The organism is Bradyrhizobium sp. HKCCYLS20291 (assembly GCF_051167715.1).
Lineage (GTDB): Bacteria > Pseudomonadota > Alphaproteobacteria > Rhizobiales > Xanthobacteraceae > Bradyrhizobium.
In genome coordinates, this window is record NZ_JBNPTO010000001.1 from 394019 (window position 1) to 508279 (window position 114261).

At 65.3% G+C, this 114261-nt stretch carries 100 protein-coding genes and 3 pseudogenes (1 of these 103 running past the window's edge); 43 read left to right on the forward strand and 60 right to left on the reverse strand.

The window, feature by feature from the left end:
* Positions 1–729 precede the first annotated feature (729 nt).
* The 3 genes from ACQR07_RS01840 to ACQR07_RS01850 all read right to left on the reverse strand — a co-directional run bounded on the left by ACQR07_RS01840 (position 730) and on the right by ACQR07_RS01850 (position 1778).
* On the reverse strand, positions 730–909 hold the full coding sequence (locus ACQR07_RS01840; protein WP_434900667.1) for a hypothetical protein: 180 nt from the start codon (positions 907–909) through the stop codon (positions 730–732).
* 25 nt (positions 910–934) lie between these two features.
* On the reverse strand, positions 935–1105 hold the full coding sequence (locus tag ACQR07_RS01845) for a hypothetical protein (protein WP_434900668.1): 171 nt from the start codon (positions 1103–1105) through the stop codon (positions 935–937).
* Between the two features lie 223 nt (positions 1106–1328).
* Complete coding sequence (locus ACQR07_RS01850; RefSeq protein WP_434900669.1) at positions 1329–1778, reverse strand: hypothetical protein; 450 nt, start codon at positions 1776–1778, stop codon at positions 1329–1331.
* Between the two features lie 346 nt (positions 1779–2124).
* On the opposite strand from ACQR07_RS01850, the gene ACQR07_RS01855 reads away from it, so the two are divergent.
* Together ACQR07_RS01855 and ACQR07_RS01860 are read left to right on the forward strand one after the other, a co-directional pair.
* The gene (locus tag ACQR07_RS01855; protein WP_434900670.1) at positions 2125–2361 is read left to right on the forward strand and encodes a hypothetical protein; all 237 of its coding nucleotides are present in this window, start codon (positions 2125–2127) and stop codon (positions 2359–2361) included.
* Between the two features lie 144 nt (positions 2362–2505).
* On the forward strand, positions 2506–3096 hold the full coding sequence (locus ACQR07_RS01860; RefSeq protein ID WP_434900671.1) for an NADPH-dependent FMN reductase: 591 nt from the start codon (positions 2506–2508) through the stop codon (positions 3094–3096).
* 54 nt (positions 3097–3150) lie between these two features.
* Here the strand turns inward: ACQR07_RS01860 and ACQR07_RS01865 are convergent, their stop codons facing one another.
* Positions 3151–3405 carry a hypothetical protein gene (locus ACQR07_RS01865; RefSeq protein WP_434900672.1) on the reverse strand — a complete coding sequence of 85 codons (255 nt, stop codon included), beginning with the start codon at positions 3403–3405 and terminating at the stop codon, positions 3151–3153.
* Between the two features lie 190 nt (positions 3406–3595).
* Here ACQR07_RS01865 and ACQR07_RS01870 point away from each other — a divergent pair, with 190 nt between their 5' ends.
* Entirely contained in the window at positions 3596–4894 is a 1299-nt protein-coding gene (locus tag ACQR07_RS01870) for an ArgE/DapE family deacylase (RefSeq protein ID WP_434900673.1), read from the forward strand.
* A gap of 39 nt (positions 4895–4933) precedes the next feature.
* Here the strand turns inward: ACQR07_RS01870 and ACQR07_RS01875 are convergent, their stop codons facing one another.
* From ACQR07_RS01875 to ACQR07_RS01885, 3 genes are all read right to left on the reverse strand, one after another.
* A complete protein-coding gene (locus ACQR07_RS01875; RefSeq protein WP_434900674.1) occupies positions 4934–5323 on the reverse strand; it encodes a hypothetical protein in 390 nt (129 codons plus the stop codon).
* 118 nt (positions 5324–5441) lie between these two features.
* Positions 5442–5603 (reverse strand): hypothetical protein, encoded by a 162-nt coding sequence (locus ACQR07_RS01880; RefSeq protein ID WP_434867082.1) that lies wholly within the window; start codon positions 5601–5603, stop codon positions 5442–5444.
* 14 nt (positions 5604–5617) lie between these two features.
* Positions 5618–5851 carry a DUF6894 family protein gene (locus ACQR07_RS01885; protein ID WP_434867083.1) on the reverse strand — a complete coding sequence of 78 codons (234 nt, stop codon included), beginning with the start codon at positions 5849–5851 and terminating at the stop codon, positions 5618–5620.
* A gap of 219 nt (positions 5852–6070) precedes the next feature.
* Here ACQR07_RS01885 and ACQR07_RS01890 point away from each other — a divergent pair, with 219 nt between their 5' ends.
* The 4 genes from ACQR07_RS01890 (at position 6071) to ACQR07_RS01905 (ending at position 8692) form a co-directional block, all read left to right on the forward strand.
* Positions 6071–6256 carry a hypothetical protein gene (locus tag ACQR07_RS01890; RefSeq protein ID WP_434900675.1) on the forward strand — a complete coding sequence of 62 codons (186 nt, stop codon included), beginning with the start codon at positions 6071–6073 and terminating at the stop codon, positions 6254–6256.
* A gap of 210 nt (positions 6257–6466) precedes the next feature.
* Complete coding sequence (locus ACQR07_RS01895; RefSeq protein WP_434900676.1) at positions 6467–7351, forward strand: hypothetical protein; 885 nt, start codon at positions 6467–6469, stop codon at positions 7349–7351.
* Positions 7352–7361: 10 nt separating this feature from the next.
* A complete protein-coding gene (locus ACQR07_RS01900; RefSeq protein ID WP_434901040.1) occupies positions 7362–7697 on the forward strand; it encodes a cytochrome C in 336 nt (111 codons plus the stop codon).
* A gap of 158 nt (positions 7698–7855) precedes the next feature.
* Positions 7856–8692, forward strand: coding sequence for an HD domain-containing protein (locus ACQR07_RS01905; RefSeq protein WP_434900677.1), 837 nt, complete (start codon positions 7856–7858; stop codon positions 8690–8692).
* A gap of 4 nt (positions 8693–8696) precedes the next feature.
* Here ACQR07_RS01905 and ACQR07_RS01910 read toward each other — a convergent pair whose 3' ends face one another.
* The 11 genes and pseudogenes from ACQR07_RS01910 to ACQR07_RS01960 form a co-directional block, all read right to left on the reverse strand.
* Positions 8697–9371 carry an HAD family hydrolase gene (locus ACQR07_RS01910; RefSeq protein WP_434900678.1) on the reverse strand — a complete coding sequence of 225 codons (675 nt, stop codon included), beginning with the start codon at positions 9369–9371 and terminating at the stop codon, positions 8697–8699.
* A gap of 122 nt (positions 9372–9493) precedes the next feature.
* On the reverse strand, positions 9494–9886 hold the full coding sequence (locus tag ACQR07_RS01915; protein ID WP_434900679.1) for a hypothetical protein: 393 nt from the start codon (positions 9884–9886) through the stop codon (positions 9494–9496).
* A 115-nt stretch (positions 9887–10001) separates the two neighbouring features.
* The gene (locus ACQR07_RS01920; RefSeq protein ID WP_434867089.1) at positions 10002–10208 is read right to left on the reverse strand and encodes a hypothetical protein; all 207 of its coding nucleotides are present in this window, start codon (positions 10206–10208) and stop codon (positions 10002–10004) included.
* A 162-nt stretch (positions 10209–10370) separates the two neighbouring features.
* Entirely contained in the window at positions 10371–11264 is an 894-nt protein-coding gene (locus tag ACQR07_RS01925) for a hypothetical protein (protein ID WP_434900680.1), read from the reverse strand.
* A 445-nt stretch (positions 11265–11709) separates the two neighbouring features.
* Positions 11710–13776, reverse strand: coding sequence for a sensor histidine kinase (locus ACQR07_RS01930; RefSeq protein ID WP_434900681.1), 2067 nt, complete (start codon positions 13774–13776; stop codon positions 11710–11712).
* 72 nt (positions 13777–13848) lie between these two features.
* Positions 13849–14586 carry a Crp/Fnr family transcriptional regulator gene (locus tag ACQR07_RS01935; protein WP_434900682.1) on the reverse strand — a complete coding sequence of 246 codons (738 nt, stop codon included), beginning with the start codon at positions 14584–14586 and terminating at the stop codon, positions 13849–13851.
* Between the two features lie 174 nt (positions 14587–14760).
* The gene (locus ACQR07_RS01940; protein ID WP_434900683.1) at positions 14761–15561 is read right to left on the reverse strand and encodes a DUF72 domain-containing protein; all 801 of its coding nucleotides are present in this window, start codon (positions 15559–15561) and stop codon (positions 14761–14763) included.
* Between the two features lie 85 nt (positions 15562–15646).
* On the reverse strand, positions 15647–15859 hold the full coding sequence (locus ACQR07_RS01945) for a hypothetical protein (protein ID WP_434900684.1): 213 nt from the start codon (positions 15857–15859) through the stop codon (positions 15647–15649).
* A 119-nt stretch (positions 15860–15978) separates the two neighbouring features.
* Positions 15979–16176, reverse strand: coding sequence for a hypothetical protein (locus tag ACQR07_RS01950; RefSeq protein ID WP_434900685.1), 198 nt, complete (start codon positions 16174–16176; stop codon positions 15979–15981).
* 38 nt (positions 16177–16214) lie between these two features.
* Positions 16215–17553 (reverse strand): annotated as a pseudogene (locus ACQR07_RS01955) (PQQ-dependent sugar dehydrogenase).
* Positions 17550–18014, reverse strand: coding sequence for a DUF2231 domain-containing protein (locus tag ACQR07_RS01960; protein ID WP_434900686.1), 465 nt, complete (start codon positions 18012–18014; stop codon positions 17550–17552). Before ACQR07_RS01960 ends, ACQR07_RS01955 begins: the two are co-directional and overlap by 4 nt.
* A 383-nt stretch (positions 18015–18397) precedes the next feature.
* Between ACQR07_RS01960 and ACQR07_RS01965 the strand changes: the two are divergent.
* The 6 genes and pseudogenes from ACQR07_RS01965 to ACQR07_RS01990 all read left to right on the forward strand — a co-directional run.
* Positions 18398–19288, forward strand: a pseudogene (locus ACQR07_RS01965) (3-hydroxybutyryl-CoA dehydrogenase); the annotation flags it as partial.
* Between the two features lie 858 nt (positions 19289–20146).
* Positions 20147–20446: a copper-binding protein gene (locus ACQR07_RS01970; protein ID WP_434901041.1), complete on the forward strand. Its 300-nt coding sequence runs from the start codon at positions 20147–20149 to the stop codon at positions 20444–20446.
* Between the two features lie 25 nt (positions 20447–20471).
* The gene (locus tag ACQR07_RS01975) at positions 20472–21299 is read left to right on the forward strand and encodes a DUF2066 domain-containing protein (RefSeq protein ID WP_434900687.1); all 828 of its coding nucleotides are present in this window, start codon (positions 20472–20474) and stop codon (positions 21297–21299) included.
* A 256-nt stretch (positions 21300–21555) separates the two neighbouring features.
* Positions 21556–22299: an SH3 domain-containing protein gene (locus ACQR07_RS01980; RefSeq protein ID WP_434900688.1), complete on the forward strand. Its 744-nt coding sequence runs from the start codon at positions 21556–21558 to the stop codon at positions 22297–22299.
* Positions 22300–22431: 132 nt separating this feature from the next.
* Positions 22432–23154, forward strand: coding sequence for a DUF3750 domain-containing protein (locus ACQR07_RS01985; protein WP_434901042.1), 723 nt, complete (start codon positions 22432–22434; stop codon positions 23152–23154).
* Positions 23155–23247: 93 nt separating this feature from the next.
* Positions 23248–23679, forward strand: a complete 432-nt coding sequence (locus tag ACQR07_RS01990) for a Rieske (2Fe-2S) protein (protein ID WP_434900689.1) — start codon at positions 23248–23250, stop codon at positions 23677–23679.
* 22 nt (positions 23680–23701) lie between these two features.
* Here ACQR07_RS01990 and ACQR07_RS01995 read toward each other — a convergent pair whose 3' ends face one another.
* Positions 23702–23932, reverse strand: coding sequence for an FmdB family zinc ribbon protein (locus ACQR07_RS01995; RefSeq protein ID WP_434900690.1), 231 nt, complete (start codon positions 23930–23932; stop codon positions 23702–23704).
* 227 nt (positions 23933–24159) lie between these two features.
* Positions 24160–24375: a hypothetical protein gene (locus tag ACQR07_RS02000; protein WP_434867106.1), complete on the reverse strand. Its 216-nt coding sequence runs from the start codon at positions 24373–24375 to the stop codon at positions 24160–24162.
* 460 nt (positions 24376–24835) lie between these two features.
* On the opposite strand from ACQR07_RS02000, the gene ACQR07_RS02005 reads away from it, so the two are divergent.
* Positions 24836–25804: a VOC family protein gene (locus tag ACQR07_RS02005; protein WP_434900691.1), complete on the forward strand. Its 969-nt coding sequence runs from the start codon at positions 24836–24838 to the stop codon at positions 25802–25804.
* Positions 25805–25818: 14 nt separating this feature from the next.
* Here ACQR07_RS02005 and ACQR07_RS02010 read toward each other — a convergent pair whose 3' ends face one another.
* The 3 genes from ACQR07_RS02010 to ACQR07_RS02020 all read right to left on the reverse strand — a co-directional run bounded on the left by ACQR07_RS02010 (position 25819) and on the right by ACQR07_RS02020 (position 26863).
* A complete protein-coding gene (locus ACQR07_RS02010; protein ID WP_434900692.1) occupies positions 25819–26010 on the reverse strand; it encodes a hypothetical protein in 192 nt (63 codons plus the stop codon).
* Positions 26011–26085: 75 nt separating this feature from the next.
* Complete coding sequence (locus ACQR07_RS02015) at positions 26086–26430, reverse strand: zinc ribbon domain-containing protein YjdM (protein ID WP_434900693.1); 345 nt, start codon at positions 26428–26430, stop codon at positions 26086–26088.
* Positions 26431–26584: 154 nt separating this feature from the next.
* On the reverse strand, positions 26585–26863 hold the full coding sequence (locus tag ACQR07_RS02020) for a DUF2312 domain-containing protein (RefSeq protein WP_434900694.1): 279 nt from the start codon (positions 26861–26863) through the stop codon (positions 26585–26587).
* Positions 26864–27061: 198 nt separating this feature from the next.
* Between ACQR07_RS02020 and ACQR07_RS02025 the strand changes: the two genes are divergently transcribed.
* The 4 genes from ACQR07_RS02025 (at position 27062) to ACQR07_RS02040 (ending at position 32342) form a co-directional block, all read left to right on the forward strand.
* A complete protein-coding gene (locus ACQR07_RS02025; protein ID WP_434900695.1) occupies positions 27062–29131 on the forward strand; it encodes a methyl-accepting chemotaxis protein in 2070 nt (689 codons plus the stop codon).
* Positions 29132–29520: 389 nt separating this feature from the next.
* Positions 29521–30444, forward strand: a complete 924-nt coding sequence (locus ACQR07_RS02030) for a UPF0149 family protein (RefSeq protein ID WP_434900696.1) — start codon at positions 29521–29523, stop codon at positions 30442–30444.
* A 105-nt stretch (positions 30445–30549) separates the two neighbouring features.
* On the forward strand, positions 30550–31116 hold the full coding sequence (locus tag ACQR07_RS02035; protein ID WP_434900697.1) for an SRPBCC family protein: 567 nt from the start codon (positions 30550–30552) through the stop codon (positions 31114–31116).
* A gap of 290 nt (positions 31117–31406) precedes the next feature.
* On the forward strand, positions 31407–32342 hold the full coding sequence (locus ACQR07_RS02040) for a cytochrome D1 domain-containing protein (protein ID WP_434901043.1): 936 nt from the start codon (positions 31407–31409) through the stop codon (positions 32340–32342).
* Between the two features lie 34 nt (positions 32343–32376).
* Here ACQR07_RS02040 and ACQR07_RS02045 read toward each other — a convergent pair whose 3' ends face one another.
* Positions 32377–33021: an HAD hydrolase-like protein gene (locus ACQR07_RS02045; RefSeq protein WP_434900698.1), complete on the reverse strand. Its 645-nt coding sequence runs from the start codon at positions 33019–33021 to the stop codon at positions 32377–32379.
* Positions 33022–33303: 282 nt separating this feature from the next.
* Between ACQR07_RS02045 and ACQR07_RS02050 the strand changes: the two genes are divergently transcribed.
* Positions 33304–34296: a lipase family protein gene (locus tag ACQR07_RS02050; protein WP_434900699.1), complete on the forward strand. Its 993-nt coding sequence runs from the start codon at positions 33304–33306 to the stop codon at positions 34294–34296.
* A gap of 371 nt (positions 34297–34667) precedes the next feature.
* On the forward strand, positions 34668–34964 hold the full coding sequence (locus ACQR07_RS02055) for a hypothetical protein (RefSeq protein ID WP_434900700.1): 297 nt from the start codon (positions 34668–34670) through the stop codon (positions 34962–34964).
* 265 nt (positions 34965–35229) lie between these two features.
* Here ACQR07_RS02055 and uvrA read toward each other — a convergent pair whose 3' ends face one another.
* The 7 genes from uvrA to ACQR07_RS02090 form a co-directional block, all read right to left on the reverse strand.
* Complete coding sequence (gene uvrA, locus ACQR07_RS02060) at positions 35230–38289, reverse strand: excinuclease ABC subunit UvrA (RefSeq protein ID WP_434900701.1); 3060 nt, start codon at positions 38287–38289, stop codon at positions 35230–35232.
* 271 nt (positions 38290–38560) lie between these two features.
* A complete protein-coding gene (locus tag ACQR07_RS02065) occupies positions 38561–39250 on the reverse strand; it encodes an outer membrane protein (protein WP_434900702.1) in 690 nt (229 codons plus the stop codon).
* A gap of 395 nt (positions 39251–39645) precedes the next feature.
* The gene (locus ACQR07_RS02070; RefSeq protein WP_434900703.1) at positions 39646–40296 is read right to left on the reverse strand and encodes an outer membrane protein; all 651 of its coding nucleotides are present in this window, start codon (positions 40294–40296) and stop codon (positions 39646–39648) included.
* Between the two features lie 307 nt (positions 40297–40603).
* Positions 40604–41332: an outer membrane protein gene (locus tag ACQR07_RS02075; protein WP_434900704.1), complete on the reverse strand. Its 729-nt coding sequence runs from the start codon at positions 41330–41332 to the stop codon at positions 40604–40606.
* 217 nt (positions 41333–41549) lie between these two features.
* A complete protein-coding gene (locus tag ACQR07_RS02080) occupies positions 41550–42332 on the reverse strand; it encodes an outer membrane protein (RefSeq protein WP_434900705.1) in 783 nt (260 codons plus the stop codon).
* Positions 42333–42583: 251 nt separating this feature from the next.
* Positions 42584–43339, reverse strand: coding sequence for an outer membrane protein (locus tag ACQR07_RS02085; RefSeq protein WP_434900706.1), 756 nt, complete (start codon positions 43337–43339; stop codon positions 42584–42586).
* A gap of 193 nt (positions 43340–43532) precedes the next feature.
* Entirely contained in the window at positions 43533–44300 is a 768-nt protein-coding gene (locus ACQR07_RS02090) for an outer membrane protein (protein ID WP_434900707.1), read from the reverse strand.
* 450 nt (positions 44301–44750) lie between these two features.
* Between ACQR07_RS02090 and ACQR07_RS02095 the strand changes: the two genes are divergently transcribed.
* The 3 genes from ACQR07_RS02095 (at position 44751) to gyrA (ending at position 48777) form a co-directional block, all read left to right on the forward strand.
* On the forward strand, positions 44751–45257 hold the full coding sequence (locus tag ACQR07_RS02095) for a single-stranded DNA-binding protein (protein WP_434900708.1): 507 nt from the start codon (positions 44751–44753) through the stop codon (positions 45255–45257).
* A gap of 199 nt (positions 45258–45456) precedes the next feature.
* Positions 45457–45855: a DUF2306 domain-containing protein gene (locus ACQR07_RS02100; RefSeq protein ID WP_434900709.1), complete on the forward strand. Its 399-nt coding sequence runs from the start codon at positions 45457–45459 to the stop codon at positions 45853–45855.
* Between the two features lie 171 nt (positions 45856–46026).
* Positions 46027–48777 (forward strand): DNA gyrase subunit A, encoded by a 2751-nt coding sequence (gene gyrA, locus ACQR07_RS02105; protein ID WP_434900710.1) that lies wholly within the window; start codon positions 46027–46029, stop codon positions 48775–48777.
* A 99-nt stretch (positions 48778–48876) separates the two neighbouring features.
* On the opposite strand, the gene ACQR07_RS02110 is transcribed toward gyrA, so the two are convergent.
* Positions 48877–49134, reverse strand: coding sequence for a hypothetical protein (locus ACQR07_RS02110; RefSeq protein ID WP_434900711.1), 258 nt, complete (start codon positions 49132–49134; stop codon positions 48877–48879).
* A 286-nt stretch (positions 49135–49420) separates the two neighbouring features.
* On the opposite strand from ACQR07_RS02110, the gene coaD reads away from it, so the two are divergent.
* The 7 genes from coaD to ACQR07_RS02145 all read left to right on the forward strand — a co-directional run bounded on the left by coaD (position 49421) and on the right by ACQR07_RS02145 (position 57025).
* The gene (gene coaD / locus ACQR07_RS02115; protein WP_434900712.1) at positions 49421–49915 is read left to right on the forward strand and encodes a pantetheine-phosphate adenylyltransferase; all 495 of its coding nucleotides are present in this window, start codon (positions 49421–49423) and stop codon (positions 49913–49915) included.
* A 74-nt stretch (positions 49916–49989) separates the two neighbouring features.
* Positions 49990–50553 carry a peptidylprolyl isomerase gene (locus ACQR07_RS02120; protein WP_434900713.1) on the forward strand — a complete coding sequence of 188 codons (564 nt, stop codon included), beginning with the start codon at positions 49990–49992 and terminating at the stop codon, positions 50551–50553.
* A gap of 267 nt (positions 50554–50820) precedes the next feature.
* Positions 50821–51285 (forward strand): peptidylprolyl isomerase, encoded by a 465-nt coding sequence (locus ACQR07_RS02125; protein WP_434900714.1) that lies wholly within the window; start codon positions 50821–50823, stop codon positions 51283–51285.
* 144 nt (positions 51286–51429) lie between these two features.
* On the forward strand, positions 51430–52524 hold the full coding sequence (gene queA / locus ACQR07_RS02130; protein ID WP_434900715.1) for a tRNA preQ1(34) S-adenosylmethionine ribosyltransferase-isomerase QueA: 1095 nt from the start codon (positions 51430–51432) through the stop codon (positions 52522–52524).
* 218 nt (positions 52525–52742) lie between these two features.
* Positions 52743–54215 (forward strand): tyrosinase family protein, encoded by a 1473-nt coding sequence (locus tag ACQR07_RS02135; RefSeq protein WP_434900716.1) that lies wholly within the window; start codon positions 52743–52745, stop codon positions 54213–54215.
* 10 nt (positions 54216–54225) lie between these two features.
* Positions 54226–55011 carry a DUF2182 domain-containing protein gene (locus ACQR07_RS02140; RefSeq protein ID WP_434900717.1) on the forward strand — a complete coding sequence of 262 codons (786 nt, stop codon included), beginning with the start codon at positions 54226–54228 and terminating at the stop codon, positions 55009–55011.
* The gene (locus tag ACQR07_RS02145; RefSeq protein ID WP_434900718.1) at positions 55004–57025 is read left to right on the forward strand and encodes a hypothetical protein; all 2022 of its coding nucleotides are present in this window, start codon (positions 55004–55006) and stop codon (positions 57023–57025) included. Before ACQR07_RS02140 ends, ACQR07_RS02145 begins: the two co-directional genes overlap by 8 nt.
* A gap of 56 nt (positions 57026–57081) precedes the next feature.
* Here ACQR07_RS02145 and ACQR07_RS02150 read toward each other — a convergent pair whose 3' ends face one another.
* On the reverse strand, positions 57082–58161 hold the full coding sequence (locus tag ACQR07_RS02150; protein WP_434900719.1) for an aspartate-semialdehyde dehydrogenase: 1080 nt from the start codon (positions 58159–58161) through the stop codon (positions 57082–57084).
* Between the two features lie 220 nt (positions 58162–58381).
* On the opposite strand from ACQR07_RS02150, the gene tgt reads away from it, so the two are divergent.
* Positions 58382–59536 (forward strand): tRNA guanosine(34) transglycosylase Tgt, encoded by a 1155-nt coding sequence (tgt, locus tag ACQR07_RS02155; RefSeq protein ID WP_434900720.1) that lies wholly within the window; start codon positions 58382–58384, stop codon positions 59534–59536.
* 143 nt (positions 59537–59679) lie between these two features.
* On the opposite strand, the gene ACQR07_RS02160 is transcribed toward tgt, so the two are convergent.
* The gene (locus tag ACQR07_RS02160; protein ID WP_434900721.1) at positions 59680–59898 is read right to left on the reverse strand and encodes a hypothetical protein; all 219 of its coding nucleotides are present in this window, start codon (positions 59896–59898) and stop codon (positions 59680–59682) included.
* 563 nt (positions 59899–60461) lie between these two features.
* Here ACQR07_RS02160 and cysK point away from each other — a divergent pair.
* Together cysK and ACQR07_RS02170 are read left to right on the forward strand one after the other, a co-directional pair.
* Positions 60462–61427: a cysteine synthase A gene (cysK, locus tag ACQR07_RS02165; RefSeq protein ID WP_434900722.1), complete on the forward strand. Its 966-nt coding sequence runs from the start codon at positions 60462–60464 to the stop codon at positions 61425–61427.
* A gap of 2 nt (positions 61428–61429) precedes the next feature.
* Positions 61430–61669 (forward strand): BrnA antitoxin family protein, encoded by a 240-nt coding sequence (locus ACQR07_RS02170; RefSeq protein WP_434900723.1) that lies wholly within the window; start codon positions 61430–61432, stop codon positions 61667–61669.
* Between the two features lie 87 nt (positions 61670–61756).
* Here the strand turns inward: ACQR07_RS02170 and ACQR07_RS02175 are convergent, their stop codons facing one another.
* Positions 61757–63214, reverse strand: a complete 1458-nt coding sequence (locus tag ACQR07_RS02175; protein ID WP_434900724.1) for a caspase family protein — start codon at positions 63212–63214, stop codon at positions 61757–61759.
* A gap of 186 nt (positions 63215–63400) precedes the next feature.
* Positions 63401–64291 carry a DMT family transporter gene (locus ACQR07_RS02180; RefSeq protein WP_434900725.1) on the reverse strand — a complete coding sequence of 297 codons (891 nt, stop codon included), beginning with the start codon at positions 64289–64291 and terminating at the stop codon, positions 63401–63403.
* Positions 64292–64510: 219 nt separating this feature from the next.
* Here ACQR07_RS02180 and ACQR07_RS02185 point away from each other — a divergent pair, with 219 nt between their 5' ends.
* On the forward strand, positions 64511–64726 hold the full coding sequence (locus ACQR07_RS02185) for a hypothetical protein (RefSeq protein ID WP_434867139.1): 216 nt from the start codon (positions 64511–64513) through the stop codon (positions 64724–64726).
* 9 nt (positions 64727–64735) lie between these two features.
* Here the strand turns inward: ACQR07_RS02185 and ACQR07_RS02190 are convergent, their stop codons facing one another.
* The 10 genes from ACQR07_RS02190 to ACQR07_RS02235 form a co-directional block, all read right to left on the reverse strand.
* Entirely contained in the window at positions 64736–65170 is a 435-nt protein-coding gene (locus tag ACQR07_RS02190; protein ID WP_434901044.1) for a hypothetical protein, read from the reverse strand.
* A 55-nt stretch (positions 65171–65225) separates the two neighbouring features.
* Entirely contained in the window at positions 65226–65576 is a 351-nt protein-coding gene (locus tag ACQR07_RS02195; protein WP_434900726.1) for a hypothetical protein, read from the reverse strand.
* Between the two features lie 293 nt (positions 65577–65869).
* Entirely contained in the window at positions 65870–66463 is a 594-nt protein-coding gene (locus ACQR07_RS02200; RefSeq protein WP_434867142.1) for a formyltransferase family protein, read from the reverse strand.
* A gap of 572 nt (positions 66464–67035) precedes the next feature.
* Positions 67036–71256 carry a sulfotransferase gene (locus ACQR07_RS02205; protein ID WP_434900727.1) on the reverse strand — a complete coding sequence of 1407 codons (4221 nt, stop codon included), beginning with the start codon at positions 71254–71256 and terminating at the stop codon, positions 67036–67038.
* Between the two features lie 266 nt (positions 71257–71522).
* Positions 71523–73268: a hypothetical protein gene (locus ACQR07_RS02210; protein WP_434900728.1), complete on the reverse strand. Its 1746-nt coding sequence runs from the start codon at positions 73266–73268 to the stop codon at positions 71523–71525.
* 223 nt (positions 73269–73491) lie between these two features.
* A complete protein-coding gene (locus tag ACQR07_RS02215) occupies positions 73492–73680 on the reverse strand; it encodes a hypothetical protein (RefSeq protein ID WP_434900729.1) in 189 nt (62 codons plus the stop codon).
* Positions 73681–73842: 162 nt separating this feature from the next.
* On the reverse strand, positions 73843–77124 hold the full coding sequence (locus ACQR07_RS02220) for a beta strand repeat-containing protein (protein ID WP_434900730.1): 3282 nt from the start codon (positions 77122–77124) through the stop codon (positions 73843–73845).
* Between the two features lie 522 nt (positions 77125–77646).
* A complete protein-coding gene (locus tag ACQR07_RS02225) occupies positions 77647–79782 on the reverse strand; it encodes an autotransporter strand-loop-strand O-heptosyltransferase (protein ID WP_434900731.1) in 2136 nt (711 codons plus the stop codon).
* 59 nt (positions 79783–79841) lie between these two features.
* Positions 79842–81782: an HlyD family type I secretion periplasmic adaptor subunit gene (locus ACQR07_RS02230; RefSeq protein WP_434900732.1), complete on the reverse strand. Its 1941-nt coding sequence runs from the start codon at positions 81780–81782 to the stop codon at positions 79842–79844.
* A gap of 3 nt (positions 81783–81785) precedes the next feature.
* On the reverse strand, positions 81786–83570 hold the full coding sequence (locus tag ACQR07_RS02235; protein ID WP_434900733.1) for a type I secretion system permease/ATPase: 1785 nt from the start codon (positions 83568–83570) through the stop codon (positions 81786–81788).
* Positions 83571–84598: 1028 nt separating this feature from the next.
* On the opposite strand from ACQR07_RS02235, the gene ACQR07_RS02240 reads away from it, so the two are divergent.
* Both ACQR07_RS02240 and ACQR07_RS02245 read left to right on the forward strand, forming a co-directional pair.
* Positions 84599–86530 (forward strand): ethylbenzene dehydrogenase-related protein, encoded by a 1932-nt coding sequence (locus tag ACQR07_RS02240; RefSeq protein ID WP_434900734.1) that lies wholly within the window; start codon positions 84599–84601, stop codon positions 86528–86530.
* Complete coding sequence (locus tag ACQR07_RS02245) at positions 86530–87564, forward strand: 2Fe-2S iron-sulfur cluster-binding protein (protein ID WP_434867150.1); 1035 nt, start codon at positions 86530–86532, stop codon at positions 87562–87564. The genes ACQR07_RS02240 and ACQR07_RS02245 overlap by 1 nt, the downstream gene beginning before the upstream one ends.
* A gap of 43 nt (positions 87565–87607) precedes the next feature.
* Here ACQR07_RS02245 and ACQR07_RS02250 read toward each other — a convergent pair whose 3' ends face one another.
* Positions 87608–88465, reverse strand: a complete 858-nt coding sequence (locus ACQR07_RS02250; protein WP_434900735.1) for a VOC family protein — start codon at positions 88463–88465, stop codon at positions 87608–87610.
* A gap of 149 nt (positions 88466–88614) precedes the next feature.
* On the opposite strand from ACQR07_RS02250, the gene ACQR07_RS02255 reads away from it, so the two are divergent.
* Entirely contained in the window at positions 88615–89925 is a 1311-nt protein-coding gene (locus tag ACQR07_RS02255; RefSeq protein WP_434900736.1) for an NAD(P)/FAD-dependent oxidoreductase, read from the forward strand.
* Here ACQR07_RS02255 and ACQR07_RS02260 read toward each other — a convergent pair.
* The 7 genes from ACQR07_RS02260 to ACQR07_RS02290 form a co-directional block, all read right to left on the reverse strand.
* Entirely contained in the window at positions 89922–91550 is a 1629-nt protein-coding gene (locus ACQR07_RS02260) for an ABC transporter ATP-binding protein (RefSeq protein ID WP_434900737.1), read from the reverse strand. The two genes, ACQR07_RS02255 and ACQR07_RS02260, sit on opposite strands and share 4 nt — an antisense overlap.
* Positions 91547–92377, reverse strand: coding sequence for an ABC transporter permease (locus tag ACQR07_RS02265; protein WP_434900738.1), 831 nt, complete (start codon positions 92375–92377; stop codon positions 91547–91549). Before ACQR07_RS02265 ends, ACQR07_RS02260 begins: the two co-directional genes overlap by 4 nt.
* A gap of 3 nt (positions 92378–92380) precedes the next feature.
* Positions 92381–93358, reverse strand: a complete 978-nt coding sequence (locus tag ACQR07_RS02270) for an ABC transporter permease (protein WP_434900739.1) — start codon at positions 93356–93358, stop codon at positions 92381–92383.
* Between the two features lie 24 nt (positions 93359–93382).
* The gene (locus tag ACQR07_RS02275; RefSeq protein WP_434900740.1) at positions 93383–94999 is read right to left on the reverse strand and encodes an ABC transporter substrate-binding protein; all 1617 of its coding nucleotides are present in this window, start codon (positions 94997–94999) and stop codon (positions 93383–93385) included.
* A gap of 320 nt (positions 95000–95319) precedes the next feature.
* The gene (locus tag ACQR07_RS02280) at positions 95320–96939 is read right to left on the reverse strand and encodes an ATP-binding protein (protein ID WP_434900741.1); all 1620 of its coding nucleotides are present in this window, start codon (positions 96937–96939) and stop codon (positions 95320–95322) included.
* On the reverse strand, positions 96936–97631 hold the full coding sequence (locus tag ACQR07_RS02285) for a response regulator (RefSeq protein ID WP_434900742.1): 696 nt from the start codon (positions 97629–97631) through the stop codon (positions 96936–96938). Before ACQR07_RS02285 ends, ACQR07_RS02280 begins: the two co-directional genes overlap by 4 nt.
* A 23-nt stretch (positions 97632–97654) precedes the next feature.
* The gene (locus tag ACQR07_RS02290) at positions 97655–99139 is read right to left on the reverse strand and encodes a DUF4153 domain-containing protein (protein ID WP_434900743.1); all 1485 of its coding nucleotides are present in this window, start codon (positions 99137–99139) and stop codon (positions 97655–97657) included.
* A gap of 211 nt (positions 99140–99350) precedes the next feature.
* On the opposite strand from ACQR07_RS02290, the gene ACQR07_RS02295 reads away from it, so the two are divergent.
* The gene (locus ACQR07_RS02295; RefSeq protein WP_434900744.1) at positions 99351–100715 is read left to right on the forward strand and encodes a glycoside hydrolase family 3 N-terminal domain-containing protein; all 1365 of its coding nucleotides are present in this window, start codon (positions 99351–99353) and stop codon (positions 100713–100715) included.
* A 19-nt stretch (positions 100716–100734) separates the two neighbouring features.
* Here ACQR07_RS02295 and ACQR07_RS02300 read toward each other — a convergent pair whose 3' ends face one another.
* Together ACQR07_RS02300 and ACQR07_RS02305 are read right to left on the reverse strand one after the other, a co-directional pair.
* Complete coding sequence (locus tag ACQR07_RS02300) at positions 100735–101022, reverse strand: hypothetical protein (protein ID WP_434900745.1); 288 nt, start codon at positions 101020–101022, stop codon at positions 100735–100737.
* 104 nt (positions 101023–101126) lie between these two features.
* A complete protein-coding gene (locus tag ACQR07_RS02305) occupies positions 101127–101318 on the reverse strand; it encodes a DUF3072 domain-containing protein (protein WP_434900746.1) in 192 nt (63 codons plus the stop codon).
* A gap of 105 nt (positions 101319–101423) precedes the next feature.
* Between ACQR07_RS02305 and ACQR07_RS02310 the strand changes: the two genes are divergently transcribed.
* On the forward strand, positions 101424–101654 hold the full coding sequence (locus ACQR07_RS02310; RefSeq protein ID WP_434900747.1) for a hypothetical protein: 231 nt from the start codon (positions 101424–101426) through the stop codon (positions 101652–101654).
* A gap of 66 nt (positions 101655–101720) precedes the next feature.
* Here the strand turns inward: ACQR07_RS02310 and ACQR07_RS02315 are convergent, their stop codons facing one another.
* Positions 101721–101972: a hypothetical protein gene (locus tag ACQR07_RS02315; protein ID WP_434900748.1), complete on the reverse strand. Its 252-nt coding sequence runs from the start codon at positions 101970–101972 to the stop codon at positions 101721–101723.
* A 257-nt stretch (positions 101973–102229) separates the two neighbouring features.
* Here ACQR07_RS02315 and ACQR07_RS02320 point away from each other — a divergent pair, with 257 nt between their 5' ends.
* Both ACQR07_RS02320 and ACQR07_RS02325 read left to right on the forward strand, forming a co-directional pair.
* Positions 102230–102790, forward strand: coding sequence for a type 1 glutamine amidotransferase domain-containing protein (locus tag ACQR07_RS02320; RefSeq protein WP_434901045.1), 561 nt, complete (start codon positions 102230–102232; stop codon positions 102788–102790).
* A 277-nt stretch (positions 102791–103067) separates the two neighbouring features.
* The gene (locus tag ACQR07_RS02325) at positions 103068–105353 is read left to right on the forward strand and encodes an FdhF/YdeP family oxidoreductase (RefSeq protein ID WP_434900749.1); all 2286 of its coding nucleotides are present in this window, start codon (positions 103068–103070) and stop codon (positions 105351–105353) included.
* A gap of 9 nt (positions 105354–105362) precedes the next feature.
* On the opposite strand, the gene ACQR07_RS02330 is transcribed toward ACQR07_RS02325, so the two are convergent.
* Together ACQR07_RS02330 and ACQR07_RS02335 are read right to left on the reverse strand one after the other, a co-directional pair.
* Complete coding sequence (locus ACQR07_RS02330; protein WP_434900750.1) at positions 105363–106853, reverse strand: HWE histidine kinase domain-containing protein; 1491 nt, start codon at positions 106851–106853, stop codon at positions 105363–105365.
* Positions 106854–106866: 13 nt separating this feature from the next.
* Entirely contained in the window at positions 106867–113166 is a 6300-nt protein-coding gene (locus ACQR07_RS02335) for a HAMP domain-containing protein (protein ID WP_434900751.1), read from the reverse strand.
* Positions 113167–113729: 563 nt separating this feature from the next.
* Between ACQR07_RS02335 and ACQR07_RS02340 the strand changes: the two genes are divergently transcribed.
* A complete protein-coding gene (locus tag ACQR07_RS02340) occupies positions 113730–113924 on the forward strand; it encodes a hypothetical protein (protein WP_434900752.1) in 195 nt (64 codons plus the stop codon).
* Between the two features lie 23 nt (positions 113925–113947).
* The gene (locus ACQR07_RS02345) at positions 113948–114079 is read left to right on the forward strand and encodes a hypothetical protein (RefSeq protein WP_434867169.1); all 132 of its coding nucleotides are present in this window, start codon (positions 113948–113950) and stop codon (positions 114077–114079) included.
* Between the two features lie 16 nt (positions 114080–114095).
* On the opposite strand, the pseudogene ACQR07_RS02350 reads toward ACQR07_RS02345, so the two are convergent.
* Positions 114096–114261 (reverse strand): annotated as a pseudogene (locus ACQR07_RS02350) (SDR family oxidoreductase); it runs 847 nt beyond the window's last position.

Below are 114261 nucleotides of genomic sequence, written 5' to 3' on the forward strand. Positions count from 1 at the left end.
AGAAAATCGTTTCAGCGCGCATCGGCATTTCGGTTTCGTGGCGAGTGGTCTCTCCGCCCTATATTGACCGAGCGCTATTCGCGTTTGGCGGCGTGGGCCCAGGGCATCAGTTCGTCGAGGAAGCACGGCTTACCCAAAGAGAAGGGGCCTGTCCGTGAACTCTCCTCCTGTTCCAACTAGCGCTGACAACTATTCGCTCGTGCAAATGTCATTTCCGTCCGGCAACTATACTCAGGAGGCCATTCGTTACTAATTCGAACGCAATATTGAAGCGCAATGGAATCCGAGGAATACCGGCCGATGAGAAGATTCGGCTTGATTGAATTATCGGTCTGCAGCCCAGAAAAAAAGCTAATTTCTGATCCTTGCGTACAAGCGTATCCGATCATCAGATCTCGCTCCTTCGTCAGACCGGAAATTTGGACACAACCCGAGGGTCCAGGAAGTTGATCCGAGATTTGGACGATCGTGAAACACGCTCCGCGTTGCGTTTCGCGCCAATGCGAGTTCAAAGGCGGAAGATCGTCTGCCAATGATGGCGACGCTGCCGCGCAGAGAATGGCGATCTCGATAACAAAAGCCAGGAAAGCTTCCTTCATTGGATGCGTCTCCCCCGTTGTTGAGCGAAGTATAGCGAATTACTCAGGACCTCGCCACAAACAACCCATCAGGAACCCAATTCAACTACGTGACAAGCAGTCGAACGCCGTCACGGTACTGCACGCGTGACTACTGGTCGCCTCCGAGCAGCGCGGCGCATTGCGCTGCCGACAGCTCGATCATCCCGTCTGCGATCGGCGGCCGGCGGAACTGCGCATCCTCCAGCTGCTTCGTCCCCCCGGGCGCGACCTGCACAATGGCTGCGAGGCCGTCGGTCTGCTTGCGGAAGTCCACCGGGCGTGTCGCCACCAGGACGTGGAGTCCGGTTCAGCTGTCATCCTGAGGCCCTCCGTACCGCGCGCAGAACCGCGACGAGCGCCTCGGCCTCGGCTTGGCTGACGACTCGCACCACCGCGTCGCCGATCGCGATCTCGATCGTGCCGAACGCATTGGGGACAATTGCGATGTGCGCGACGGTGACGACGGGGGCGGACGCCACCACCACCGGGCAAACGGCGGAGCCTCGTCACAGATTCCCGCTGCGGGCAAGCAAGCGTCTGCGCGCGCTCACGGCGCGACGTGCTCGATGCGCATGCTGCACTTGCTGTGTTGTCGTCAACCCGAGCAGGCGAAAAGGACGCGACGGTCTCAGATCGCTCCGCCCGCTCTCAAGCGTACGATGAGTGTCGCAAGCTGATGCTGATCGATGCTGCGGTGCGGCCGCAGCGTTAGTCGGCCAATTCGTCGACGTCGAGCGCGGTCTCATCGCGCTTGGCGCTCTCGGCCGGGACGGCGTTGGCGGTCTCGGCGGTTTCGAAATCGTCCTCGGCGATCTGCTGGACCTCGGCAACCGGCGTGTCCGCCTGCTCGGCTGCGAGCTCGGCGGCCACGACGGCTTCCGGCGCCGCGTCATCTGTTGCCGAAGCTTCGAACAGGTTCGGTACGAGGATGGTGGTCGGCACCACGGGCCGCCGCTTCGCCCGGTACCAGGACGAGAACTTCTCCGACAGGCTGGCTTCGAACTCGACGAGCGGCAGGGTGTTGCCGTCCTCATCGGTGATCACGACTGTCCAGCCCTCGGCCTCCATGACCTGAGCGTTCGCGAGCACGATGAGCGCGCTTTCGCGCTGCTTGCGGATCTTATGATGATCCCGCTCCGCGATCATCGTGTACGCCATGACCAGCTCCCACCTCGGCTCGGGACGACAGCCCCCGATGCGCCGTCACTACGCCGCGAGAGTGTGAGCGCGGCTGGGCGGGATTGCGTTCGCCTAATGACAATTTGGCGGCGCCTCTCGGCTTCTGCGGCAGCGCACAGAGTCGAAGATGCAACAGCACGCAAAATAGTGGTGCAGGGAAGAGAGCGCTTGTTGAAGGCGCGCAGCGACGTGTCATCATTTGATTCTGCGGCGGCAACTGCTTCGCGACAGCAGCGCAAGCAGCGGGTGAACAAGACAAACAGCGGGCGAATTGGGGACGTCGATGCGAACTAAACTGTTCAGGATGCGGAACTTGAATGTGGCGATGGCGGGGCTGGCTCTGGCGATGGTCGCCGCCCCGCGCGCAGGCTACGCCTTTACCGAGGACGACCAGCGGCGGCTGTGCATGGGCGATGTGTTCCGGCTGTGCTCGTCGGAGATTCCCGATCGCGGCCGTATCACCGCCTGCATGATGAAGCAGCGCGCCAGCCTCAGCGACGGCTGCCGCAGCGTGTTCGGCCGGCCGTCCGAGCGCTCCGCATCGGCCACGGTGACGCGCTAGACGTTTTCCGTATCCAGCTCCCCCTGACAGCGACCCGCCGCTGATCGGCAACCAGACCGGTCCGCGGCGTCACTTCGACGCCCTCGACGACAATCCTGGCGTGGTAGAACTGGCGGGACGCACCCGGCCAGGAGTTGACCCGCCATGAGCTTTCGCATCCTCGTCCTCTACGGCTCCTATCGCGCCGACCGCATGGGCATCCGGCTTGCGCAATTCGTCGTCGACGGGTTTCGCGGCAAGGGCCACGACGTCGAGCTGATTGACGCCAAGGCGATCGGCCTGCCGATGCTCGACCGCATGTACAAGGAGTACAGGCCGGGCGAGGCGCCCGCCGCCATGTCCGAACTTGCGGCCAAGATCCGCGGCGCCGACGGCTTCGTGTTCGTGACCGGCGAATACAATTGGGGCATGCAGCCCGGCTTGAAGAACCTCACCGACCACTTCCTCGAGGAATGGTTCTGGCGCCCGGCAGCGATCGCGAGCTACTCGGCCGGCCGGCTGTCGGGGGCACGCGCCGCCACCGCCTGGCATGGCACGCTGTCGGAGATGGGCATGGTCGTGGTGTCGAGCACGCTCGCGGTCGGGCCGATCGGCCAGGCGCTGTCGGCCGAGGGCGAGCCGACCGGCGACGCCGGCAAGGCGCTCGCGCACGCGTTTCCGCGTTTTGCCGATGATCTGTTGTGGTGGGTCGAAGCGGGGCGCGAGCAGCGCGCGCGCAAGGCGCCGCCCTATTGAGATCGAGTAGAGCAGGGTACGGAGCGCGTCACGCCCTCCGTCCCGGCTGCGCCTCTACCGCGCCGTGCTGCCCGGCGTATTGGTCATCGATTGCTGGCGGCGCGGTGCGCTCGCGGCTTGGCCTTCAGCCTGGCACGGCAGTTCCTTCCAGGTCCCGTCAGCGGCTTGCTGATAGGCGCGGCATGGGCTGGACTCGGTGGTCTGATCGTCGGGTTTGGGGAGTTGGGAATTCTTCGCCAGTGCGGGCGCTGCCGTCGCCGCGACGAGGGCAGCCAGCGAACCGACGAAGATCACCGGGGTGATCCGCATGTTGGGGTTCTCCTGCTCGAAGCCCCGTCTTTTCAAATCCGAATTGTGGAAACATTTGGGCGGCCCGTCCCGGTTCCACCCGCTGGGCGCATGAGAATGGCCGCATTCTGCTATCGTGTGGCGCTGCCGCGAGCGCCATTCCAATTCCTAGTGCGCGGCACGAGGGTGCGAAGAAGGCTGGAGGGTTAGCGTGACCGAAACTGCGGCGGCGGTGCCGAACGACGTGATGGAGCGGCTCGCCGCGGCCATCGATGCCAATTTCGCCAAGCAGGTCGCCTTCCTGCGGCAGCTCGTGCAGTTCCGCAGCCTGCGCGGCGAGGAGGCGCCGGTGCAGGATTGGCTGGCCGGTGAGTTCGAAACGCGCGGCTACAAGGTCGACCGCTTCAGCCTGGCGGACGTCGACCTGATGCGGCACCCGAAGGCGGCGCCGATGGACGCGATCGCGCTCGACGGCTCCAGGCAGGTGGTGGCGACGCTCGATGGCGAGGGCAGGGGCCGCAGCCTGATCCTGCAGGGGCATATCGATGTCGTGCCGGAGGGACCGACCGATCTCTGGAACGATGCGCCCTATGAGGCCGTCGTGCGCGACGGCTGGATGATCGGCCGCGGCGCGCAGGACATGAAGGCCGGGGTCTCCGCGATGATCTTCGCGATCGATGCGATCAAGGCGGCCGGATTCGTGCCGGACGGGCGCATTCATCTGGAAACGGTGACGGAGGAGGAGAGCACTGGCAATGGCGCGCTCGCGACCCTGATGCGCGGCTACACGGCGGATGCCTGCCTGATCCCGGAGCCGACCGGGCACACGCTGACGCGTGCCCAGGTCGGCGCCATCTGGTTCCGCCTGCGCGTGCGCGGCACGCCGGTGCACGTCGCCTATGCCGAAACCGGCAGCAACGCGATTCTGTCGGCCATGCACCTGATCCGCGCGTTCCAGGACCATACGACCGAGATCAATGCGCGGGCCAAATCGAACGCGTGGTTCGCCGCGGTCAAGAATCCCATCAAGTTCAACGTCGGCATCATCAAGGGCGGCGACTGGGCGAGCTCGACGCCCGCCTGGTGCGATCTCGATTGCCGGCTCGGCGTGTTGCCCGGCGAAACGCCGGCCCAGGCCATGGCCGCAATCGAGCAGTGTCTTGCCAAGGCGCAGGCCGAAGACAGCTTCCTGTCGGAGAATCCGGTCGAGCTGGTGTGGAGCGGCTTCCAGGCTGATCCCGCCGTGTGCGAGCCGGGCAGCGCCGCGGAGGCCGCACTGGCGGACGTCCATGCCCGCGTGTTCGACAAGCCGCTCGAGGTTCGGCTGTCCACCGCCGTCAACGACACGCGCTACTACACGGTCGATTATGGCATTCCGGCGCTCTGCTACGGGCCGTATGGCATCGGTCCGCATGCCTTCGACGAGCGGGTCGATCTCGACAGCGTGCGCAAGACCACGCTCTCGATCGCGATGTTCGTCGCGCAATGGTGCGGGCTGCGGAGCGCGTGATGTCGATCGCGCTGCTGCGCCGCTGCGGCCGGCCCTCGGTTATTCGAGCGTCTGCACCGGCGGGGCGACCGGGCCGCGCGGCGCTGGCGGCGTCGCCGCGGCGGTCCGCGGCGGCGCGCTGCGCGGCATGGTCTGCGGCGGCGGGGCATCGGTCATCGCCGCCTGGCTGTCTCTGACCGGCCGCCGGACCTGCTGCGAACGCGCCGCGTGCGAGCGGCGGAAGCCCCAGGACCGCGCGATCGACGGACCGGCCGTATAGCCGACTACGGCACCCGCCACGGCTCCGACCGGCCCGAACACCACTGCGCCCGACAGCGCGCCCAGCGCCGCGTCGCCGCCGCGATGCTCATCGGCCCGCGCAGGCGATGCCGTCACGGCCGCCGCCATGATTGTGAGCGCAAGCGCCGTTGTGGTCAGCATTCTGGTCATGCGATGTCCCCTCCGTCTCACCACCGCCGAAATGCCGGACAAATGTGGCGAGAGAATGCGGCGGGACCGATCGATTGGGATGCGCTTCGAGCGCTTCGGCGGGGGCGCCCGCGGCCGGCTAGCTCTGCGTCACGCGCCGCGCTTCGTATTTGGCCCGCCATTTCGGTCCGGGGCCACGCATGTAGTAGCGCTCAGGGCGATACGGATCGCTGACGAGTGCGAAGAAGCTTCTCCAACGCTCGCGCAGCGCAATCAGACGGCGGGTACCAGAGACGAACATCCGATCCCTCGATCTCAATGCATGCGGCCGAGAATGGACGAGAACGGCATCGCGAAGAGTTCCTCGTCGAGATCATCGGCGACGTGAAGCACCCAGTCGCGCCAGTCCTCTTCGGTCTCGGCCGAGATCAACGCGTTGACCACGCGAGCCGCATGGGCGCGGGCCTCAGCAAGATCGACGACTGCGGTTCCACGCCGGTCGATCAGGATCTCATCGTCGTTGGAGCAATGAAAGAAGACCTGCGTCATGTCTCACTCCTCAGCCAACCCCTGTCGAATCTGGTCCACAAGTAACAGCGCGGCACGGGGCGCGAAATTACGATTGAGCACGTAGGGTAAATTACGGGCGCAGTGTTGCCTTTTGGAACCGCTCCTGCAGTGACCGGAGTCACACAACAGCTTCGTTATGGAACTCCTCGCGGGGCGCCGTGGTTAACGGCGAATTCCAGTGCGATAGGAGCACCGCGCATGATATCAGAGATCCAGGTTCATGCGATCGCCAGGCAGATGCTCGAGATGCACGGAGCCGCAGCGATCGCGCAGGCCGCGCAGAAGGCCGTGTCCTGCGAGCACAACGGCGACGCGGAGGAGGCGCGTGAATGGCGCCACATCGCCGAGGCCATGAAGATGATGCGCGGGCCGCATCAGAGCTGAAGCGGGCTCCCATCGGTCGAGCATGGAACAGCGGGCTTGGGACGCCCAGACGGCCTCCTGGAGCCACGGAGGCCTGCTGCTCGCAACTCATCCTGGTTTCCGACCCAATTTCCCCGCATGAATCCGACAACATGATTCGGCCCTTGATTCGCCGCGGCGGCCACGGCGTCGGCGCGCTGTTCGCCCAACGATTGTCCAAGGATTGTCGCCATGGTCTTTTTCAAGCGTGAGCTCAGCCCGGTCGAGATCTTCGAGCGTGCGCTGAAGGACAAGCAGTCCGCGCGGCAGAAGCTCTCGGAGCGGCTGCGTATCGCCGAGCAGGCGCTGGAGGAGAAACGGGCTGCCGCCGATCGGCTCGCCAAGGCGAGTGCGAGCAACGGCCAGCTCGATCGCGCCGAGGCCAAGATGCAGTCGGTCGAGCTCAAGGCCAAGGCGCTGCGCGCCGCGATGGCCGAATGCGACGAGCAGATCATCCTCGCCGAGCGCGCCTTGTCGGAATCCGTGGCCCAGCGCGACCGCGATCGCGCGGCCAACGAGATCGAGGCGGTCGCCGCAGCCATCGAGCAGGCGGTGCCGCGATTCGAGATCGGCGCGGCGGCCCTGGTCGACGCGGTGACGCGCGGCCGGGCCGTGCTGAGCGAAGCCAGCCGCTTTGCCGGCGATGTCGACGACATCAGGCGCGAGGTGCTGTCCGCTGCCGAGCTGATCTGCTGGGAATTGCGCGCTTCGGCCTCGCGCACCAGGGCGGGCAACATCAACATCGCGCTGCTGGCGCCGCCCGATGCCAAGCCGCTGCCCGCGCCGGAAACCGACCGGCAGATGATCTACACGCTCAATCCTCTGACTTGGCGCGAGGGCGAAGCCGTGAAGCGGGTCGCCGCCTACACCATGACGGCTCTGCCCAAGTCGCTGCTGCCGCCGGCGCTTGCGCATCAGCACGTCGATTATCTGAACGCGCGCCGCGTGCAGACGCTAATGCATGTTCATGGCAGCGGCCAGCAGCAGAGCGAGCCGATGCCGGATGATCCGGCGCTGGTCGATCTCGACGCGCTCGGCGTGCAGGCCGTGGAAAGCCCGCAGGCCGATGTGGCCTGAGCCGGTCGTCATGCGGCTGGCCGCTGCGGCGGCGCTCGTGCTGATGGCCATCAACGGCGCGAGCGCGGAAAATCTTGACGCGGGCAAGCCGGCCCCGCGCCTGTTCGCCGACAGCTGCGCGAGCTGCCATCGCTCCCCGCGCGGTCTCGCCAAGGGCCGCTTCCGGCTGACGCTCTATCTCTTCCTGCAGCAGCATTATACGAGCAGCTCGGACTCGGCCTCGGCGCTGAGCACCTACCTGCAGTCGGTCGATACGCCGGCCGGCGGCCGGCCCGCCAGGACCGCACGGTCTATCAGCCGCGCCGAACGGCCGCCGCGTCCACCGCTGCCGGTGCGCGGTCGTTAGCTGTGCAGCGCGCAACGGGCCGCAGTTTCCCGGAAGGCGAGATCCGGGTATGGCCCGCTTCTGCAACCTGGGCTATGCTGAACCGCCACAGCGGCTGAGTGAACCATACGGCGTGACCGAAAAAGTCGCCATGGGCCGGCTGAGGCGGGGCAGCGGCGATGATGACCTTACCGGAGCTCGCGGCAGCGGCGTTGGAGCAGTTTCTCAGCTCCTACATGCGCCGTCGTTTCGGATCATCCCAAGCCCAATTGTCGGAGATCCTCCCGGCGGCGGCGCGCGTTGCGCTCGAATGTATCGGCAACAGCGATGCGCTGTATCACAACGTCGAGCATACGCTGCTGGTGACGCTGGCGGGGCACGAAATCCTGCGCGGCCGCGCGCTCCACAGCCACATGACGGCGGACGACTACGTGCATGTCATCATGGCCTGCCTGCTGCACGACATCGGCTACGTGCGCGGCCTGTTTCGCGAGGACAACGCGGACGGCTTCGTCATCGATCGCGAAGGGCGGAAGATCACCCTGCCGCGCGGCTCCTCGGATGCGAGCCTGATGGCCTATCACGTCGACCGTTCGAAGCTGTACGTCATCGACCGCATCGAGGGCATGACGCCGCTCGACAAGAACCGCATCGCCCGCGCCATCGAGGGTACGCGGTTTCCACCGCTCGCCGGCCAGCAGTTCGATGAGGAGCAGTCGATCGTGCGCGCCGCGGATCTGATCGGACAGCTCGGCGATCCCAACTACATCCGCAAGGCGAATGCGCTGTACCACGAGTTCGAGGAGGTCGGCATGAATCGCCAGCTCGGCTACGAGTCGCCGGCCGACATCGTCCATCGCTATCCGCAGTTCTATTGGAACAGCGTCGCGCCGCACATCCAGACCGAGATCCGCTATCTCAACATGACCTCGACGGGGCGACAGTGGATCGCCAATCTCTACGCCAATGTCTTTCGCGCCGAGCGCGATATCTCGCTGTCAGGCCCGCAGACCTGATCAGCTAGCGCCGGCCGCCGACTTCATCGATGTGGCCGAGCAGATCGGCGGGATCCTCGTAGACGCGAATGGCGCCGGACTGGCGCAGCTCCTCCGAGCCATAGCCGCCGCTCAGCAGGCCGACGCCGAGCGCGCGACAGCGTGTGGCGGCCAGCATGTCCCAGATGCTGTCGCCGACCACGATGCAGCGCTCGATCGGCACGTCGAGGCGAGCGGCGGCAGCGAGGAACAGGTCGGGATCCGGCTTGGCATAGCGGACCTCGTCGCGGGTGACGACCGGGCTCTGCCTGGGATCGACGCCCAGCGCCTGCAGATTGACCGCCGCCGTCTCCATGCGTCCGCTGGTCGCGATCGCCCAGGGGATGCCGGCATCGGTCAGGAAGCCGAGCAGCTCGCGCGCGCCGGGCAGGGGGCGCACCTGTTGTCCGAGCCCCTGATACGCCGCCGCGTGCGCCCGCCTGAGCCGCTCGATCCGGTCCGGCTCGATCGCGACGCCGGTCTCACGCAGCAGCTGGTTGGTGAACAGGCCGCCGCTCATCCCGATCTTGCGGTGGATGCGCCAGACCGAGAGCTCGATGCCCTCGGCATCGAGGGCCGACTTCCACGCCAGCACATGCTGATAGACGCTGTCGACCAGCGTGCCGTCGAGGTCGAACAGGAAGGCGGTCTCGATATGCATGGCGGGCTCCGGCGATGGCCTTGCAGGCGCGATGGCTGCAGCCCAAGCGGCAGCGGCGGTTCGCGTTCCTTCCCGCCGGCGACCGCGCCTGCGCGGCCGCCGCTCCCATCAGCTCGAGGCCATCAGCCCTTGGGACGAATGAAGCCGGCCAGCGTCTTCTTGTGCTCCTCGCACCAGTTCGACATGCCCAGGCGGCGCTGATCCATGTCGATGGCCTGCGTCGCAATGGCGACCTCGGCCATCAGGGCATCGTCCTGCTTCTGACCCATCTTCCCGCCGGTGTGCATATAGGCGATGGCGTTGCGGACTTTTTCAGTGGTTCCGTCCGGCAAGTGCATGTCCTGGGCCTTCTGGACCAGATCCTGATAGGCGACGTCGATGCCCTGACATTCGACCTTGGTCGCGAACGCCTCGAGCACCATGGTCGTGTAGATGTGCCGCGGCTCGGCGCTGGCCGAAGCCGCACCCGCTAGCAATGCTGCAATGGTCAAAGTGTAACGCAGACCGTTTCGCATAACCCTGGCATCCTCCCGTTTCTTTGCAGGGAGGCTAGCTCCTGGGCGCGGCGCCCGCAACTCTGAGCGCAGCGCAAAAAGCGACCTGATGCGGGTCGAATGCCGATCCTCGTGGCTATTTGCCGAGGCGGCGCTCCTGCTCCTGGAGCAGCACCTCCAGCTCGTCGCTCTGCTGGGCCAGGCGATCGGCATTGCGCTCCTCGTCGGCGGCGCCGGACTGCGAGGCCGCCTGCTCGGTGATCTGGCGGATGTTGTCGCGCAGGATCGCGATGCGGTCGGCAAGCTGGGACGTCGACAGGCTGGTCGGATCGGTCAGGCTCATGAATCCCTCGCCAAGATCTGTTGGTGCGTGAGCCGGCTGATTGAACCGCATGTGGACGGCTCGCAGGCACCTCGGAGGCGGTTCCTTAGCTCGGAACGTGCAGCCACCACAAGCAAGACGACGTCGCCGCGGACCGCAGCGACGCAGCTCTCGAGCTGTTGCTCAGCGCACCGGCATGGGAGGCCGCACCACCGGCTGATCGGGATCCACGGCCGCCTGTGACGCCGGCGCCGATTGCAGCGACATCGGGGCAGGAGGCGGCGGAACCGCGCCGGAGGTCGCGGGCGGGCTCGGCCGGGGACGATGCGGCACAACGGCGGCCCCCGGCGGCGGCGCGACGGCGGCCGTGACCGGGCGCGGTGCCGGCCGCGGGCGCAAGGTCTGCTCGATGGCCCGCGGGTCGAACGACCGCGTATCCGCAGTCCGCTCGGCAGGCTTGGCTTCCGCCACACGTGCCATCTCGCGGGCCATCTGGTCCTGGCCGGCCTTCAGCTGCGCGATGCTGGCTTTGAGATCGCTGATCTGCTGGCTCAGCGCGGCCAGGTCATGCGTCATGGATTGCAGCATCTGAACCTGCTCCGGCGAGGCCACCGAGGCCGTCGCACTGGGGCCTGCGTCCTGCGTCGGCGCCGCTGCGACGGCGGCGGGAGTGGCCTCTTGCGACGCCGGCGCGGCGGGGGTCGCAGACGTGTCGCGGTCTGCGCTGGAGACCAGCGAGATGCGCGGCATCCAGTGCGCGATCATCTCCTGCGCCTGGTCGCCATAGCTCTGCCAGGCGGCCGCGGCCACGGCGCTGCAGACGCCAAACAGCACGACCAGGATGGTGCGAACGACCCAGGTTCCGATGCCTCGGCGTTCCCCGGAAGGGGCTAGCTCGGCTGCGGCGGATCTGAACTCGGGGTCCAGCCGCGGCGGCTGAACCTCGGCAGCGCGCGCGGCCGGCCGACGGTCGGGATCCACGCTCACGCGATCAGCTCGGGCCGCGAGTACGATATCGGGATCGATCGTCGCATGCGGCTGCGCATTCCCGTCGTTCGTGGTCGTCGTTGCAAGCATTGACGCTCCGTCCTCCGTTGTCGCCCGCGCCGACGGCGGCGCTCGGCGGGTCTTGCGTCACGACGCGAGCAACCTCGCATCGCGCATCAGCGCCGACCCTGAAACCGGTTGTCCCTCATGCTCACGCACTTGCGTATGCACGGTATCACGCTTCACACCACGCTCGGCTCGAGCCAAGCCCCGGAAGATGGCATGGCCAAGATCCAAGTCAGTCGCGGACCGCGCGCTACGCAACGTCGACCTCGCTGCACGACACCGCTTGCGGCCTGTTCACCCGCTTGCGCCATATCCGCCCAAACCAAGGCGAAGACATGACACCCGCGCGACCTGGAGTAGTTTACTCCCAATGAACGACGAAGGCTATGCTGATGGCGGTTCCCGGCGGGCGGGGCGCCCGGCCATTGTTACCGCCGCGCGTGGCTCGGAATGGTCTCCGCGATTTGCATCACGACTTGAGAATGTCGTTTGTCGGCAGCCGAATCTCGCAACGCAGGCCTTTCGGATCGAATCGCCTGGTGACAACAGCACCGATGTCATAGGGCAGTATCTGCTCGAGCAGCACCGTGCCGAAGCCGTGGCGTTGCGGAGCGATCGGATCGGCGGACAGTCCGCTTTCGCGCCAGTCGAGAACGAGCCAGCCATTCTCATCGTCGTCTTCGATCCGCCAGTCGATCCTGATGAAGCCGCGGGGTACCGTCAGCGCGCCGAATTTCAGGGCGTTAGTCACGAGTTCGTGCATAGCGAGGCCGATATTCTCGGCGGCCTTCGCCTTGATTCGCAAGCTCGGGCCCGACAACGAAAAGTTCTGCTCCTCGCGCGCAGCGCCGGCGCGCAACTCGTCGGCAATCAGTTCGGCGAGATCGAATCCGGCGAGCGGATCGCGCGTGACTGCGGTCTGGATGCGGGACAGCGCAGCAATCCGGCCCTCGAGATGACTGGCGAAATCCTCGACGTTGTCGCTGCCTTCGCCGGTGCGCCGGATGATCGAGCGGATCACCCCCAGCATGTTGCGCACCCGGTGCTGCAGTTCGGCGAGCAGAAACTTCTGGTGCTCGGCGGCCGACACGAGCGCGGTGATGTCCTGGGTGATGCCGCCGATCCGTTGCACCCGTCCGGTGTCGTCGACCATGGGGAAACAACGGATGCGAAGCCAGCGCACGCCGCCGTCGGGCTGGCGCGCGATACGGAAATCGAAACTGTCGCGTTCGCCCTGCCGGGCGCGCTCGAGGCTCTCGATGGCGCGTGGCCGGTGCTCCGGCAGCATCAATTCCGTCCATCGCGCAACGTGGTCGCCCTGCAGCACCGCTGCCCGCTTCACGCCGTAGATCGTCTCGAAGGAGGGGCTGAGATATTCCCACTGCATCGTCGCGGCATCGCGGATCCACACCACATCGGACGACGCTTCGCCGAACTGGCGGAAGCGCGCCTCGCTGTCACGCAGCGCGGCCTCGGTGCGCTTGCGATCGTCGATGTTCATGGCAAGCTCGACCAGCGTGCCGTCGCCGATGTCGCGTCCGGCAAACATCATCCAGGATCGCTCGCCGTTCTTGTGGAAGTACTCCTTTTCGTAAGGACCGATGCGGCCGGTGCGCTGCAGATTGGCGATCTGCGACGTGGAGCTTTCGACCCATTCCGGCGGAGTCAGGCTCTGCCATGTCAATTGGCCGCTGCGCACCTCCTCGCGCGAATAGCCGGTCATCGCGAGGAAGCCGTCGTTGGCGTCGATCAGCGTGCCCTCGGCATGGTCGAAGAACAGCACGCCGACCGAGTCGATTTCCAGCAGCCGTCGCAGCCGGTGCGCGCTGGATACGCCGGCGTCGGCAGCAGGCGCCTGAGGCGGCGGCGCATCTCGCCCGGCGCTGCTGGACAGATCAGCGGCGAGGTCCGGATCGGATCGCATGAGCGCGGCAACGTCGGCATCGATCGCCAGTTCCGGATGGGCATCGGCCCAGAACTGCGCCATCCGCAAATAGGTCAGGAAGGCGGTGAGCAGTTCGACTTGCCGGTCGCCGAACGCAGTGCGCAGGGCGCGCTGCGCCCGGTCGGAGGCCTCGGCTTGCGTGAACAGCGCGACGGCCGCCGCGAGCAGGTCGGCCTCTGCCGCACTGGACGGCGCGGGAATGTCGCAGGGCTCGCGGACCGCCTCGAGCCGCTCCAGCGCGGCCGTGACGCCGACAGAGTCCGCGAATGGCAGCGTGAGGAGCTGCCGCGCGCGCCCAATCGTTTCGGGGCGGCACGTTCGGTCGCCGCCGGGATGACCGAGGCCGACCAGAAAGCCGAAGTGGCGCGCCAGGCAGTAGGGCGTGCGGCCGAGACGCGACAAGTGGACGGCAAGACGTTCCTTGAACAGCGGCGGCAAGGCCACGTCGAGATAGGAGCTTTTGGCGAATTGCCACAGCTGCCGGGCCGCGTCCGGCGCTGACGGCGTGGGCCGAAACAGGTTGGGCATCAGCCCGAGGCGCTGAACGACCTCCTGCTCGAATCCCGCGTCGTCGATCCGCCGTTCAACCATCGCCGTTTCCCCGGCAGCGCGCCCCAGCTGGCGAGCATAGCGCAATCCGCTGCCGCTGGCTCCTGCGACGTCTCATTCGTTCGCATCGAGCTGGCGTCCCTCGCGATCCAGATGCAGGTAATTGGCGTTGAACAGGCCGGCGCTCATCAGGCGCTCGAGATCCGGCAAGACCAGCATCTTGCCCTTGAGCACGATCAGATTGCTGGCGCGCAGCTCCTGCAGGGTGCGATTGACGTGCACCTTCGACAGGCCGGTAGCCTCGGCGAGATCGGCCTGCGTCAACGGGAAATGACAGCTGTTGTTCTCGGTCAATCCGGCGAGCCGCAACCGGAAAAACAGCTCGCACAACAGATGGGCCATGCGCTCGGATGCGGTGCGCTGCCCGAGATTCATGGTCCATTCGCGCTGGATCGCCGCATTCACCAGCGTCTCCCACCAGAAGGCGGCGGCGACGCGTGGATAGCCGGCGCTGATCTCGTCGAAGAACTCGCGCGACAGGTCGGCGATCGATACCGGGGTGATGGTCCCGATCGAGTGGTCCATCTCGCGCAGGATGAAGATGTTGAGGTCGCAGATGTCGCCGGGCAGGAAGAACGAGACGATCTGGCGGCGGCCGTCCTCGAGCTGCTTGTAGCGGCAGGCCCAGCCGTTCAGGATCAGATGGACGTCCTTGGGCTTTTCGCCCTCACGCGCGATGTCGGTCCGTGGCGCGAAGGTCCGCACCCGCTGCGCTGCCGCACGATTGAGCATCAGGCGGTCTGATGCGGAAAGACGGACGAAATTCTCGAGCTTGCGAACCAGATGACTCAAGGAGTGGTTCCCCCTCGGCGCTTATAGGGGTTCCAGCGTGTGGAGCTTCAATAACCTAGGTTATCATAGCATTTTATTAGTCGGGGGTCTTGCGATCATTGCGGGTTCCTCCTCCGCCCCCGCGCTCATTCGATCAATTGACGTCAATCGCGATGGACACGCGAGACGCGGTTTCTACCCGTGTTGTCGTGGGGCTGGGCGCGAAGTTCCGAAGCGCTCCGCGCCCGGACGCCGTGAACGGCTGCGAGGCTGCTCGAGCAGGGCGCGCAGCCGCAACGCATCGGACGGAGCCGCGCTCTTCTGGTCGTTGTCGAAGTAGACAAAGACATCGGCGCCACGCGCGGACCAGCCTTTGATGCGCTTGGCCCAATCCGCTAGCGTCGCGTCGGGATATCTGTCCTTGTAGCGGCCGCCTGGCCCATGGCCGCGCACGTAGACGAAATCGGCGGTGCGTCGCCACGGCGCCGGAGCGTCGTGATGATCGGAAAGGCACAACGAGGCGTTCGCATCTTTCAGTAGGCGCAGGACGGCGGGCGCATACCAGCTCGGATGACGAAACTCGAAGCTGTAGCGCCGGCGCCGCGGCAGCAGCACCAGGAAGGACTTCAGCCGATCGGCATCGACCTCGAATTGCGGCGGCAGTTGAAACAGCACCGGGCCGGCCTTGTCGCCGAGCAGCGCCAGCCGGCTCTCCATCAGTTCGAGACTGTTGACCGACCGCTCGGACAGGCGCTTCCAATGCGTGATGAATTTCGACGCCTTCCAGGCGAATACGAAGCCCGGCCCGGTCTGGTCACGCCAGCCGCGGACGGCCACCTCGCTCGGCGTGCGGTAGAACACGCCGTTGAGCTCGGTGGTGTCGAACTGGGTCGCGTAGTAGGGGAGCTGGTGCCTGAGCAGCAAGCCGGCCGGAAAGAACGCGCCGCGCCACGATCCGTAGTGCCAGCCCGAGGTGCCGATCATGATCCTCGTCATGCGATGTTCCTGCGTCGCGTGGTCTCAGACGCTGCGACATCCGCCAAGGTTCCGAACGGGCGCGGTGCAGGACTCGTTGTAGCACTCAGCGCGAATTGGCGACGTCGTAGCGCGGCGGCGCACTGAGCAGTTCGTTGATGTGGGCCGCAGTCTCGGCCTGGAGCGCCTTCTTCAGCATGCTGTCACGTTCGGCTCCAACCGGCAGCAGCCGTGCGGCCTCCCGGGCTTCTGCCGCCGCCTGGCGCAAACGTTCCTCGAACGAGATCGTCTGTTTGCGCCTGTTCCGCTTGACCGCCATCCCAAGACCTCCTGTTTAGCATGCGGAAGTCTCGATCAGTCGCGCCCTGCTGTCGCTAAGCCATGTTAGCGTGCACATCACGATCGGGGGACGTTGTGCGGGAACCGGCGGCGACGGGGTCAATAGTTGGAACGTTCGGAGTCGTTGCCGGGCACGCTCAGATGCACCTCATGGCCCTGCTTGATCGCCAGCGTCGCGGCTGCGGCGGCCGATTCGAACGCCGCTTCCTTGGTGGGATAGTCGCCATCAACATTGCCATCGTGCAACACGCTCCAATGGCTTTCGACGGCGACGATCGCGTATTGAGCCAGTCCCATTGCATCCTCCTTAGTCGAACGGCTGGGCAACTCGCGGATCAACTGCCCGCTGCCGTGACGCGCCACACGGTGTTGCCGACATCGTCGGCAATCAGCAGCGCGCCGGTCTTGTCGACGGCAAGCCCGACCGGCCGGCCGCGCCTCGTTCCGATCGTTGAGGAAGCCGGTGACGACATCCTGCGCTTCGCCGCTCGGCTTGCCGCCGCTGAAGGGAACGTAGACGACCTTGTAGCCGTTCAAGGGCGTGCGATTCCAGCTGCCGTGCTCGCCGACGAAGGCGCCGCCACGATAAGCCTGGGGCAGTGCATCGGCCGTGTAGAAGGTCATGCCCAGCGGGGCGACATGCGAGCTGAGCGCGTAGTCCGGCACGATCGCCTTCTCGACCAGATCAGGCCGCTGTGGCCGCACCCGCGGATCGACGTGCTGGCCGTAGTAGCTGTAGGGCCAGCCATAGAACCCGCCGTCCTTCACCGAGGTCATGTAGTCCGGCACCAGATCCGGACCGATCTCGTCGCGCTCGTTGACGACGGTCCACAAGACACCGCTTTGCGGCTCGAAGCTCAACCCGTTCGGATTGCGCAGGCCGCTGGCGAAGATGCGCCAACGGCCGGAGCTGCGGTCCACCTCGAGGATCGTAGCGCGGTTCTTCTCGGCTTCTATCCCGTTCTCGGTGATATTGCTGTTGGAGCGGACGCTGACATAGAGCAGCCGGCCATCCGGGCTTGCCGTCAGGCTCTTGGTCCAGTGGTGATCGATCGGGCCGCCGGGCAGCGACGTCAGCGTCGTGCCAGGATCCTTCATCTGCGTTTCGCCCGGCGTGTAGGGATATCGCACGATGGCGTCGGTGTTGGCGATGTAGAGATCGTTGCCGACCAGGGCGACACTGAATGGCGAGTTCATGTGGTCGATGAAGACGCTCTTCTGCTCGGGCACGCCGTCGCCATTGGCGTCATGCAGCAGGGTGACGCGGTTGCTCGGTCCGGTGCTGCCGCCCGATGTCGCCCACGATTCGACGAACGCCATGATGATGTCCTTCGGCCGCTTCGCAGGCGGAGCGGGTGGCGCCTTGGATTCCACCACCAGCACGTCACCGTTCGGCAGCGTGTACAGCTCGCGCGGATGCTGCAGGCCGGTAGCGAGCGCCTCGATCTTCAGCCCCGGAGCGACCTTCGGGGTCTCGCCTTGCTTCCAGCCGACGACGGTCGCGATGTTCATCGGCGGGACCAGATACTGCGTCAACGACGGCAGCTTGACGTTACCGCCGACCTCCGCCTTGGGGTCGCCGCCTTCGTTGCAGCCCGTCACGGTGAACGCGGTTGTTCCGAGCAGCAGCGCCGCGACGAGCGGCGCGAGACGATGTGAGGTGACGGTTCTCATTTGGCCACTCCCACGCGGCGACGGTACACCAGCGCCCAGCCGAGCCAGCCAGTGACTGGCAGGATCAGGACCGTCACCAGGGACAGGACGAGCCCGGTCGGGACCACCGACGTCCAGGCATCGCGCGAATGAATCAGGTTGTTGAAGAAGGCCAGCACCAGCACGATCAGGTTGCCGATCATGTGCGGCCAGACCGGCGTCTGCGACCGGATCAACCGGTTGCCGAGGACGTCGATGAGGCCGGCCAGAGCAGCCAGCACGCCCATGACGAGGCCGATCATCAGGAGCCAGGCCGAGATGTCCGCCCACATGATCTCGGCGGTTCGCCAATAGGTGATGTCGGTGACGAGAGCGCCGATGAAGCAGACGATGGGGAATGGCACCAGCATGGGATGGATCGGATGCCCGGCAATGGCTGCCGTCGGCTCCAGGGCGGGATGGTTCGTTTCGGCGGCCGCCAAGGCGGTCTCCTCGGAGCGTGTTGTCAGCAGGGGGCGCTACGAGACCCGGCCGCTACTAGCGTTCGAACGAAGCGGCTCCTGTTCAACCGACCATTGCCGCGTGCGGTATCGTTGCCGGATATGGTCGGCGCCGCGGCTTCCGACGGACAACCAACGAGAGGCACTAGCATCCGTTCCTGTCGCACGAGCAGAGGTCGAAGCTCTCGACGCTCGGCAAGGACGGGCGCCTCGGCGACGCTTTCGCAGGTCTCGCTCCCCGTCGGCCGAAGCCGTCGCAAGGGCGACTGGGCCGTCGGGCCACGCCGCCTCGCCGACCTGGTGCAGCCGGTCCGCGGGGTCTACCGGGCGGCGCGATAGCCTGTTAAGCAGCACGCCAGAGAGCGGGCGTGTTCGCCCGGGCAGAACCAGAGGGAAGAGCGGCAATGATTCAGACGGTCGGCATCATCGGAGCGGGCACCATGGGCAACGGCATCGCGCAGGTCTGCGCCGCCGCCGGCGTGCCGATCGTCATGGTCGACATCTCGGAGCAGGCGGTGGCACGCGGCCTGGCCACGCTGGGCTCGAGCCTCGACCGCCTGGTCAAAAAGGAGAAGATGACGGCCGCCGACAAGGACAAGGCGCTGTCGCTCATCACCGGCACCACCGACAAGGCCAAGCTGTCGACCTGTGATCTCGTCATCGAGGCCGCGACCGAGAATGAGGAGCTCAAGCTCAAGATCCTCAAGGATCTCTGCGCCAGCCTGAAGCCGGAGGCGGTGATCGCCACCAACACGTCGTCGATCTCGATCACCAAGCTTGCGACCGCCACCGACCGGCCGGATCGCTTTATCGGCATGCACTTCTTCAATCCCGTTCCGATGATGGCGCTGCTCGAACTGATCCGCGGCCTCCAGACCTCCGACGCCACTCACGCCGCGGCGGTCGACTTCGCCAAGCGGATCGGCAAGGTCGCGATCACCGCCAAGAACAGCCCGGGCTTTGCGGTGAACCGCATCCTGTGCCCGATGATCAACGAGGCGATCTTCGCGTATTCGGAAGGCATCGCGACGGCCGCCGACATCGACGAGGGCATGAAGCTCGGCTGCAATCATCCGATCGGCCCGCTGGCGCTGGCCGACCTGATCGGCCTCGATACGATGCTGTCGGTGATGGAGGTGTTCTACAACGGCTTCAACGATCCGAAGTATCGTCCGGCCCCGCTGCTGAAGGAAATGGTCGCAGCCGGCCAGCTCGGCCGCAAGACCGGCAAGGGCTTCTACGACTACGCCAAATAGCGACTTTGGGCAGCCGCTGACAGCGGACAGAATGAGCTTGCGCGACGACGGGACAATCGCCCGTCGCCACGCGGGCGAAGCGGAATAAGCTGCGAACGAGAATTTGCAGAGGACGAGCGTCCTTGCTCAGGCGACAGTATCGGCTCAGGCGACAGCATCGTCCGATCGCAACGATGCGCCCTGAGAGAGACGATAGCGCGCATTTGCGCCGAGATCGCGGATCTCCTCGCCTCGCCGCTATTATCCGAATGATCACGGCGCAGCGCCGGGCGGGCAAGGGGCCATGCCTTGCTGATGCGGCCCACTAAGCCCGGGCCCGGCGTGCCGTTCGTGGTTTGCCGCTATGCGATGGCCCGAAACGAAACTATCGCACTCAGCGGATCGGGTACGGAGGTGGAGTCATCAAACCTCCTCGTCATCATTGTATTGTTGTTCGATCGTTATGGGAGAGCCCTGGGCGTTCCTCGCGATCAACAACCTCAGCGATGGTCCTCCTGTCGAAGGTCGCTGTCAAGGCGCATCATGACGCAATGATGAATTGGTTGTTACGGCATTGCTTTCCGCGGCGACGCAGCGCAGATGGAAAAACCGAGCCACATTTGACTACAAATCAAAGGGAATGACGACATGCGTCGTGGAGCTTGGCGTGAGCCGGGTGGTGCAGGCGGTCGTGTAGTACGAATTGCTCATCGAGTTGGAAGCGGCAAGTCTATCGACGAGATGCAGGCACCGCTGCTGGTCTGCCTTCAAACCGCGTCGTTCATGTGCGATTATGGTGAGACCGGATACGCCATCGTCGGGAACCAAACGGATTTGCGGCGTCTTGTCTGCCGCGAACCAGACAGCAGGAGAACAGCGATGAAAGCAGCAACGCTCACTTTGGCCGCCCTGGCGGCGCTCGTGTCGGGCCTGCCTGCGCTTGCTGCGGAGCAGGGCGCCGCGGGTGTGGTGACGGGCATCAACCGGCTCAATGGAACCGTGGCCATCAAGCGGGTTCAGATTGGAACCGTCGGCGCCAATGCCGCCGCCGCGACCGAGGAGTTCAAGGTCAAGGACAATGCGATGATCGAGGAGGTGCACGCCGGCGATCGCGTCACGTTCTCGACGTCCGATGGCAGCGGCGTCAAGACCATCATCAAGCTCGATCGGCAGAAATAACCTCCCTGGGCTGCAAGAGGACACAATGCGACAGCGTGGCTTCCTCTGGCAAGGCGGCGCATGGTGCCTCGGACTGTGGCTGCTCGTCGGCTTCTGCAATGCTGCAAAGGCAGTGGCCGACGATCTCTACAGGGCCCAGACCGTCGTCACAGGGCAGGGCGAGGACAATCGCCGGGTCGGCTTTGCGGCCTGCCTCGAAGACGTCCTGATCAAGGTGTCCGGCGCATTCCAGTTGAGCGCTGATCCGAGGCTCGCGCCGTTGAAGGCAAGGGCCGCAGACTTCGTCACCGGTTTCGACTATCACGACCAGATGTCGGGCAAGCCGAAGCAAGATGAGCAGGGCACACGCGACCGGCCCTATGACCTCACCGTGTCGTTCGATCGCGCCAGGATCGACGATCTGCTCAAGACCTTGGGCGTGGCGCCGTGGCTCGCCCCGCGTCCGGCCGTCGCCGTCGTGGTGGTGATGACGTCGGGCAGCAGGAGTTTCCTCGTGGAATCGGATGCGCGGCAATCCGATCTGCAGCGCGACGCGTTGCGCGCAGCTGCGGCCAAGCGCGGCCTCGACATCGTGCTGCCGGCGTCATCGGCGATTGCGCAAGCCGATCTTGGCGAGCTCGGTCCGCTCGATCGTGCTCCTGCGAGTTTGTTCGAGATGCTGCCCGGCGCCGAGGCAAAGCTGTTCGGTCACCTCACCTGGAACGACGACGAGCTCGGCTGGCGTGCGCAATGGCAGCTCGAGTCGGAAGGCCAGCAACATCGTTGGCAGCAGGGCGGCGGGACCTTCGACGAGGCGTTTCGCCGCAGCCTGGGTGGGGTCGCGCAGATCCTCTCCGGCAATGGCGCGCCGTGAAGCCGGCCGGGAGCCATGTGCGGCGACTGACTTGGTGGAGATCTTGGCTCACGCTGCACGTCCTTGTCGCTGACGTCCCGCGAGATCACCGACTTTCTCGCGGCTGCATTGAGGCACCCTGCGATTGCCGCGTCCATCGCATCGCCGCGAGGTTGCCGCGATAAGCTGCCACCATCTCGGTCGATCACACGTCGGAGCGAGCAAGCCTGCGCATGCGGACACGCGCGTCGCTCCGAACGGACAGGAGGTGCTCGTGGTGAAGCTCAGAACGTGTCTTGTCGCCGCATTGCTGATCGCCGCCCCCGCATCGATGGCGGCGGCCGCTCCCGGTCTGGTGCGCAGTTCGGCCACGATGCGCGCTGGACCCGGCTCCGGGTTTCCGGCCGTCGAGCGCATTCCGGCCGGCACGCGGGTCACCATCCATGGCTGCATCGAAGGTGGCGCTTGGTGCGATGTCAGCTTGGCGGGGGAGCGCGGGTGGGTGGCGGCAAGAGCTCTCGCCTATCTCAACGGCCAGTCCTACGTCTATCTCCCCGAATACGTGGAGTATGTGCCGGTCGCGCCGTTCGTGCTGACGACCTATTGGAGCAGCTTCTATTTCGGGCGTCCCTGGTATCATCGCCACGCGTTCTGGAACCGCTACTGGCACCGTCAGCCGCCCGTCATGGCTCAGACTCCGCCGCAGCCCAACATGGGTGCTGCCGGCCCGAGCCCGGGCGGGGGCGCACATCCGGTGGGCGCTCCAGGGGGGGGCGTGGCCGGATCGCCGGCGCCGGTCGCTGGCCGTCCCGGAGTGCGGCCGGTCGCGGTCGCCGTCTCTCCCACCGGTGGTCCGCCGCAGGGCGCGCGCGCGCAAATGCGGATGGTCGGCGGCCTGTCGCAACTTGGCGGAAGTCATCATCTCGGAGGCAGCGCGATGATGAATGCTCCACGCGGTGGCGGGAGCGGCATGCGCGGCGGCGGTCGATCCGGGGGCGGGGGCGGTTTTCACCGCCATTGACGTCGCCCGCCAGCGGGGCAGGCGAGCGTAGGGTCGTAGCGGCGCGCGTCCAGCCGGTGGCGAAAGCCGGGACGATGACTACATGCGAGTCACCAGCATCTGTGTCATCGTTCGTTCGTCGTGAAAAAGCTCGTGCTCGTCTTCCTGCTGCTCATCATCGCTCCGCTCTCGCTGTCGGCCGCGAACTATCTGCGCGGCGACCGCCGCGGCAATTGGCAGACCGCGGATCGCTCGAGCGCCGGCCTGCTGCCGTCGCCCCAGGATCATGCCGACGCGATCGTACGCGTGTTCGCTGCGCGGACGGTTCGCTGGCGCGGGATCTTTGCGGTCCACACCTGGATCGTGGTCAAGGAACAAGGCGCGGCGCGCTATACGCGCTACGACTACACCGCTTGGGGCGAGCCGGTCCGGGTTGACGGCTTCGCGCCGGACGGACGCTGGTTCGGAGCTTTGCCGGAGACTGTTCTGGCCGTGGACGGCGACGACGCCGAGCGCGTCATCCCGAAGATCCGCAAGGTGGTCGAAACCTATCGTTTCCGCTCCTATGGCGACTACAACGCCTGGCCGGGGCCGAACTCCAACACCTTCGTGCAGGCGGCCTTGAATGCCGTCCCCGAGTTGAACGCCGTGCTGCCGCCGACTGCGATCGGCAAGGACTTCCCCTACGAGCGGTGGTGGGGACGCACGGCGTCCGGAACCGGCCTGTTCCTCTCGCTCGGCGGCTATCTCGGACTGACGGTGGGCTGGATCGAAGGTTTCGAACTCAACTTCTTCGGCGGCGTTCTCGGCGTCGACATGCGGCGGCCTGCACTCAAGTTGCCCGGCATCGGGCGCCTCGGCATGCCGGTGGCGTGAGGCCGACGCTCTTGTGGTACGGCTGGCATGTCGCTTGCTGCGGAACTTTCTCGGGCGCATGCAATGTCGTGTATGCGCCAGAGGAGGCTGGCGATGAGCACGTTGTTTGCGATCTGCACGACCTATGAGGTGGAAGATGGTGGGGCGCGGGCCTTCGTCCTGCAGCGACGCGAGCCCGAGGGGGGCGCCAAGCCGTGGCCGATCCTGGTCACGCGGAAGGGCAACAATTTCTACGGCTTCGAGAATGTCTGTCCGCACGAGGGCGTGCGCCTCGACAAGCAGCTTGGCGAGGTCATGGACGACGAGGGCAATTTCCTCAAATGCAGCCAGCACGGGGCGATGTTCGATCTCGACAGCGGACAGTGCTTCGCGGGGCCTTGTCAGGGGAAGGCGCTGACGGCGATCGAACTCGTCATCGACGACGGGGACATCTGTCTGTCGGACATCGATCTCGATGAGGAGGATGGTCTCGATATCGACGATCCCTCGGACACCGTCCCGGAGGTGCATATCACCTCCGACTGATCGGCGGCGGCCCCGCCAGGCGTCAGCGCTTCTTCCGTTCGGCGCGGCTGTAGTTGCTGAAATGGCCCTCGCGGGCTGCCTGGGCCCGCGCCGCTTTGATCAGGCCAGGGCTGCGCGCCGGGGGCGCCGGCAGCGATGGCAACCGGACGAGCTTGCGGCCGCCGCAGGTCGGGCATACCGGCTTTTCCGAGATCCCGATCAGGAGCTCGACATCCTCAGCGCAGGCTGGACAATGAAAGCTGTAGAACGGCATGGCGCATCCCCTCGTTGGCGGGATGGGCATTGCATGAAGCGGGCCAGCATCGAGACCGCGCGGAACGCAGCCTTCGCGCCTCGATCACGCTCATTCGCATACGAACGGCGTCTCTTGGCTCCATCGTCTGTTTCGAATGCGACGAAGCCTGCGTCTAACAGTCGACATGCTCTCGCTCATATCAAGCCGGCGGCTGGCTCCGAGCAGGATACCAGCCGCCCAGGGGATCATGCGTGTGTCTTGGGCACGTAATTGCCGGCGACGCACTTGTAACTCTGAAGACGCCACTCGTGATAGGGACCCTTGGACATCCAGTCGGCGATTCCGATCTGCGCGTTGACTGCGCATGATGTCATCGTGATGCCGGACATCTCGCTGTTGGTAACGACCTTCTCCATGCAGAGCTGGCCGTTGCAGAGCATTGCGACGAGAGTGACGAGCACGTTGATTCTGCCTCCAAAGAGTTGGACCCGGTGAGGACTACGAAAGCAGAGTTCATGCCAACGGATGAATCCAGGCCGCTCAGCTACGGAAAGGATTGTTACGGTGTTACCTCAGGGCGACAGATGCGTGATGAGATCGCCGCCGAGGTCACGTTGAGTTCGCTGCTGCCCGTGCTCCTGCGGTGCTGATGAGTTACGCTGTTGGTGGTCGTGCGGCAGCTGTCTGCGATGACTGCGGGCAACCGCATTCAGTGATGTCAAACAAGCGGCAGTCGCTGCTTTTTCTGCAGCGCTCCTGAGCGGCCTTTCGGATAAGGCGGCAGGGCTGAGTTACCGCCGGGTTCGAATTCGGACTACGGCGGGCAGGGTTCACACGCACGTGAGCGGCTCGCCGTGCCCTCGGGCTTGCGCGCTGGCCGAACGGTTCCGTAGGAAGACGGGATCATTCTGGGGGAATTTCATGACTGCCGATTTCACGCGTCGTGCGTTGCTGAAGCTGGCCGGCGTCTCGTCGATGACGCTGGCTGCGATCGCCGCGGCCCGGGCCGAAGGCGGAGAGAGCACCATCGCTGGCCCGACCTTCGCCAGCCGCACGCCGATCCGCATCGGCATGGTCACCTTGCGGGTGAAGGATTCGGACAAGGTTGCCGCCTTCTATCGCGACGTGATCGGCCTTTCGATCCTGCAGCGGACCGAGACATCCGTCCGCCTGGGCGCCGGCGGCGTGCCGTTGCTCGAACTCGAGCCGCGGCCGGGCGCTGCCCGCGAATCGCCGCGCGCCGCCGGCCTGTTTCACACCGCGTTCCTGATGCCGACCCGCAAGGACCTCGCGCGCTGGCTGGTGCATGTCGCGCGCAACCACACGCCGCTGACCGGCTTCGCCGATCACAATGTGAGCGAGGCCGTCTACCTCGATGACCCCGAGGGCAACGGCGTCGAGGTCTATGCCGACCGGGCGCCGGAGCTCTGGCAGTGGCAGGACGGCGTCGTCAGAATGGGCACCGAACACCTGGACATCGACGACCTCGTGGCCTTGACCGATACGCGCACCAGCAACTACGCCGGCGCGCCCGACGGCCTGCGTATCGGCCATGTGCATCTGAAGGTCGGCGACATCAGCCAGGCGAGCGGCTTCTACACGTCCCTGATCGGGCTCAATACGACGCGGACGATCGATCGCGCGGCCTTTCTGTCGTCGGGACGCTATCACCATCACATCGGCGCCAACACATGGCGCAGCGCCGGCGCAGGCCGTCGTGACGATGGATCTACGGGTCTCTCGTGGTTCTCGTTCGAGGTGAAGGGCGAGGAGCTCCTCGCCGGACAGGAGGCGCGCTTGCGCCAGGCGGGGGCGGCGCTGGAGGCGGTGCCGAACGGGTTCGAGACGGCAGATCCGTGGGGCACCAAGGTCAGGCTGATCCGGGTGTGATCGCAAGCCGCGCCTCAGGCCTCGTTGAGGCCGGCGCCGCGATCGGTCAGCACCTTCTGGCCCTTGGCGGTCAATTCGTAGATGTCGCCGTCCTTGGCGACGTAGCCGTCGCGGATCAGGCCGTCGATCTCGTCCTGACGCTGGGGCGAGAAGGCGATCGCCTGGCCGATGTCCGAAAGCGTCGCGATCTGGTCGTCCGTCAGCATGGCCATCCTCCCGTTGTTCATCCGAACGCGGCGGCGTCTGGAATGTTCCGGGAGGCTTTGCGCTAGGCCTTGGCGCTAGGCCTTGCGCACGAACTCCGACTTCAGGTTCATCTGACCAATGCCGTCGATCTTGCAGGCGATGTTGTGGCCGTCGCTGGCTTCCTGCAGACGGATGTTGCGCACCTTGGTGCCGCCCTTCACCACCGACGACGAGCCCTTCACCTTGAGGTCCTTGATCACGATGACGCTGTCGCCGTCGGCCAGCACATTGCCGTTGGCATCGCGGATGCTCGTATCGTCCTCGGCCGCGGCCGGCGCAGTCCCGCTCCATTCGTGACCGCATTCCGGACAGACCCACAGCGCGCCGTCCTGATAGGCGTGCTCGGAGCGGCATTGCAGGCAGGTCATTGCGTCGGTCATCTCATCCTCGGGCGCTGGCACAAGCGTGGCGCAGCGTTAGAGGCTGGCATGGAACCGGGCAAGGAAAATCGCCTCCGGCAGCAGTCACAGCGCGCGTTGCAGAGCCATCGCGCGCTGTCGTTGTCGAGATGTCGCTGGCCGAGCGTGCCTCGTCTCACGCCGCCTTCTTCTCGGGCGTCTTCGCCGCCGGCTCGGCCGCGTCCATCGCCCGCAGATAGGTATCGAGCAGCGTCTCGTGCTCGTCGCGCTCGTCCTGGTCCTGCTTCCTGAGCTTGATGATCTCCTTCAGGATCTTGACGTCGAAGCCTTCGCCCTTGGCCTCGGCGAACACTTCCTTCTTCTGCTCGTTCAGCTCCGCCAGTTCGCCGTCGAGGTGCTCGATCCGCTCGACGAAGGACCGAATGCGCGCGCCGGGAATGCCGATCTCTGACATGGTGACTCCTGTACTAATGGGACTGCGAAAATGCGCGGCAGTTCGTTGCCAATGTCTTAACGCGGAGGCCTTGCCCACAGCGGCGCGTCCGACGTGCTTAACGCGGAACCGGGCGGCCGCCGGTGCCGCCGCATGGTTAAGGAAGAATTTGTGTAATTGTGTCATTCTGCCACTTTACGGTGTGTGAGGCGGCGCGTGATGAAGAAATCGGTCAGCACCCTGCTGATGGTGCTCCTGTCGGTCCTGGCGGCCGGCATTCTGTTGTCGACGGCGATCCTGATGAGCGGTGCTGCGGGACGCTATCGCGAGAGCGTGGCGACGGAGCAGCTCACGGCGGCCGACAAGGCGATCTTCCAGAACGTTCTGGTGATGCGCGCCCATCGCGGCGACATCCAGAGCGTGCTGCTCGCCGAGGACGATCCGCGCGCCAGGCTCACCGAATACCAGGGCATCGAGGCCAAGGGCTACGCTGGCATCGCCGCCGCGCTCGCCGGCGTGGACATGCCCGAGCGTGACGATCTCGTGGCCAGGCTGAAGGCGAACTGGGACGCCACCGTGCCGCAGTTCAAGCTGCTGTTCGACGAGGCCGCCAAGCCTAGGGCGGACCGGGTGCTGGGCCGCACCCAGGCGTGGTACGACGCCATGACCAAGACGCTGGACACTGCCAACGCCGCCTCGCTCGCCGTGTCCAACCGCGCCTGGATGACCGATCCGGCGATCGCCAAGATGGTGCAGGCCCGCCGTCTCGCCTGGCAGGTCCGCGACCGCTATGGGCTGCAATGCTCGGCGCTGCGGCCGAATATCAATTCCTCCAAGCCGCTCGACGACGCCCAGAAGGCCACCATCGCGCAGTGGCGCGGCACGGTTGGCGCCGGCTGGGCGGGGCTCGACGACCTCGTGGCGGGCGCCGGCAGCGCCGAGCTCGCCCCCGTCATCAAGTCGTCGCGCGCCGAGGTGGAGGCTGCGCATCAGCGCATGGACCAGCTCGCCAAGGGCTTCGACGGCAACGGCAAGCCGGCGATGCCGGCACCGGAATGGAATGCGTTCTGCCAGGGCCCGTTCGCCGGCATCATCGCCATCGGCATGACCGCGCTCGACGGCGCCATCGCGCGGGCGGAGGCGATCAGGGCGGCGGCGCTGACCAGCCTGATCATGCAGTCGATGGCCTTCGTCATCGCCTTGCTGGTCGCGGCCGCGGCGCTGCGCGCGGTGCGCGTCCGCCTGGTGCGTCCGGTCGCGGCGCTGATGCAGGCGATCGATCACATCGGCCGGCGCGACTATCAGACGAAGGTGCCGCAATTCGCCCATGCTGACGAGTTCGGCGCAATGGCCTCGGCCCTCGAAGGCCTGCGCGAGAGCGCCGCCACCGCCGAGCGGCTGGCCAATGAGCGCGAGCACGACCAGGGCAAGCGGCTGGAGCGCTCGCAGGCGATCGACAGCGCCTGCCGGAGTTTCGACGACACCGTGCAGGCGGTCATCGTCAGCATGGGCAACTCCACCGGCCAGCTCGATCAGAACGCCGGCGACGTGCGCAAGCTGGTCGACGAATCGACCGAGCAGACCACGGCCGTCGCCAGCGCGGCGGAGACCGCAACGACCAATCTCGAGACCATCGCGGCCGCCACCGAAGAGCTGACGGCCTCGGTCTCCGAGATCGCCTCCCAGGTGCAGGCCTCCGCAGCCGATGCGCGCCAGGCGGTCGAGCGGGCGGCGCAGACCAACGCCACCGTCGAGATGCTCGACCGCGCCGCCAATCGCATCGGCGAGGTGGTCAAGATGATCACCGCGATCGCCAGCCAGACCAACCTGCTGGCGCTCAACGCCACCATCGAGGCGGCCCGCGCCGGCGAGGCCGGTCGCGGCTTCGCGGTGGTCGCCGGCGAGGTCAAGAACCTGGCGTCGCAGACGGCGACCGCGACCGATGACATCACAAGGCAGATCGCCGAGATCCAGGCCGCTACTGGCGAGTCGGTCGAGGCGATCCGCGGCATCAGCGGCAACATCGCCGGCATCGACGAGAAGATGACGGCGATCGCGGCCGCGGTCGAGCAGCAGCGCGCCGCCACCACCGAGATCTCGCGCAACTTCCAGCAGGCCGCGCAGGGCACGCGCGCCGTGACCGACACGATCGGCTCGGTCGCAGCCCTCAACCGCCAGACCGGCAATGCGGGCGCGGCGATGGTCGATTCGGTGCGCCGCATGTCCACCGACGCCGACCGCTTCCGCGTGGCGGTGGAAGGCTTCCTGGGCACGGTTCGGCGCGCGTAGCATCGACACAAGCAGCCTCGATCCCGCGACGCCTCGAGCGCCCGGGTATTGCTCATTCCAGGCCCTCATGAAGTGAGAGGGCGCAGGGAAGGCCGGGTGCAGGCCGCACCCATGGCCCGCCTGCGAACAAAATGCAGGCGGCAGGAACCACAGGATTGGCCGAACATCCGGCCTTCCCTGCGCGACGGTTTCTACCGGCTTATACGTGCTCTCCTCGGTGCGCCGGGCTTTCTGGCCACCGTCGCCAGCGCGATGCATGAGCATCGACGCCGGCTTGACCTCAGCGTCGGGAGGTCAGGACCACACGATTTCGCCGTCCGCCACAGCACCCGTCGTCTGCGCAAAAGCACCGGGCCCGCGACGTCCATCGCATCCCGCCCTCCACGCCCGTGACGACCGCGAAGCGTCCCTCTCGTGAGGACAGGACGCACCCAGGAAAACCGAAATTCTGTAAATGCGAAAGCGTAATCTTTTTCGCGGCGGCACTGGACAGGGGTGATGCCGCTGATCTGCCGGGTGAATTTAGTTTTTGCGCGCAGGGCCGTTTTGGTGTCAAACCGCGGTGTCGCGGCTCGCCCGGCTTGGGCGTCGGGCAAATCAACCATGCCGAAGGCAGAGCAGGCTTCCAGATGACGGAGCAGACCAACGCTCACGACGCGCTCGACCAGGCGCTGCTCGCGCTCGACGACCGGGCCATGGTCCTGGGGGAGCTCGACGGTTTCATTGCCGGTCTTCTCGTCCTGCCCGAAGATGTGCCGCCCGGTGAATGGTTTTCCGCCGCGTTCGGGCTCGGCAAAGGTCAGCGCTCGGTGTTTGCGAGCATCGACCACGCCAATGCGGTGCTGGACCTCGTGATGGCCTATCATGACGAGATCGCACGGACGCTGAAGGCGACGCCGGAGCTGTACCAGCCGCGCTTCCCCGTCGAGGATGACGGCGACGTGATCTGGGAGCTGTGGATCGAGGGCTTCGCCATGGCGGTGGAGCTGCGTCGCGATCGGTTCATGGCCTATCGGCAGGTCGGCGGCGAGGTGGCGGGGGCTGCCCTGAGCATGATGATGGCCATCGATACCGTGTTCGACGAGCACAGCGATCCGGTCGAGCTCGGCAAGCTCGGCAACAAGATGGCGGCTCTCGTGCGAGAGTCCGTTCTCACCCTCTATCGCCATCGGCAGAGTGGGGCGCCTCTGCCCGGCACACCCGCATTCGCCGAGCGGGCCAACCCGTTCGCCTCCTTCGGCAAGGTCGGCCGCAACGATCCCTGCCCGTGCGGTTCCGGCGAGAAATTCAAGCGCTGCTGCGGCGCGAATTGAGGCGGCTCCGGCACGGTCTTTTTTGTTGCAACAATCCGGAGCGGTGCAAAGATGGGCCGCCCGCGCCGGATGCGCGGGCCAATGAGAACGACCTGAGGAAACGAGATGAGGATGGTGTTCGGCAAGGCGCTGACTGCTGTGGCGGCGCTCGCGATCGGAACGACGGCCCTGACGCTCACGATCTTGGCGGCGGATGCCCATGGCCCGACCCGGCGCAAGGTGCAGGAGCATGTCGAGATCAACGCCGCGCCCGCCAAGGTGTGGGCGGTGATGGGGAACTTCCAGGACATGAGCTGGCTCGGCCCGGTCGAGAAGACCGAGGGTGACAAGGGCAACGAGGTTGGCGCCACGCGCAAGCTGACCTTGAAGGGCGGCGCCACCGTCGACGAGGAGCTCTACAAATACGACGCCGACAAGATGAGCTATTCGTACCGCATCACCGCCGTCGACGTGAAGGTGCTGCCGGTGACGAACTACGCCTCGACCATTTCGGTCACGCCGAGCGCCGACGGCAAGGGCAGCGTGGTCGAATGGACCGGCGCCTTCTATCGCGGCTTCCCCAACAACGACCCGCCGCCGGAACTGAGCGACGAGGCCGCCATCACCGCGGTGACCGGACTCTACAAGGGCGGGCTCGAGGGCCTGAAGAAGAAGGTGGAGAGCGGGAGCTGACCAGCGCGGGCGAGGGGACGCTCATGGCGCTCAGCACGCAGTCTGCTCCCTCTCCCCGTTCTTCACGCGGGCGCGACGAGCTTCGCTCGCGCTGTGAGGGTGGGGGTGACGGGCAGCCGCGCGGGTGGTGTGTGCGGAAGGACCTGTACCCCCTCACCCGGATTGCATCTTCGATGCAATCCGACCTCTCAGCGCGAGCGAAGCTCGTCGCGCCCCCGCAAGCGGGGCGAGGTGCACCGAGCGCGCCGCGAGAGAGGGGCCGCTCTAGCGCTGTTCTTTTTTCGTATCGGATCCCGACTCTTCTGCTCGCAGCCTTGCTCACCTGCTTCGCCATCCCGGCCCACGCCGAAGAAGCCTTCGTCACCAATCAGCTCAGCGACGATCTCACCATCGTCGACCTCGCGACCTCCAAGCCGGTGGCGACCATTGCGATCGGGGGCAAGCCGGCCGGGGTCGCCGTGGCGGCCGATGGCCGCTTTGCCTATGTCGCGAGCCCGGACGACAAGACGGTCAGCGTGATCGATGCTGCCGAGCGCAAGGTGACGGCGCGCATCGATGTCGGCGGTGGGCCGCTCGGAATCGCGGTCGCGCCCGACGGGGCCACGGTCTATGTCGCCGACTGGTACAACGCGGCGATCCGCGTGATCGATGCGAGAACCCGCACCGTCACCGCCAGCATTGCGGTCGGCGCGTCGCCCTCGGGACTCGCGGTGACGCCCGACGGCGCGCTGCTGCTGTCGGCCGACCGCGACGACGACATGGTCTCGGTGATCGACACCGCCACGCGGCAGCGCCTTGCGACCGTCAAGGTCGGCACGCGGCCGTTCGGGGTGACCATCGATGGGGAGGGCAAGCGCGCCTACACCGCCAATGTCGGCTCCAACGACGTCTCGGTGATCGATCTCGCCGAGCGGCGCGAGATCGGCCGCGTCAAGGTGGGCCTGCGGCCCTATGCGGTGGCGCTGGCCCAGGGCAAGGGGTTCGTCACCGACCAATATGACGGAACGGTCAGCGTGTTCGATCTGGCAAGCCTGCAGCCGGTGAAGCGCATCACGGTCGGCGACTATCCCGAGGGCATCGAGGCTACCGCCGACGGCCAGCGCGTCATCGTTGCCAATTGGGAGAGCAACATCCTCAGCGTCATCGACGTCGGAGCGCTGAAGGTCGCGGGTGAGATCAAGGTCGGCAATGGCCCGCGCGCGTTCGGGGCGTTTCTCCGGCGCTGACGTACGTCGGCACGCACGAGATCATGGTCAGAGGCTAGCGATCTCGCTTCGGCGCAGCCAGCAGCCGCTCGGCGATGTGCGCGACCTGCGTGAACACCAGCTCCGGCTGGTGTGCGCGCAACGCCTTCTCCGCGGCGTAGCCCCAGGTCACCGCGCCGAACGCAATGCCGGCGGCGCGTGCGGCCTCGATGTCGCGGGTCTCGTCACCGATCGCAATCGTCGCACCTGGCGCGACACGTGCGCGCCTCACGACGCGGCGGAATTTCCGCGCCTTGCCGAACACCGAGGCGGAGCAGTCGTAATCGGCGAACAGGCCGGCGCGCGATCCGAGCTTCTGGCGCGCATTGGCCTCGGAGTCGGAGGACACCAGCGCGAGCCGGATGCCGCGGGCGGCGAGCGTGTCGAGCATGCTCTCGACGCCGTCGAACAGCGGGATGCTGGCGGCATGCGCGGTCTTCAGCTTGCGCACGTGACGGGCGATGAACGGCAGCTTCCAGCGCGGCACCTCGAGGAAGTCGAGGATCTCGCGCGTCGAGGCATGGCGCAGCCCGTCAACATCCTCGTCCTTCACCTGGCGAAACCCGAAGCGTTCGGCGACCGCATTCACATGCAGCCGGAACCAGGGAAAGCTGTCCGACAGCGTGCCGTCGAGATCGAAGATGACGAGGGAGTAGGGCATCGGATCGCGTGAAGATATGCCTGGATGAGCGGCGGCTGAAGGAGATCCCGAGCTCGCTGTCGGGGAGATCTGCGACTTAGCAACCGTGCGGTGCCGGCGCAATGATGTGCGTTGATGAGTGCCGCGCTGCCGCCGCGCGGTTCGATAACCCCGGGTTGAACATGTTGTGATGTGCGCGCGACCTGTGTCGTACCTATGATGATGTTGCGCGGATCATGTCGTGTCGATCATGCGCAATTTGATGAAGTTTTTTCAACGACCCCCTTTCGAGAGAGATTCCAGATGGCCCTCAACAAGGTTTCCGCTGCCTATTTGTCCTACTTCGCCTACATCGACGACGCCCTGGATACCGTTCAGCCCGCCGATTTCACCAAGCTGCTCGGCGCCGTGCCGTCGGGTGCGGCGAATGGTCCATGGACGCTGTGCTGGGGACCGGCCGTCAACAACGGCGTGCTCGCCTATGTCGCGCAAGGCAAGGACGGCAGCTACGCGCTGGCCTTCCGCGGCACCGATGTCGATGGCTCCGTCGGCGCAGCGTTCGAGAACGTGCTGGCCGATGCCGACGCGCTCTATTTGGTGCCATGGCTGTATCCGCAGCAGGCCAGCGCGCCGCAGCAGATCAGTGCCGGGATCAACGATGCGCTGGCGCTGGCGATCGCGATGACCGATCCTTCCACCGGCCTCTCCTTGCTGGACTATCTGCGTGGCGTCGCCGCCAAGCAGAACCTGGAGCTGATGGTGACCGGGCACAGCCTCGGTGGCGCCCTGGCCGTGGTGGCGACGGCCTGGCTGCAGGACCAGCTGCCGAAGCTGAATTCATCAATGACGTTCACGCTGTGGCCGCACACCTTTGCCTGTCCGACGATGTGGAACGCGGGTTTCGCGACGAGCTTCGCATCCGCCTACACCTATTATGCGGCGGTCAACAGCAACGACGTCGTGCCGATGGGCTGGGCCAACCTGAAGGGCATCCTCGGCACCTACACGGCGCCCGGGCCGGTGCTGAAGGATACCAACTACATCTCGATCTATCTTCCGCTGGAGGCGCTGAGCCTGACCATTCCGACCTACACGGCGATAGTGCCGAGCAACCCGGATCCGTTCACGATCGCGCCGATCGCGGAGCCAAACGATTCCTGGACCGCCGAAGCGGGCTACATGCATTCGATGCAGCTGCAGTACTTCCCGCATGCGACCGGCGTCGCTGCGCCGCCGCTGCCCGGCATCACCAAGACCGGCGTGGCGCGGCCGCGCGCGGTCGCCGTGGCGGCGTAAGACCCTGGCGCGCGCACGCAGCGCGTCGCGCGTCGGCTTGCAGGCCTGCGTCGCGCAGGCCTGCAAGGGCTGCAACGCAGCGTCGATCAACACGTCATCACGATTTTTGTGAGAGTGCGGCGCGGTAACGCCTTGCGCAGGGCGGCCGTTGACCCGGCACCCCGAGCCCGACCCAGGGCGATGTCGCCCGCAGGGCAACAACAACGGCACGCTGACCGGCGTCGACCGACCGTGGTAAGCTTCGCCGAAGGCTAGGGTCGTTCGATCAAACCCGTCGCTCTTAACGCCGAGCGGCGGGTTTTTCGTTGCCTTCCAGGCGGCAGACAATAGGCTGGGGTGAGCCGTCACCTTGAAGTCCAGCGGACCCGCGCATGAAAGTCATTCCGCCGTTTCAGCTCACACCCGAACCGTTGGATGAGGCCGCGCGCGAAATGCCGCCTTTCAAATGGGCGCCAAAGCCAATCGGGCGCCGGCACCAACTCGGTGGAAGCCCCGATTTCATCCAGGGTGATGAATGGCCGACCTGCAAGACCTGCCGGGTCAAGATGACGTTCTACGGCCAACTCGACTCGATCAATGACGAGATATGCATCGCGGATTGCGGGATGATCTACGTCTTCCTGTGTTTTGGTTGCTTCGAGTCCGAGTCGTTCGTTCAATCGAACTGATGCACTCCGTTGCTCGTGCCATGCAGCGGACTCTCGGATCACGCATCAGCCCGTCGTCTCAACCGTCATTGCGAGGAGCGCAGCGACGAAGCAATCCAGAGTCGCGGGCGGGACTCTGGATTGCTTCGCTTCGCCGCTTCGCTCGCAATGACGGCGTGACGAACATTGTTTGTCCGCGTAGCCCCGATGAGCGTAGCGATATCTGGGGTCATCGCCGGTTTTTGCGGAGACCCCGGATGTCGCTGCTTTCTTCCGGGCTATAAGATTACTCCGCCGCCTCGCTCGCAGCCCCACGCCCGCGCTTCTTCGGCTTGGCTGACTTCTCCAGCACCGGCTTCAGGAACTGCCCGGTGTAGCTGCGCGGCGCCTTGACGATGTCCTCAGGGGGGCCCCAGGCGACGATCTCGCCGCCGCCGTCGCCGCCTTCGGGGCCGAGGTCGATGACCCAGTCGGCGGTCTTGATGACCTCGAGGTTATGCTCGATGACGACCACCGTGTTGCCCTGCGCGACCAGCTCGTGCAGCACCTCCAACAGCTTCTTGACGTCGTGGAAGTGCAGGCCGGTCGTGGGCTCGTCGAGGATGTAGAGCGTGCGTCCCGTCGCGCGCTTGGACAGCTCCTTGGCGAGCTTGACGCGCTGCGCCTCGCCGCCGGACAGCGTGGTGGCCTGCTGTCCGACATGGATGTAGTCGAGGCCGACGCGGCGGAGAGTCTCGAAGGTGTCGCGCACGCGCGGCACCGCCTTGAAGAACTCGGCGGCCTCCTCGACGGTCATGTCGAGCACGTCGGCGATCGACTTGCCCTTGAACAGCACGTCGAGCGTCTCGCGGTTGTAGCGCTTGCCCTTGCAGACGTCGCAGGTGACGTAGACGTCGGGCAGGAAGTGCATCTCGATCTTGATGACGCCGTCGCCCTGGCAGGCTTCGCAGCGGCCGCCCTTGACGTTGAACGAGAACCGGCCGGGCTCGTAGCCGCGCGCCTTGGACTCCGGCAGGCCGGCGAACCATTCGCGGATCGGCGTGAACGCGCCGGTATAGGTCGCGGGATTCGAGCGCGGGGTGCGGCCGATCGGCGACTGGTCGATGTCGATGATCTTGTCGATGTGCTCCAGGCCCTCGATGCGGTCGTGCGGCGCGGCGCCCTCGCTGGCGCCGTTGAGCTTGCGCGCGATCGCCTTGTAGAGCGTGTCGATCAGCAAGGTCGATTTGCCGCCGCCGGAGACGCCGGTGATGGCGGTGAACAGGCCGAGCGGAATCTCGGCCGAGACGTTCTTGAGATTGTTGCCGCGGGCGTTGATGACCTTGATGGTGCGGCGATGGTTCGGCGGCCGTCGCTCGGGGACCTCGACTTCCAACTCGCCGGTCAGATATTTGCCGGTCAGCGATGCCGGATTGCGCATGATCTCGGCCGGCGTGCCCTCGGCGACGATGTTGCCGCCATGGGTGCCGGCACCGGGGCCGATGTCGAGCACGTAGTCGGCGAGACGGATGGCATCCTCGTCGTGCTCGACGACGATCACGGTGTTGCCGAGGTCGCGCAGCCGCTTCAGGGTGTCGAGCAGGCGGGCGTTGTCGCGCTGGTGCAGGCCGATCGACGGCTCGTCCAGCACGTAGAGCACGCCCGTCAGACCAGAGCCGATCTGCGAGGCCAGGCGGATGCGCTGGCTCTCGCCGCCTGACAAAGTGCCGGAGGAGCGCGCCAGGGTCAGGTAGTTCAGGCCGACGTCGAGCAGGAAGGTGAGGCGGTCGCGGATCTCTTTCAGGATGCGGGTGGCGATCTCGGTCTGCTGCGCGTTGAGCTGCTTCGGCACCTCGGCGAACCATTCGCCGGCGGCCTTGACGCTGAGATCGGAGATCTCACCGATGTGCTTGCCGCCGACCTTGACGCACAGCGCCTCAGGCTTCAGCCGAAAGCCATTGCAGCCGGCGCAGGGCACGTCGTTGAAGTACTTGCCGAGCTCCTCGCGCGCCCATTCGCTCTCGGTCTCGCGGAAGCGGCGCTCGATGTTGGTGATGACGCCCTCGAACGGCTTCTTGGTGTCGTAGGCGCGGACGCCGTCCTCATAGGTGAACTTGATCTCGTCGTCGCCCGAGCCGTGCAGCAGCGCGTTCTGCGTCTTCTTCGGCAGGTCCTTCCACTTGGTGTCGAGCGTGAACTTGTAGAATTTGCCGAGCGCGGTCAGCGTCTGCAGATAATACGGCGAGGACGACTTGGCCCAGGGTGCGATCGCGCCCTTGCGCAGGGTGACGTCCTTGTCGGGAATGACGAGGTCGGCGTCGACATGCTGCTCGACGCCGAGGCCGCCGCATTCCGGGCAGGCGCCATAGGGATTGTTGAACGAGAACAGCCGCGGCTCGATTTCCGGGATGGTGAAGCCGGAGACCGGGCAGGCGAACTTCTCCGAGAACAGGATCCGCTCAGGGCCGCTCTTGTCGTGGATTTTTGCCACCTTCTTCTTCTCGTCATGGCCGGGCTTGACCCGGCCATCCATCTCCTTGGAAGAGGATGGATCACCGGGTCTCGCGCCTTCGGCGCGGCCCGGTGATGACGAGGGAGGGGCATCGGCGAATTCGATGACGGCAAGGCCCTCAGCGAGCTTCAGTGCAGTTTCAAAACTTTCCGCGAGGCGCTGGCCGATGTCGGCGCGCACCACGATGCGGTCGACGACGACGTCGATGTCGTGCGGAAACTTCTTGTCGAGCGTCGGCGCCTCGGCGAGCTCGTGGAAGGTGCCGTCGATCTTGACGCGCTGGAAGCCCTTCTTGAGGTACTCGGCGAGCTCCTTCTTGTACTCGCCCTTGCGCCCGCGCACGACCGGCGCCAGGAGATACAGCCGCGTGCCCTCCGGCAGCGCCAGCACGCGGTCGACCATCTGCGACACGGTCTGGCTCTCGATCGGCAGGCCGGTCGCCGGCGAGTAGGGCACGCCGACGCGGGCCCAGAGCAGGCGCATGTAGTCGTAGATCTCGGTGACGGTGCCGACGGTGGAGCGCGGGTTCTTCGAGGTCGTCTTCTGCTCGATCGAGATCGCCGGCGACAGCCCGTCGATCTGGTCGACGTCCGGCTTCTGCATCATCTCCAGGAACTGGCGCGCATAGGCCGACAGCGATTCGACGTAGCGGCGCTGACCCTCGGCATAGATGGTGTCGAAGGCGAGCGAGGATTTTCCAGAGCCGGACAGACCGGTGAACACCACCAGTCTGTCGCGCGGAATCTCGACGTCGATGTTCTTGAGATTGTGCTCGCGGGCGCCGCGGATGGTGATCGCCCGCAGGCTCGACTGGTTGGCTTGCGCGCGCTGCTTGGCCTTGAGCACTTCATCCATGACGATCGTCCCACGGCGCTGTGACGCGCCATCGTTGCAGGCGCGTTCGCCGGAAGCCGGCCATCGGACGCCAGAGGGAAAGGTATCGTCGGAACGTAGGAAGAACGAGCCTGGATTTCCAGTGCCGTCCGCGAATCATCAACAATGCGTTCGGCGAATGGCAGCGTCTGGCAGCAGCTGATCCGGCTGGGCGCCTCCGATACCGCGCGCGAGGAACAAACAAAAGCCTCCGCCGTGAGGCGGAGGCTCAGGGCACGCGATGGCGCCAGCCTCAGAAGCGGTAGTTGAAGCCAATATCGACGGAATGCATGCCGACCGTGCCGGTGCCGCGGCTGACGCTGCGGCCGAGCGCGCTGAACGTATAGGTCTCGCTCGAGAAGTTTCGGTGGAGATGCTGGAGCTTCACCGTCCATTGCGGCGCAAGCATCCATTCGACGCCACCGCCCACGGTCCAGCCGCCGTGAAAATGGCTGTCGGACGCCCTGAACGCGCCAGGTCCCGCCAGTGACAGCTTCATCTCGTCCCAGGCGAAGCCGCCGGTGCTGTACACCAGGAGCCTGCCGAAGCTGCGGCCGAAGCGGGCGCGGAACGTTCCCCAGTCCTGGATCTTCACCGTCAAGATGCCGGGCCCGCGAAGGGTGGCGATGGTGTTCGAGCTGCTGATGTCGGTCCAGGCTGCATCGGCCTCGACGCCGACCACGATGTTGCCGCTCTGCCAGTTGTAGCCGGCCGTGGCGCCGGCGAGGCCGCCGCCGAGCGCGCCCCTGTTGAAGGCGTAGCCCCCGGAGGTGCCGAGATAGAAGCCGGCCCAGCTGAATTGCGGAGGCGCCACCGGCGCCTTGAGATAGTTTTCGGTCCCCAGATCCGCCGCCGTGGCCGGCGCAGCCAGCATGGCCAGGGCAGCAGTCAAGGCAGCACCGGTCAGAATCAGAGTCTTAGTCGTCCGCAAAATACGCAACATGATACGCAACTCCCCAAGACCTGCCTTGCGGCAGGCGACACACTGTTAGTTCTAGTTCCCCCGTTTACGTTGCGGTCATAGCCGGCTTCCTGGCGCACAGCCGTCACTTCAGCGCCACACTTCAGGCGAAACCGGGGAACTACGGGGCGCGTTTAAAAAGCAGAATGAATTGAATGGGTTGTACGGCGGTCAGCGTTGCGCCGATGCAACAAGGCGCAGAACGTGAGTTCCGCCAGGATGCAACCTGTGAGTTCCGCGTGTGGCCGGGCCACTGCGAATCGTCGAGCAGCCTGTCCGGCCGCGTCGCGCGCTGCGGGCGAGCGCGTCGTGACAACAAAAAAACCTCCGCTCGCGAGAGCGGAGGTTTCTCTGTGCGTTGGCCCGGAGGCCAAGTCTTAGAAGTGGTAGTTCACACCGACCTGCACGGTGTGCAGGTTGATGTCGCCCGACGGGACTGTGCCGCCAACGCCATAGTTCTCGCTGCCGAAGCTCTTGTAGAGGTATTCAGCCTTCACCGACCACTTCGGAGCAAACATGTATTCGCCGCCACCACCGATGGTCCATCCATTGTGGAACTGCCGGCCGAAGCCCGTCAGACCGAGGACGGTGACGGTCGCCTTGTTTTCCATCCAAGCGTAACCGCCGGTGGCATACAGCATGGCGGGACCGAAGGCGTAGCCGATGCGGCCGCGCACGGTGCCCATATCCTCGATCTTGCTGGTGAACGAGGCGCCCGGCACGACGATCGAGCCGTTGATGTCGGCCCAGGCTGCATCAGTTTCGATGCCGAACACGACCGGACCCTGCTGCCAGTTGTAGCCGAGGGTGCCGCCGAGGAAGCCGCCCTTCTGGGACACCAGGCCGCCGAAGCTGTTGTTGTCTTGGGTGGCGTAACCGCCCATGCCACCGATGTAGAAACCGGTCCAGGTCTGAACCGGCGCAACGACCGGGGCCTTGGTGTAGGTCGGACGCGCGGCAAGATCAGCGGCGGCAGCGGGAGCGGCCAGGGCGGCCAGAGCCACGGTCGCGAGCAGGATCTTCTTCATTCTTGTCTCCAGTGTGGTCGGCGAAGTCCGCGTCGCACCGAAAAACTCACGCACGAAACAGACTCACTCGTTGAAGTTGACCACCTTTCTATAGCCGGGTTCCGCCCAGATTACCGTCACCCGGAAGACACACTCGCGGGCGAAACCGGGCTTTTACGGGGAAGCCTGAGAAAGTCGAAGTAATTCAAATGCTTGGTTCCGTGTGTTGCGGTGCGGTGCCGTGGTGCGCGCGCAACAAAAAAGGCCGGCTGGACGCCGGCCTCTCCAGGTTTCGTTAGACGACGAAACCTTCGGTTGTCGAACCCGATCAGTATCGGGCGACGACCGGTCCGCCGAAGCGGTAGTTCAGCCGGGCCGTGAACAGATCGACGTCCTGCTTGATGGTGTCGGTCTGGGTGAAGACGGCGCCGCGGAAGGTCACGTTCTGGTTGCCCATGAACAGGTGATCGTATTCGAAGCCGACCGACCAGTTCGGAGCAAAGCCGAATTCGACACCGGCGCCGACCGTGGCACCCCAGCGGGTGCTGGTGGTGGTGGCGAGCGGAGCGAAGATCACGCCCGAGAAGATGTCCTGCTTGGAGCTCGTCACCGCAGCGCCGCCCTTGGCGTAGAGCAGGACGTTGTCGAAGGAATAGCCGATCTGGCCAGTGAACAGGCCGAGCGCGTTGACCTTGGTGCGGTTGGAGTCGACCGGGAACACCAGGCTGTTGTTCTGGCCGGTCAGGTCGGCCCAGTTGCCCTGCGCCTCCAGGCCGAACACCACCGAGCTCATCTGCCAGCGATAGCCGAACTGGCCGCCGACGGTGCCGCCGGTGGCGTTGTGACAGCCTTCCGCCGCGCCGCCGACGATCGTCCAGCAATTGCGGCTGGTGCCGTAGCCCGCGTTGATGCCGGCGTAGAAGCCGCTCCAGTCGTTGATGGCGACCATCATCGGCGGTGCCTTGGTGTAGGGCCGCGCGGCGAGGTCTGCCGCCGAAGCGGAATTGGCGGCTGCGATGCCGACGAGGGCCGTCGTGATCACGAGCAACTTTTTCATCAAATGCTCCCCCGAGGAGTTTTGGAATGACAAGCGATGGCATGTTGATACATCGCGGGCCGCGGAGAGGCTGTAACGGATGCGCCACAGGGATGAAAAAGCGTTATAAATCAAATATTTAACACAAAAACGCCGTGTCGATGCCGGGCTGTGGACACGAAAAAGGCCGGCGCGAGCGCCGGCCTTCGAATGTGCTCTGAGGAGCAGCGTTTTTTCGTCAGTAGCGCGGGGTGCCCGGGCCGCCGAATCGGTAGTTGACCCGGACGGTCGCCATGTCGATGTCCTGCTTGATGGTGTCGACGCGGGCGTTCACCGCGGCCACCGGGAAGCTGATATCGCGCGAGCCCATGAACAGGTGATCGTACTCGAGGGCGACCGACCAGTTCGGCGCGAAGCCGTACTCCACGCCGGTGCCGACGGCGCCGCCCCAGCGGGTCTCGCTTGCCGAATCCAGGACCGTGCCGACCGCGAAGGGCGCGGCGTTGGTGGCGGTGCCGGTGTATTTGTTGTGAACGACGGCGGCGCCGCCCTTCACGTACCAGAGCACGTTGGCCCAGGCATAGCCGACCTGGCCGGTGAACAGGCCGATGGCGTCGGTCTTGGTGTTGTTGGTGACGCCGGCGGCGAGCGCTGCGGTGCTCGCATTGGATGATTTCAGATTGGTCCAGTTGCCCTGGGCTTCAACGCCGAACACCCAGCTCGCGGCCTGCCAGCGATAGCCGACCTGGCCACCGATCAGGCCGCTCGATCCGTTGTGGCAGCCTTCGGCCTGCGTCGGCACCACGGCTACGCCGGCGACGTTGTTCAGCGTCCAGCAATTGCGGCTCCAATCGGCGCCACCGTTGGCGCCGAGGTAGAACCCGGCCCAGCTCGGCAGCGGCGTGACATAGGCCGGCGGCGGCGCCTTGGCATAGGGCCGCGCGGCAAAGTCGGCGGCGGCGGCCGGCGTCAGTGCCAGCGCTGCAACGCCGGCGGTTACGATCAGTGTCGTCTTCTGCATGGTTGTCTTCCCCACATCCCAGATGTCGTCTCGTCGGATCCCTCCGATCCGAGCCCACTCGCGTGGCCTGGGGCAGGTTGTAGGCAAGACAGATTTCTAAAGCCGTGAATGGTCGCGTCACTTCAGCGGGATGTGTCGGTCGTGCTTAAGGACCGGTAAATCAGTCTCGCGGCGGCCGATCGCGGCCCGCCAACGCCAAAACCCCGGACAACCGGGGCATCGTTGGCTGATGTCAGCGGATGTGATCCGTGTCAGTGCTTGGAGACGACCGGGCCGCCCCAGCGATAGTTGACGCGCACCGTGGCCATGTCGACGTCCTGACCGACGGAATCGGTCCGCGTCGCAGCGCCGCCGGGAACGCCGGTGAAGCCGAGCGTCCGGTTGCCCATGAACAGATGCTCGTATTCAGCGGCAACCGACCAGTTCTGGGCGAAGCCGACCTCGACGCCGGTGCCGACAGCAGCTCCCCAGCGCGTCGCAGAGGCCTGATCGAACGGCAGGCCGGTCGGAGTGGTGAGCCCGGTGTATTTCTCACCGGCCACGGCCGCGCCGCCCTTCACGTACCAGAGCACGTTGTTCCAGGCGTAGCCGATCTGGCCGCTCACCAGGCCGACGCCATTGATCTTGGTCTGGTTGGTCACGCCGGGAGCAAGCTGGCTGGTGTTGCTGCCCTTGAGGTTGGCCCAGTTGCCCTGGCCTTCGACGCCGAACACCCATCCGCCGGTCTGCCAGCGGTAGCCGATCTGGCCGCCGGCCAGAGCGCCGGTGGCATCGTGGCAGCCCTCGGCATTGGTGGCGGCGACGCCGGCGAGGGTGACGAGATTGGTCCAGCAGGTCCGGGACGACGCGCCGCCGGCGTTCAGGCCCAGATAGAACCCGCTCCAATCATAGATCGTGGTGATCATCGCGGGCGCTTTGGTGAAGGTGCGCGCGGGCAAATCGGCAGCGATGGCCGGCGCCATCCCCAGCACCAGCGAAGTTGTCGCCCCCAGCAACAGCCTTCTCATCGCAGTCCCCAAACCAAGTCCGACGCCCGCACGCACGCTCTCACCAACGCTCACCCGCAACAGCTTGTAGCCCCTTTGATCCGAAAAAGCCGTCACCCAAACGACACAGCAGCCCAGCAAGTGTCGGTTCCGACAAGCAAAAAAAGGCCGGCACAAGGCCGGCCTTTCGACATATTTCAATTCCTGCGTGCAATCAGTAGCGCGACAGGGCCGGTCCGCCGAAGTGGTAGGAGATGCCCGCCTTGACGGTGTGGATGGTGTCGGTCCACTCGGAGCGGTTGTTGGGGCCCGCCGGGACGTAGTTGATCGTGCTGCGGCCGAAGTCGATATAGTTGTACTCGACCTTCGCCGACCAGTTCGCGGCGAACATGTATTCGGCACCGGCACCGACGGTCCAGCCCCAACGCCAGTCGTTCTGAGCGGCGCCAGCCGGCGGCGGGTTGAGACCCGGGTCGTAGCGATGCTGGAAGTCGCCGGCCGAGGCACCACCGCTGACGAAGAACAGGGCAGGGCCCGCGGCCCAGCCGAGGCGGCCCTTGATGTCGCCGAAGCCGCGCAGCCGGGTGAAGTACGTATCGCCGAAGTTAAGACCGAGGGCGTTGTTGATGACCGCCGAACGGCCATTGATGTCGGCCCAGTGGTAGTCACCCTCGATGCCGAACACGACGTTGTCGACCTGCCAGTTGTAGCCAAGGACGCCACCGACGAAGCCGCCGTTGAAGTCGTAGCGCTGCGTGCCAATAAATCCGGCCGTGTTCGGCCCGCCGAAGAAGGTCTCATCGCTGCGGCCCCAGCCGCCGCCGCCCTGGACGCCGAGATAGAAGCCGGTCCAGGTCAGAATCGGCGCAGGCGCAGCCATCGGCGCCTTCGTATAGGGGCGCGCGGCAAGATCGGCGGCGTTCGCGGGAGCCAGCGCCCCCAAAACCATCAAGCTGACAGCTCCAAGAAAAATCCTCTTCATCCTAAGTCTCCCGCGTTTGGCGGCTCCATTTGGGTCCCCGGAGCCGCGCTCTTGTGAATTGGTGCGGCCGCCTTTGCGGCCTCAATCCACCGCAAACATACGCGATTCAACCCAAGATACCGTCTCCCAAAAGCCACAGGACAGGAGGAAGTAAGGCAGGTTAAGTTGATGTAAGTTAAAGATTTTTTGTCGTCCGGATGGAACTTTCCCGGGTTCCATTTTCGTCCGTTCGGGTTCCATGGAACTCGCTGCATGGTTGCAGGCACGGCAGGGCGAACAAACCTGGAACAACGCGGCGCCTGATGCTATATGTGGATAAGCGAGCGACGGCACGGGTGGCTGGCGCGGCAACCGTATAGGGTCCGCGCCGAGAGGAAGGTTCAGCCACATCGTGCCGAGAGGCCGGTAGGGACGGCCGGTCCGGTGATGTGAAAACCGCGGGAGAGTGTGATGGCGGGTAGCGTGAACAAGGTGATTCTGGTCGGCAATCTCGGGAAGGACCCGGAGATCCGCCGCACCCAGGATGGGCGGCCGATCGCCAATCTGAGCATCGCGACGTCGGAGACGTGGCGCGACAAGGCGACCGGCGAGCGCAAGGAAAAGACCGAGTGGCACCGCGTGGTGATCTTCAATGAGGGTCTCTGCAAGGTCGCGGAGCAGTATCTCAAGAAGGGCGCCACGGTGTACATCGAGGGCGCGCTGCAGACCCGCAAATGGACCGACCAGAGCGGCGTCGAGAAGTACTCGACCGAGGTGGTGCTGCAGGGCTTCAACTCGACGCTGACGATGCTTGGTGGCCGCGGCGGCGGTGGCGGCGGCAACTTCGCCGACGACATGGGCGGTGGCGATTTCGGCAGCAGCGGTCCGTCGATGGCGCCGCCGCGCCGCGCCGTCGCCTCGGCCGGCGGTGGCGGCGGCGGACGCAACAGCGACATGGACGACGACATTCCGTTCTGAGGCGCGTGCAATTTCGACGAGCGTTGGCTTCCGTCCCGTTTGGACGGGAGCCAAGTGAACTGCCCTTCCGCAGATGATGATACGAGGCTGTGCTGATCGCTGCGCGGGGGGCTGCGGCGGTCGATCAAAGTGCGTTCTGCCGGTGGATCGGCATCGACGCTGCCGCCGGGGCCGAGCCGCTGACCACGGGGGGGTATCCATGAGCTTCGCACCATTGCTCGAAGCCGAGGCGGCCATCGTCTTGCACGCCTTTGCGGCGATGACGGCGTTCGCGCTCGGAGTGGTTCAATTCGCCGCGCCGAAGGGCACGCTGCCGCATCGAACGGTCGGCTGGATCTGGGTCGCCCTCATGGCGGCGGTGGCAGTCAGCTCGTTCTGGATCCACACGATCCGGATGGTGGGTCCGTTCAGCCTGATTCATCTGCTGTCGATCTACACGCTTGTCATGCTGCCGCTCGCGGTGTGGGCTGCACGTCGGCATCGGGTGGGGGATCACCGGCGGGCCATGATCATGCTGTTTTCCGGCGCGCTGGTGATTGCCGGGCTGTTCACGTTGTTGCCGGGACGGGTCATGCACAAGGTCGTCTTCGGATCGTAGCCGGGATGGCCGCCGCGGCGTCCTTCGCCCGCTTGCAGAAGCCCCGTTAAGTGACTGGAAAGGCGAGCAGAAAAAGCGCGGTCCGGGGCGCCTTGGGGGTGGTCTGCGGCGCGCTCCTGCGCTATATGATTCCAAGCGATTTTCGCGTGTCAAAACCGACCGGTATCCCCTTTGTCCGATAAAGAAGATGAGAAGCCCGGCGAGCCGGGCGGACCTTCCGACATTCGTCCCGTCTCCATCCTCGATGAGATGAAACGCTCCTACCTCGATTACGCGATGAGCGTGATCGTGGCGCGGGCGCTGCCCGATGCGCGCGACGGCCTCAAGCCCGTGCACCGGCGCATCCTGTTCGGCATGTACGAGAACGGCTTCGAGTGGAACAAGCCGTACCGCAAGTCGGCCCGCACCGTCGGCGACGTCATCGGTAAATACCATCCGCACGGCGACCAGTCGGTCTATGACGCGCTGGTACGCATGGCGCAGGACTTCTCGATGCGCGTGCCGCTGATCGATGGCCAGGGCAATTTCGGCTCGGTCGACGGCGACATGCCGGCGGCGATGCGCTACACGGAATCGCGCCTGACCAAGATCGCGCAGTCGCTGCTCGACGATCTCGACAAGGACACCGTCGACTTCCAGGCGAACTACGACAATTCGGAGAAAGAGCCGTCGGTCCTGCCGGCAAAGTTCCCGAATCTGCTCGTCAACGGCGCCGGCGGCATCGCCGTGGGCATGGCGACCAACATCCCGCCGCACAATCTCGGCGAGGTGATCGACGCCTGCATCGCGCTGACCGACAATCCCGCGCTGTCGATCGATGAGCTCAACCAGATCATTCCGGGGCCGGATTTCCCGACCGGCGGCATCATTCTCGGCCGCGCCGGCATCCGCTCCGCCTACCACACCGGCCGCGGCTCGATCGTGATGCGCGGCAAGGTGACGATCGACACCATCCGCAAGGACCGCGAGGCGATCCTGATCACCGAGATTCCGTATCAGGTCAACAAGGCCTCGATGGTCGAGCGCATCGCCGAGCTGGTGCGCGAAAAGAGAATCGAGGGCATCTCCGACCTGCGCGACGAATCCGACCGCGACGGTTTTCGCGTGGTCATCGAGCTCAAGCGCGATGCCGTGCCGGACGTGGTGCTGAACCAGCTCTACAAGTTCACGCCGCTGCAGACCAATTTCGGCGCCAACATGGTGGCGCTCGACGGCGGTCGGCCGCAGACCATGAACCTGAAGGATCTGCTGACCGTGTTCGTGGCGTTCCGCGAACAGGTGGTGACGCGGCGGACCAAGTTCCTGCTCAACAAGGCGCGCGACCGCGCCCACATCCTGGTCGGCCTCGCCATCGCGGTCGCCAATATCGACGAGATCATCCGTGTCATCCGGACCTCGCCGGATCCGAACACCGCGCGCGAAACCCTGATGTCGCGCGACTGGCCGGCGCAGGACGTCTCCGCGATGATCACGCTGATCGACGATCCGCGCCACCGCATCAATCCGGACGGCACCGCGCGGCTGTCGCTGGAGCAGGCCAAGGCCATTCTCGATCTGCGCCTGCAGCGCCTGACCGCACTCGGCCGCGAGGAGATCTCCGAGGAGCTCGACAAGCTCGCGGTGGAGATCGCCGACTATCTCGACATCCTGCGCTCGCGCGCCCGCGTCCAGGACATCGTCAAGACCGAGCTGTCGGCGATCAAGGCCGAGTTCGCCACCCCGCGCCGCACTGTCATCGCCGAGCAGGAAGGCGAGATGGAGGACGAGGACCTGATCCAGCGCGAGGATATGGTCGTGACCGTGTCCCACGCCGGGTACACCAAGCGCGTGCCGTTGTCCGCCTATCGCGCTCAGCGTCGCGGCGGCAAGGGCCGCACGGGCATGCAGACGCGCGAGGAGGATTTTGTCAGCCGGCTGTTCGTCGCCTCCACGCACACGCCGGTGCTGTTCTTCTCGTCGCGCGGCCAGGTCTACAAGGAGAAGGTCTGGCGGCTACCGATCGCGGCCCCGAACGGCCGCGGCAAGGCGCTGATCAACATCCTGCCGCTGGAGCAGGGCGAGCGCATCACCACGATCATGCCGCTGCCGGAGGACGAATCCTCCTGGGCCAATCTCGACGTGATGTTCGCCACGACCGGCGGCAACGTCCGGCGCAACAAGTTGTCGGACTTCGTCGATGTGCGGCGCTCCGGCATCATCGCCATGAAGCTCGATGACGGCGAAGAGATCGTCAACGTGCAGATCTGCACCGAGCGCGACGACGTGCTGCTGACCGCCGCCGGCGGCCAGTGCATCCGCTTCCCCGTTCCAGACGTCCGCGTCTTCACCGGCCGCACCTCGATGGGCGTGCGCGGCATCGCGCTGGCCGAAGGCGACAAGGTGATCTCGCTGTCGATCCTGCGCCATGTCGAGACAACGTCGGACGAGCGCACGGCGTATTTGAAGATGCGCCGCGCGATGTCGGGCGAGGCGACCACCGAGGAGCCGGTCGAGACCGAAGGCGAGGAGGCGGCTGCCGGCGCGATCCAGCTGTCGCAGGAGCGCTATGTCGAGATGTCGGCGCAGGAGCAGGTGGTGCTGACCGTCTCGGTCAACGGCTATGGCAAGCGTACCTCGTCCTACGAGTACCGCACCACCGGCCGCGGCGGCAAAGGCATCGTCGCGATGTCGGTCAACAACCGCAATGGCAAGCTGGTCGCCTCGTTCCCGGTCGAGGACAGCGACCAGATCATGCTGGTGACCGACAAGGGCCAGCTGATCCGCTGCCCGGTCGACGGCATCCGCATCGCCGGCCGCTCCACCCAGGGCGTCATCGTGTTCAACACCGCCGACGACGAGCACGTCGTCTCGGTCGAGCACATCGGCGAGGAAACGGAGAACGGCAACGGTGGCAATGGGGCTGAGGCAACGAACGGCGAGTGAAGAGGCGAATGGCGAATAGGGAGTAGCGAATAGGGAAGAATCAGGTCACCTCTTCGCTACTCGCTACTCGCTACTCGCTACTCGCTACTTGCTATCTTCTCACTGCATCCGGTCGGCGCCGACGATGCGTGCTTCACGGATGGTCGTCCGCGTGCCCGCGCCGCGCAGGCAGGACGCTTCGAAATTCGGCCAGGCCTGCTGCGAGCAGTCGCGGCCGATCGGGCGGAAATCCAGGCGATCACTCTTGGCCAGCGGCTGCGGAACGCTGGCGTTCACCTCCGGGGCGAAGCCGGGCAGAACGGTGAAGGCGGCAGCCACGAAACCGGCTGCTGCAATCGCAGAAAGCGCTTTGATCATGACGGTCCCCTGTCGTGGTCTTGTTGTCGGGCCTTTCCGGCCGTTCGTTCGTTAACGATTTGATAACCAATTCGGGTTTCGGCAGTCCTTCGCAGACCGAACGAATTGGTTTCGTGCCGCGGTCGATGTGTTTCGTCGTTGCGGTTCCAACGAAACAATCGGCGCCGCGCCCGGAGGTTCCGGCCGCGCTTCGTCGCAGCTTCGCTCTGCCAGATGCGCATTCCGGCGCGGTCACGGCTGCGCCAGCCCGCTTGCCGCCCTGTTCCGGCCGGTATAGGACGGGCGCATGCAACGCATTGCGCTCTATCCGGGCTCGTTCGATCCCGTCACCAATGGCCACCTCGACGTGGTCCGGCAGGCCGTTCATCTCTGCGACCGGCTGATCGTTGCGGTCGGGGTGCATCATGGCAAGAAGCCACTGTTCTCGACCGAGGAACGGCTGGCGATGGCCCATGAGGTGTTCGGCCCGGTCGCGGCTGCCGCCGGCTGCGGCTTCGAGGCCTCGACCTATGACAATCTGACCGTCACCGCCGCCCAGCAGGCCGGCGCCATCATGATGATCCGCGGCCTGCGCGACGGCACCGATCTCGACTACGAGATGCAACTGGCCGGGATGAACCAGACCATGGCACCGTCCATCCAGACGGTGTTCGTGCCGGCGTCGGTGCCGGTCCGTCCCATCACCGCCAGCCTGGTCCGCCAGATCGCCGCAATGGGCGGCGAGATTTCGCACTTCGTGCCGCCGTCGGTGGTAGCGCCCCTCAAGGCCAAATTCGCCTGACCATTCTCCAGCCAGCGCCCGGCGTCGGCTGGCCATCCCTAACCTTTCCCCCTCATCATCCTTTAGGAGCTGCCATGATCCGAGCTCTCGCTTTCGTCGTCGCCCTCGTGTTCGCGCTGCCGGCGCTGGCGCAATCGCTGCCCGCCGGTCTCGACAAGCAGAACGCGCTGGTCATCGACACCACCAAGGGCCGCATCATCATCAAGCTGCGCACCGATCTCGCCCCGCAGCACGCCGAGCGGCTGAAGACGCTGGCGCGCGAGGGCTACTACAACAACGTGCCGTTCCACCGCGTCATGGACGGCTTCATGGCGCAGACCGGCGACGGCCAGAAATTCGACGGCACCGGCGGCTCGAAATATCCGAACCTGAAGCAGGAGTTTTCGCCGACGCCGTTCAAGCGCGGCACCGTCGGCATGGCGCGGCGCGGCGACAGCGTCGATTCCGCCAACTCGCAGTTCTTCATCTGCTTCGGCGACGCCTCGTTCCTGAACGGCCAGTACACCGTGATCGGTGAGGTCGTGCAGGGCATGGATGTCGTCGACAAGCTGAAGAAGGCGCCTCCGGGCTCGGCGGGCGGCGCCGTGACCGACCCCGACAAGATGGTCAAGGTCCAGGTCGCCTCAGACATCAAGTAACCGGAAGGAGCAGGGCACCCGGGCCTCCAGCCCGGGTTCCCCGCGTTTAAGGAACCCTTTGCCACGCCCCGGCCGCCGCATCGACAGCACGGGCGGCTTCAGCTTTAAGCGCGATGGGTCTATTCTGGGACCCGCATCGCCCGGGCCTCGTTGTGCTCGGATTGCCGTCAGCCGGGGACGGCCGCACATCAGAAGGCGCCGCGACATTTTCATCCGGACTGTCCGTTGTCCCGACCGTCATCCATTCAACCCAACCGAGAGACCAGCATGGCTGTGACCGAAAATACCTTGATCCTCGAAACCACCCAGGGCCCCGTCACCATCGAGATGCGTCCCGACCTCGCGCCCGGCCATGTCGCGCGCATCAAGGAGCTCGTCCGCGAGGGCTTCTATGACGGCATCGTCTTTCACCGCGTGATCGACGGCTTCATGGCGCAGACCGGCTGCCCGCAGGGCAGCGGCATGGGCGGCTCCGGCAAGAAGCTGAAGGCCGAGTTCAACGCTGAGCCGCATGTTCGCGGCACGACCTCGATGGCCCGCGCCGCCAACCCGGATTCCGGCGACAGCCAGTTCTTCATCTGCTTCGACGACGCCAGCTTCCTGAACAAGCAGTACACGGTCTGGGGCAAGGTCACCGAGGGCATGGAGAACGTCGACAAGATCAAGCGCGGCGAGCCGGTGCAGAACCCCGACAAGATCGTGAAGGCGTACATGGCTGCCGACGCGGCGTAACAGCGCGCTTCGCACGTCAACGCGCGTTTCACAAAAGGTGTCATGCCCCGCGAAGGCGGGGCATCCAGTACTCACAGTCGGCTCCTGTTACAAAGATCGTGAGTACTGGTTCGCCCGCCTGCGCGGGCGATGACAGAGGGGCTCATGCGCACCGACCTGTTCGATTTCCACCTCCCGCCCGAGAACATCGCGCTGCGTCCCGCGAGCCCGCGCGAGGCGGCGCGCATGCTCGTGGTGCAGGGCGACGGCGTGCTGCGCGACCGCACCGTAGCCGACCTGCCGGATTGGCTGGAGCCGGGCGACCAACTCGTCGTCAACGACACCAAGGTGATTGCCGCGCAGCTGTCCGGGCGCCGCATCAGCCGCGAAACCGAGGCGAAGATCGAGGCGACGCTGATCAAGCGGCTCGACGGCTCGCGCTGGCAGGCGCTGGTCCGGCCGGCCAAGAAGCTCGCGGCCGGCGACGTGATCCGCTTCGGCAATGAGGGCAAGGTCTGCCTGCTCGGCCATCTCGATGCCACCGTCGAGGCCAAGGGCGAGGAGGGCGAGGTGACGCTGGCCTTCGTGTTTCACGGACCGGCGCTCGACCAGGCCATCGCCGACCTCGGCCGGCCGCCGCTGCCGCCCTACATCGCCGGCAAGCGGCCGGCGGATGAGCGGGACGCGGCTGACTATCAGACGATGTTCGCGGCCAAGGAGGGCGCCGTCGCTGCGCCTACTGCCGGCCTGCACTTCACCCCCGCGCTCGAGCAGCGGCTGCGGGAGCGCGGCATCGGGCTGCAGCGTGTCACCTTGCATGTCGGCGCGGGTACGTTTCTCCCGGTCAAGGTGGAGGACACCGAGGGCCACCGCATGCATGCGGAGTGGGGCAGCCTCACGCCGGAGACCGCCGCGGCGCTGAACCAGGCAAAAGCCGAAGGCGGCCGCATCGTCGCAGTCGGCACCACCTCGCTGCGTTTGTTGGAGAGTGCCGCACAGCCGGACGGCACCATCGCGCCGTTCGAAGCGGAGACTTCGATCTTCATCACGCCCGGCTATCGCTTCCGCGCCGTCGACATCCTGATGACCAACTTCCATCTGCCACGCTCGACCCTGTTCATGCTGGTCTCGGCCTTCGCCGGACTGGAGACGATGCAGGCGGCCTATGCGCACGCGATTGCGAGCGGCTACCGCTTCTATTCGTATGGCGATGCTTGTTTGTTGTTCCGGCAACAGGACGAGCGGGTGGTCGAGCCGTAGGTGGAGCGGCGAAGCCGCTGTCGTCCCCACTCGGCATATACCGTCGCATTTGCCGCAGTGCCGGTCCCGGCGCGCGCTTGCCTGCGCGGCAATTTTTGCTAGAATGCGATCATTGAAGCAATGATTGATTGTGCGGCGCGCCATTGGGCTCGCCGCTCCGTGTAGTTTGTTGATACGACGAGGCGCCTTTTCATTGTTCATTGGGAAAGGAATTTGTCATGGGCATCGTTCGACAGGATGTCGCGAAGCTGGGTGCCGGCTGGAACAAGACCTTGCTCAACTACGCGCTGGCGATGCGGGCGCTCGACGCCCTGCCGATCAGCAATCGCAACAGCTGGAAATTTCTTGGCGCCATGCACGGCTTCGATGCAGAGCTGTGGCGCGGTGAGGAACTGATCGGCGGCACGGATACGGTGCCAAGCGAGCTCACGGACGGCACCTATGGTGATCAGTGCCAGCACGGCAGCTGGTACTTCCTGCCCTGGCATCGCGGCTATCTCGCGACATTCGAGGCCATCGTGGCCGCCAAGGTGAAGGAGCTCACGGGCGACGACTGGTCGTTGCCGTACTGGAACTATCTCGACACCACCAATGCGGACGCGCGGCGTGTGCCGCAGGCGTTCCTGGCCGACAAGCTGCCGAACGGCGATCCGAACCCGCTCAGAACCTATCCGCGCCGGACAGGGCTCAGCGTTCTGCAGCCGGGACGGCGCGATGCGTTCAGCCTTGCTGCCGTGCAGGAGAACGATTTCATCGTCGGCAACAATGGCAGCATCGGCTTCGGCGGCGGCATCACCGGAGACTTCGTTCAGTTTGGCGGCTGGACCGGCGATCTGGAGAACAATCCGCACAATACGGTGCATCGGCTGATCGGCGGCTACATGGGGGATCCGCGCCTTGCCGGGCTCGACCCATTGTTCTGGCTGCACCACTGCAATATCGACCGGCTGTGGGAAGCCTGGATGAGCACGCCGGGCAAGACCATGACGCGCGACTCGCGATGGCGCGAAGGACCGGCCGATCGTCCTTTCCTGATGCCGGCGCTCGGAGGCGCCGATCCCGGCATCACGTTTGGCGGTGCTGATACATTGAAGGGCGGGAAATTCCATCCCACCTATGACAATCTGACCAAGGGAACGGGTCTCGTTCCGGGAGGTGTCGCGGTGGCACGTGTGGGCATGGGTCCCTCGCATCAGCAATCCGTCGAGCCGATCGGCGCCAATGCGAGCGCGGTCAGCGTTGGCAGCAAGCCCGAGAGCAGCCTCGTCACGCTCGAGCCGCGGGCGACCACCGCCGGGGTCGCGGCGATGGGCGCGACGACGCCCGGACACACCGTGACGCGGCTTTATCTCGCGCTCGAATCCGTCCGTGGCGAGGCGTCGGCGCCGCAGATCGACGTCTATGTCAATTTGCCTGACGGCGCCGACCCGGATGCGCATCCGGAGTTGCACGCCGGCAACCTGACCCTGTTCGGCCTGAACGTCGCCTCGCGGCCGCATGGCAGGCACGGTGGCAATGGTCTCGGCTACACGCTCGACATCACCGAGCTGGCGCAGCGGCTGCAGCAGGCGGGTGGCTTCGATCCGACCAAGATCCGCGTGACATTGGTGCCCGGCGAGCATGTCAGCGACGACAGCCCGATCACGGTCGACAAGATCAGCGTGCTGAAGCGCGTCGGCATCGTCAGCTGAGGCTGCTCCGATGCCGCGCGCCGCGACGTTGCGCAGCCTCGCCCGGCCGCCATGGTGGATCCTCTTCGCCATGGCCGGAGGCGGCCTGGTTCTGTCGGCCTATGGCGCGGTGACGGGTGCGGTGCCTGCGTTCTGCAGCTCCGTCGCAAGCAGCCAGATCAGCGCCTTAGGCGAGGCCGATGTGCTGCTGCTCGCGGTCGCGCTGAACCCGCCCGGACGCATCATGGGCGGCTGGGCCGCGATGCTGCTGGCGATGATGCCGCCGCTGCTTGCAGCGCCGCTGATGCACGTCTGGCGCTCGAGCCTGCCGCGGCGCCGGGCAGCTTCGGTCACACTCTTCCTGCTCGGCTATGGCATGGTGTGGATGGCGGTCGGCCCGCTGCTGATCACGCTCGCGATCGCACTCCAGGTGGCCGGCCGCGGCAGCTTGTGGGTGTTCGGCGCGACCATCCTGGTGGCGCTGCTCTGGAGCGCCTGCCCCGGGCAACGCGCGGCGCTCAACCGCAGCCACCGTCTGCCACGGATCGGCCTGTTCGGCTGGACGGCGTTGCGCGACTGCGTGCGGTTCGGCGTGATCCACGCCCTCTGGTGCGTCGCGTCGTGCTGGCCCTGGATGCTGGCTGCTGCGGTCGCGGAGAATTCGCATCTCGCATTCATGGTGGCCGCCGGAGCAATCATGTTCGGCGAACGACTGGCGCCGCCGGAGCCGCCGCGCTGGCGCTGGCCGGTGCTGATCCTGGCGCTCGATCCGCGGCCCGCCTTGGCGCCGTTGCGGGGCTTGCTCCGCCATGGGTAGACGCGCTTGTCTTGCGATCGGCGTGGCAACCGTGCTGCCGGTGAAGGCGAACGAAACCTCGCCCTTCGCCGATCTCGACGGCGCTGTCATTGCCGCGCGCGCGATCGGGGACTGGGCGCTGCGCTCGGGTTTCGGCGCGGACAACGTTCGCGTCGTCGACGACAGGCGAGATGGCAACAGGGACAATCCGGTCACCGCCGCCCGCGTGCAACGGGCGGTCGACGAGCTGTTTCCGGCCACTGCCGACACCGTCGACCATCTCGTCCTGGCGTTCTGCGGTCATGGTCTGACCGACGCGAATTTCGGCTCGATCTCCTGGCTGTTCAGCGACTCGCTGCGCGGCCGTTATCGCGTCGTGGCGGATGCTTTCAACGAGGAGCTGCTGCGCCACGGCGTCCAGCGCATCACGCTGATCTCGGATGCCTGCCGCGAAGCTCCCAAGGACATCGATCTCATGCGGCTCGACCCGGTGCGCGGGATCACGGCCGACGGCGAACGGGTCGAGAGCCCGAAATTCGATCGCTTCGCCGCCTGCCAGGACGGCCAGCTCGGCTTCATGGTGGCCGAGCCGAATTCCGCCAGCGCCGGCAAATGCATTTTCTCCGGCGTGATCGTCGATGTGCTGTGGGGCAGGGAGCCGTCGGCCATCAGCAACGATGTCATTACGACCAACACGTTCGGTGTCTGCGTGCGCAGCCGCACCAGCCAACGGGCCAAGGACTATCAGCTGAAGCTGAACCCGCAATGCCAGGTCGATCCGGAAGCCGTCGTCCTCTACGACAAGAACAACCCGCCATCGGACAATGGCGTCGAGCTCCAGCCTTGGCCGCCGGCGGGCGCCGCGTCGATCATGGGGGAACGCCCTGCCGCGGCTGATGCGGCCGAGGCCGCGCGCAATCTCGAACGGATCAACAGGGATGAATCGTTCCGCGCGCGGGTGCTTGGTCCAGGCTTCGGAGTGAACAAGCTCAACCTCGGCTTGGCCAAGGAGACGCTGCCGATCCCGCCCGGAAGCGAGGACATGCTGCACAATCTGATAAAGCTGCGCGTCACGCCGTCGCGACGTGCCCGCCGCGGCACACCCAACACGCGCCGCGCCGCCGAGGCGATCACGCTGCAGCTCGAGGCGGATGCGGTGGCCGACGTGCGCGCCAAGGCCGCCGCCGAATTTCGCCGCAGCGTGACGCAGATCAAGCCGTCGCCTGGGCCTGACGGGTCCAATCTGATCGTGGCCGGCGGGGCGCGATTATGGGCGCGGCAGGCTCCGCAGGCGGGCCGTCAAACCGCCGCGCGCACCGGCTTTCGCGTCAGCGCCGATCCCGCGGGAATGCCGGTGCTCGTGGAGTTCGCCGACGGCAGTTTCGCGCCGGTGGTGCCCTATGACGGGCTGTATGCGGTCATGAAGCAGAGCTCGACCGGCGATGTCATGGTGGCCTATGGCGAGCACGAGCAGCGCGATTCCTTTCGCGAGGCGCTCGAGGCGATCGCCGATTTCGCGGCCGGCCGGATCGGGCCCGAGCACCTCGCCAGACTGGCCGCGCATCTCAGGCTCGACAAGCACGCTGATCCGGCGCTCGGCGCGATCTGTGCCTATCTCTACCGGGCGATGGCTGACTTCGACAGCATCCGCCGCATGGCTTATTTTTACGTCGCGTACGATCAGCCCGTGCCGTTCGACGTTGCCCTGCTCGGTGCGATGGATGTCGCTCGCGGGCGGGATGGCGCGTTGACGTTGGAGATACCGGCCGTGAAGGCGCGCAGCCTACCGCCCGGCGCCTCCGAGCTGCCGGACTTCGTCACGTGCCAGACGAGCGCCGCCCGTGCCGCGATAGGAGGGCGCTGTCCCTGGCTCGCCAGCGGCTGGGACTACGTGCGCGAGCCGCGCCCGTCCGCAGCTGCGCTGGTCGACGGACTGATCGAACATGCCGCGGAGATCCGCCGAAGCGGGTTCACGGCGCTTCCTGCCGACATCGGCAAGCAGTTGGCGAATGCGTGGGGACTGATGCCGCAATAAGCTTTGGGCGGCACAGACGGCCCACACGGGCCGCCTGTGATCAACTCGGGACGCGATCAGGCCATCGCCCGCTCCGGCAGCAGCTCGGCGATCTGCACGGCATTCAGCGCGGCGCCCTTCAGCAACTGATCGGCGGCGACGAACATCGCGATCGAGTGGCCGGAGGGATCCGACAGATCCTTGCGGATGCGGCCGACCAGCACGTCGTCCTGGCCCGACGCGTCGACCGGCATCGGGAAGTGGTTCTTGGCGCGATCGTCAACGAGACGCACGCCGGGCGCGGTCGCGAGGATGCGACGGACCTCGTCTTCGCTGATCGGCTTCTCGCATTCGAAGGTGATCGCCTCGCAATGCGCGCGCAGCACCGGGACGCGGACGCAGGTGACGCCGATGGCGATGCCCTCATCCTCGAAGATCTTGCGGGTCTCGTTGATGACCTTGGTCTCTTCGTCGTTGTAGCCGGTGTCGGGATCGATGGCCGTGTTGTGGCTGAACAGGTTGAACGCGAACGGATGCGGCATCACCTTGGGCGCATAGACCTGGCCGTTGAGGTTGGCGCGTGTCGACTGCACCAGCTCGTCCATCGCCGCCGCACCGGCGCCGCTCGCAGCCTGGTAGGTCGAGATGATCACGCGCTTGATGCGGTTCTTCTGGTGGATCGGCCACAGCGGCACCAGCGCCGTGATCGCCGCGCAATTCGGGTTGGCGATGATGCCCTTGTGGTCACGGATGCGACGGGCGTTGATCTCCGGGATGACCAGCGGCACGTTCGGGTCCGTGCGGAACGCCGAGGAGTTGTCGACCACGACGGCGCCGGAGCGGACGGCGATCGGCGCGAACGTCTTCGAGATGCCGCTGCCGGCCGAGAACAGCGCGATATCGACGCCCTCGAACGAGCGCTCGGTCAGCTCCTCGATCACGATGGTCTGGCCGCGGAAGGTCAGGGTCTGGCCGGCCGAGCGGGCGCTCGCCAGCGCCTTCAGCCTGCCGACGGGAACGTTGCGGCGGTCCAGGGTGGCGATGAACTCGGCGCCGACGGCGCCGGTGACGCCGACGATGGCAATGGTGGGATCGTGTGGCACGTCTTCAGGTCTCCGGTCAGGAATTTGGGCATAAAAAAAGCCCCGGACCTTCATCAGGCGGGGCTTCGGTTCGAAGATGGTCGCGATCGAGGTCGATTACGCGCGCACGCCTCCCGAGTCCCCCTGGGGCTTGGTGGTTTTCGTCGTGCGTTTGGTCGAGGTCGACATGGCGCGGGACCATAGGGGCGGTCAGAACCGCCGTCAACGGCCGTTGTAGGCGAAAACCTCGCCATCGCGGTTGAATCGGGGGCCATCCTGACGCAATAAGCCGGCCATGAGCTCCCCCACTGGCGATCTTCCCAATCATTTCGAGCTGCTCGGCACCGATGGCGCGACCCGCACCGGCCGGCTGACGACGCCGCATGGCGTGGTCCGCACGCCGGCCTTCATGCCGGTCGGCACGGCCGGCGCGATGAAGGGCATCCACTGGCGCGACGTGCGCGAGGCCGGCGCCGACATCGTGCTCGGCAACACCTATCACCTGATGCTGCGGCCCACGGCCGAGCGCATCGCAGCCCTTGGCGGCCTGCAGCGCTTCACCGGCTGGGGCGGGCCGATGCTGACGGATTCCGGCGGCTTCCAGGTGATGTCGCTGTCGGCGCTGCGCAAGGTGACGGAGCAGGCGGTGACGTTCCGCTCGCATATCGACGGCGCCAAGATCGAGCTGTCGCCGGAGCGCGCGATCGAGGTGCAGCGGCTGCTCAACTCCGATATCGCCATGCAGCTCGACGAATGCGTACGGCTGCCCGCCGAGCCCGCCGACATCGAGCGCGCCATGCGGCTGTCACTGCGCTGGGCCGAGCGTTGCCGCCGCGCCTTCGAGACCGCACCTGATGGCTACATGTTGTTCGGCATCGTGCAGGGTGGCGATTTGCCGGCGCTGCGCCTTGCCAGCGCACAGGCGCTGGTCGATATCGGCTTCCACGGCTATGCAATCGGCGGCCTCGCGGTCGGCGAGCCGCAGGCCGTCATGCTCGAGATGATCGAGGCGACGGTGCCGGCGCTGCCGGCCGATCGTCCCCGCTATCTGATGGGCGTCGGCACGCCGGACGATCTCCTTGAGTCCGTGAAGCGCGGCGTCGACATGTTCGACTGCGTGCTACCGACCCGCAACGGCCGTCACGGCGTCGCCTATACCCGCTTCGGCCCGGTCAATCTGCGCAACGCGCGCCACGCCGACGATCCGCGTCCGCTGGATGAGGAGAGCCCGTGGCCGCCCGCGCGCAGCTACGCGCGCGCCTATCTGCATCACCTGATCAAGGCCGGCGAAGCGCTCGGTGCGACGCTGCTGTCCGAGATCAACATCGCCTACTTCCAATATCTAATGGCCGGGATGCGGGAGGCGATCGCGCAGGGGCACTTCACGGCGTTCTACGAACGCACCAAGGCCGATTGGGCACGTGGTGACATCGCTCCGCATGCCGGATGAAACAGGGCCTCGAGGCCGCTTTCATCCGCCGCGCCATCATTGCGCGGCGTTCTGTCATCAACAGCGATGTGAGCTGAGGCCCGATCCACGGCGGCACGACGGCTGCGGCATCACGCCGTGGAACGTTTCTGACGGGAAGCCGTTCAGTTGCAGATGAAGCGGCTCTTGACCGAGTGTTTGGTGACAAAACCGTAGCCGCAGGTGTCGCAGGTCCAGAGATAGCTGATCGCGTTGTCGGCCAAATAGGCGGACGCTTCGGCCGCGATCATGGAGTCGGCGCAGACCGGGCATGTCGGCAGATCACAGCCGCGCGGATTCGGCCGGGGTGATGCAGTCGACATGAGATCAGCGAGTGCTGACATAGGGACCTCCTGGGCGATCTCTTTGTTGGCGATCTCGGTTCGAAACATTCCGTCTCGAGCGAGTCCATCTTTGAAGCCAGTCCAACTTTCAACGGTTCGAATTTCCGTCACACAAAGAGTTTGTCTGGGTGGTCTGTTCTTGTTCGGTAGTCCGTTTTTTTTGAGTCGATCGTCTTAGCGCGTGTCTTTTTTTGCGAGTGTACTTTTGGCCAGTGGACTTATAGCGTCCGCTCCACAGCACTCGCTATTTCGGCGGCGATACTCGGTCTTTATTCTTCAGTCTTCGTCAGTGTGTCATCGTCGTACCATTCCCGACCTGACACCTTGCTGACGTCGGACGGGGCAGCAGCACCTGCTCCGTGAATCTCCGTCCGAACATACACCGGGTTTATTGACCTTGTCGCAACACAAATGCGTAGGTTTTGCGCAATTTAACGACGACTTGTTGTGCGTCGCGATGATCGAGCGGTCGCGGAAACGTGCTTGCGCAGCGCAGCAAGCTCGCTGAAGATAGTCAGGACAATTTTCACTGTCGCGCCGGAGTGCGCAAGGGAGTTATCCAAATGGAGTCAGCTGCGACGCAGCGTCCCGGCCGTGGGCGGGTATTTGATTCAATTGTCGACGCCTTCGGCAATACGCCGATTGTGCGGCTGCGAAAGCTGCCGGAGCAGCACGGCGTCAAGGCGACCATCCTTGCCAAGCTTGAATATTTCAATCCGGCGGCCAGCGTGAAGGATCGCATCGGCGTGGGCATGATCCTGGCCATGGAGCAGGCCGGCGTGATCAACCCCGACACGGTGCTGATCGAACCGACCTCGGGCAATACCGGCATCGCGCTCGCCTTCGTCGCGGCAGCGCGCGGCTACAAGCTGAAACTGGTGATGCCGGAATCGATGTCGATCGAGCGGCGCAAGATGCTGGCCTTCCTCGGCGCCGAGATCGTGCTGACGCCGGCGGGGCAGGGCATGAAGGGCGCCATCGCCACCGCCGAGGAGCTTGTGCGAACCACACCGAACTCGGTGATGCCGCAGCAGTTCAAGAACCTCGCCAACCCCGAGATCCATCGCCGGACCACCGCCGAGGAGATCTGGAACGATACCAATGGCAACATCGACGTATTCGTCGCCGGCGTCGGCACCGGCGGCACCATCACCGGCGTCGGCCAGGTGTTGAAATCGCGCAAGCCCGGCCTCAAGGTCGTGGCCGTCGAGCCGGAGGAGAGCCCGGTGCTGTCCGGCGGCCAGCACTCGCCGCACAAGATCCAGGGCATCGGCGCCGGCTTCGTGCCGGACATTCTCGACCGCGCCATCATCGACGAGATCGTCAAGATCAACAGCACGACGGCGCTCGAGACCTCGCGCGCGCTGGCCCGCAACGAGGGCATTCCGGGCGGCATCTCGTCGGGGGCGGCGATCGCTGCCGCGATCGAGATCGGCAAGCGGCCGGAGAACGCGGGCAAGACAATCCTGGCGATCGTGCCGTCGTTCTCCGAACGCTATCTGTCCACGGCGCTGTTTGAGGGGATCTGATCATGGCCGACCAGCCGCGGCGTCCACGGACGCTCGCCGACGCCCGGACCGAGGCGGAGGCCGCGTTCAAGAAGGTGACCACAAAGCCGGTCGAAGCGCCGCCGAAGAAGGCCGCTGTGCCCGGCGTGCGCGAGCAGGTGACGTTGCGGATCGACCAGGACGTGCTCGAGCACTTCCAGTCCCAGGGCCCGGGCTGGCAGGAGCGGATCAATGCGGCCCTGCGCAAGGCCGCAGGGCTCTGACGACGGTTTCGCTCCCTGCTCGCAACTTCAAAGGAAAGAGCCCGGACCTCACGGTCCGGGCTCTTTGCTTTGGCGAAGCGAGGCGGTTCAGCGGCGCAGGGCGCCACCGAGGACGCCGCCCATCATGCCGCCGATGAAGGCGGCTCCGGCGGCATTGCCGGCGTTGTCCTGCGGCGGCGGGTTGCGGTAGACGGGCGCGCCCTGCGGCGGCGGGTTGCCGGCTGCGACGTTGCCGGCCGGCTTGGCGCGGCGCGGCCTGGCTTCGTCGCCGACCGCGGCCGTGGCGGGCGCGGGCTGCGGCTCGGCCAGCAGCGCCTTGTGCTGCAGCTTGGTCAGGAAGCCGCTCGAGGGATAGCCCCGCGCCGCCTGCCAGCGCTTGAGGACGCCGCGGGTCTCGTCGTCGAATGCGCCGGTCATCTTGGTGTCGAAGCCGAGGCCGGTCAGGCGGCGCTGCACGTCGCGCCGCTTGGTCTTGTCGAGACCGATCTGATCCTCGCTGACCTGCGTGCCTTCCTCGGTGAAGGTCGCGGGATCGACGCCCTTGGCGACGTTGCGGGTCGCGGTGTTGATCGCGCCGCTCTCGATCGAGGCGATGCGCGCCATCGCGAGCGACTTGAACTGTCCGTTCGGGTAGGTCGAGAGATAGGCGTTGAGCTCTTCCGGCTTGTTAGAGTCCTTCACCGAGCGCCAGAATTCGAGCTCGGCTTCGCCGGCGCTCTGGCCCGCGGCGGCGACGGGCGTGGTGCCGGCGGTCGCGGCCGTGGCCGGCGGCGCCGCGGCTGGATTGAGATACACCGCACCGATCAGGTTGGTATGGCCCCAGGGCAATTGGCCCTTGCTGGTCTCCTCGTTGACCTGGGCGCGCACCGAGGTCATGGCCTGCTGGATCTCCACGCCGGGCTGGGCGATGTGCGAGATCAGCGCGCGTGTGAACGGGCTGTTGGCGCCGGCATCGCCGTCGAGCGCGGTCTGGCCGGGTCCGGTGGCGAACGCGATCAGGGTGCCTTCGCCGGATTTCATCTCGGCAAGGCCGGTCTGTACCGAGACGCTGCGGGTCGGCGAGTTCGACTTGATCTTGGCCGCGAACGGGTTGTCGCGGCAGGCGTCGAGGAACACCAGCTTGACCTTGGCATCGCCCATGGTCTGGTCGAGCGTCACGTCGATGTTGATCGCCGAACCGAGCTTGACGTCCATCTCCGATTTCAGATCGGCGTCGACCGGCAGGAGGTAGTTGGTGCCGGCGATCGCGATGCCATGGCCGGCATAATAGAACACCGCGATGTCAGCGCCCTGCGCCTTGCGACCGAAGTCGAGCAGCTTCTCGGTCATCTTGTCGCGCGTGAGGTTGGTGCCCTCGACCACGTCGAAGCCGACGTTGCGCAGCGTGGCGGCCATGGCCTTGGCGTCCACCGGCGGGTTCGGCAGCTGGGTCACGGTCTTATAGGCGCCGTTGCCGACCACGAAGGCGACGCGGCGGTCGGCCTTGGCGGCCTCGGCGGTCAGCACCACGCAAAGCAGCGACAAGGTGATGGTGAGAATGCGCATCAGGAGATCCCCCAACGATTAGCGAAGCGATCACTCCCGCATTTGTCGCGGGTCGGGTCGAAAAGTCTTGTTCCGATGCAAAAAATCTCGCTTCCGCCACAAAGCAGTTCGCGAGTGTTGCGCGATGCCAACGCCGATCGCGTGTATTGGCAGAGTTCCGTGACTCTGATCACACGATGAGCGGCATCAGCGTCCGCCAGTCTCGCCCACCGGCACTGCGCGAGACTGCGGCGGCCGCAGGTTCAACAAATTTCCCGCCAGAATCAGGGCAGCCCCCAGCACCGTGAAGCCGTCGAGCCGCTCTGCATACACCAGCCAGCCGACGGTGGCGGTCAGCGGCACCCGCAGGAAGTCCATCGGTATCACGATGGTGGCGTCGGCATAGAGCATCGCGCGGGCCATGCAGAAATGCGAGAAGGTGCCGCACAGGGCCACGAGGATGACCCAGCCCCACGCGGTGGTAGAAGGCCACGACCACAGCAGCAGCGTCGGCACGAGACCGGCAACGGACTGCACCACCAGCATCCAGAAGATGATCGACACGGTCGGCTCGGAGCGGGTCAGGAACTTGACCAGCGCGATCGAGATGCCGAAGCCGACCGCCGCGCCGAGCGCAATGAGCTGCCCCGGATTGATCGCGCCGGTGTCGGGGCGAACGATGACGACGACCCCGACCAGGCCGAGCACGATCGCCAGCAGCTTGAACAGCGTGATGCGCTCGCCGAGAAAGGTGGCTGCCAGCAGGGCGGTCCAGATCGGCATCGTGAATTCGATCGCCACGACCTGGCCGATCGGGATCAGGGTCAGCGCAAAGAACCAGCCCAGCTGTGCGCCGTAATGGATGAGGTTGCGGGCCGCATGCAGCTTCAGCCGCGTGGTCCGGAGCGTCGCCAGGCCGCCGCTCAGGGCGATGACCGGCGACAGCATCACGAGGCCGATGAGACAGCGCAGCTCCATCAGCTCGAACACGTTGAGCTCGCGCACGGCCTCCCGGCCTGCGACCGCCATGACGAGCATGAGCGTCAGCCAGCCCGCCATCCACATCGCGGCCATCATTTTCGAAGCTGAGCGGTGCATCAGGCGGCTGTGTGGGAGGGAAGGTTCGAGCTGGAAGGGGAGGGGCTGTATCACCTCTCGAGGCCCCTCATTGCAAACGAAATCAACGGTGCAGCGCATCAACCCGGCCGCCGGAATCGGCGTCCGCAAGCGCTGCCGCTGAACCAGAAAAACATTGGAGTGTGCGCGCGTTTCGTCCTAAAGCGACGGCCGCGAAACAGCCAAGGCAGAGTTCCCGAGATGACCGAGCGCGCCACCTCAGCCGATTTCCTGACCGCTTTTGCCACGGGCTGGCCGGAGCAGGAGCCGCATCTCCTGGTGCTGTCGCTGACCACGCAGAAGGGCAAGCAGGATTTCGCCATGACCCGGGAGCAGGCGCTGCTGATCGCCAAGACGATCAAGCGAACCGCAGCGCAGCTGGCTCCGGCGCCGGCCTCGGGCGCCAAGCGCGCCTGAACGGCCTGGTCAGCGCGACAGCGAGATGTTTGCTGCGCGGAACTGGCTGTCGGCGCGGATCGATACGGATTGCTTGTTGCCGCGGGTCGCGATCGCAATGTTGGCGTTGAAGCCCGCGGTGGTCGCGACGAGCTGGAAGTTGCCGCCGCCGCCGCGTCCCTGCAGGATGCCGCTGACGCCGCGGCTGGTCTCGGTCCAGGACCCGGAGATCGCCGAGCCCTCGGCGGCAAGATCGGCCTGCAGTCCGAACTTGTAGGCGTCGCTGGCGCAGGTCAGGACCAGGTTCATTCGCGTGCTGGACGCACCGTAGTTGGCGCGGCAGCGAATACGCTCGGTCGAGCCGTCCTCGAGGGCGACTGTGCCGCCGCCGCTCCACGTGCCCGCCAGGCCGGTGAATGGGCCGGGATCGGCGTGGCCCGGCAAGGCTGCCAGGAGGGCCGACAGCAAAACGGCGGCTCCTGCGAGCCGCCGTTTGGATAGATTCAGGAAAGGTGGAGCCTTAGAGGCGCGAGGCCTGCCAGCGCCCGCTGCAGGGAATCCCTGCCGACGCGCCGTTCCATTTCCCCGAGCCGGAATTGCCGCTGAGCTGTCCATTCGCGAAAGCGCCATTGATCGAGACCTTAACCAGGCCTTCGCGCCCAATCGAACCCGTCACGTTGGCGCCGGCCGCGGAAACCTTACCGTCTGCAACCGTCAGGGTCGAGCTTGCGGTGGGCTCGCAGGTGCCGCTGCTGGTGACAATGGTGACCTGCCACTGGCCGTCATAGGGCGACTGGGCGAAAGCGGGGGCGGTTGCACTGCCCGCCAGGATCGACGCGGCGAAAGCCATTCCAATGCGGTCGAGACGCATGAATCGATGTCCCTCATGTCTGTGATGAGAAGCTTATTGGGACGAATTGTGACGAAAATTTGCCGCAGTGCCAAACAGAAATTTTATCAAACAGTTTCAGCGTGTTAAGGATTAATGCGGATTTCCGCCATGAGCCATTTGGGCGACAATATGAGCAAATTGCGACCTCGCTTACGACATGAGCCGAGCGGTACCAAGGTCTTGCCTCGGCGGAGTTTTTGGTCGGCCGGCCGCTCAGCACGTCGACTGACCCGCGGCGCGGTCGATACGGATTTCAGCTCGCGAACCCGTCGTCAGTGCGGCGTCAGGCTGGGTGCCTTGGTCGCGAACTGCTCGTCCTGAGGCTTGGCCGGAATCGTGCCGCTTGCTTTCGCAGCCTCGACGACGTCGCCGAGCAGCTTCAGGCCGAGCGGCGCCAGGGCGCGCTCCCACAGCTCGCGCGCCGTCTCGCCCTTCTTGACGAACACCCAGTCCTGCGCGGCAATCGCGCCGGCATCCATTCGATCCGCCAAATGATAGATGGTGCCGCCGGCGATCGGGTCGCCCTCCTTGATGGTCCACTCGACGGCGGCGATGCCGCGATGCCGCGGCAACAGCGACGGATGGTAGCCGATGCCGCCGAGCGGCGCCGCCTTGACGGCTTCCTGCGTTACCCGCGCATGGCTGTGGGCCGTGACGATCAGATCCGTCCCGGGTGCGATCTCGCTGGCCGGCACCGTCTTCGGGTTGGCCTGAACCAGCACCTCGATCCCCGCCGCGCGCGCCGCCGCGGCCAGCCGGTCCTCGCCGTCATGCACGACGACCCGCGCGATCTCGATACCTCTGTCACGCAGCATGTTCAGTGTGGCCACACCGAAATGGCGGGAACCGACGAGGGTGATACGCATGGTGGGGCATCTTCCATGGTTGGGGCGGGGCGAGACCCGATCAGGTTGTGCGGACCGGGCCTATTCGGGTCAAACCAAGCCTTGGCGCGCAGGTCAAGCACCAGCTGTGCTTTCACCACAGCCGGCGAAGAACGGGCTGGCCGAGGGCTCGCGCGGGAGCCCGGCTTGCCCAGCCGAGAGCGACGGACGAACTCCCGCTCGGTGCCGGTCGGGGACCGGCTTCATATCGATCAATTGGCCTCGACCGCCGTCGTCGCAGGCGCTGGCAGCGCAGGGCTATGTAGCTGACGACCGACTGTGGACTGATCAGATCGGGCGGGGTGGCCGGTTTGCGCAATGGGCCGGTTTACGAACGTGCGGCGTTTGACTATTGTCAGTTGCAACTAATCAACTTCTGATTGCAGGAAAATTTCGTAGTTCGTGCGGAGCAGCACGTATGATGAGGATAATTTCTTAAAGGCCTTCGGTCACACTGCATAAGCCGCTCCGCCGCGCGGCCGGATAGCCGGGTGCCTCGCCTGTCACCGATCCCTGGGCCAGAGCACCCGGTTATTTGCCGGCGCCTTCGTTGTCTATGCATGTGGCGGATGGTCGATGCCGAGGGCCGCGCATAGCGGCCCGAGATGCTTCTCATAACGCCGCCAGCTGCCGATCGAGCCGCGATACAGCGGCTGACGCACCTGCATCAGGCTCGCGGTTCGCACGGTGCGTTCGGTCTGATGGAAGTCGAGGCAGGCGTCCTCCCAGTTGAGCCCGCAATGGGCGAGCACGCGGCGAGAAACGCCTTCGAGATCGTCGACCAGATCCTCATATTGCACATCCATCAGGATGCCCGGCGGCAGGACCTTGTGCCAATGTTCCATGACGCCCTCGTAGCCCCTGTAATAGTGGCCGAGCTCGGTCAGGTCGTAGGCGAAGGGCTGGGCTCCCGTGAACAGCAGCGAGTAACAGGATACGCAATTGTCGAGCGGGTCGCGTCGTGTGTTGATGATGCGCGCACGCGGGAAGGCGGCGTGGATCATTCCGACAAACAGGAAGTTGAGCGGCATCTTGTCGACGATGCGCTCGGCCTCGGGCGCCAGCGCGCGAACGCGTGCCGTGTACTCCTGTCCGAGATTCGTCATCTCCTCGGGCGGCAGCAGGGTCACCAGGTCCGGGTAGTTCGGAACGACCTTCTGCCGGCTGGCGCATTCGCCGACCAGGTCCTTGAAGGTCTCGAGCTCGCCTGCGCCGAATACCTTGGAATGGCTCGCCAGCACCTGCTCCATCAGGGTTGTTCCGGAGCGCGGCATGCCGACGATGAAGATGGGAGCCCAGGAGTCGTCGCCATGCCCCGCGACCGAACGGAAGAACTCGGGCGTGAAGCGGGCGGCGACGTTCTCCATCATGGCGAGCCGCTGCCCGGAGTCGTAGTCGAAGGTCCGGCGCTTGAGCGTGTTGGCCGTTTGCAGATGCGAAAAAGCGGCGTCGTAGTCCTTCAGATCTGACAGCGCTTTGCCAAACGCGAAATGGGCCGCGATCTGCTTCTCCTGGTCGAGCTGATCGGCGCGCTCGATCAGCTTCCGCAACGGGGGCAAGCGGCTGTCGTCCGGCTTGAACTTCGACATGTTCGCCAGATTGAGGTGAATCGGCGCGTCGTCAGGTGCGAGCTCCAGGGCCTTCTGGAACGCGGCGGTCGCCTCCTCGAAGCGGCCGAGCGCCTGGTAGGCGACGCCGAGATTGTTGTAGGAGCCGAACCGCTCGGGCTTGATCTTGATGGCCAGGAGATTCTGTTCGATCGATTCCTCGAGCCGGTTGAGCTCCAGGAACGCATTGCCGAGATTGCCGTAGGCGTCGGCATAATCGGGCCGGCCGGCCAGCGCGCGCTTGTAGTGCTCGATGGCGCGCTCGCGATGGCCCTGGCGCAGCAGCACGTTGGCAATGTTGTTGTGGGTCTCGGCGTGCTCCGGGCTGAAGTCGAGGACCTTGAGGTAGTGTCTCGCCGCCTCGATGTCCTTTCCTGCCGAGTACAGCAGGTTGCCGAGCGCGAAATGCGCATCGAGGTGCTGCGGCTTGTTGTCGATCGCCCTGAGCAGCAGCGCGATCGCCTCGTCGATCAGTCCCTGGCTCTGCCGGACCATCGCAAAGCCGTAGAGAATGCCGGGATGGCTCGGCGACAACGACAGTGCAGTCTCGTAGTGTTTCACCGCAGCGTCGTAGTTGCCCGCGGAGCCTTCGACGGCGCCGATGCTGCCATGGACTTCGGCGGACTTGTCGTTCACCGCGGCTGCGCGCTGGAAATAATCCTTGGCCTCGTCGAGCCGGTTGAAGGTGGTCGAGATCATGCCGAGGCCGACGAGAGCATCGAAATTCGTCGGCTGGCCAGCCAGGATCAGCTTGAAGATCTGCTCGGCATCACCGGTCTCGCCGCGGCTCTGCAGTTTCTTGGCGACGGCGACGACCCCGTCGGCCAGCGTCTGCAGCGACGCCAGCCGCGTCGCGTCGAACGGGTGCGACTCCGTCGTCGGCGTGACCACGGGCGGAGCGACGTTCGTGGGCTGTGGCTGCGCCACGCCCGCGACCGCCTCGGCGATCGTCGGACGCACCGCCTGGCTGCCGAGAGCATCGAGCAGCGGCCTGAGCCGGTCGCCATACATGCGCCAGCGGCCGACGGATCCGGAGAACAGCGGCTTGCGGACCTGGACCAGGCTGGCCGTGTTCACCGGGCGGTCATTGTCGTGGAACGACAGGCAGGCATCGTCCCATGCCAGTCCGCAATGCGCGACGATCTTGCGCGCATGCGCCTCGAAGTCGCGCACCATGTCCTCATAGGTCACTTCCAGCAGCACGCCCTCCGGCAGCACCGTCCGCCAATGACTCATCAGCGCGTCATAGGCGCGGTAATAGCGGCCGAGTTCGGCGAGGTCGTAGGCGAAGGGCTGCGGCTCTGCGAACAGCTGGGTATAGCAGGACAGGCAGGTGTCGATCGGATTGCGACGGACATGAATGATCCGCGCATTCGGCAGGGCCAGGTGGATCAGTCCGGCGAACAGGAAGTTCGACGGCATCTTGTCGACGACGCGACGCGTATCGGCCGGCAGGCTGCTGAACCGGTCGAGATAGCTGCGGGCCAAGGTCATGATGTCGGCATCGGACAACTTGGCGAGCATCTCCGGATAGTCGCCGCGGGCAGGATCCGTAAAGTTCGCCACCGCAGCTGCGAAGTAGTTGACCTCGCCGGCGCCATGCACGGCAGGATGGCTGGCCAGCGTCTGTTCGACCAGGCTGGTGCCGGACCGCGGCATGCCGATCACGAACACCGGCGCCTCGGATGGATCGCCGTGGCCGGCGCGCGCCTGCAGCAGGTCCTTGGAGAAGACGGCGCGAATGCGCTCGATCTGGCGCAGCGTCTGGTTCTCGTCGTAGTTGATGCGGCGGCGCTCGAGGCCGTTGCCGGCGTTGAGGTGCAGCAACGACCGTTCGCCGTCCTTGATGTCGGCAAACGCGCGGCCGAGCGTGAAGTGCAGGGCGATGCGCGCGTCCTCGGTGAGCGTCTCGGAGTTCGCTGCCAGCTCCTGCAGCGGCGCCCAGCGCGGGTCGTCGATCACGAATGGCTTGACCACGCTGTAGTTGAGATGAGTGCCGATGCTGCGCGGGTTGACCGCCAATGCAGATTCATACGCCCGCGCGGCTTCGTCGAGCCGGCCGACGATCGTCAGGACTCCCGCAAGATGGTTCATCGTCGTCGTGTCGCGCGGATCGTGCGCAAGAGCGGCCTGATATCCGGCGATGGCCTCGTCGTATCGCTGCGCGTTGCGCAGCGAGTCGGCGCGATTGCGGTGGGCCATGGCGTAGTCCGGCCGCAACCGCAGCGCCTCGTCATAATGCGACAGCGCCTTCTCGCGCCGGCCCAACGACTCCAGCGCATTGGCGAAGTTGTTGTGGGCTTCGGGGAAATCCGGCCGCTGAGTGACGGCGCGCTCGAAATGGAAAATCGCTCCAGGCCAGCTCTTCATGTCGAGGTGGATATTGCCGAGATTGTAGTGCGCCTCGGCGAGATGAGGGTTCAGCGCGAGCGCCTGCTGAAAAGCACGAATAGCCCCATCCAGCTCCCCCATCGCCTGATGACAGCCGCCGAGATTGAGCAGAACCATCGGCATCTTGGGTTCGATGCCGAGCGCGCGGGTATAGTGGCCGATCGCTTCGGAATGGCGGCCGAGCTGCCGGCTGGCATCACCGAGGCTACCGGCTGCCGCTGCGAATTGTGGCCTCGCCACAAGCGCAGCCTCATGGTGCGACAACGCTCGCTCGAACTGGCCGAGCCGCTGCAGGGCGAGTCCGAGTGCCTGGTGGAGGTCCGGGTTCTTGCCATCGATCGCAAGCGCCAATTCGAGGTGCTGCACGGCGGCGGCGGGATCGCCCAGGCCGTACAGCGCGCCGCCGAGCAGCAGGCGAGGCTCGACGGAGGATTCGTCGAGCGCAGCAGCGCGCGCGAAATGGGATGTCGCCTTGGCAAGGTCGCCCAATCCCGCAAACGCCTTTCCCACCGTCAAGTGCAGGTCTGCCGAGTCGCCTGTCGCGTCCGCGGCCCTGTCCAGCAGGGTTCGCGCCTCCTGCGCGTCGCCGAGTTGCAGGCGTACGGTCGCGAGGCTGCACAGGGTCCGGAAATGTCCGGGCTGGAGGGCAAGCACTTTCCGATAGGCGTCCTCGGCAACCTTCAGAGCGCGGCTGTCGATCGGGGACGGGATTGTCGCGCTGGAGCTGGTTGCTGCGGACACGAGTCGGGGACGGAAGGCGAGTGCTGGCTCGTTCATGATCACAACTGGCTGATTGTTCGACGGAAGGAGTTGTCGTGGCGGAATGAAGCGAAACGGAGGCTTGGTGTGCGCCGATACCGGTCGATCGTTTGGAAACGTTCCAGCCGGCTGCGGTGGGGAGCGCAACCCGATCTGGGCTGCGGGTCGATGCAGCCGGTGAATGCCAGTGTCTTCCACGAGATCGCTGGCGCGTTCTGGACGCAACGAAACCGGCGCAGACCGAGGGGTCTGCGCCGGCTTTTGTCGGTCGTCTTGCGGAGGCGTCAGGCCCACATGTGATGCATCGCGTGGTGATGCGACATGTCGGGAGCCGCGGTCGCTGCCGCCGCCGTGCCAGCCGCCGCAGCTGCTGCCGTGTGGTGGCTGTTGTGGCAGTGGTGGTGATGCATGTTGTTGGTGTTGCCAGTGGTCGGTGCCGGGGTCGTCGGAGCGGGTGTCGTCGGAGCCGGCGTCGTCGGAGCGGGAGTGGTCGGCGCCGGTGTCGTCGGTGCCGGCGTGGTTGGAGCGGCGGCCGCTCCGCCGGTGCCGTTGGCGATGTTCGGGTTGGCGCCCGCCGGCATGCCCGTGCCCTGGGCAATGCCATTGACTGCAGTCGCCGTCACGAAGCTCGTCGCCGACGTCACGTAGGCCGACCCGCCGATTGCGATGTTGTTGCCTGCGATGTCGCCGGCATTGCCGATGTAGTTCGCGGCCGCAGCCTTCAGCATCGCCTGATCGGTTGCCAGGGCCGCCCCCGTGTCACCGTTCATGATGCCCATGAGGGCCTTCGTGGCCATGATGGTGTCGGACTGCAGAGCACCGGCGGCGAGCTCGTCGTCGAACCGACCCTTGAACACCGCGCCCTGCGCCATATCGAACGCGGCGCCGAAGTTCTGGTAATTCGTGATCTGGTCGATCAGGGCCTGTGACGCCGTTCCCGTTCCGTTGGCGACTGCAACCAGCTTCGCGCCGAGCGTATTGCCTTCGGCCAGGAAGTTCGCCCAGAAATTGGTCTGCGCCTGGTTGTCCTGGAACTTCGTGACGGTTCCGGTAAGCCCGCCCGGATCCTCCGCGAAGCCGCCGCCATGTCCAGGCATGCCGGTGCCGCCCGCCGCCTTGTTGAGCGTCGCATCATTCTGAAACACGTCGATCATGTCGACGATGTTGTCGGCCGAGCCGCGCAGCGCCGTCGGACTGGCCATCGTCTCGGCGACATCATAGTTGTTGAGCTGAAGGTTTGCTTGGCTCAGCAGCGTCATCAGATGCAGTGTCGTCGTTTGCGCATCGACGGCGGTCTGGCCGGCTTCGAGGGCGGCGAGCTTCGCCGGGTCATTCAGGATCGCCTGAAGGCCCTGCGTCACGGCTGTGAAATCAGCCTGGACCTGGTTGATGTTGTTGGCGCTCATACCGCCCATCGACAGGGTCGCGACGGCGTTGAACACCGTTCCGATGGCCGTCAGATCGCCTGCCGCTGCAGCTGCAAGATTGGTGGCGCTGTCGTTGCCGACAGTCAGGGGCTGGAACCCGATGTCCATGGCGCCCGTATTGGCCAGGAAGGGAACGCCGTTGAGAGCGGCCGAAAGATGCGCATCCCCGTGGATCTGCCCCAGGATCTGCATCTGCACGTTGTGGAGGGTCTGGTCGGCCTCGGCGAGCGTCGCCGGATTGGCTGTGTTGGGTGCCGCGTTGATCAGCGTGGTGATCTCGTTCGACACCTGAGTGAGCACCGCTGTATCGGTGGCGTTCAGCGTGAACGCCTGGCCGCCCACGGTGACCTGGCCGGGATTGGCCAGCATCGCGTTGATGTCGTTCTGCACGGCATGCAGATCGGTGGTGTAGCTGCCGAGGAACGGATTGGAGTTACCGCTGTTCTGCGGCGTCGAGAACAGTCCGGTCGAAATACGAACCGCGTCGTTGAACACGACGCCGGCCTGCACGAGGTCGGTCGACAGGTTGAGCGCGGAGGCGCGAACGAGCAGGTTGGACGTGCCATTCGCCAGCGCCGTCGGGTTGAAGGTATTGGCTGCCATTAGATCAATCTCCCCAAGTTTCAACCCGGCGTCTGCTGCTTGGCGTAGTGGCAGCACGCGGGCGTTGATCGGGCTACGACGTCTCGTTCACTCAGCGCGGAGCGGGCGATTTGTCGCAGCCTCGAAGCACCTGGGAATTATTTGCTCCAATGGGGCCAAAAGAAGCGCCGCGGAGTCCTCAAATATGATGTTGTTCGGGCATGCGCCCGGTGTCGCAGCGAGGTCACGGCGGCACGTAGAAGAGTTCTAACTCCTTGATTTCAGTCGTGGCATCCTTGCAACACCCCATCTGGGCGACGCTTCGGCGCACGGTCCAGACAAGAAGTTGCCCTTTTGTTGCGCCGCGTTTCCCGGCCTTCATTAGAAACGTTCCATTGCTGAAGGTCGGAGCGAGGCGGAACGGGACGAGCATGAGTCTCGCATCCGAGGTCGATGTCCAAACTGGTTTCTCCTTCCTCCGTGGCTCTCGTGTCGGTCTGATTTTCGAGAGCGCCGGCTCGGGTGGATAGCTCGCGACAGCGTTCGTCGGTGCTGCGGTCGGCGGGCCCGGCCGATGGTCATCGGCCGGTCCGTCTCACGCCCACATGTGATGCATCGCCAGGTGGTGCGACATGTCGGGAGCGGGAGCCGCAGCCTGGTCCATATGTGAGCTGTGGCTGTGGTCGTCGTGGTGACAGTGACTGCTATGCGTGTGGTTGTTGCCGGCGGCGGCGCCACCCGCATTTGTCGTGCCGCCAGCTCCCGTACCGCCATTCCCGGCCGCTCCGCCCCCTGCCGCCGTACCGCCGGCCGCACCGGCTCCTCCAGCCGTTCCGCCACCCCCGGCGGTCGTCCCCGCGGTTGCGGTGCCGCCGGTGCCATTGGCGAGGTTCGGTGTTGCTGTGACGGGAATGGTGCCCTGCGCCGTGCCCTTGATTGAGGTCGCCGCCGAGACCGTTGTCGCGGTGCCGACATAGGTGCCGCCATTGACGGGGATGTTGTTGCCGGAGACGTCCATCGCATCGGCCGCGAAGCCCTGGCCTGCGGCGTTGATCATAGCCTTGTCGGCTGCGAGCGCGGCACCGGTGTCGCCGTTGAGGATGCCGTGCAGGCCCTTGACCGCTGCCGCGGTGTCGGCCTCCAGCGTGCCGCTGAGCAGCTCGTTGTCGAAGCGGCCCTGGAACACGGCGCCTTGTGCGGCATCGAAATTCGCACCGAACGCCTGGTAGTTCTGGATCTGCGTGATCAGCGCCGCGCTGGCCTGGGCTCCGCCGGTTGCGACCTTTTGCAAGGTTGCGTTGATGGTGTTGGCTTCAGCGAGGAACGCCGCCCAGAAGTTCGTCTGCGCCTGGTTGTCCTGGAACCTGGTGACGGTGCCTGTCAGTCCGCCCGGATCCTCGGCGAAGCCGCCGGCATGGCCGGCAGCGCCGTTGCCGCCCGCAGCCGTGTTGAGGTTGGCGTCGTTCTGCACGATATCGATGATGTCGAGCAGGTTGTCGGCGGTGCCGCGCAACGCCGCCTGATTTCCGGTGGTCGCGGCCTGGTCGTACTTGGTCAGCTGCAGGTTGATCTGGCCGAGCACCGTTTGCAGATGGACCGTGGTCAGCGCTGCTGCATTGGCAGTTTCGCCGGCTTCGATCTGCGCGAGCTGGGTCTGGTTGTTGAGGATTGCTGTCAATCCGTGCTGAACTGCGGTGAAGTCCGCGGTGACCTCAGCAAGATTGCCGGTGTTGATGCCGCCCGAAGCGACCTCGACGGCCTTGTTGAAGACGAGACCGACGTCCTTGAGATTGTTGCCCGCCGTAGCCGCAGCGAGGCTCGCCGGATCGTCCGCGCCGGCGGGTGAGGTCTGGAAGGCCACGTCCATGCCGCCGGTGTTGGCGAGGAAGGGGACGTTGTTCAGCGCATTGGCCAGATGCGCGTCGTTGTGGATCTCTCCGAGGATCTCCTGCTGCAGCGCATGGATCGTCTGGCTGGCTGCGGCGCTCGTCGATGCGTTTGCAAACTGGCCTGCGGCCTGCAGCAATGTGCCCAGTTGGCCCTCGACATTGGTGAGAACGGCCGTGTCGGTCGCGTTCAGTGCGAACATCTTGCCGCCGAGCGTGACCTGGCCGGGATTGGCCAGCATCGCCGCGATGTCGGTCTGCACCGCCGTGATGTCGGCCTGGTAGCTGGTGAGGAAGGCGGGTGAGTTGCCGCTGTTCGCGAGGCTGAAGAGGCCGAGCGAAGCGCGAACCGCGTCATTGAAGACGACGCCGGCCTGTACCAGGTCGGTCGAGTGCTGGATCGCGGTGGCACGCGTCAGCAGATTGGACGTGCCGTTGGCGAGCGCGGTCGGATTGAAGTTTACGGCAACTGGCGCCGGCGTGGTCGTGGATGACGTCGTGCCGCCGGTGCCATTGGCGATGTTCGGCGTGGCCGTGACCGGGATCGTGCCTTGGGCGAGGCCGTGCACCGACGTGGCGGTGGAGACCGTCGTCGCCGATCCGACGTAGGTCGCGCCGCCGATTGCGATGTTGTTGCCGGAGACGTCCATCGCGTCGGCCGCGAAGCCTTGTCCAGCAGCGTTGATCGCGGCCTTGTCGGCGGCGAGTGCTGCGCCGGTGTCGCCGTTGAGAATGCCCTGCAGGCCCTTCACCGCGGCTGCGGTGTCGGCCTCGAGCGTGCCGCTGAGCAGCTCGTTGTCGAAGCGGCCGCGGAAGACATTGCCCTGGGCGGCGTCGAAATTGGCACCGAACTGCTGGTAGTTCTGGATCTGCGTGACCAGCGCAGCGCTCGCCTGCGCGCCGCCGGTCGAGATCTTCTGCAGGGTGGCGTTGATGGTGTTGGCTTCGGCGAGGAAGGCGGCCCAGAAATTGGTCTGCGCCTGGTTGTCCTGGAACTTGGTGACCGTCCCGGTCAATCCGCCCGGATCCTCCGCGAAGCCGCCGGCATGGCCCGGCATGCCGTTGCCGCCGGCCGCCATGTTCAGATTGGCGTCGCCCTGGATGATGTCGATGCTGTCGAGCAGATTGTCGGCCGTGCCGCGCAACGCCGCCTGGTTGCCGGTCGTTTCCGCCTTGGCGTATTGATTGAGCTCGAGGTTGATCTGTCCGAGCACCGTCTGCAGGTGAATCGTCGTGAGCGCTGCAGCGTTCGCCGTCTCGCCGTTCTCGATCTGAGCGAGCTGGGTCTTGTTGTTCAGGATGTTGGTGAGGCCTTGCGAGATCGCGGTGAGGTCGGTCGTGACCTCCTGCAGATTTCCGGTGTGAATTCCGCCCGAGGCGAGATCGACGACCTTGTTGAACACAAGGCCGACGTCCTTGAGCGTGTTGCCCGCGGTTGCCGCGGCCAGCGTTGCCGCATCATCGGCGCCAGCGGGTGTATTCTGGAAGGCGACGTCCTGGCCGCCGGTGTTGGCCAGGAACGTCACTTTGTTCAAGGCGCCGGAGAGATGCGCGTCGCCGTTGATCTCCTGCAGGATCTCCTGCTGGACGGCGTGCAGCGTCTGATCGGCGGCGCTGATCATCGCAGCGTTGGTGGTCTGCTGTGCGGCGGTGATCAAGGTCGAGAGCTGCGCCTGCACATTGGTGAGAACCGCGGTGTCGGTTGCGTTCAATGTGAAGGTCTGGCCGCCGAGCGTCACCTGTCCCGGATTGGCGAGCATCGCGGCAATGTCATTCTGCACCGCGTGCATATCGGTGGTGTAGCTGCCGAGGAAGGGATTCGAGTTGCCGCTACCGGCCTGCGAGAACAGGCCGAGCGAGGCGCGGACTGCATCGTTGAACACCACGCCCGCCTGGACGAGGTCAGTCGACATGTTGAGCGCAGACGCGCGTACCAGCAGGTTCGACGTTCCATTGGCCAGGGCCGTCGGGTTGAAGGTGTTGTTCGCCATGGATCATCTCTCCCCAAGTTCATCCGACGCCCGGCAGGGCCCCGTATTGGAACTGGCCAGACGATGCGGATTGCATCGACCCTGCCGCCGCACGCGGCACGCATCCGAGCTGCGCTTCGCGTGTGTGCGATCTTCTGCCGCGCGATGATCTGTCGCGCGCTAGTTTGTCGCACTGTGCTATTTGGTCGCAGAAATCAGGCCAAAAGAAGCGTCGGGCTGCCCGCAATTATGTTGATGTTCGGGCATCGCGGAGCTGTGACCGGGAGGCCTCGAGCGGCCAGCAAGTGGTTGAAATCCGGTGGCAAGCCCAATTGCGGGCTGCGTCAATCTGACGCGAACTGCATCATCTCGTCAAGATGCTGCCCGCTTCTCGCCAGCGCAGCAGAGCGTCAAGGCAATTTGGGCGCGCGCCGCAGGGCGCGGCGGACATGCACTGTTTTCGTGAGAGTCGCAGATGTTTCGGGCGACGACCGTGAGGATCCGAAGAGATGCGAGGCAAGCGCCAATGGCGCGCTCCGCGACTCAGGACGGCGGCGCGGCCTGACGTTGGATTTGCAGCGCGGTCCTGATTCTCTGCAGCAGCGTGGTGTAGAGCTGGTTCCACGCTGCATCCTGAGCGTTGACGCTCAGCGCCCGTTGAATCAGGCCCAGGCTCACGCGGTAGGCCGCGAGTGCGCCATCGTAATTGCCGAGAGCAACGAGGGCATCGGCAAGGTTCTGATAGGATGTGACGAGAGCCCGTTGCAGCGTGGGGTCGGTCGGAGCGAGAGCGGCCATCTGCGTCGTCAGCGCAGCGTTCGCGCGGCGGTGGTCGAACGCTTCCTGGTGCCGGTCCTGAGCCGCCAGCACGTCCGCCAGCAGCGCGTGGCACCAGACCAGATCCTGCTTGAACGCTGAATTGTTGGGCTGGGCGGCGTGGAGCCGCTGGGTGACGGCAAGGCTTGCGGCATACGCCGCCTGGGCGCGCTCCAGGTCGCGCTGCACGAACAGAATGGCGCCAATGCGGTTCAACGTGACCGAGAATTTGCGTTGGAAGCCCACGTGGTCGGGATCGGCTTCGGTCAAGGTCCGAACCATGGCCGCACTCTGCTTGTAGTATTCGAGCGCGGTGGCCACGTCGCCGCTGGTCGCAGCGCGGTCGCCTGCTGCGATTTGCGCTGCGGCCTGATCCAGCATACTGCCGGCGCCGACCGTGAGCCCAACAGCCAGACCGCCGTGGTGAACGTCGCCGCAGTCGCCTGCGAGCAGCGTGCTGATTGCGAGCGGTTCGTCACCCGAGCGCATGCGTGGTGGATGTGTCCCAAGCAAGCGGTCTGGCTTGGCGTCGCCTGGAGGTCGTTCGCGCGCATCGTCCTCAGTCGAGGGGCGTGCTTGCGCATCGGACGGCTGGCCGCCTCTCAAGCCGGGAATGCGCAGCAACGTTGCCACGACATGCTCGGGGGTGATGAGGCGGGTGCATTCGAATTGGCGCGGCGTGCCCTTCAGCCGCGGACACCACAGGAAATCCTTGTGGTCGAAGCGATGGCTGCGGTCGTTCCAGCAGCCGTTGCAGGCGTGATAGTTGATGACGCGATAGGGCGTCGTGAACTCGTTGACGGGGTGGGAGAAGCCGCTGATCAGCACGACCGGGATTCCGGCGGCCCATGCCAGCCACGACAGACCGCTGGAAAGCCCGACGAACAGCGCAGCATGTCGAAGCCATCGGGCGCGCTCCAGCAGGGGCCGATCGCCGGTCTGATCCTCGGCGCCGGCGGGGATCTGCGTTCGATACGATCCGTAAGCGCGGACGGGGTGCTGGTCGATGCAGATCACCCGATAGCCGCGTGCCCTCAGGAAGGCCACGGTGCGATCCCAACCCTCGGGATTGTTCCAATGCTTGCACTGCGTGGTCGCCTGGACGGAGATGCACACATATGGTTCGGCGATCGGACGGCTGTCGTCGGCGACCGCAAGCCGCGGCGGCTGCTCGGCCGGATCGACGCCGAGAACATAGGCGGCGTGCCGATGCAGTCCGACCTGGCGGAAATCGCAGGGCTGATAAACGAGCTCCGCATCGTCGAAGAACAGGGCCACGGAGTAGGTCGCATAAAACCGCTCCGCCTGCACCGCCTCGTGAGTCACGAACGTGATGTCCGGATAGGCGCCTTGAAACAGCGGGATGAGCGTCTCGCCCATGGCGCAAGTCAGCCGGCATCCGTGCCGATCCTTGAACTTCACGGCGTAGCTGATCCAGCCGATGATGTCGCCGATCGTTCCGACGGGAAATTGAATCAGGACGTCGCGTTCGCTCGCATCGTAGTCGTGACACAGCAGACGCTCGTCCTGCGACCAGACCTCGAGCCTGAACGGGACGAAGTATCGCTTGCTGCTGTTGACGTGTCCGGCGCGAAGGTCGACGTCGAACAGGACGTTCCCGGTCTCGCGATCGCTCATCCGGACGCGCCAGGCCCGTCCGTTGTCCGGCAGCATGACGCGACAGCCGTCATTGAAGTCGAAGCGAAGCCCGTATGGACCATCCTGGGTCGGCACGGCCGCCGGAGGCGGCAGGCGCGGCTTGCCCGCGCGATCAGACGCGCCGGTCTCGGCGCCCTGTTGGGCGCTCTCGGCTGTCGGCACCATCGTCTGGTGCGAGGTGCGGGGAATATGTGCGACGTTCATGCTAGGGTGCTGATGCGGTCTGCGACGGGCATCGCAGACCGCGGTTCGTCAGGCCCAAATCACTCCACGAAGGCGCGGCGCCACTGATCGAGAACCGGCTTCATCAGATAGCTGAGCATCGTGCGGCTGCCGGTCTGGACATAGACTTCGGCCTGCATGCCCGGCTTCAGATTGACGTCGCCGAGCCGCTTGCGCTCCTCGTCGGGCAGCGTGATCCTGACCGTGTAGAAGGTGGACCCGGTCCGCTGGTCGTTGGTGATGTCGGGCGACACGAACGAGACCTGGCCGCTCAACTTCGGCGTCGTGTGCGAGTTGAAGGCGTTGAAGTGCACCATCGCGTCCTGTCCGGTGTGGACGTGATCGATGTCCTTCGGCTGCACGTGCCCTTCGACCTGCAGCTCGTCCGATTCGGGCACCAGCTCCATGATGGTTTCGCCGGGCTTGATGACGCCGCCGATGGTGTGGACCGCAAGCTGGTGGATGGTGCCGGAGTTCGGTGCGCGCATCTCGATGCGGTCGAGCTGATCGCGTGCGGCCACGCTCTTTTCAACCAGGTCACCTTCCTTGGCCTGCGACTCGCTGAGATCTTTCACCACCTCGCTGCGGAAATCCTGATCGACCTTTACAGTCTGCAACTCGGCCTCGCTGATCTTCGACCGTGTTTCCGCGACGCTCGACACCAGCTGTCCGCGTTCGCCGTCGATTCGCGCGGCTTCCCGCTGCAGCGTCGTCAGCCGCGTCAGCGGCACAAGCCGCTTGTCGTAGAGGTCCTGCACGCCCGCCAGTTCGCCCTTGATCAGGTCGATCTGCTTGTTTTTCGAGTCGAGCTGGGACTCCATGCCGCCGATCTCGTTGTTGAGCTGCACGATTCGTCCCTGCAGCAATTCCTTCTGACTCTTGCGCGTGACGGCACGCGCCTTGAACAACGCGTTTTCCGAGGCGATGACGGCACGAACGTTCGGATCGTCGGCGCGTGAGGTCAGCGTCGACGGATACTCCGGCTGCTCCAGACCATCGCGCTCGGCGGACAGGCGAGCGATCCTGGCGCGCTGCTCGTTCAACTGCTTGGTGATCGATTGCAGCTGGGCCTGACTCTGCGTCGCATCGAGCCGGACGAGCAGGTCGCCAGCGGCGACGCGCTTGCCGTTGTCGACCTTGATCTCGGCGATGATGCCGCCGGTCGGATGCTGAATGGCCTTCACGTTGGATTGCACGACAAGATTGCCGGGCACGACGACCGCGCCGGCCAGCGGCACCAGCGTCAGCCAGCCGCCGCCGAGAACTCCCGCGATGAGCAGGACACGCAGGCCGAGACGCAACTCGTTCTCGAACATGCGGCCGACGCGCGGCACGAGCGATTCGTCCGAGTCGTCGTCGAGATCGGCGGCCGTACCCTGTGCGGCGATGAAGGTCATGCCGGTGGTCAATGCCGTGCCGGCGGTGCCGACCAGGCGACGGACTCCGGTTTGCGGAACGGCAGGCACGTGCTCGAAGCGGGCGGGGAGATTCTGTTGTCCCATCGAACGCGGAGCGCCGCCGTTGAAGCCGCCGTCGCGGCGCGCATCCCTCACATCGACGAGGGCGTTGCCATTGTTGCCCGGCGTGCGCGCGGGGACATTGCGCTGGGGTTGGCCGAACTCCGGCTCATAGGTCCGCATCGGCGCAGGCTGTTGCCAGTCCATCTCGCGGATGCCTTCACCCCGGCGCGGCTTCGGCGCCTGTGCGCCCAGACCGAACAGCGACAGCGCGCGGCCCATCGTGCTGCCCTTCTTGGAGCGCGGCTTGGGCCTGGCTTGCGACGGCGGCGGACGCCGGCGCTTCTTGCCGCCGTCGCGTGAGCCGCGTCGGTCCCTTGGGTCTTCATCCGAACCGTCGTCGAACGCCCCCTGCAGGCGCTGCAGCTCGAGAATCAGCGCATCGCCCTGCGGACCGACCGCTCGGGTCTTCGGTCGCACATATTCATCATCGTCGAACGGCCTGAAGTCGTTGATGTGTTTCATTGATCAAGCGCTTTCTGCTGGGGCGGCGCGACGAAGCAATCGGGCATTCGGATTGGGCGCCGCTGCGGGAGCGGCAACCCGCGGTGCTGCGGGGGCATGCGTGACGGCAGGACCGGCGGCTTTGTTGCCGCCGGCAACGCGGGCGAAGATCTCTTGGCAGGGGCCGAATGCGATGGCTTTGCCTTCGTAGAGGACCAGCGCCATGTTGAGCGCATTCAGCGCGCTCGGACGATGCGAGATGACGATGACGATGCTCTGATTCTGCTGCCGCATGATCTGAATGGCGCGGCTCAGCGCGTTCTCGCCGTCGGTGTCCAGGTTCGCATTCGGCTCGTCGAGCACGATGAGGAACGGATCGCCGTACACTGCGCGCGCAAGGCCGACGCGCTGGCGCTGACCGGCCGACAGCGACATGCCGCCCTGGCCGATTCGTGTGGAATAGCCCTCGGGCAGACGCAGGATGATGTCGTGGACGCCGGCGATCTGCGCCGCCTTCAGAATCGCGTCCGAGCTCGCGTTCTCGTCAAAGCGGCAGATGTTGTCGGCGATGCTGCCGTCGAACAGCGCGACGTCCTGCGGCAGATAGCCGATGTGGCGGCCGAGATCCTCGTTGCTCCATTGGTCGAGCGCAGCTCCGTCGAGACGAACGGAGCCGTGCTGCGCGGGCCAGATGCCGACCAGCGCCTTCGACAGCGAGGTCTTGCCGGAGGCGCTCGCGCCGAGCAGCGCCAGACCGGTGCCGGCCTGAATCGAGAACGACACGTTTTGCACGATCGTGCGATCGGTGCCCGGGGCGGTGACTGTCAGTTCCTGGACGCTCAGCTCGCGGAAGGGACGCGGCAGCGCCACCGGCGGCGCTTCCGGCTTGGCGGTCGCCTTGCAGATCTCGCGCAGGCGCATGATGCCCTGGCGTGCGGCCACCAGCTGCTTCCAGCTGCCGAGCGCGATCTCGATCGGCGCAAGCGCGCGCCCCATCAGGATCGACGACGCCATCATCACACCGCCGGAAGCCTGCTCCGAGACGACGAGCGCCGCGCCGATTCCGAGCATCCCCGATTGCAGAATATAGCGCAGCACTTTCGCGGCGGCGCCGAGATTGGCGTAGACGTCGCTCGCGCGAATGTTGTCCTTCAGGTAGCGCTCGTTGACCGCGTTCCAGCGCGCCGAAAAGCGATCCGCCATTCCGAGCGCGCGAATCACCTCGGCATTGCGCTGGGTCGCATCGGCGAGCACCTGCCGGGCGGCGCTGGTGTCGCTGGCGGACTTGCTCGCCTGACGCGATAGCCTGTCGGTCACGAGCGTCATCGAGATGATGCCGACCGTGCCGATGATCGCGGTGATCCCGATCAGCGGGTGGAACAGGAACATGCCGATCAGGAAAATCGGAATCCAGGGCATGTCGAGGAACGCCGTCGGTCCCATGCTCGACATGAACGCGCGGAGCTGGTCGAGATCGCGCAGCGGCTGCTGCATCAGCATCGGCTTGGTGCCGCGCAGGGGCAGGGTGGCCAGGGCGTGATGGATCGCGTCCTGCAAGCTGGCGTCGAACACGGTGGCCACCCGGCACAACATGCGGGTGCGTAGCGCGTCGAAATAGCCCTGGATGAGATAGACGACCAGGATCATGACGGACAGGCCGATGAGCGTCGCGATGTTCTTGCTGGGAACAACGCGGTCATTGACCTGCATCATGTAGACCGAGCCGGAGAGCATCAGGATGTTGATGACGCCGCTGAACACGCCGATGCCGGCCATCCGCTTGACGGCCTGCCGCAATCCGCGCGTCACCGGATCGTCGCTTCCCGAGAGAAGGTCGGTAATGGCAGCCGCGGCTTTTGTTCTCGGGCGGTCTTGAGCCAGACTCATCCAGACGCGTCTCCCAAACGACAACACTTCAGCAATCGCTTCTGCCAGTCGATGCTGACGATTTTCCGGCAACAATGAGACACATGGGCAAATCTGTCGCAGTGGGCGACGATCAGAGCCGCGAACGGATTGGAGGGGCCTGGCCGGCCGCAAAACGGCATTGAGCTGGCAAAGCCTCGCCACGGAAGAAGATTTCAACCGCCAGCCTGGACCATTGTTTTACAGATCGTCACGATCGATGGGCGCCCACGTCACACATTCGTCTGTCTATCACCTTGCTTCTGCACTCATTGGTCGCGGTCCGGGCCGAATGACGCCACGAAGCCGAATAAATCTTCCTGCGGTGCAACGGACTCGCTTTGTCATCTCGATCATGCGGCGTCCGACGGCAGTGTGGGGAACGATAGTGATAGCGGCGGCGACACATCAACACCATCAACACACGGATTCTTCTATCATCGATCGCCTGGCGACCGATTGGAGCGGCTCAGGCCATCCGCGGGACGTTCTTTCAGCGAACGGTCCGCCGGCCTGCGCCGGGCATCCCGTCTAACGACGACAAAACAAAGCAGGGAGGAACAACGCAGGCCAGTGGACTAGCGGTCCGAGCAACACGTCACCGGCTCCGGCTGCTGCAACTGGTCCATTCAGGGTGTGATCTCCAGGGTCACGCCGAGCGTAGAGGGCAACGATCGAACGAGAAGGCGACGCCGGTCGCGTCGATGTCAGACAGAGAGTTGCCGATGAGCGTATCTTGGGGGACGAAATTTGCTGAACTACATCACCACTAGAGCGCGTGATGCGGAAGTGGATTCGGGGCGAAGGCTGATGGTTGGCGCTGCGCGTTCGGCAGGCCAGCAGGTCGCGGTCGGCCCGTGGAATATGAAATTGGTCGCAGGATCGGCTGCGTATCGTGCCGGTTGCGTGCGCGCAGGTCGGGAGGCGCACGTATGAAGATTCGCAAAACCGACTACGGAACGATCTTTCTGCACTGGACGCTGGTTGGGGCCACCGTGATCGCCTTCCTGACCGGACTGCGCATGGCAACCGAAGCGCCCAATCATGCCTGGATCGCGAACAATCTGGACTGGCTGCTGCCCCGGCATCGGACCTGGACGTGGCACATGCCGGCAGGCGTCGTGCTGGCAAGCGTCGCCGTCGCCTACATGATCTACATCGCGAAGTCGGGGCTTGGCCGGCGCGTCGCCATCGACAGGATGCGTTTCAAGGGCCTGTTCGGTCGCCGGCCGGCACGGCTGGGCTCGATCAGCGTCATGCTTCACTGGGTGCTGTTCATCGCAATGGCGACGCTGATCGTCACCGGGGGCATGCTGTTTTTCGGCGTCGCGTCCGGTTACGTCACCATGATGATTCATTGGTATGCGACGTGGGTCATTCCAGCCTTCCTGGTGCTGCACGTGCTGGTTCACTTCAGCATCGGTGGAAAGATGCAGCTCTATCGCGTGTTTCGTCCGGCACCCTTGCCGCCGCCGCCGCCGAAGCTCGATCCGGTGGAGCTGCTGACGATGCTGGTCGAACAGTCCGAGAAGCTCGAAGAGGCCGAAGCGCCGCCGAAGCCCGCCGCTCCGGCTCGGCCCAAGGCGCCCCCGTTGCGGGAGCCGATCCCCGCCGCGCGGCGCATGGAGGAACCGATGCGTAGTCGGCCCGAGCAGCGGATGCCGTCGGGCAGAATGCGTCCGCCGCCGGCAAAGGGCAATTCGCGCCGTCGCAATCCGAGCTTTCAGGCCAACCCCTTCATGGTCGCGACAGCGGCAGCGATCGTGATCGGCTCGGCGATGTTCGCCGCCGACTACTACGCCGAGGACACCGTCACGGTGTACCGGATTGCCTCGTCCGACGCGCCGACGCTCGACGGCGATTCGTCGGATCGCGTCTGGCGCAACATCCAGCCGCACATGGTCACGACCAACCAGGGCGACAATTTCGACGGTACGGGCGAATCGCGCGTCTGGATCAAGGCGGCGCATGACGGGACGTGGGTCTATTTTCTCGTCACCTGGGATGATCCGACGCGTTCGCTGAAGCAGCTGCCGCTGATCAAGAAGGCCGACGGGTGGCATCTGCTGCACAACGGCTTCGAAAAGGGCGACGAGAACGACTTCAACGAGGACAAGTTTTCGCTGCTGTTCACGACGCTGCCGATCACTCTGGCCGCCGACCGAACGTTTCACATGAGCGCGCAGCCGATGCCGGACAAGCCGGCAACTCTGTCGGGGCGCGGCATCCATTATACGCCGGCGCCGAACCTCTATGCCGATGCTTGGCTCTGGAAGGCGACGAGCGGCGGTCCGACGGGGTGGATGGACGACAGCCATTTTGGTCCGCCGGCCGAGCCGACGCCTGACCAGGTCAAGGGGCTCGCGCCCTACAAAGGCGGCTTTGCGCCGGACCCGGGGACGGCGAACTATTCGGACAATTTCGTGATCGACAGGGAGGCCGCCAGGCTTGGAAACCGCGGCGTCAGGCCGAAACGCCTGCCCAAGGACATCGCGGCGATGACCGCGGCGATGGGCGATATCTCGCTCGACCCGAACATCGGCGAGAGCGAAGGCGCGCGCTGGTTCATGACGGAGGCGGAATCGGTGCCGTATTCGGCCGAAGCCGACGCGCAGACGCCGATCGGGACGGTCGTGCCCGGCGTGATCGTCAACGGCGAGTTCACGGGCGACCGCGCCGACATCAGATGCGCCGCACGTTGGGCGGCGGGCTATTGGACGCTCGAAATTGCCCGCAAATTGGACACGAAAAGCAAGTACGACGTCCCGATCAAGAATGGCGTCTTCATGCGAGTCGCGGCTTTTGATCATACCCAGATCAGACACACGAGGCAGATCCGGCCTATGCGACTTGAGGTGCAGTGATGGGGAAGATTTGCAAGATCCAGTACAACAAGGAAACGTTCTACGCGAACGTAGGCGACATCCTGCTCGACGGCGCCATCAACAGTGGTGTGGATCTGCCTCATGACTGCCGCAGCGGAATCTGCGGATCCTGTAAAGTCACCGTCGTCGACGGCAAGCTGTTCGGCGGCATGGAAGGCGACATGGCGCATGCCTGCCAGGCGCGCGTGGTGTCCGACCTGAAGATCATCACCGAACCCGTTCCTGAAACGGTGACGATGAACTGCGAGGTCGGCGATCTCGTGCGCCTTGCGCCGGATGTCGTCGGCGTCACCATCGAGATGCCGAAGCCGCTGCGCTTCTTCCCAGGACAATATGCCAAGGTGCAGTACCGCGGATTTCCGACACGGTGCTACAGCCCGACCTACCCGATGGTCGGAGCGCCCGACAGCCACCTGCTGTATCTGCACATCCGCATTCTGAAGGACGGTCTGGTGTCGTCGGCGCTCGGTCGCGACATCCAGGTCGGCCATCGCGTCAAGCTGACCGCGCCGCTCGGCACCGCGTTCTTCCGGCAGAAGCATCGCGGGCGCATCATTCTGGTCGCCAGCGGCACCGGGTTCGCGCCGATGTGGGCGATCGCCGTCGCCGCGATTACAGAGAATCCCAAGCGAGAGATCATCTTCATCGTCGTCTCGCGCACGCTGCAGTCGTTCTACATGCACCAGGCTTTGTGCCGGCTCGCGCGCTTCCCCAACGTCAAGATCGTCCCGATCGTGTCGGAGCCGCAGAACGTCTCACCGGCGATTCGCAGCGGCCGCCCGACCGAGCACATGCCCGAAATCAGGCCGACCGACGTCGTCTACACCTGCGGCGCGCCTGCCATGACCGAAGCCGTGGCGAAGATGGCGCGCGCCGGCGGCGCAAAGTGCCATTGCGATCCGTTCGTCTCGTCGGCGCAGCCGTCGGAGTCGAGCGGCGGACTGATGGATCGCCTCGTCGGCTGGCTCGACAGCCAGCGCGGCCGCCCGGCCATGTTCCAGCCGGCGGAATGAGGGCGCAGCGGCCGCGCCAGGCGGCCGCCCACACGCCGCCGTTCTAGCCAGCCACGAACGCGAGCAGCGTGCCAGTTGCGGAGGCCGGCGGCACGACCACACTCGCGCCGCTGCGGACAGCTGACGCGCCCAGCGCCTTTGCCGTGACACTCAGATCATGCGAGGCCAGCACCAGGCCGGCGCCGCCGCGCTCGGGCAGACCAGCGAGTGAAACACCGGGATAGCGCCCGGCCAGCTGATCCCGGGTCAGGAACACGAAATCCGCACGGTCGCCGCCCGAGGCGACCGTCACGGCTCCATCGGTTTCGCTGCGCCCGTCACGATCGATCAGCCGCGACAGATGGGCCGCATCCTTGGCGGGATCGGGCGTGACGATCAGGGCCTGCTTGAGCTGCTTGGCGCCGTTGGCGTGTGTCATCAATTCCGGAATCCACACCGTCTCGCGGGTCTTGTGCTGGCAGGCGAAGATGCGCAGGCCGCCGGGCGCCTCCGCCACCGGCCATTGAAAGACGCGGAATTTTGCTGCCGAGATCGTGCCGTCGGGCAGGGGCACCGGACGCTCGAAGTCGATTGGCCCGATCGGCTCGAAGCCTTTGGCGCGAATCTCCTCCGCGCCCGCAGCCGAGTCGATCGCGGTGAAGGCGATGCGCTCGATGCCCTCGCCGCGTTGCGCCAGGAAATTGCGGGTCGGAACATTGTGGTCGGTCTCGGCGAGGATGCCGAGCAGCTCGATGTAATCCGGATCGAGCATGATGGTGTAATTGCCCGACCCCATCTTGGCGCTGTGGGTGCCGCGCGGCGACAGCGTGAAGCCGAGCTGCTTCCAGATCTCGGCCGCCGCGTCGAGATCCTTCACCACGACGACCGCGTGATCGATACCGATGACATTCTTGAGGGCCACGCGTTTGTCTCCTTGCAGCGAAGTTGGCATATTGCGGCCGAACTATGCCCAATCGACCCATGCGCCGCAACCGGCGCGGCCGGGCACCGGGCGCAAGGCAAGATCGATCTCCGGCAGGTCGATCGACCAGCAAGGATGAGCTGTCCACGATGAGCACGACCACCAATTCCGTTCAATGGCCGCCATCCCTTTGGGCGGCGCATGCCCCGCCGGGGCCTGATCTGCCCGAGCTTCAGGGCAGCGCGCAGGCCGATGTCGTCATCATCGGCGGCGGGTTCACCGGGCTGTCGACCGCTTTGCATCTGCGCGAGGCCGGGACCGATGTCGCCATCGTGGAGGCGATGGAGCCGGGCTGGGGCGCGTCGGGCCGGAACAACGGCCAGGTGATCCCGACGCTGTCGCGTCCTGATCCCGAGGATCTGATCGCGCGCCACGGTGCGGCCGGCGAGCGCTTCGTCGCGATGTTGCGCGATAGCGCGTCGAACCTGTTCGACACGGTGAGACGCTACAACATCGACGCCGAGCACGAGCAGGCCGGCTGGGTGCAGCCGGTGCACTCGCCCGGCCGGATCAAGATCGCCGAGCGCCGGTTCAAGCAGTGGTCGAAGTTCGGCGCTCCTGTCGAACTGCTGTCGCGCGAGCAGGCGCGCGACATGCTCGGCTCCGAAGCATGGCACGGCGGCTTCTGGAACAGGACCGGCGGCCACATCAATCCGCTGGCGCTGGCGCGCGGGTTGGCGCGGACGGTGCTGAGCCTGGGCGGCCGCATCTATGCGCGCTCCCCGGTAATCGATTTCGCGCGGCGCGGCGATCGCTGGGTGGTTCGAACCGCACGAGGGGAACTGTCGGCACGGGCGCTGGTGCTGGCGAGCAATGCCTATACCGGCGAGTTCTCGAGGGCGCTCGCGCCAGACATCGCGCATGAGGTGATGCCGGTGCTGTCCTGGCAGATGGCCACACAGCCGCTGTCGGACAATGTGCGCAAGACCATCATCCCGGCGCGCCAGGCGATGTCCGATACCCATGGCGAGCTCTATTTCGCCCGCTACGACGCGCGCCATCGCCTGGTGACGGGCGGCGCCATCATCGGTCCGGGCAACAAGGCGGAGCGGCTGAAGGCGCGCGTTGCCGAGCGCCTGCAGCGGCTGTGGCCGCAGATCGGCGAGGTCAAGTTCGACTACGTCTGGAACGGCTATGTCGGCATGACCACGGACTACATGCCGCGCATTCACCGCCTCGGCCCGGATGCCTATGGCTGGACCGGTTGCAACGGTCGTGCCGTCGCGCTCACCATTCCGCTCGGCGCCGAATTGGCCAAGGCGGTTCGCGGCACGCCGGCCAACGAGCTGGCGCTGCCATTCACCGAGCCCGTCACCATTCCCGCGCATGGGCTGCTGCGGCCGTTCGCGCCGCTGAAGCTGCTGTTGTACCGTTATCGCGACGCGCGAGAGATCGCTTAGAGCGAGCCGTGCGTGGTCCGGGCGAAGTCGCCGCCCGGGATGGCCTCGAGCAAGGCCTGCGTGTACGGATGCTGCGGACTGCCGAACACGTCGTGTGTGAGGCCGTGCTCGACCACGAGGCCGTCCTTCATCACGGCGACGAGATCGCAGATCTGCGCCGCGACGCGCAGATCATGCGTGATGAAGATGATCGACAGGCCGAGCCGCTCGCGCAAATCGGTAAGCAGCCGCAAGACCTGGGCCTGTACGGAAACGTCGAGTGCCGACACCGGCTCGTCAGCAACCAGGACAGCCGGCTTCAGCGCCAGCGCGCGCGCAAGCCCGATGCGCTGGCGCTGGCCGCCGGAGAATTCGTGCGGAAAACGATCGGCGGCAATGGGATCGAGACCCACCAGCTGGAACAGCTCGCGGGCTTCACTGAGCGCCTGGTCACGCGGCGTGCCATGCACGATCGGCCCCTGCGCCACGAGTTCGATCGCCTTGTGGCGCGGGTTCAGCGAGGCAAACGGATCCTGGAACACCATCTGCATCTGCTGCGTGCGCTGCCGGATCTCGCCGCGCGACAGCCGGGCCCAATCATGACCGTCGAGCAGGATCGATCCGGCATCGGGATCGATCAGGCGGATGATGCAGCGGGCGAGGGTGGATTTGCCGGAGCCGGACTCGCCGACGATGCCGAGCGTCGCGCCCTTCGGCAGCGTCAGCGTGACATCTTTGACGGCGTGCGTGACGCGCTCGCCGCGGCCGAGAAAGCCGCCGGTCCGATAGGTCTTGGCCACGCCCGAGATGGCGAGGATGGTGTCATTCGACAGAGCGCGCGGCGGTGGCGCCGTAACCGGCGGCACCGCGGCCATCAGCTGTTGCGTATAGGCGTGTTGCGGATGGCGTAGCACGTCGCTCGCGGCACCTTGCTCGACGACGACGCCGTGCTGCATGACGACCACACGGTCGGCGATCTCGGCGACGACGCCGAAATCGTGGGTGATGAACAGCACCGCCGTCTTGCGGCGCTGCTGCAGTTCGCGGATCAGCTTGAGGATCTGGGCCTGCGTCGTCACGTCGAGCGCCGTGGTCGGCTCATCGGCGATCAGGAGCTTCGGATCGAGCGCCAAGGCCATCGCGATCATCGCGCGCTGCCGCTGGCCGCCGGACAGCTCGTGCGGGTAGGCTTTCGCCGCACGCGGCGGATCGGGGATGTTGACGTCAGACAACAGCGACAGCACGCGGGTCTTGATCTCGGCCTTGGAAAGATCGGTGTGGATCTCCAAAACCTCGCCGATCTGGTCGCCGATCGTGCGCAACGGATTGAGCGCCGTCATCGGCTCCTGGAACACCATGGCGATGTCGGCGCCGCGGATGCTGCGCATCTCGGCGGCCGGGGCCGTGCAGAGATCGCGTCCCGCGAACAGGATCTGGCCGCCATCGGTGCTGACGCCTTCCGGCAGCAGCCGCATGATGGCATTGGCCATCATCGACTTGCCCGAGCCGGACTCGCCGACGATGCAGACGATCTCGTTCTCGGCGATCGAAAGCGACACTTCGGAAATGGCATGCGTGCGGTCGGCGCCGCGCGGCAGGCGGACGCTGAGACGGTCGACCGCGAGGATGGGTCCTGTCGAACTCATCGCTGCTTCAGCCGTGGGTTCAGCGCATCATTGAGGCCCTGGCCGACCAGGGATACTGCGAGCACGGTGATCAGGATGGCGACCCCAGGGATCGCCGAGACGTACCACTGCACGCGCAGCACGTCGCGACCGAGACCGATCAGGTTGCCCCAGGAGGCCACGTTGGCATCGGACAGACGCAGGAAGGCAAGCGCACTCTCCAGCAGGATCGCAACCGCCATGACCACGCCGGCGTAGACGATCACCGGCGGCAGCGCGTTCGGCAGGATCTCGCGCACGATCAGCTGCATGTCACGCATGCCGAGCGTCCGGCCGGCCTGGACGAATTCGCGGTTGCGCAGCGAGAGAAACTCGGCCCGTGTCAGCCGCGCCGGCGCAGGCCATGAGACGATCCCCACCGCGATCGTGACCGTCGTCAAGGTCGAGCCGAACACGGCCACCAGCACCAGCAGCAGGACGAAGTTCGGCAGGGTCTGGAACGCCTCCGTGATCCGCATCAGGATGTTGTCGATCCATCCGCCGTAGTAGCCGGCCACGGCTCCGACGAGCACGCCGATGGCCACCGCGATCAGCGTGGCGACACCGCCGATCAGGAGCGAGATCCGCGCGCCGTGAAAGATCTGGGCGGCAATGTCGCGGCCGGAATTGTCGGTGCCGAGCAGGAAGCGCGGATTGGCGAACGGCCAGACCAGCGGACGTCCGGCGAGCGCCAGCGGGTCGCGCGGATAGAGATAGCCGGCGCTTGCGGCCATGCCGATGACGATCAGCAGCAGGATCAGACCCAGCACCGCCGGCGGGCTGCGAAAGTAGCGTTTCACGGCATCCATGCTCTAGCTCTCCGCGCTGATGCGCGGATCGAGCCGCGCGTAGAGCAGGTCGGTGATGAAGTTGACGAGGATCACCAGCAGGGCGGAGACGAAGACGATGCCGAGCAGGGTGTTGAGATCGCGCTGGACGACGGACTCATAGGCGAGCCGGCCGAGGCCCGGCAGCGAGAACACGGTCTCGACGACGACGGAGCCGCCGAGCATCGTCCCGGCCTGCAGCCCGATGAGCGTCACCATCGGCAGCAGCGCGTTGCGCAGCACGTGGCGGGTGATGATCCTGGTTTCGTCCAGGCCCTTGGCGCGCGCCGTGCGCACGAAGTCGAGATTGAGGACCTCCAGCATCGACGCCCGCATGATGCGCAGATAGATCGCCAGGAAGATCAATCCGAGCGTTAACGACGGCAGGATCAGATGGCGCGCGATGTCGAGTATGCGCCAGATACCGGTACTGACTGCGCCGATGTCCTCGAAGCCGCCGGCCGGTAGCCATTGCAGATAGATCGAGAACACCACGATGGCCATCAGGCCGAACCAGAACGAGGGCGTCGCGTAGAAGATCAGTCCGACGGTCGAGATCAGCGTATCCGGCCAGCGGTTGACGCCGCGCGCCGCGATGACGCCGAGGACGAGCCCGAAGAAGAAGGCAAACGACAGCGCCGAGATCATCAGCAGCAGGGTGGGCGGCAGCCGCTCCAGGATCACGGCCGCGACGGGCTTGCCGTAGATCGCGGAGAACCCGAGATCGAGCCGCACCAGCCGCCACAGGTAGTTGACGAGCTGCATCGGCACGGAGACGTCCAGCCCGTAGAACCGGCGCAGCTCGCGCGCAGTCGCGGCGTCGCCACCGCCCATCTGCGCCATCATCGCGTCGACCGTGTCGCCGGGCGCGAGCTGCAGCAGCAGGAAGACGCCGATCAAGATCAGGAACAGGGTCGGGACCGAGGCGGCGAGCCGCCGCCCCGCAAGGCTCAAGATGCGCATCGCCTCATCCTGACGGAGTTCGGCTCAGGCGGAAAGCCAGAGATCGTGCCAGCTCGACGATCCCCAGCGCGGCGTGTTGGAATGATTGCGCGCCTTGGCCGTGATCACCGTGACGAAGATCTGTTCGATCGGCATCCACACCGGCAGCTCGGTATTGGCCTCGCGCACGAAGTCGGCATAGAGCGCCTTGCGCTTGGCCGGGTCGACCTCGGTGGCGGCATCGTCGATGATCTTGTCGATCTTGGCGTCGTCCCAGCCCCACTGATTGGTCCAGGGCGCGCCCTTGGGCTGGCCGGAGCGGTACCACACCGTCGTCGAGACGGCAGGATCGTTGCGGTACTGGTGCCAGCCGGTCGCGAGATCGAAGGCGTGCTCGTCATACACCTGCTTGAGGAACCCGCCGCCGTCGTTGCGGACGATCTCGACCGTAATGCCGACCTCGCCGAGCGACTGCTGGATGAAGGTCGACCACAGCGAGATGTCCTCGCCCCAGGGCGCGGGCAGCAGCTTCAGCGAGAAGCGGTTGCCGCCGGCCGCCGGCTTGTAGCCGGCTTCGTCGAGCAGCGCCGCGGCCTTGGCCTTGTCGTAAGGATATTGCGGCGTGTTGGCGCCGGGATAGAAGTCCGTCGAGGTCGACGGGATCGGACCAGTGCCGAGCTTGGCGAAATCGCCGAGGAAGTTCTCGATGAAGAACGGCACGTTGATCGCGTGCGCGATCGCGCGGCGGACCTTGATGTCCGCAAGCTCCTTGCGGCGGACGTTGAACTCGAGCGTGTTGGTGCGCGCGTTGCCTTCGTTGCCCTTGGTCGAGACGATGAAGCGCTTGTCCTTGCCGAGCCGCGCCATGTCCGAGATCGTGAGCCCCGAGAACGGGCTATAGTGCAGTTCGCCGGCTTCCATCTGGGCCGCCGCGGCGGCGCGGTCGGTGATGACCTTCCAGACGATGCGGTCGAGATAGGACGCGTTCGACCGCCAATAGTCGGCATTGCGCTCGGCGATGATGTATTGGCCGCGCTCGTATTTCACGAACTTGAACGGCCCGGTGCCGACCGGCGCCAGGTTGGCCGGGTTCTGGCGGATGTCGCCGGTCTCGTAGATGTGCTTGGCCGAGATGTAGCCGAGATCCGGCAGGGCGCGAAGCAGCAGGTTCAGCGGCATCGGGCGCTCGTAGCGGAAGATCGCCGTCTGCGGATCGGGCGTATCAACCGCAGTGAGGAACAGCTGCAGGGTCGATCCGTAGTTGAGGATCTTCTTCCACATGTTCATCGCCGTGAAGGCCACGTCCTCGGACGTGAATGGCTTGCCGTCGTGCCAGGTGATGCCCTTGCGGAGCTTGAAGGTCACGGTCTTGCCGTCGGGCGCAGCTTCCCAGCTCTCGGCGAGAACACCGACCGGCTGTCCCTGGGCGTCGAGGTCGACGAGGTTTTCCTGAATCTTGCCGCCGATGATGTAGACGCCGGTCGAGGCCTGCAGGCTCGGGTTCAGCTGCCGCTGCTCGGCGCCGTAGTGGACGTTGAACACGCCACCCTTGCGCGGCGTCTCCTGGGCGAAGGCGCGAAACGGATTGACGACGTTGGCGGCAATCGCAGCGGAGGTCAGAAGTGCGGTGCGGCGATTGATCTCGAAACGGCTCGAATTCATCAAGGTCTCCCGAAGGACGCAGCTAGGGGCTGGCCGATGGTGCAATAGGCCTGAAGCTTACGCGGATCGCGTGGCCGAGTCATTCCCCTTTGCGCGGCCGAACCGTCGCAGCCGCCGCCGCCGCGGCAGCGACGGACGAGAAATGGATTGCTCGTATACGAACGTTCGACAGGATGGCCGGATTTCGGTGGACCGGCAGCATGGCAATTGTCTGCTGCCGCCGGCACCAGCGCGCGAGCCGTAGCCGGACCCGGTCCGGCGTCCTCCACAGACAGATCTTCACCCGACCTGCAACCTCGGAGGAGAGCAGGGGTGCGGTGCTATTTGAGGTGGGTCTGTCGCGGCTCTCCGCGAGTTGGCAGAGACAGCTCGAAACAGACGTCGCGTTCCGCCGGCAGGAGGTTGATTTCCCCGCCGTGGCTCATCATGACGGCGCGCACGATCGCCAGTCCCATGCCAGTGCCGCCGCTGTCGCGCCGCGTGGTGAAGAACGCGTCGAAGATCCGTTCCCGGTTCGCCGGCGAGATTGGGCTGCCGTCGTTGCCGACCTTCAGGACGAGCCGATCGGGATGAGCCTCGGCCTCCAGCCTGATCTTACCAGCCCCATGTCGCGCGGCATTGTCGGCAAGATGCGTGAGGACGATCAGAAGCGTCTCGCTCGATAGACCGACCTGGCGCTCGAGAGAGCCGTCGGTTTCGATCTGCATGGCAGGAAAGCGCTCGCGCAGCGGCGCGATCACGTCGGACAGGCTGCAGGCTTCGCTCTGCTGTACGGCTTCGGCGCGGGCGAGCTCGCGCAGGCGCTGCGCCATCCGGTCCAGCCGTTCGGCATCGCCGAGGATGTTGTTGAGAAATTTCGCTTGCTCCGCAGGCGTGAGATGATCCGACGATGCATGCAGCGAATCCAGCATCAGCTCTGCTGCGCCCTTGATCGAGGTCAGCGGCGATTTGAGCTCATGGGTCAGATGCGCGGAAAAATTCCTGATGTAGTTCGAGCGTCGCGCCAGCTGCTCGGCCATGGCGAAGAAGTGCTCGGCCAGCTCGGCGAAATCGCGTGTGCCGTAATGGGCGAGCGGGCGGAATCCCTCGGGATCGTTGCGGCCGATCCGGCCGGCGCGATCGACCAGCTCGCGCATCGGCCGCGTGATGGTGCGGGCAACGATGAGGCCGACCAGCAGCGTCGTGAGCACGATCGCGGAGCCGGCCGCGATGAACTTGCCGCGCTCCACATAGAGATGCTCGAAGATGTTGCGGGGCGTCCGCGAGGTGTAGATGACACCGGCGACATGATCGTTGACGACCACGGGCATCGCCGAGAAGACGTGAACGCCGACGCCGCGGCTGATCGAATAGATCGGCGGCGGCGCCTTGTCGGGAATCCGGATCCGAAGCGCCGCGCTGTATTTCCCCTTCAGGGCGGCTGCGACCTCCTCGATGTGGGCAAGTGATTTGCCCATCTCGTCGCGGCCGGCGATCACGACGCCCTGCGGATCGAGCACGCGGAATCCCGCGAGGGTGACCTTCTGGGTCTCGCGCACCACCGGCCAGAGCCGCGCGCCGATCGCCACGTAAGCCGGGTCTGCAGGCCGGCTGGCCTCGCGGGCATCGGGGCGGCGGACGAACAGATCGTTGGCCAGCAGGTCGAGCAGGGGACGGATCGGCGTCACCTCGTCGGCATCGTCGGGCCGGGCTTCCGGCGGGATCTCCGCGCCCAGCGGAATGCCGGATGCGAGCCGCGCCGTGACCTCCTCGGCATAGACGGCCGCCAGCACGCGGCTCTGCGCGATCAGCTCGGCCTGGGTCTGGCGGATCAGCTGGTTGTCGTAGATGCGGAAGAAGAACAGCCCGACCAGCGGCAGCGTGGCCACCAGCGCCAGCACGCCGAACATGATCTGCCCGAGCGACGGACGCCACTTTCGCTTTGGTGTCGGCGCCATCATGGCGCGCCGCAGCGGCCAAGCCGGAAGCCGACGCCATGCACGGTCTCGATGGCATCCTCGCAGCCGGCCGCCGCGAGCTTGGCGCGGATGTTGCGGATGTGGCTGTCGATGGTCCGGTCGGAGACCTGGATGTTGAGCTGATAGGCCGCGCCCATGATCTGCTCGCGGTTGAAGACGACGGTGGGCCGCGTCATCAAGGTTCGCAGGATGCTGAACTCCAGTGCCGTGAGCGTCAGCGGGGTCTCGCCGAAACGGGCCTGGTGCTGCTGCGGGTCGAGCCGGAGCCGGCCGTGCGCCAGCTCCTCCGGCTCGGCTGTGCGATCTCCGGATGCGACCCGCCGGAGAATGACGTTGATGCGGGCGACCAGCTCGCGCGGGCTGAACGGCTTGGTGACGTAATCGTCGCCGCCGATCTCGAGCCCGAGGATGCGATCGATCTCTTCGTCGCGCGCCGACAGGAACAGGATCGGCACCTGCGAGGTCCGCCGGATGCGCCGGCAGACCTCGAGGCCGTCGAACTCGGGCATGCCGACGTCGAGCACGATCAGGTCGGCGCGGTCCTCGCCGAACCTGGTCAGGGCGGCCCGGCCATCGGCGGCTTCCGTCACCGCCATGCCGGCCTTGCTCAGAGCGACGCGCAGCACCTCGCGGATGTGCGGATCGTCGTCGACGATGAGGATTCGGGGGGACACGGTCGGGGCTCCGCGGCGGGACATCAGCTTGGCGTGTGGCTGAAGGGATGTGTATCGAGATAGCGCTGCAAGCGCCAGCCGCGGAATGTCCAGGAGCGCCAGTTCGCCATGTCGTTTGCTTGCTGCTCGCGCAGGCGATCGTAGATCCCGGACAAGGTGGGCTCGTGGGACAGCAGCATGGCCCGTTGGAGCGCCGGGAGAGCCGGCGGGCCGAGGCTCGCGAGATACTGCATGTCGATGGTAGCTCCGCTCCGACCGGCCTCCCGGCTATGGCTCACGTTGTAGTCGGCGATCACACCCGCGAAATTGACGAGCGCGCAGCCATAGAGCGCTGCCGCAAGCGTCATCAGGTTCATGCGGACGAGCCATGCCGTGGGGCGGTCCAGGGCGATCCTGATCACGATGAGGATCAGTCCGACGGCAACCAGTGCCATCCAGATCACCGCCGCAATGCGCCAGTAGGTCAGGAGATAGGTCTGGACGTAGATGTGAACCCGCTGGATCGAGGAGACCACCAGCATCAGGTTCTGAGCGACCCAGAGGTAGACCAGCGGACGGATGAGCCGCGGCTCGTCCTCGTGTTGGCTGCGGACGGCGATGATGACGAAGCCCGCAGCCAGCAGCGCTGTGACGATCAGCGGATAGGCGCCGCGGTGAGCATAGGTGGCGTAGGTCATCCCGTTGGGGAGCACGACATGCCCCCACAGATAGACGCCATCGAGCACCGTCTGGATTGCAAACAGCAGGTTGAACAGCAGGAGAGAGCGGACGACGGTCTGCGGACCGAGGATGGGCGCGACGACCGACGTCGCCTGTTCGGTCAAGGCATCGATCGGCAGACTTATCGGCAGACTTGGCGTCGTCGTCCGCTGAGGCCAGCGCAGATGGATGAACGGCCAGATCAGCGACAGCATCAAGAACCAGAAGATGGGGCGGCCGAAGTTCAAATTCGTGACGGCGCTCTGTGGCCGGAGTTGATCGAGCCACTGCTCGATGACGGGATTGGCCGCGGCAAACAGCAGGACGAAGACGAGGCCAAGCGCCAGTGGAATGCTCCAAGTCAGCAGAAGCCGCGTGAAATCATGCGCGCGAATTGTGGCGATGGCGTCGGGGATCAGCCTCAACGGTCCGATCAGGAGCAACTGTCGCGCAGCCGTGAGGGGCAGGCGAAGTCCTCTGGCGTTCGGATTGGTCGACAGGGCGATTGCCGAAAGCGTTGCGAGCACGACGCTCGCTACGGACAGCAGGGTGAAATCCTCGATTGCGGGGAGCAGGCCGACCACGAGAGTGAAGGTCGCCAGCATCATCCGCGGCCGGTCGATGCTGGCGTGATTGACGAGCAGGCTGGCCGCAACCAGCGCAGCGGCGAAGATCGCAAACGACAGCCCCGCGGGCTGATCGTAGAACAGGGCGTCGGCGAGCCCGAGCAGCGCGAAGGCGATCGCGAATTTGGGCCATGTTGAGAGCGAAGCGGCTGGTGCAGCCAGCGGCTCGGCAGAGCTGGTCATTTACTGAAATCCTCGATTGGGGCACGACGCGCTGGCGTTCGCCAGCCGATGACCGAGCATGACGCAGGAGCTTGCAGCGGCTCACGAGGGGCTCTGCAGCATTTCAGGATTTGTTTGCAGATTTTGTGCAGCCGCCAATCTGCAACTGGTGCCGGCAGATTGACGGCGTTACGGGAGAGGCGTCGTCCTCCTGCAATGATCGGCTGCACACATGCTCGGGCGTATCAGGACTCTCGTCCTCTGGATCCTTGCTCTGCTTTTTGTTTTCATCACCCTGAACAGCAACGAGCCCTATCTGGTCCGCTTGCGCGGGCCCGGTCACGCCGCCTTGTTCGTCGTCGGCTTTGCTGCGCCGCTGCTGCTCCTGCTGAATGGGCGCTGGCGCCGTGGGATCGGCGGCCGCATGCTGACCTTGGTGTGGTGCATCCCGCTGATCGCACTGACGGCCACTCAATTCATGTTTGCCTGGAGGACGTGCGAGACGTTCCGCACCCCGCCCGAAGTGGTGCGCGCGCTCGGGCGGCATTTCGTCGTCGGCTACACCGGGATGGACGAGGCGGCGGCGTTGGCGCGGCAGGGCCTGATCGCGGGCGTCTATGTGACACACCATAACGTGCGCGGGCGGACCGAGGCGCAGCTGCGCGCCGACCTTGCGCGCTTGCAGGCCGAGCGCCGCAATGCAGGTTTTCCGCCGCTATTGGTGTCGGCAGATCAGGAGGGCGGCACGGTCGCGCATCTGTCTCCCACCTTGCCGAACATGCCTGGCCTGGCCACGTTGGCCGATCTGCCCGCCACGCGTCGTGAGCACGACGCGTTCGAGATGGGGCGTGCGCAGGGACAGGTGCTGGCGGCGGCGGGCATCACGTTCAACCTCGCGCCGGTCGTCGACCTACGTCCGCGCTGGAAGCGCAACCGCCTGGACTTCCACACCCTGATTGGACGGCGTGCCATCTCCAACGATCCGGCTGTCGTGGGCGACATCGCGCTCGGCTATGTCCGCGGCCTCGAAGCGAGCGGTGTTCATGCGGCGGTCAAGCACTTCCCGGGTCTCGGTCGGGTCGAAGCTGACACCCATCATTTCTCCGCGCAGCTCGAGACGCCGGCCGACGTGCTGGACCAATCGGACTGGCGGCCGTTCCGTCAGGTGCTCGCCAACTCTCACGCGGCGATGATGGTCGGTCACGTGATGGTCGACGCCATCGATCCGGAGCGGCCCGCCTCGCATTCCAAGGCGGTGCTCGACGGCCTCATCCGTGGCCGCTGGAACTACCAGGGCGTGATCATCACCGACGACCTCGTCATGGGCGCGATCTATGGCCGCGACCTCTGCAAGGCGGTCGTCGAGGCGCTCAACGGCGGCGCTGATCTGTTGCTCGTGGCCTATGACGGCACGCAGTTCCATCGCGCTTTTGCCTGCGCCAAGCAGGCGTTCGCGCAAGGACGTATCGACATGGACGCGTTGCGCAGGAGCGACGACCGGCTGACACGTTGGATGGCCGGCGACAACGGATCGCTCGCGGCGAATGCATCGGTGACGCCGGCGCAATCGCCGACCGGAGGTCGAAAGATCGATTGAGCAGGGAGCGCCTCTGATGTCAGCGTGGGCCGTTGCCGGTCCAGTTGCGCCAGGCTACGTTGGAAAGACTGCGAAGGTCCGTCGCCAGTGGGCGCCGTGTCTGCTTGTCGTGCGCACCGATGACCTGTTCCGACTCCCGGATCTTGAGCTGAAGCTGAGTAACCTGCCGCTTGGTGCGCTCGATCGCCTTCGCATCCGCGCTCTCGCCGACCGTGAAACGGGTGGTCTCGATCTGCTTCAGCGCCGCGCGGTTCTTCTTGAGCTGAGCGCGGTGCCACGCAACCTTGCTATCACTGTCCGCAACCATGGTGCATCCCCGGGAAAGGCCGCAGAGAGTAGACGACAGAGTCGTGATTCGCGACAGCGAGGCGCCAGTGCCGGCGCATCGTAATACCGATCAGGTAGGGGAACTCAGTCCAATCCTGCGGCGCGTCTCATCTCATCGATCAGTTCGGATGCCTCCGCTTTGCTTCGCACACGCTCGGTCGGATCGGGCCGGCCGGCCTGCTCACTGAGGGTCTTCAAGTACGACGCTTGAGCGTCCGTCATCGGATCGTCTCCCGAGACCCAGTCATTTGGATCCTTTTCAAGCTTCTCGGCCATGATCCACCTCCGCGGTTGCCGACGTCGATGTCCTCTGAACATTTCTGACTTGCCAAATGTTCCTATTTTGTTCTAAAGTGCTTTCGTGGTCTCAGCGAGGGCTTCATGCACGACCTCAGTTTCGTTCGATCGGAAATCGACCGCTTGCGTATCCAGGTGGGTCGGCAGCGGCGTGAGATCGTGCAGTTGCAGCGCTCCGGGATTGCCACGGAAGCGGCGCAGGCACTGCTGCAGCGTATGCTGACGAGGCTCGATGGCCTGCGGGAGCAACGTGAGCAGCTCAAGCTGGAAAGTGACGAGGGAATGCCGCGTCGGAGGTCTGCCAGACACGGCTGAGACGTGTTCGAGGCTGGCTGAAGTGCGTAGGACGTGTCAGCGGCGCCTGACGTCGGTCCTTGCTGATCAGGATGTCACCGGGGTTTTCTTCTCGCGTGACGGCGAGTTTTGCTGCGAAACGCGCAGCGCGTCGGCATCGCGTGCCTCCGGGATCACGATGTCTTGTCCGGAGCCAGCGAGCTCGTCCGGGGTGGCTTCGCACGGCTTGATCTCGAGACTGTTGTCGAGAACTTTCTCACCATGCGCATCCAGCGTGACGAGGTCGGCCTGCTCGGCCGCCTCCCAGACCTCGCGCTCGGTTCCAAACGGCCGCGTCATTTGTTCGTCATTCTCGAATAATGCGTAAGGCACGTGGGGCTCCAGATCGCATCGCGCGATGGAGCACCGGCCTCGCTCGCGTCATGGACGTGAGGGCAGTGCTGCGCGCCCCATACAAACAGCAGTGGCGGTTTGCTGTTCCATGGCGAGATGAAGCCGCCAATCGATCAGTTGTGACGATCGGTCTTGGTTCGTCGCGGGAACGATGGTCGCGTGCGCAAGGTTGCCCGCGGTGTCGATTCAGACAGGAGAAGACAATGGACATCGAAGGAAAGAGGATCGCGATCCTCGCCACCAACGGGTTCGAGCAATCCGAACTCGAAGTGCCGCGCGATCGCCTGAAACAGGCTGGCGCAATCGTTGAGATCGTGTCGCTCGCCGCAGGCGAGATCAAGGGCTGGGATCAGAAGGATTGGGGGCGACCCGTGAAGGTCGACAAGACGCTCGATCAGGCGTCCGCATCGGACTACGACGCGATCGTGCTCCCTGGCGGACAAATCAACCCGGACCTGCTTCGCCTGGAGCCCAAGGCTCTGAAGTTCATCAAGGATGTGTTCGACGCCAAGAAGATCGTCGCCGCCGTGTGCCACGCGCCCTGGCTCCTGATCGAGACCGGCATCGCGAAAGGGCGCAAAGTGACGTCGTACAAGTCCATTAAGACCGATGTCGCCAACGCCGGTGCCGAGTGGCAGGACGCGGCGGTTGTGGTCGATCAGGGCGTGATCACCTCGCGCAATCCCGGCGATCTGGAAGCCTTCAGCGCCAAGATCATCGAGGAGGTCAAGGAAGGCCGGCACGTCAGGCGCAGCGCCGCGTGACGCCAGCGCGGGGGAGAGCCGGGCCATGCCCGGCTGCTCCGCAATGACGTGCCCAGCGCCCGAGGGGTCGAACGCTGGGCCGCAGTCCACACGGAGTGCCTCCAGCGAGATGGGGGAACGCCGCCGAAGGCTCATGGAAGACGTCCAAAAGACCGCGTCGTTCCTAATTTCGCTCGCGCCGGCGGCGCGAGCCGGCCCTCGTCGCAAGCTCCCGTGAGCAGACGGAACTTACGATGACATCCCGGGTTGGCCGGTTTTCCGACCGCGGAGATGTGCCGTGAGTGAGAAGGCGAAGATCCAGGACTACACGGCGCCTGCCGGTGGATGGGGCTCGGTGCATGCCGTCGCAAGCATCCTGACGCAGGAGGAGGTCACGCTGCTCGGCAGCGAGATCCTGCTCAAGCAGAACAAGCCTGGCGGATTCATGTGCGTGAGCTGCTCCTGGGCCAAGCCGGCCAAGCCGCTTCCGTTCGAATTCTGCGAGAACGGCGCCAAGGCGACGGCCTGGGAGATCACCGGCAAGACGGTCGGGCCGCAATTCTTCGCGCAGCATACGCTGAGCGAGCTACGGAGCTGGTCGGACCATCAGCTCGAAGAGCAGGGGCGCCTGACGCATCCGATGCGCTACGACGCTGCCAGAGATCGCTATGTCGCGGTCTCTTGGGACCAGGCTTTCGCCGGCATCGGCGCTGAGTTGAGGAAGCTCGATCCGCGCGCGGCGGTGATGTACACGTCAGGACGCGCCTCGCTCGAGACCAGCTACATGTACCAGCTGTTCGGTCGCATGTACGGCACCAACAATTTCCCCGACAGTTCCAACATGTGCCACGAGTCGACCTCGGTCGCGTTGCCCGAGGTGATCGGCGTGCCCGTCGGGACGGTGCTGCTGGAGGATTTCGACAAGACCGACTGCATCTTGTTCTTTGGCCAGAACACGACCACCAATTCGCCGCGCATGCTGCATCCGCTGCGGCGGGCGGCGCAACGCGGCTTCCCCGTCATCACCTTCAATCCCCTCCGCGAGCGCGGCCTGGAGCGCTTCACGGATCCGCAGAATCCGATACAGATGGTGCTGACCGGCGGCACGCGGATCAGCACGCAGTATCATCAGCTCAGGGTCGGCGGCGACGGCGCCGCGCTGCTCGGCCTCTGCAAGTCCGTGATCGAGGCCGACGATGCAGCGGTCGCAACGAAGCGGCCGCGCGTGATCGACGTAGCCTTCGTTGAGCAGCATACGCACGGCTTTGAGGCGTTCGCGCAATATTGTCGCCAGGCCTCGTGGGACGACATCCAGAAGGCCTCGGGCCTCAACCGGGCAGCCATTCTGGAGGCTGCAAAGGTGTATGCGTCGGCGCATGCGGTGATCGCCAACTACGGAATGGGAATCACGCAGCATCGCCACGGCGTCGAGACCGCGAAGATGATCGCAAATCTGCTGCTGCTGCGCGGAAACATCGGCAAGCCCGGCGCCGGCATTTCGCCGGTACGCGGCCATTCCAACGTCCAGGGGCAGCGCACCGTCGGGATTTCCGAGAAGACCATGCTGGTGCCGCTCGATCGGCTCGCGGAACTCTACGCGTTCGAGCCACCGCGCCAGGACGGCCTCACTACAGTCGATGCCTGCGAGGCGATCATCAAGGGCAGTGTAAAGGGCTTCGTCAGCCTCGGCGGAAATTTCCTTCGCGCCGTGCCGGAGCGCTCGCTGATGGAGCCGGCCTGGTCGAAGCTGCGGCTGTCGGTGCAGATCGCAACCAAGCTCAACCGCACTCATCTCGTGCCCGGAGAGGTGACTTATCTGCTGCCGTGCCTCGGGCGAATCGAGATCGACCGGCAGGCCAGCGGTGAGCAGGCCGTGGCGATGGAGGATTCCACCGCCTGCATCCACGGCTCGCGCGGCCAGCGCCAACCTGTCGCCGACGGTCTGCTGTCGGAGGCGGCGATCGTGGCCGGGCTGGCCAAGGCGACGCTGCAGCCCAACCCGCGGGTCGACTGGGATGCCTGGGTCGCCAACTATGCGCTCGTCAGGGACGCGATCGAGCGCACCTATCCTGATCAGTTCAAGGATTTCAACAAGCGCCTGTTTCAGCCCGGCGGCTTTGCCCGACCGCTCGGCGCACGCGAGCGCAAATGGAAGACCTCGACCGGCAAGGCCAACTTCACCGTGCCCAAGGCGGCGCTCAATCCGCCGCAGCACGGCGACGGCGTGTTCCAGCTGATGACCCTGCGCGCCGACGGCCAGTTCAACACGACCATCTACAACGAGGATGATCGCTTCCGCGGCGTGAGCGGTGGCCGTCTGGTCGTCTTCATGCATGCTGGAGACATGAAGGACCTCGGCATCGCGCCGGGAGATCTGGTCCGATTGTCGACGGTCGCCGACGACGGCGTCGAACGCTCGCTCGGAGGCTTGCAGGCCGTATCGTTCGACATTCCGCGCTACAGCATTGCGGCCTACTACCCGGAGTGCAACAATTTGATCCCGCTGTGGCACTATGCCGAAGGCAGCAAGGTGCCAGCCGCCAAATCGGTGCCGGTGCGGATCACGCGCGAGAAGGGCGCCTGAGTGCAACCGTCAGCCGGCGGCGCGGCGCGCTTCGTTGGGCGCCGCCTCGACGAAGGAACTGGTGACCTCCGGCGGCGTCGCCCCGGGGCGAAGTGGAACGACCAGATGGCAGACCAGTCCTTCCGGCCGCCAATCGAACGAAGCGCGACCGCCGAGCTGGCTTTCCACGCTGGCCATCAGGCTGCGGGTTCCGAACCCCCGGGAGGTCGGCACCCGCACCAGTGGTCCGCCAGTTTCGATCCAGGTTAGATCGAGCCGATCGTGCTCGACGCTCCATGTCACCGACAGATGACCCGAGCGGACCGACAGCGCGCCATATTTCGCCGAGTTGGTCACCAGTTCGTGCAGAGCGAGCGCCAGGGTCTGCGCCGTCGCCGGTTCGAGCTGCAGCTCCGCGCCGCCGAACGCGATCTGTCCGCTGCTCGCGTAGGGCGCCAGCTCCTCGGAGACCAGCCGGCTCATCTCCGCACCCTGCCAGCTCGACAGTGATAGGATGGTGTGAACGCGCGCGAGCGCGCTGATGCGGCCCTCTACGGCGCTGACATAGGTCTGGACGCTGTCGGCTTTGGTCAACCGCACGATCGATTGGGCCAGCGTCAGCGCGTTCTTGGCGCGATGATCGACCTCGCGCGTCAGCAGGTTTTGGCGTTCCTCGGCGCGCTTGCGCTCGGTGATGTCGATCGTGACGCCGCTGACGCGGACGACACGGCCCGCCTTATCGGTGGTGGCTGCCGCCGTGCCGACGCACCAGCGTTCCTCGCCGTCCGGACGCACGATGCGGAATTCGGCTTCGTAGGAGGTGATGCCGCGGCCGAACTCGGTGACAAGCCGGCGCGCACGTTCGGCATCGTCGGGGTGCAGCAGAGCCATGATGTTCACGCCGTTGAGCTCGAAGCTCTGCGGCGACACTCCGAAGATGCGGTACTGTCCCTCATCCCACATCCAGTCGCCGTTGACACCGTCCCAATCCCACGAGCCCATTCGCCCGGCCGCAATCGCCATGCTGCGCCGCTGCTCGCTTTCCACCAGCTTGGCGGTCGAGCGCTCCAGCTCCGCGGTTCGCGCGCGTACCCGGTCTTCAAGCTCCAGGTTGAGATGCTCGAGCTCGCGCGTCTTGCGATAGAGCTCGGTGAAGACCTTGATCTTGGCGCGCAGAACCTCCGGCACGACGGGGACGGGCACGTAGTCGACGGCCCCCATCTCGTAGCCGCGCAACCGGTCGAAATCGCTCACCTGCACGGCCGAGATGAAGATGATCGCGATCTTCTGGAACCGCGGATGCTCGCGGATCATCTGCGCCAGCTCGAAGCCATCGAGCTCGGGCATGCAGACGTCGACGAGGATCACAGCGATCTCGTTCTTCAGCAGAATCTCCAGCGCCTCGCGGCCGGAGGTGGCGACCACGAGGGTTTCGCCGAGTTCCTTCAGGATGACTTCATAGGCCAGCAGCTTCGCGGGCTGGTCGTCCACCAGGAGAATGTTGACCTTCTGATGTTCCATGATGATGAGCCGTTCAGCGGTGCAGCCACATGCGGATCGCAAGGAGCAGCTGCTCGGTGTTGACGGGTTTTGCGAGATAATCGGAAGCGCCGGCTTCGAGGCACTTCTCACGGTCTCCCTTCATGGCCTTCGCGGTCAGCGCGATGATCGGGAGACGGGCGAGGGCAGGGTTCTGCCTGATGACGCCGATGGTCTGGTAACCATCCATCTGCGGCATCATGATGTCCATCAGCACGATCGAAATCGCAGGCGTGTGCTGCACGAGTTCGATCGCCTCGGCTCCGGTGGTCGCGGTCAGAACCTTCATGCCGCGCCGTTCCAGCACACTGGACAGCGCGAAGATGTTGCGGGCATCGTCGTCAACCAGCAGCACGGTCTTGCCGATCAGGTCCTCATCGGAACTGTTCAACTTCTCCAGCATGCGCTGCTTTTCGACAGGCAGTTCCGTGATGACGCGGTGAAGGAACAGCGCCGTTTCGTCGAGCAGGCGTTCCGGAGATTCGACGCCCTTGACGACGATGCTGCGCGCCATCGTGTGCAGCTCCGCATCCTCTTCGGCGGACAATTCGCGCCCGGTGAAGACGACGACGGGAACGCTCGACAGCGACTCATCGGACCGCAACTGTTCCAGCACATCGAAGCCGCTCATGTCGGGCAGCCGCAGGTCGAGCACGATGCAGTCATAGGGCATGCTGCGCAAGGCATCGAGCGCGTCGGCACCGGTTTCCGCGGTGAGGATCTCGATGTCGTCGTGATCGAGCAACTGGCGGATGCTGAGCTGCTCGGCGGCGTTGTCTTCCACGATCAGAAGGCGTTTGCGGCGCGGCTTGGCGTATTCCTTGATCTGCGACAGCGCAGCGCTGACGCCTTCGGTCGTCGTCGGCTTACTGACGAACGAGAATGCGCCGCGCGCCAGCGCATGCTGGCGGTCTTCGTCGAGTGTGATGATCTGTACCGGAATGTGCCGCGTCAGCGGATTGTGCTTGAGCTGGCTCAGCACAGTCCAGCCGAGCATGTCCGGCAGGAAGACATCCAGCGAGATCGCCGCCGGCTGATACTGCTTGGCGAGTTCGAGCGCTTCCGCGCCACGGTTGGCGACAAGGATCTTGAACCCCTTGTCGCGCGCGAGATCGACCAGCACGCGGGCATAATGCGGATCGTCCTCGACGATCAGCAGGATCGTGTCACCTGGCGCGAGGTTCAGCCGATCGTCGGCCAACTGCTCGACCACGCGCTCGGGCACCGTCTGCGGCGGCGCTGGCAGCAGAGGCGGGGTGTATTGAACCGCCGGAGCGGAGCTCACGCGCGGCGCGACCGCGGGGCCGGAGTATTTCAGCGGCAGATAGAGCGTGAATGTGCTGCCCTTGCCAGGGGCGCTGCGCAGATGGATCTCGCCGCCGAGCAGGTTCGCGAGCTCGCGGCTGATGGCGAGCCCGAGCCCGGTGCCGCCATACTTGCGGCTGGTGCCGGCATCCGCCTGCTGGAAGGCTTCGAAGATCAGCTTCTGCTTGTCCTGCGGAATGCCGATGCCGGTGTCGGCGACTTCGAACGCGATGACGGCCGGCGCGCTGTTGAGCACCGGATGCTCGCTGCTCCAGCCACCGAGCGCGGCGGACACCTTCAGACGGACGCCGCCTTCCGCGGTGAACTTGAAGGCATTCGACAACAGGTTCTTGAGCACCTGCTGCAGGCGCTTGGAGTCGGTCACGATGCTGCGCGCCAGATTCGGGTCGACATCGATGTTGAACGACAGCAGCCGGTTCTCGGCTTCGTGCCGGAACGGACGCCCGACCGTCTCCAGCAGGTTCGCTGTCAGGATTTCCTCGGCGTCCACCGTCACGGTGCCGGATTCGATCTTGGAGAGGTCGAGAATGTCGCTGATCAGATTGAGCAGGTCGGTGCCGGCGCCGTGGATGGTGCGGGCGAATTCGACCTGCTTGAGGCTGAGGTTGCCGTCCGGGTTCTCGGTGAGCTGCTGTCCCAGGATCAGGATCGAGTTGAGCGGCGTCCGCAGCTCGTGCGACATGTTCGCCAGGAATTCGGACTTGTACTTGGACGTTAGGGCGAGCTCGGTCGCCTTCTCTTCCAGCGCGCGGCGGGCCTGCTCGATCTCCTGGTTCTTGCGCTCGACCTCGACGTTGCGCTCGGCGAGCTGCTGCGCCTTCTGTTCGAGCTGTTCGTTGGTCTGCTGCAACTCGCGCTGCTGCGCCTGCAGCTCGGCTGCGAGCTGCTGCGACTGCTTCAGCAGGCCTTCGGTCTGCATGGTCGCTTCGATCGAGTTGAGCACGATGCCGATCGAATCGGTGAGCTGATCGAGGAAGGTCATCTGCGAGGTCGTGAACGGGCTGAGCGAGGCCAGCTCGATCACCGCCTTCACCTGGTTCTCGAACAGCACCGGCAGCACCACGAGGTTCTTCGGTACGGCGCGGAGCAGGGCGGATCCCACCGGAATGACGTCGGACGGAATCTCCGAGATCAGCCGCTGGCGCTTGTCGATCGCGCATTGGCCGATCAACCCTTCCCCAAACTGGACCAGCTGGCGATGCGGATAGACGCCGTCATTGGCGTAGGAGGCGAGCAGGCGCAGCTGCGGCGTATACTCGTTCTCGACCTGGTAGATCACGCCGCGATGCGCATTCACCAGCGGCGTCAGCTCGCTCAGCAGCAGGCGGCCGACGGTGGTCAGATCGCGCTGGCCCTGCAGCATGTTGGTGAAGCGGGCGAGGTTCGTCTTCAGCCAGTCCTGCTCGGTGTTGAGGTCGGTGGTGAGCCGCAGGTTGGTGATCATCGTGTTGATGTTGTCTTTGAGCTCGGCGACCTCGCCGCGCGCATCGACCTGAATGCTGCGGGTGAGGTCACCCTTGGTCACGGCGGTGGCGACCTCGGCGATGGCGCGGACCTGCGATGTCAGGTTTGCCGCAAGCAGGTTGACGTTGCCGGTCAGATCCTTCCACGTGCCGGCCGCGCCGGGCACGTTGGCCTGTCCGCCGAGTCGGCCCTCCACGCCGACCTCACGTGCGACGCTGGTGACCTGATCGGCGAAGGTCGCGAGCGTCTCGGTCATGTTGTTGATGGTCTCGGCGAGTGCTGCGACCTCGCCCTTCGATTTCACGGTGAGGTTCTGCTTCAGATCGCCGTTGGCAACGGCGGTGACGACCTTCACGATGCCGCGCACCTGCTCGGTCAAATTGGCGGCCATGAAGTTGACGGTGTCGGTCAGATCCTTCCAGGTGCCGGCCACGCCCGGCACCTGCGCCTGGCCGCCGAGCTTGCCTTCGGTGCCGACCTCGCGCGCGACGCGCGTCACCTCGCCGGCGAAGGCGTTGAGCTGATCGACCATCGTGTTGATGGTGTTCTTCAGCTCGAGGATCTCGCCCTTCACGTCGACGGTGATCTTGCGCGAGAGATCGCCGCGCGCGACGGCCGTGGTGACCTCCGCAATGTTGCGGACCTGCGTGGTCAGGTTGGCGGCGAGCAGGTTGACGTTGTCGGTGAGGTCCTTCCAGGTGCCGCCGACACCGGGGACCACAGCCTGGCCGCCGAGCCGGCCCTCGGTGCCGACCTCGCGCGCCACACGCGTCACTTCGGCAGCAAACGAGCGGAGCTGCTCGACCATCGTGTTGAGGGTGTCCTTGAGCAGCAGGATCTCGCCGCGCACGTCGACTGTGATCTTCTTCGACAGGTCGCCGCCGGCGATCGCGGTGGCGACCTCGGCGATGTTGCGAACCTGCGCGGTCAGGTTGGAAGCCATGAAGTTGACGCTGTCGGTCAGGTCCTTCCAGGTGCCCGCGACTTCCGGCACCTGCGCCTGGCCGCCGAGCTTGCCTTCGGTGCCGACCTCGCGCGCGACGCGCGTCACCTCGGAGGCGAAGGCGTTGAGCTGATCGACCATGGTGTTGATGGTGTTCTTCAGTTCGAGGATCTCGCCCTTCACGTCGACGGTGATCTTGCGCGACAGGTCGCCGCGCGCCACGGCCGTGGTCACCTCGGCGATGTTGCGGACCTGCGCGGTCAGATTGCCGGCCATCGAGTTGACGCTGTCGGTGAGATCCTTCCAGGTGCCGGCGACGCCGGGCACGTTGGCCTGGCCGCCGAGCCGGCCCTCGGTGCCGACCTCGCGCGCGACGCGCGTCACCTCGCCGGCGAAGCGGTTGAGCTGATCCACCATCGTGTTCAGCGTTTCCTTGAGGCTCAGGATCTCGCCGCGCACGTCGACCGTGATCTTGCGTGACAGGTCGCCGCCGGCGATGGCGGTGGCCACCTCGGCGATGTTGCGGACCTGGGCGGTCAGGTTGCCGGCCATCGAGTTGACGCTGTCGGTGAGGTCCTTCCAGGTGCCGGCGACGCCGGGCACCTCGGCCTGGCCGCCGAGCTTGCCGTCCGTGCCGACCTCGCGCGCGACGCGGGTGACTTCGCCGGCGAAGGCGTTGAGCTGGTCGACCATCGTGTTGAGTGTTTCCTTCAATTGAAGGATCTCGCCCGAGACGTTGACCGTGATCTTCTTCGACAGGTCGCCCTTGGCGACCGCGGTCGCGACCTCGGCGATATTGCGGACCTGCCCGGTCAGGTTCGAGGCCATCGAGTTGACGCTGTCGGTCAGGTCCTTCCAGGTGCCGGCGACGCCGCGCACCATGGCCTGGCCGCCGAGCTTGCCTTCGGTGCCGACCTCGCGCGCGACGCGGGTGACTTCGCCGGCGAACGCGTTGAGCTGATCGACCATCGTATTGATGGTATCCTTCAGCTCCAAGATCTCGCCGCGCACATCGACGGTGATCTTCTTGGAGAGGTCGCCATTGGCGACGGCCGTCGTCACTTCGGCGATGTTGCGGACCTGCGCCGTCAGGTTCGACGCCATCGAGTTGACGCTCTCGGTGAGGTCCTTCCAGGTCCCGGCGACGCCGAGCACGTTGGCCTGGCCGCCGAGCCTGCCGTCGGTGCCGACCTCGCGCGCGACGCGCGTGACTTCGCCGGCAAAGGCGTTGAGCTGGTCGACCATCGTGTTCAGGGTTTCCTTCAGCTGAAGGATCTCGCCCGACACGTTGACCGTGATCTTCTTCGACAGATCGCCGCTGGCAATGGCGGTCGCCACGTCGGCAATGTTGCGGACCTGCGCCGTCAGGTTCGAGGCCATGAAGTTGACGTTGTCGGTCAGGTCCTTCCAGGTGCCGGCGACGCCGGGCACCTTGGCCTGACCGCCGAGCTTGCCTTCGGTGCCGACCTCGCGCGCCACGCGCGTCACCTCGGAGGCGAAGGCGTTGAGCTGATCGACCATCGTGTTGATGGTGTCCTTCAGCTCCAGGATTTCACCGCGGACGTCGACCGTGATCTTGCGCGACAGGTCGCCGCGCGCCACGGCGGTCGTCACGTTCGCGATGTTGCGGACCTGTGCAGTCAGGTTGCCACACATGGCGTTGACCGAGTCGGTCAGATCCTTCCAGGTGCCGGCGACGCCGGGAACGATGGCCTGACCACCCAGCTTGCCGTCGGTTCCGACCTCGCGCGCCACGCGCGTCACTTCCGACGCGAAGGAGCGCAACTGATCGACCATTGTGTTGATGGCTTCCTTGAGCTGCAGGATCTCACCGCGGACGTCGACGGTGATCTTCTTGGAGAGGTCGCCATTGGCGACAGCGATCGTCACTTCCGCGATGTTGCGGACCTGGCCCGTCAGATTGTTGGCCATGGAATTGACGCTCTCGGTCAAATCCTTCCAGACGCCGGTCACCTCGGGCACCTGGGCCTGGCCGCCGAGCTTGCCTTCGGTACCGACCTCGCGCGCCACGCGCGTCACCTCCGAGGTGAACACGCTCAGCTGCTTGATCATCGTGTTGACGATGGTGGCGGACTGCAGGAACTCGCCACCGAGCGGACGGCCGTCGACGTCGAGCTTCACTGTCTGCAACAGATCGCCCTGGGCGACCGCGGCCACGGCGCGGGTCACCTCGCGGGTCGGCCATAGGAGGTCGTCGATCAGCGTGTTGATCGAGCTTTCCATGTCGGCCCATGATCCGCTTGCGATGCCGAACCGGACGCGTTGCCGCGTCTTGCCTTCGCGACCGACGACCTGGCCGACGCGTTCGAGCTGCTGGGCCATGCGCTCGTTGGCGGCGATGATCTCGTTGAACGTATCGGCGATCTTGCCCTCAATGCCAAGATAGTCGCCGCCCATGCGGACTGAAAAGTCGCCTGAGCGCATGGCCTGAAGCGCGCGCAGAAGGTCCTGGCTGGCGTCGGGCGTTTCGGTTCCATTGCCATTCCGACTGAAGCCCTGCCGAGCAGGCATCGAACCGGCAGCCGTGTCGAGATCGCTCATCAAGTTCCCCCAGGCAGAATGTCTGCCAGCAAGATCTGAGTCTCATGAGTTGCAGGCATAGAAGCTGCGGCAACTACTCAAATCAAGCCGAATGCAGTGTTTCCCTCGCGAATGGAACCGCTGGGAGCTGGCACAAGCGGCTCAACCTCGACGCGGGAAAATAGTTCCAAAAATCTTTTCCTCGCGGCTTGGGACGTCGGCAGCTGTAGGAACGGCGGCGGAAGAACGGCTTGCTTTCGCGAGGAGAAGCTCATGAAACAACAACTAGGCGGCTGTCTTGCGGTGTTCCTGGTTCTGACACCTGCAGTAGCGCTGGCCCAATCGGGGGACCGAGCGGGCCAGGATCCGTGACGGGCGATCCGGCCGCGAGTTCGGCCGATCCCCGGGCTGCAGAGCGCTCCTTACGTCGAGTTGCTCCGTCCGCATTTCCACCGGCGCAATCTCGACCAACTGCCTGAGCTCATCATGCTCGAAATGGCGGCGGTACTGCGCGCAGGTTCCCGGGCACATTAATATCGCGTAACGCGGTTGCGGCTTCTCCGCTTGCTGCCCAGCTAGAGGAGATGAAACAGTCAGACATCTTCAGAGAGAACGCCGATAACTGCCTTCATCTCGCCGAGAGAGCAGAAGGCGATCCGGCATTCCGACGCTTTACGCGGATGGCCCAAGGCTGGCGCGCATTGGCAATGGAGCAGGACTGGCTCGATGGCGTAGTCACCCCCGTCTCGAAGAGAAGGGTCGACTTGGTTGGCGACTAGACAAGCGACAGGAGGGTTTCCCGATGGCGCCTCGTACCGTACTCATCGCGCTGCTGACCGCTTTCAGCGTGGCTTCAGCGGTCGCAGCGTTCACGACGATCCGTCAGGTCCATACCGAGGCCTATTCGCTGCCTCAACCCGTGACACATATCTGATTTGGCGAAGGCAGCCTCACGGCTGCCCCGAGCCTCCGATGACCCGTAGACCTGACCGTTGGCATAGCTGGCGTCTGCGGCAGCCAACTGCACGTAGATCGAACCCAGCTCGGCTGGCTGACCCGGCCGGCCGAGCGGCGTCTGCCCACCGAATTTTTCCAGTTTGTCCATTGTCGCTCCCC

Excerpts from the sequence above, each read along its gene's own strand:
- ACQR07_RS02180 (WP_434900725.1), bottom strand. The coding sequence starts at position 64,291 with ATGCACCGCTCAGCTTCGAAAATGATGGCCGCGATGTGGATGGCGGGC.
- ACQR07_RS02100 (WP_434900709.1), top strand. The coding sequence starts at position 45,457 with ATGAGCTTCGCACCATTGCTCGAAGCCGAGGCGGCCATCGTCTTGCAC.
- ACQR07_RS02110 (WP_434900711.1), bottom strand. The coding sequence starts at position 49,134 with ATGATCAAAGCGCTTTCTGCGATTGCAGCAGCCGGTTTCGTGGCTGCC.
- ACQR07_RS02145 (WP_434900718.1), top strand. The coding sequence starts at position 55,004 with ATGGGTAGACGCGCTTGTCTTGCGATCGGCGTGGCAACCGTGCTGCCG.
- ACQR07_RS02055 (WP_434900700.1), top strand. The coding sequence starts at position 34,668 with ATGAAAGTCATTCCGCCGTTTCAGCTCACACCCGAACCGTTGGATGAG.
- ACQR07_RS02075 (WP_434900704.1), bottom strand. The coding sequence starts at position 41,332 with ATGAAAAAGTTGCTCGTGATCACGACGGCCCTCGTCGGCATCGCAGCC.
- ACQR07_RS01925 (WP_434900680.1), bottom strand. The coding sequence starts at position 11,264 with ATGCTTGCAACGACGACCACGAACGACGGGAATGCGCAGCCGCATGCG.
- ACQR07_RS02295 (WP_434900744.1), top strand. The coding sequence starts at position 99,351 with ATGCTCGGGCGTATCAGGACTCTCGTCCTCTGGATCCTTGCTCTGCTT.
- ACQR07_RS02135 (WP_434900716.1), top strand. The coding sequence starts at position 52,743 with ATGGGCATCGTTCGACAGGATGTCGCGAAGCTGGGTGCCGGCTGGAAC.
- ACQR07_RS01950 (WP_434900685.1), bottom strand. The coding sequence starts at position 16,176 with ATGGGACTGGCTCAATACGCGATCGTCGCCGTCGAAAGCCATTGGAGC.
- ACQR07_RS01895 (WP_434900676.1), top strand. The coding sequence starts at position 6,467 with ATGGTCTTTTTCAAGCGTGAGCTCAGCCCGGTCGAGATCTTCGAGCGT.
- ACQR07_RS02330 (WP_434900750.1), bottom strand. The coding sequence starts at position 106,853 with ATGGAACATCAGAAGGTCAACATTCTCCTGGTGGACGACCAGCCCGCG.
- cysK (WP_434900722.1), top strand. The coding sequence starts at position 60,462 with ATGGAGTCAGCTGCGACGCAGCGTCCCGGCCGTGGGCGGGTATTTGAT.
- ACQR07_RS02305 (WP_434900746.1), bottom strand. The coding sequence starts at position 101,318 with ATGGCCGAGAAGCTTGAAAAGGATCCAAATGACTGGGTCTCGGGAGAC.
- ACQR07_RS01875 (WP_434900674.1), bottom strand. The coding sequence starts at position 5,323 with ATGACCAGAATGCTGACCACAACGGCGCTTGCGCTCACAATCATGGCG.
- ACQR07_RS02170 (WP_434900723.1), top strand. The coding sequence starts at position 61,430 with ATGGCCGACCAGCCGCGGCGTCCACGGACGCTCGCCGACGCCCGGACC.
- ACQR07_RS02310 (WP_434900747.1), top strand. The coding sequence starts at position 101,424 with ATGCACGACCTCAGTTTCGTTCGATCGGAAATCGACCGCTTGCGTATC.
- ACQR07_RS02255 (WP_434900736.1), top strand. The coding sequence starts at position 88,615 with ATGAGCACGACCACCAATTCCGTTCAATGGCCGCCATCCCTTTGGGCG.
- ACQR07_RS02240 (WP_434900734.1), top strand. The coding sequence starts at position 84,599 with ATGAAGATTCGCAAAACCGACTACGGAACGATCTTTCTGCACTGGACG.
- ACQR07_RS02335 (WP_434900751.1), bottom strand. The coding sequence starts at position 113,166 with ATGAGCGATCTCGACACGGCTGCCGGTTCGATGCCTGCTCGGCAGGGC.
- ACQR07_RS02050 (WP_434900699.1), top strand. The coding sequence starts at position 33,304 with ATGGCCCTCAACAAGGTTTCCGCTGCCTATTTGTCCTACTTCGCCTAC.
- ACQR07_RS02005 (WP_434900691.1), top strand. The coding sequence starts at position 24,836 with ATGACTGCCGATTTCACGCGTCGTGCGTTGCTGAAGCTGGCCGGCGTC.
- ACQR07_RS01915 (WP_434900679.1), bottom strand. The coding sequence starts at position 9,886 with ATGCGAAACGGTCTGCGTTACACTTTGACCATTGCAGCATTGCTAGCG.
- ACQR07_RS01885 (WP_434867083.1), bottom strand. The coding sequence starts at position 5,851 with ATGACGCAGGTCTTCTTTCATTGCTCCAACGACGATGAGATCCTGATC.
- ACQR07_RS02010 (WP_434900692.1), bottom strand. The coding sequence starts at position 26,010 with ATGCTGACGGACGACCAGATCGCGACGCTTTCGGACATCGGCCAGGCG.
- ACQR07_RS01890 (WP_434900675.1), top strand. The coding sequence starts at position 6,071 with ATGATATCAGAGATCCAGGTTCATGCGATCGCCAGGCAGATGCTCGAG.
- ACQR07_RS02220 (WP_434900730.1), bottom strand. The coding sequence starts at position 77,124 with ATGGCGAACAACACCTTCAACCCGACGGCCCTGGCCAATGGAACGTCG.
- ACQR07_RS02300 (WP_434900745.1), bottom strand. The coding sequence starts at position 101,022 with ATGGTTGCGGACAGTGATAGCAAGGTTGCGTGGCACCGCGCTCAGCTC.
- ACQR07_RS01905 (WP_434900677.1), top strand. The coding sequence starts at position 7,856 with ATGATGACCTTACCGGAGCTCGCGGCAGCGGCGTTGGAGCAGTTTCTC.
- ACQR07_RS02230 (WP_434900732.1), bottom strand. The coding sequence starts at position 81,782 with ATGAAACACATCAACGACTTCAGGCCGTTCGACGATGATGAATATGTG.
- ACQR07_RS02065 (WP_434900702.1), bottom strand. The coding sequence starts at position 39,250 with ATGTTGCGTATTTTGCGGACGACTAAGACTCTGATTCTGACCGGTGCT.
- ACQR07_RS01975 (WP_434900687.1), top strand. The coding sequence starts at position 20,472 with ATGCGACAGCGTGGCTTCCTCTGGCAAGGCGGCGCATGGTGCCTCGGA.
- ACQR07_RS02315 (WP_434900748.1), bottom strand. The coding sequence starts at position 101,972 with ATGACGCGGCCGTTTGGAACCGAGCGCGAGGTCTGGGAGGCGGCCGAG.
- ACQR07_RS02045 (WP_434900698.1), bottom strand. The coding sequence starts at position 33,021 with ATGCCCTACTCCCTCGTCATCTTCGATCTCGACGGCACGCTGTCGGAC.
- tgt (WP_434900720.1), top strand. The coding sequence starts at position 58,382 with ATGAGCTCCCCCACTGGCGATCTTCCCAATCATTTCGAGCTGCTCGGC.
- ACQR07_RS02020 (WP_434900694.1), bottom strand. The coding sequence starts at position 26,863 with ATGTCAGAGATCGGCATTCCCGGCGCGCGCATTCGGTCCTTCGTCGAG.
- ACQR07_RS02275 (WP_434900740.1), bottom strand. The coding sequence starts at position 94,999 with ATGAATTCGAGCCGTTTCGAGATCAATCGCCGCACCGCACTTCTGACC.
- ACQR07_RS02200 (WP_434867142.1), bottom strand. The coding sequence starts at position 66,463 with ATGCGTATCACCCTCGTCGGTTCCCGCCATTTCGGTGTGGCCACACTG.
- ACQR07_RS02320 (WP_434901045.1), top strand. The coding sequence starts at position 102,230 with ATGGACATCGAAGGAAAGAGGATCGCGATCCTCGCCACCAACGGGTTC.
- coaD (WP_434900712.1), top strand. The coding sequence starts at position 49,421 with ATGCAACGCATTGCGCTCTATCCGGGCTCGTTCGATCCCGTCACCAAT.
- ACQR07_RS02245 (WP_434867150.1), top strand. The coding sequence starts at position 86,530 with ATGGGGAAGATTTGCAAGATCCAGTACAACAAGGAAACGTTCTACGCG.
- ACQR07_RS02215 (WP_434900729.1), bottom strand. The coding sequence starts at position 73,680 with ATGCTCGTCCCGTTCCGCCTCGCTCCGACCTTCAGCAATGGAACGTTT.
- ACQR07_RS01920 (WP_434867089.1), bottom strand. The coding sequence starts at position 10,208 with ATGAGCCTGACCGATCCGACCAGCCTGTCGACGTCCCAGCTTGCCGAC.
- ACQR07_RS02265 (WP_434900738.1), bottom strand. The coding sequence starts at position 92,377 with ATGGATGCCGTGAAACGCTACTTTCGCAGCCCGCCGGCGGTGCTGGGT.
- ACQR07_RS02015 (WP_434900693.1), bottom strand. The coding sequence starts at position 26,430 with ATGACCGACGCAATGACCTGCCTGCAATGCCGCTCCGAGCACGCCTAT.
- ACQR07_RS02205 (WP_434900727.1), bottom strand. The coding sequence starts at position 71,256 with ATGAACGAGCCAGCACTCGCCTTCCGTCCCCGACTCGTGTCCGCAGCA.
- ACQR07_RS02225 (WP_434900731.1), bottom strand. The coding sequence starts at position 79,782 with ATGAACGTCGCACATATTCCCCGCACCTCGCACCAGACGATGGTGCCG.
- ACQR07_RS02210 (WP_434900728.1), bottom strand. The coding sequence starts at position 73,268 with ATGGCAGCCAATACCTTCAACCCGACGGCGCTGGCGAATGGCACGTCC.
- ACQR07_RS01970 (WP_434901041.1), top strand. The coding sequence starts at position 20,147 with ATGAAAGCAGCAACGCTCACTTTGGCCGCCCTGGCGGCGCTCGTGTCG.
- ACQR07_RS02090 (WP_434900707.1), bottom strand. The coding sequence starts at position 44,300 with ATGAAGAGGATTTTTCTTGGAGCTGTCAGCTTGATGGTTTTGGGGGCG.
- ACQR07_RS01945 (WP_434900684.1), bottom strand. The coding sequence starts at position 15,859 with ATGGCGGTCAAGCGGAACAGGCGCAAACAGACGATCTCGTTCGAGGAA.
- ACQR07_RS02345 (WP_434867169.1), top strand. The coding sequence starts at position 113,948 with ATGGCGCCTCGTACCGTACTCATCGCGCTGCTGACCGCTTTCAGCGTG.
- ACQR07_RS02125 (WP_434900714.1), top strand. The coding sequence starts at position 50,821 with ATGGCTGTGACCGAAAATACCTTGATCCTCGAAACCACCCAGGGCCCC.
- ACQR07_RS02260 (WP_434900737.1), bottom strand. The coding sequence starts at position 91,550 with ATGAGTTCGACAGGACCCATCCTCGCGGTCGACCGTCTCAGCGTCCGC.
- ACQR07_RS02150 (WP_434900719.1), bottom strand. The coding sequence starts at position 58,161 with ATGAAGGTCCGGGGCTTTTTTTATGCCCAAATTCCTGACCGGAGACCT.
- ACQR07_RS02035 (WP_434900697.1), top strand. The coding sequence starts at position 30,550 with ATGAGGATGGTGTTCGGCAAGGCGCTGACTGCTGTGGCGGCGCTCGCG.
- ACQR07_RS02195 (WP_434900726.1), bottom strand. The coding sequence starts at position 65,576 with ATGCGTCTCGACCGCATTGGAATGGCTTTCGCCGCGTCGATCCTGGCG.
- ACQR07_RS02140 (WP_434900717.1), top strand. The coding sequence starts at position 54,226 with ATGCCGCGCGCCGCGACGTTGCGCAGCCTCGCCCGGCCGCCATGGTGG.
- ACQR07_RS01990 (WP_434900689.1), top strand. The coding sequence starts at position 23,248 with ATGAGCACGTTGTTTGCGATCTGCACGACCTATGAGGTGGAAGATGGT.
- ACQR07_RS02175 (WP_434900724.1), bottom strand. The coding sequence starts at position 63,214 with ATGCGCATTCTCACCATCACCTTGTCGCTGCTTTGCGTGGTGCTGACC.
- ACQR07_RS01900 (WP_434901040.1), top strand. The coding sequence starts at position 7,362 with ATGCGGCTGGCCGCTGCGGCGGCGCTCGTGCTGATGGCCATCAACGGC.
- ACQR07_RS02160 (WP_434900721.1), bottom strand. The coding sequence starts at position 59,898 with ATGTCAGCACTCGCTGATCTCATGTCGACTGCATCACCCCGGCCGAAT.
- ACQR07_RS01865 (WP_434900672.1), bottom strand. The coding sequence starts at position 3,405 with ATGCGGATCACCCCGGTGATCTTCGTCGGTTCGCTGGCTGCCCTCGTC.
- ACQR07_RS01880 (WP_434867082.1), bottom strand. The coding sequence starts at position 5,603 with ATGTTCGTCTCTGGTACCCGCCGTCTGATTGCGCTGCGCGAGCGTTGG.
- ACQR07_RS02270 (WP_434900739.1), bottom strand. The coding sequence starts at position 93,358 with ATGCGCATCTTGAGCCTTGCGGGGCGGCGGCTCGCCGCCTCGGTCCCG.
- ACQR07_RS01850 (WP_434900669.1), bottom strand. The coding sequence starts at position 1,778 with ATGGCGTACACGATGATCGCGGAGCGGGATCATCATAAGATCCGCAAG.
- ACQR07_RS02120 (WP_434900713.1), top strand. The coding sequence starts at position 49,990 with ATGATCCGAGCTCTCGCTTTCGTCGTCGCCCTCGTGTTCGCGCTGCCG.
- ACQR07_RS01860 (WP_434900671.1), top strand. The coding sequence starts at position 2,506 with ATGAGCTTTCGCATCCTCGTCCTCTACGGCTCCTATCGCGCCGACCGC.
- ACQR07_RS02025 (WP_434900695.1), top strand. The coding sequence starts at position 27,062 with ATGAAGAAATCGGTCAGCACCCTGCTGATGGTGCTCCTGTCGGTCCTG.
- ACQR07_RS02340 (WP_434900752.1), top strand. The coding sequence starts at position 113,730 with ATGAAACAGTCAGACATCTTCAGAGAGAACGCCGATAACTGCCTTCAT.
- ACQR07_RS02085 (WP_434900706.1), bottom strand. The coding sequence starts at position 43,339 with ATGAGAAGGCTGTTGCTGGGGGCGACAACTTCGCTGGTGCTGGGGATG.
- ACQR07_RS01930 (WP_434900681.1), bottom strand. The coding sequence starts at position 13,776 with ATGGTTGAACGGCGGATCGACGACGCGGGATTCGAGCAGGAGGTCGTT.
- ACQR07_RS02095 (WP_434900708.1), top strand. The coding sequence starts at position 44,751 with ATGGCGGGTAGCGTGAACAAGGTGATTCTGGTCGGCAATCTCGGGAAG.
- ACQR07_RS01855 (WP_434900670.1), top strand. The coding sequence starts at position 2,125 with ATGGCGGGGCTGGCTCTGGCGATGGTCGCCGCCCCGCGCGCAGGCTAC.
- ACQR07_RS01940 (WP_434900683.1), bottom strand. The coding sequence starts at position 15,561 with ATGACGAGGATCATGATCGGCACCTCGGGCTGGCACTACGGATCGTGG.
- queA (WP_434900715.1), top strand. The coding sequence starts at position 51,430 with ATGCGCACCGACCTGTTCGATTTCCACCTCCCGCCCGAGAACATCGCG.
- ACQR07_RS02080 (WP_434900705.1), bottom strand. The coding sequence starts at position 42,332 with ATGCAGAAGACGACACTGATCGTAACCGCCGGCGTTGCAGCGCTGGCA.
- ACQR07_RS02070 (WP_434900703.1), bottom strand. The coding sequence starts at position 40,296 with ATGAAGAAGATCCTGCTCGCGACCGTGGCTCTGGCCGCCCTGGCCGCT.
- ACQR07_RS02185 (WP_434867139.1), top strand. The coding sequence starts at position 64,511 with ATGACCGAGCGCGCCACCTCAGCCGATTTCCTGACCGCTTTTGCCACG.
- ACQR07_RS02280 (WP_434900741.1), bottom strand. The coding sequence starts at position 96,939 with ATGATGGCGCCGACACCAAAGCGAAAGTGGCGTCCGTCGCTCGGGCAG.
- ACQR07_RS02290 (WP_434900743.1), bottom strand. The coding sequence starts at position 99,139 with ATGACCAGCTCTGCCGAGCCGCTGGCTGCACCAGCCGCTTCGCTCTCA.
- uvrA (WP_434900701.1), bottom strand. The coding sequence starts at position 38,289 with ATGGATGAAGTGCTCAAGGCCAAGCAGCGCGCGCAAGCCAACCAGTCG.
- ACQR07_RS01995 (WP_434900690.1), bottom strand. The coding sequence starts at position 23,932 with ATGCCGTTCTACAGCTTTCATTGTCCAGCCTGCGCTGAGGATGTCGAG.
- ACQR07_RS01910 (WP_434900678.1), bottom strand. The coding sequence starts at position 9,371 with ATGCATATCGAGACCGCCTTCCTGTTCGACCTCGACGGCACGCTGGTC.